This window comes from Streptomyces sp. NPDC088812 (assembly GCF_044750285.1).
Classification (GTDB): domain Bacteria; phylum Actinomycetota; class Actinomycetes; order Streptomycetales; family Streptomycetaceae; genus Streptomyces.
Genome location: NZ_JBIVJP010000015.1, coordinates 1 through 115,080 on the forward strand (window position 1 = coordinate 1; position 115,080 = coordinate 115,080).

A 115,080-nucleotide genomic window follows, 5' to 3' on the forward strand; every position below is an offset into this window, starting at 1 on the left:
ACCCCCCAGGTCATGCCTTCGACAGGGGGCAACAGTCATGCCGGGCCCGGAGGCCAGCGGCCCTCTTGCAGGACCGCGAAAAACATAACGGGGCGTGGGGGGTATGGCCGTCTTTACGCGGGGCGGCGGGCCTCGTCGACGAGGAGGACGGGGATGCCGTCGCGGACGGGGTACGCCAGGCCGCAGTCCTGTCCGGTGCAGATCAGCTCGGTGTCCTGCTCCTCGAGGGGGGCGTGGCAGGCCGGGCAGGCGAGGATCTCCAGGAGGCCGGCTTCGAGCGGCATGGGGGTGTCCTTCCGGGTGGGTCGGTGCCGTGGTGGCGGGTGTGAGAGGTGCGGATGTGCCTGGTCAGCGTACCGCTGGTGGGGGTGGGGTGTCGGGGTGGTCGCGGAGGGTTTCACTCCTGGCTCGATTGCCCGTTCTGCTGCGTGACACGCCGCGTGGCGGGCTGGGCGACAGGCTCCGTGGCGGGCTGCGCGACACGCTCCGTGGCATGCCGCGTGACACGCCGCGTGCAGGCCTCCGGTCGGCGCCGGTGGGGCTCCGGCCGCTCCGGCGCCGGTGGGTACCGGTCGGTCGGGCGCCGGTGGGTACCGGTCGGTCGGGCGCCGGTGGGTACCGGTCGGTCGGGCGCCCGGGGCCTTCGGCTCAGCGGGCGCGCGCGGTGCCGACTGTTTCGGCTGGCACGGGCTCGGGGGTGCCTCGGCCCGGGAGTTTCGGCCTGGGAGTTCCGGGCCGCTCAGCGTATGGATCGACTCAGCACGCACGTTCCGGGCCGGCTCGGCCCACGAGTTCCGGGCCGGCCCGGCCCCGGGCGCCTTGGGCCGACCCGATCCCCGGGCGCCGTCGGCCGGCTCGGCGCCCGTGAGCCCGTGAGCCCGCGGCCGCCTCAGCGCTCGTGAGCCTGCGGCCGGCTCAGCGCTCGTGAGCCTGCGGCCGGCTCGGCGCTCGGCGTCCGCCGCCCAGTGACCGGCGGCCGGTAGCCCGTAGCCCGTAGCCGGTAGCCGGTAGCCGGTAGCCGGTAGCCGGTAGCCACGATCGCGGTGACCGCGCTCCGGCTGCCTCGACGCCCGGCGTCCGTCGCCCCGCCCACAGACCCGCGACGGGCAACCGGCGACGGGCAACCGGTGGCCGCGACCGCGGCGACCGCGTGCTCCGGCCGTCTCAGGCCCGGATGATCCCCAGGACCTCGTCCCGGATCTTCCTCATCGTCGCCTCGTCGCGGGCCTCGGCGTTCAGGCGGAGGAGGGGCTCGGTGTTGGAGGGGCGGACGTTGAACCACCACTGGCCGGAGGAGACGGTGAGGCCGTCGAGTTCGTCGAGGGTGACGTCGTCGCGGGTGCCGTAGGCGGCCTTGATCGCGGCGATGCTGGCGGACTGGTCGGTGACGGTGGAGTTGATCTCGCCGGAGCCCGCGTAGCGGTCGTACTGGGCGACCAGGGAGGACAGGGGGGCGTCCTGGCCGCCGAGGGCCGCGAGGACGTGGAGGGCGGCGAGCATGCCGGTGTCGGCGTTCCAGAAGTCCTTGAAGTAGTAGTGGGCGGAGTGTTCGCCGCCGAAGATCGCGCCGGTGCGGGCCATCTCGGCCTTGATGAAGGAGTGGCCGACGCGGGTGCGGACGGGGGTGCCGCCGTTCTCCTCGACCACTTCGGGGACGGTCCAGGAGGTGATCAGGTTGTGGATGACCGTGCCCCGGCCGCCGTGGCGGGCGAGTTCGCGGACGGCGACGAGGGCGGTGATCGCGGACGGGGAGACGGGCTCGCCCTGTTCGTCGACGACGAAGCAGCGGTCGGCGTCGCCGTCGAAGGCGAGGCCGAGGTCGGCTCCCTCCTCGCGGACCCGCTTCTGCAGGTCGACGAGGTTGGCCGGGTCGAGGGGGTTGGCCTCGTGGTTGGGGAAGGTGCCGTCGAGTTCGAAGTAGAGGGGGACGAGCGTCAAGGGCAGGCCGGCGAAGACGGTGGGGACGGTGTGGCCGCCCATGCCGTTGCCCGCGTCGACGACGACCTTCAGGGGGCGGACGGCGGTGAGGTCGACCAGGGAGCGCAGGTGCGCCGCGTAGTCGTCCAACGTCTCGGCCCGGGTGACGGTTCCCGGGGTCGGGGCCGGTTCGGGGGCGCCCGACCGCGTCCACTGCTCGACCAGGTCGCGGATCTCCGCCAGGCCCGTGTCCTGGCCGACCGGGGCGGCGCCCGCGCGGCACAGCTTGATGCCGTTGTACTGGGCGGGGTTGTGGGAGGCGGTGAACATGGCGCCCGGGAGGTTCAGCGCGCCGGAGGCGTAGTACAGCTGGTCCGTGGAGCACAGGCCGATCTCGGTGACGTCGACGCCGCGGGCCGCCGCGCCGCGGGCGAAGGCTCGGGTCAGGCCGGGCGACGAGGGCCGCATGTCGTGGCCGACGACGATGGCCCCGGCGCCGGTGACGCGGGCGAAGGCCGCCCCGAACAGCTCGGCCAGGGACTCGTCCCACTGGTCCGGGACCAGCCCGCGTACGTCGTACGCCTTCACGATCTGCGACAGATCAGCAGCCACGGCCAAACCTTCCTGAAAGTCCTGTGAGTCACCACAAACTACCCGGAGCGACCGACAGTCCGCTGTGGGTCGGCCGTGTCCGACCCACGGACGTGACGAGGACGGCCCCCTGGCGGCGGAGCGGACCTCCGTCGCCGGTCCCGCCGGGCCTACGGAAGCATCCAGTCCAGTACGGGTGAGCTCTGGCCGACGACGACGAGGCACATCACCAGCAGCAGGCCGAGGCTCCAGGGCAGCACCTTGCGCAGCAGGTCGCCCTCGCGGCCGGCGAGGCCCACGGCGGCGCAGGCGATGGTGAGGTTCTGCGGGGAGATCATCTTGCCGAGCACGCCGCCGGAGCTGTTGGCGGCGGCCAGGAGTGCGGGTGAGAGGCCCGACTCGCGGGCGGCGGTGACCTGGAGGCCGCCGAAGAGCGCGTTGGCGGAGGTGTCGGAGCCGGAGACGGCGACGCCGAACCAGCCGAGGACGGGTGACAGGAAGGCGAGTCCGGCGCCTGCCGCCGCCACGAAGTGCCCGATCGTCGCGGCCTGTCCGGACAGGTTCATGACGTAGGCGAGGGCCAGGACGGACGTCACGGTGAGAATCGCGAACCGCAGTTCGTGCACGGTCGCGGCCCACTCCTTGGCAGCCACGCGCGCGTGGACGCCGAGAACGGCCGCCGTGCCGATGCCGGCGAGCAGTACGAGCGTGCCGCCGGTGGAGACGATCGGCCAGGTGAAGAGGTTGGCGCCGACGGGCCGGCCGTCGGGGCCCACGACGTCGAGGAACGGCCAGTCGTACGTCTGCGTCGCCCGGGCGAGCCGGTCCTTGACGGCCGGGATCTGTGCCACCGAGAAGATCGTGACGATGAGCGCGTAGGGGGCGTAGGCGCGGACGACCTCCCGGCGGGGGTCGCGCTCGTCCAGTTCCTCGCTGCGGGTCCCGGTCAGTACGGACGCGCGGACCGCCTCGGGTGCGGGCACGCGCGCGTGCGGTACGGCGACCAGGGCGCCCGCGCCCGCGAGGGCGGCGCCGATGTCGGCGAGCTGGGCGGAGACGTAGTTGGAGGCGGCGAACTGGGCGACGGCGAAGGCGGTGCCGCACACGAGGGCGGGCAGCCAGGTCTCGCGCAGGCCGCGCCGGCCGTCGACCAGGCCGACCAGGAGGAGCGGCACGACGAGGGCGAGCAGTGGTGTCTGACGGCCCACCACCGAGGCGACGGTGTCCAGGGGCAGGCCGGTGACCTGGGCCAGGGTGACCACCGGGGTGCCCATGGCGCCGAAGGCGACCGGCGCGGTGTTGGCGACGAGGGAGACCACGGCCGCGCGGACCGGGTCGAAACCGAGGGCGACGAGCATGACCGAGCAGATGGCGACCGGGGCGCCGAATCCGGCGAGCGCCTCCAGCAGGGCGCCGAAGCAGAAGGCGACGACCAGGGCCTGGATGCGCGGGTCGTCGGAGAGCCTGCCGAACGAGCGCCGCAGGACGTCGAAGTGCCGGGTGCGGACGGTCATCCGGTAGACCCACAGGGCGTTGACGACGATCCACAGGATGGGGAAGAGGCCGAACGCGGCTCCCTGGGCGGCACTGGAGAGCGTCTGGCCGACCGGCATGCCGTAGGCGAGGCAGGCGACCAGAACGGCCGTCAGAAGGCCCGCAGGACCGGCCAGATGGGCCTTCATGCGGACGCCGCCGAGCAGGATCAGGACGAGGACGAGGGGCAGGGCCGCCACGAGGGCGGACAGGCCGAGCGAGCCGGCGACGGGTTGCAGTTCCTGGACGTACACGGGAGCCCCCGATTCCGTCATGCGGAAAGCGATTTCTCGCTCTGCGACTGAACGGAATGGTGACGTCCGCGCCGACGGCGCGTCAATGGGTGTGCGTCAGCCCGTGCGGCCGGCCGTCGGTTGTCCGGGGGCGCAGTACGCGCAGACGCGCCGTCAGTTGTCCGGGGAGCGCAGCACGCGCAGATGGCCGCGGCGGGCGACCTCCATCGGGTCCGCTCCGCGTCCCCCGCCGCCGGCCCCGGCGGCGCGCTCCTGCGGGCGGGCCGCCTCACGGACGGCGTTGGCAAGCGCTTCCAGATCGTCGCCGCTGGGGCGCGCGGGAGCCGAACCGTCGAGGAGCCGGACGACCTCCCAGCCGCGCGGCGCGGTGAGGCGCTCGGAGTGCTCGGCGCACAGGTCGTAGCAGTGCGGTTCGGCGTAGGTCGCGAGCGGGCCGAGGACCGCGGTCGAGTCGGCGTAGACGTACGTCAGCGTCGCGACGGCGGGTCGGCCGCAGGCGGTGCGCGAACAGCGACGTACAGGGCTCACGACGTTGGACGGTACCGCACTCTTGAGCGGGCCGCGACGACTCTCCACCAGGTCACTCCACCGTGTCGTGTTGTGAAACGCCCCACAGGCCACTCCAGTCATACCCCGCTGACCTGCGCGAACGCCAGTCCTCACGGCAAGGAAGGTCATCCGGTTCAGTCGCTGCCCGGTACAAACACCATCAATTGCCACGAGTTCGCCAGTCTCGGAGAGATACGGAATCGAGCCCAACCTTGGCTGGAATGGTCATCCCGCGACATGCCGTGCGCGGCGGCCGGACGGCGTACGGGGTGCTGCGTGGGGCCGGGCGGCCGGGCGCGGCGGGGACTACGCTTCGGTGGTGATGGACAGCCCCGTACCGCCCCGTGCCACAGGCCCCGGGCCCCGCCGCCGTGATCGCCACGGCCGGGGCATGCGGGGGCCGATCGCGCCTCCTCAGGTGCCGTTGGCCGCGAGCCGTGCTGACCTGTTCGCGGACCTGGTGCAGGACTCCGTGGAGCGGCTGGAGCGGCGGTGGCCGCAGCTCGCCGACATCGACTTCCTGGTGCTGGAGGTGCCCCGGCTGGACGGGGCCGAGGTCCCGTGGAACGACGAGGCGGTGCCGCTGGGCGGGACGGTCCCGGCGCGCGAGGGGCGCCGGGCGCGGGTGGTCGTCTACCGGCGGCCCGTCGAGATCCGCACCAAGGGGCGCGACGAGCGGGCCGCGCTGGTCCACGAGATCGTCGTGGAGCAGGTGGCGGAGCTGCTGGGGCTGACCCCGGAGACGGTGGATCCCCGGTACGGGGAGGACTGAGCGTGCGCCGGCCCGGCCGCCCGGCGTCGGCCGGACGGTGTGCGCCCGGCCGCCGCCGCAGCGCGGTCCGCGCCTGAGTCGCCGTCATTTCCGGGCGTGCCGCCGGGTCCTCGCTTCCGGAGCAACGTCAGGTCCTCGCCTCCCGAGCACCCTCGGGTGCTCACTTCCGGAGCACCGTCAGGTCCTCGCCTCCCACGCCCCCTCGGGTGCTCACTCCTGGAGCACCGTCAGGTCCTCGTCCGCCTCCGGTACCGCAACCGTCCCCCGGTCGTCGGGGAGGGTCTGGACCGTGAAGCCCGGCAGTCCGTCCACCGACTCGGCCAGGGTGCGGGCGGCGTGGACGGGGGTGTCGGTGAGGGGTTCCACGGTCAGGGCGAAGGTGCCTTTCAGGCCGGCCGGGACGGGGATCTCGACGTCCTGGGTGGTGCCGGACTTGACCGTGTACGTCTTGGAGGCCGCCGTTCCACCGCCGGTGCCGGCGGAGGCGGTGACCTTCACCTTGGCGGTGCCCTCGGGCGCGGTCAGGGAGAGCGTGGTGCCCTTGGCGGTGTTGCCGACGGCGGACGCGCGCGTGCCGACGGCGGCGGCGGCCGGGATGAACGCCGACTCCTGCTTCTCGTCCTCGCCGCGGACGACCCGGACGGCCGCGACGACCGGCACCGATCCACCGGTGGGCGTCAGGACCAGCGAGCCGGGCTCGCCGCGCGTGATGTCGCCGAGGTCGACGGCGGTCGTCATGCCGCCCTTGATGCGCAGCGTCTCGTGTCCGGCGGGGGTGATCAGGCCGGAGCTCGAGGCCAGTTGGACCTTCAGGTCGGCGTCGGCGTCACCCGGCACGAAGGCGACCAGGCGGACGGCGGAGGCGTCCTTGGGGATGCCGGGCACGACCAGGCTGCCCGCCGGGTCGGTGGACGCGGCCAGCCAGTCACCGCCGAGCTTGTCGTCCAGGGCCTGTACGGCGGCCCCGACGCGGCCGCTGCGGACGTTGACGTGGAGGGTGAGGTCGTCCCGCTTCTCGTCGGTGAGCGTGGACAGCAGGATCGGCTCGCTGGACCGGGCCGGGATCGTCAGCCCCTCCCCCACCGTGGTCGTCACGGCGCCGTCCTTGCCGTAGAGCTCGATGTCGGCGACGGCGGCGGAGTCGTCCGGGTTGGTGAGGTACACGTAGTCCGTGCGGTCGGCGGCCGTGCTGACGGCCGGGAACCAGAACTCGGTGTCGGGTGCGGTGCAGGTGACGCCGAGCAGGCCGCGGCCGGTGCCGGCGGAGACCTGCGTGGTCTCCTGGACCGTCCACCCCGGTGCGTACTTCCCCTCGGCGGTGCCCATGAGCGCGGGCGTGTCGCCGCCGGAGACCTCGGCGGTGACCGGCGTGCCGGGGGCCTTGGGGGTGAGGACCGGCTTGGCCGCGGTCTTCTCCTCGTCGTCCTTGTCCTCGTCGTCCGACGCGCTGTCGTCCGTCGCGCTGTCGTCGTCCGTCGCGCTGTCGTCGGCGGAGGATTCCATGGTGGCGGACAGGAGTTCGGCCGTGCCGTCGCTGTCCGTGCCCTCGGTGACCGGCGTGAAGGACGTGTACGTCGTCTCCGCGAGGTCGGAGCTGCTGGGCTGCGGGCACAGCAGGCTGGTGCGCTCCACGGGCAGTACGGCGGCCGCCTTGGCGGTGTCCGCGGCGGGGGCCGGCTCGGTGAGCGTGGCCAGGCCGGTGACGGCGGCGAGCGCGGCCGTGCCGGCGATCAGGGACAGGGTGGTGCGGTTCACTGCTGGCTCCCGTCGGGGCGCTCGCTGCCGGTGCCGTGGGGGTGCTGCGCCGGGTCGTAGGCGGGGTCGTAGCCGCCCTGGCCGTACGACGCCGGGTCGTAGCCCTGCTGGTAGCCCTGGTCGTACGCCGTCTGTGCCTGGCCGTCGTAGGCGTACGGGTCGTACTGGCCCGCCTGGTAGGGGTCGTAGGACTGCTGGTCGTAGGCGCCCGGCGGGTACTGCTGCCGGGTGTCCTGGTACTGCTGCTCGCCGGCCGGGGCGCCGTACTCGGCGGTCGCGTAGCTCGGGGTGTCCCACGTGGCGTCGGCGGGCGTCTGCTGCTGCGGCACCGTGACCGGGGTCTCCTCCGGCGCGGGCGACGGGGTGTCCTCGTCCTGGTCGGGTTCCTCGGTCTCGGCCTGGGCGCGCAGCCGGCGGGCGCGGCGGCCCTCCCCGGTGGCCTGGGCGGGCACGGGCTGCTCCTCGGGCAGGTCGTCGTCGACGTCGCGGCGGCGGCCGGGCAGGGCGAGGACGACGAGGACCAGGGCGAGGAAGCCCTGCGCCCACAGCCAGAGGGTGTGGGTCATCGGGTCGTCGTAGGTGACGTCGAGCCGGCCGCCGGAGGCGGGCAGTTCGAAGCCCTGGGCCCAGCCGTCGACGGTGGTGCGGGTGAGCGGCTCGCCGTCGAGGGTGGCCGTCCAGCCGTCGGCGGCGGTGTCGGCCAGGCGCAGGACGCGTCCGTCGGAGCCGTCGGGGATCGTGGTGTGGATCTCGACCGGGCCCGCGGCGACGGCGGTCGGGGTGCCCTTGCCGGAGGCCGTGACGATGGCCGCGCGGGAGACCTCCTGGTCCACCCGCCACAGGGCGCTGCCGTCCTGCTGGCTGAGCCGGGACAGGCCGGGCGTGGCGTCGAGGACGCGGGTGACCTCGCGGGGCGCGCCCTTGTGGACGAGGACGTAGCGCACGGCGAACTTGCCGAGCTGGTCGGACTGGTCGGCGCCGGAGCCGGCGACGAGGTTGGCGACGACCTTGTCGAGGGTGGCGTTCTCCCCGTCGGCCGAGGCGAGTTCGGCGTCGCCGAGGCGGGCGCCGGAGCCGCGGACCAGCATGTAGCCGACGTGGGCGGTGGAGTCGCTGTCGAGGACGAGGGTGCGCGCCTGGTCGCGGGTGCCGCTCTCCTCGGCCACGAACGCGGGTACCTGGACCGGGTCGCGGCGCTCCAGCGGCCCGTCGGCGCCGCCGATCACCCAGCCGGCGGCGACGAGCAGCGGGCCCGCGGCGGCGGCGAAGGCGATGAGGGCGGCGACCGGCTGGCGCCAGCCGAAGCTCTGCTCGGCGACCCGCGCGCGTGCGCCGTCGGCGCCGATGACGGCGGCGGCCAGCAGCGCGATGCCGTAGACGAGGGTGGCCGGGCCGGCCCAGGCGGAGCTGTTGGACAGGACCGCGAAGACGAGGCCCACCAGGGCGGCGGCCCAGGCCGCCCGGACGCCGGACTGGCGCTCGGTGCGCAGCAGGGCGGCCAGTGCGGCGAGGACGACGCCGATGAGCATCAGCCCGTCGACCGTGCCGGGCCCGCCGGGGCTGGCGCCGAGCAGATCGGTCGCGGTGGCCGCCGAGGGGCCGTACTCCAGGCCGGCTTCGGTGAAGAAGCCGAACGGCAGCAGCGTCAGGGACCAGGGGGCGAGGATCAGCAGGGGGGTGCCGAGCTGGCCGAGGAAGCGCAGTCCGTAGGCGGTGATGTCGGTGCGGCGCACGGCCAGGACGGCGAGGCCGAGGACCAGGGCGATGGGCCACACGATCGGCGTGAAGGCGGTGGTGACCGTCAGCAGCAGCGCGTACGCCCAGGTGGCGCGCCAGCTGCCGCGCGCCCCGGAGGAGTGGGCCAGTCCGCTCGCGGCAACGCCCGCGCGCGCGATGAGCGGCAGCAGGACGGCCAGGACGGCGGTGCCGAGGCGGCCGCCGGCGAGGGTGCCGGTGGCGGCGGGCAGGAAGGCGTAGCCGACGGCGGCCCAGGCGCGCAGGAGGCGGGACTCCACGAGGGGCCGGGAGGCGAAGTAGGCGCTGAGGCCGGCCAGTGGCACCGAGCAGACGAGCAGGACGGTGACGGCGAGTCCGGTGGAGCCGAACAGCAGGGAGGCCAGCAGGGCCACGACGGCGAGGTAGGGCGGGGCGGACGGGGTGCCGCCGGCACCGACCGGGTGCCAGGCGTCCAGATAGCGCGACCAGAGCTCGGAGGCATCGGCGGGCGCGGGCAGCAGGGCGCCGCCCGCGAGTGCGCCGCTGCCCAGGAGGTTGCGGCAGGCGGCCAGGGAGACGAGCAGCAGCACCAGGAAGAGCACCGGGCCGGGCTTGCGGGCGATGCGCTTGAGGCGGGCGAACTGCTCGATCTCCAGGAAGTCGGCGTCGTCGCCGCCGGGTCCGGACTCGATGGCGCCGCCGTGCCGGCCGGCGCCGGTGGTGGTCTCGGCGTCGGAGGCGCCGAGGAGGCTGCCGGCGGCCTGCTCGACGGTGGCCCGCACGGTCGCGCCGGGCGGCGGGAACAGGGGGCGCAGCTCGTCCTTGTCGACCTGCGGGCGGCCGCGCCGGCGCCGGCCGGCGACGATCCGCTCGGGCCGCAGCAGGGTGCCCAGCAGGCCGCGGATCTCGTCGACGGCCTGTCCGGGGACCTTCCCGACGAGGTAGGCGACGGTGCGCAGGAGCGTGCCGATGACCAGGCGGACCAGGATCCAGGGCAGCAGTGCCGTACGGCTGTTGACGAGGAGGGTGTAGACGGCTCCGGCCTTGTCGACCTTGTGGGGGGAGGCCGTGGTGCGGCCCGCGCAGTCGACGGCGCGCCGTTCCCGGGAGGCGGCCTCGGCGTGTCGTACGACGGCTTCGGGGGCGACGAGGACGCGGTGGCCGGCGGTGTGGGCGCGCCAGCACAGGTCGACGTCGTCGCGCATGAGGGGCAGGCGCCGGTCGAAGCCGCCGAGTTCCTCGAAGACGTCGCGGCGGATCAGCATGCCCGCGGTGGAGACGGACAGCACGGGGCGGACGTGGTCGTGCTGGCCCTGGTCCTGTTCCCGGCGGTCCAGGCCGGTCCAGCGGCGGCCGGAGTGGGCGATGGTGACGCCGACCTCGAGGAGCTGGCGACGGTCGTACCAGCCGCGGAGCTTGGGGCCGACCACGGCCACGTCGTCGCGGCCGAGCTCGAGTTCGTTGTCCACGACGCGCAGCAGTTCGGCCAGGGCGTCGGGTTCGGGGGCGCAGTCGTCGTGCAGCAGCCACAGCCACTGGACGGGTTCGCCGTGCGGGAGCTCGGGCAGGTCGTAGGCGTCGTCGCGCCAGGTGCGCGTGACGGGGTCCCAGCCGCTGGGGCGCTTGAGGTACGGCAGTTCCTCGGGGGTGAGGTGCGGGGCCGTGCGGTGGGCTTCCTCGACGGCCTGGCCGAATCCGGTGCGCCGGGCGAGGTGCAGGACGCGGTCGGCGCCGAGGGCGTCGGTGACGAGCTGGGCGGAGTCGTCCGCGCTGCCGGTGTCGGCCGCCATGACGGACTGGACGGGGCGTTCCTGGCCGAGCAGGCCGGCGAGCGCGTCGGGCAGCCAGCGGGCGCCGTCGTGGGAGACGAGCACCGCGGTCACGACATGACGCGGGAACTCAGGTGTGGCAGCGGCCTCTTGGGCTGCCGTATGGCTGTGCACGGACATCGAGGTACGGGCCCCGGTTCGGTGGACTGTGGTGGACACCTGCGCCGTGTGGGGGCGGCGGGGCGTCTCGGACGAGCGACCACACTATCGGCTGGGCATGACCACGGCCCGCCGCCTGTGGATAACCCACCTGCGACGGGCCGTTCGTGACGTCGTGACGTCGTGCTGCCGTGCGCTGTTGTCGAAGGGCGGTTTTCAGACAGCCGCCTTCTTCAGCCGGCGCCGTTCCCGTTCGGAGAGGCCGCCCCAGATGCCGAAGCGTTCGTCGTTGGCGAGGGCGTATTCCAGGCACTCGGAGCGGACCTCGCAGGCGAGACAGACCTTCTTGGCCTCCCGGGTGGAGCCGCCCTTCTCGGGGAAGAAGGACTCGGGGTCGGTCTGGGCGCACAGTGCGCGCTCCTGCCAGCCGAGTTCCTCGCCCGCGTCGTCGACCAGCAGTTGCTGCACCAGCTCGGTCATGTGCGCCCCTCGCTCTGTCTTTCGCGTCCCCGTGACGTGGCCGTTTACCCATCACGGCTGAACGACACGAGTGAAATTACAAGTGTGCTGCTCCGGGCGAGTCAAGCCGGGATCTGCTATTGGGCCCCTTATTCACTCTGCGGAACCAAGGCCGTGCGGTAAGTGTTCAAATCGGCATAAACCTCGACGCGCGGAGAGGCCCCCGTGAGGGCCCGCGGTCTCGCACACACCCGTACGAGAAAGGACGCTCACAGGTTCGATCCCGTTCCGACGCGCGAGCGGAAGCGAACCGGATCACAGTCGGTCCCGGGATTCCGGCGAGGCCCACGCGCCCGGCTTGGACGCCATGTGTCCCGGTGAGGGCATGCACAAACCTTTCGCCTCACAGATGGACCGGAAGAGATGAACCGGTCCCACATGCCGATCCTCGAGTTGACACCGCAGGTGTAAACCGGTGTGCTTGTGGGCATGCTCGCGAACTTGGCACTCACCTCGACCCGCACCGCCGGGTCCCACGGTGCTGCCCGCGCTCGCTGTAGCTGTTGCTGTTCCAGCTGTTGAGCCCCACGCGCTCCGGCTGACACCGGGCCCACCGAGGCCCGGCCGCCCGTTCCCGCGCCCGGACCCGGGCATCCCTCCCGCCCGTGACCCGGGCGGACGGTACGCGACACCCCCGCTCGTCTCGTCTCCCGCCGAGGAACCACCGCACCCATGAACAGCGACAGCGACCTCCAGATCGCCGGCGACATCCTCGAGGTCCCGCACCTCCTCCAGGCTCCGCGCGAGCACCCGTCCACCGTCGCCGAGTTCGTCGGCCTGGCCCGCTCCCTCGCCGCCGACCGCTCCCGGTGGGAGCACCTCGTCCGCTACGACGCGACCGCCCGCTGGTACCACCGGCTGAGCACCGGCCCCGGCTACGAGGTGTGGCTGCTGTCCTGGGTGCCCGGCCAGGGCAGCGGGCGGCACGACCACGGCCGCTCCTCCGGGGTGCTCACCGTCCTGGGCGGCACGCTGACCGAGCGCACCGACAGCGGCGAGCGGGTGCTGGCGACGGGGGCGCAGCGGGTGTTCGCGCCGGGCTACGTGCACGAGGTCGTCAACGACGCGCTGGAGCCCGCGGTCAGCCTGCACGTCTACTTCCCGGGCCTGACCGAGATGCCCATGCACACCGCCCCGCACTGCGACGGACGCGCCGGGGGGCGCGCCGGGGCGCGTGCCGTGACCGCCTGACGCGGGTCCTGCCGAGGCGGGCCCTCCCCAGGCGAGCCCTCCCGGCACGGACCGTCCTACCCATCCGGCATGGACCGTCCTGGCGCAGACCCGTCCGACACGGACCGTCCTGGCACGGACCCGTCCGGACCGTCCTGGCACGGACCCGTCCGGCGCGGACCAGCGTCCGGCACGCGGGTGCGTCGCTACGCGGGCGTACCGGCGCACCCGCGCGGGCACGCACCCGCCCGTACGCCGTGCCGCCCGTCACCCGCCCCGCCCCTCAACGGGCCGGCGGGCCGGCTGACACACTGTTTCCATGCGCATTGTGGTTCTGGCAGGCGGCATCGGCGGTGCCCGGTTCCTGCGTGGTCTGAAGCGGGCCGTGCCGGACGCCGACGTCACGGTCATCGGCAACACCGGGGACGACATCCACCTCTTCGGGCTGAAGGTCTGCCCCGACCTCGACACGGTGATGTACACGCTGGGCGGCGGCATCAACGAGGAGCAGGGCTGGGGGCGGGCCGAGGAGACCTTCCACCTGAAGGAGGAGCTCGCGGCGTACGGCGTCGGGCCCGAGTGGTTCGGGCTGGGCGACCGGGACTTCGCCACCCACATCGTGCGGACGCAGATGATCGGCGCCGGATACCCGCTGAGCGCGGTCACCGAGGCGCTGTGCGACCGGTGGAAGCCGGGGGTGCGGCTGATCCCCATGACGGACGACCGGGTCGAGACGCACGTCGCGGTCCGGGTCGACGGCGAGCGCAAGGCGGTCCACTTCCAGGAGTACTGGGTCCGGATGCGGGCGTCGGTGCCGGCCGAGGCGATCGTGCCGGTCGGCGCCGAGCAGTCGAAGCCGGCGCCGGGCGTCCTGGAGGCGATCGCGCAGGCGGACGTCGTCCTGTTCCCGCCGTCGAACCCGGTCGTCTCCGTCGGCACCATCCTCGCCGTGCCCGGCATCCGGGAGGCGATCGCCGACGCCGGGGTGCCGGTGGTCGGCCTGTCCCCCATCGTCGGGGACGCGCCCGTGCGCGGCATGGCCGACAAGGTGCTCGCGGCGGTCGGCGTGGAGTCCACGGCCGCGGCGGTCGCCGAGCACTACGGCTCGGGGCTCCTGGACGGCTGGCTCGTGGACACCGTCGACGCGGGCACGGTGGAGCGGGTCGCGGCCGCCGGTATCCGCTGCCGGGCCGTACCGCTGATGATGACCGACGTGGACGCCGCCGCGCAGATGGCCCGGGAGGCGCTGGCGCTGGCGGAGGAGGTGCGGGGGGCGTGAGCGGCGCGGAGGGGAACGGCTACCGGGTCTGGGCCGTGCCGGGTCTGCCCGAGGTGCGGGCCGGCGACGACCTCGCCAAGCTGATCGCCGCCGCCGAGCCGGGGCTCGCCGACGGGGACGTGCTGCTGGTCACCTCGAAGATCGTGTCCAAGGCGGAGGGCCGCGTCGTCCGGGCGGACGACCGGGAGGCCGCCATCGACGCCGAGACCGTCCGGGTCGTCGCCCGGCGCGGAACCCTGCGGATCGTCGAGAACCGGCTGGGCCTGGTGATGGCGGCCGCCGGCGTGGACGCCTCCAACACGCCCGCCGGGACGGTGCTGCTGCTGCCGGAGGACCCGGACGGCTCCGCGCGGGCGATCCGCGACGGGCTGCGCGCCGCCCTCGGCGTCGACGTGGGGGTCGTCGTCACCGACACCTTCGGACGCCCCTGGCGCGCGGGGCTCACGGACGTGGCGATCGGCGCCGCCGGCGTCCGCGTCCTGGACGACCTGCGCGGCGGCACGGACGCGTACGGCAATCCGCTCGGCGCCACCGTCGTGGCGACCGCCGACGAGCTGGCCGCCGCGGGCGACCTGGTCAAGGGCAAGGCGGCCGGGCTGCCGGTCGCCGTCGTGCGCGGGCTGCCGCACGTGGTGGCCGACGGCGACGGGGACGGCGCGCGGGCCATGGTGCGCGGCGCGCGCGACGACATGTTCCGGCTCGGTACGTCCGAGGCGGTCCGGCTGGCCGTCACCCGGCGGCGGACGGTGCGCTCCTTCACGGACGAGCCCGTGGACCCCGGTGCGGTACGGCGGGCCGTCGCCGCGGCGGTCACCGCGCCGGCGCCGCACCACACCACACCGTGGCGGTTCGTGCTGCTGGAGTCGGAGGGGGCGCGGGTCCGGCTGCTGGACGCGATGCGGGACGCCTGGATCGCGGATCTGCGGCGGGACGGCAGGAGCGAGGAGTCCGTCGCCCGGCGGGTGCGCCGCGGGGACGTCCTGCGGAACGCGCCGTACCTGGTGGTCCCCTGCCTGGTGACGGACGGGTCGCACACGTACGGGGACACCCGGCGGGACGCGGCCGAGCGGGAGATGTTCGTGGTCGCCGCCGGGGCCGGTGTGCAGAATTTCCTGGTCGCGCTGGCCGGGGAGCGGCTGGGCTCGGCGTGGGTGTCGTCGACCATGTTCTGCCGGGACGTGGTGCGGGAGGTGCTGGAGCTGCCGCGGGAGTGGGATCCGATGGGCGCGGTCGCGGTCGGCCATCCGGCGGAGGAGCCGAAGGCCCGGGAGGAACGGGACGCGGGGGCGTTCATCGAGGTGCGGTGAAGCACTCGGTGGGGGTTGTGTCGTTGTTCTGAGGCGCGTGCTCGCCGCCGTGTGCGCCTACCCTCGTAGGGTCGCTTCCGCTCCTTCGCCGCTGCCCCAGGACGTCACCCGTGTCAGGACGATTCGCTCCCCGGCCCACCCGTACGACCGTGCGCGGTGGGCATGTCGTCGTGCCCGCGGGGGTGCCGCGGCAGGCGGGTTCCGGGGCGGGGCGGGTGCGGACCTGGGTGCCCGAGGGGCCGCTCGACCTCGGTCTGGTGCTGGGGCCGCTCCGGCGCGGGCCCGGCGATCCGACGTTCCGGGCGTTGCCCGACGGGTCGGTGTGGCGGGCCAGCCTGACGCCCGCCGGGCCGGGAACCCTGCGCGTCGTCACGGCGTCCGGGGACGGCGCGGTACGCGGGGAGGCCTGGGGGCCCGGCGCGGAGTGGCTGCTGGAGCAGCTTCCCGAGCTGCTCGGGGCCTCGGACGATCCCGCCGCCTTCGTGCCCCGGCACCGGGTGGTGGCGACGGCGCGGCACCGGCGGCCGGGGCTGCGGCTGACGCGGACCGGGCTGGTGCTGGAGTCGTTGATCCCGTCGGTCCTGGAGCAGAAGGTCACGGCCGTCGAGGCGTACCGGGCGTGGCGGCTGCTGGTGCGCGCGTTCGGGGAACCGGCGCCGGGGCCGGCGGGCGGGCGGCTGTGGGTGATGCCGGCGCCCCGCGCCTGGGCGCTGATCCCGTCGTGGGAGTGGCATCGCGCCGGGGTCGACGACAAGAGGGCGTCGACGATCCTGCGGGCGGTGCGGGTCGCCGGGCGGCTGGAGGAGACCGTCGGCATGGAGCCGGCGGCCGCGCGGGCACGGCTGGAGGTCGTACCGGGGATCGGGCCGTGGACGTCGGCGGAGACGGTGCAGCGCAGTCACGGCGCGCCGGACGAGGTGACCGTGGGGGACCTGCATCTGCCGGGGATCGTGGGGTGGGCGCTGGCCGGGGACCGGTCGGCGGACGACTCGGTGATGCTGGAGCTGCTGGAGCCGTACGCGGGGCAGCGGCACCGGGCGGCTCGGCTGATCCTGCTGAGCGGGCGGGTGCCGCCCCGGCGGGCGCCGCGGATGCCGGTGGGGGACATCGGGCGGTGGTGAGGGGTGGGGGGCGGGTGTGAGGTGCCGGGGGGCGGTGGCTGCGGCACGGGGTGGGGTGGTTGCGGTACGGGGTGGGGAGCGGGCGTGAGGTGCCGGAGGGCGGTGGCTGCGGCACGGGGGGGCGGTGGCTGCCGTACGGGGTGGGCGTCGAGGGTTTTCGCCCCCGCCGCCCCTTCCCTCCCCCACTCTCGGCTTCGCTCGAGCGGGGGGACCCCCATCGTCCCCGGGGGCTCCGCCCCCGGACCCCCGTTCGGCCCTGGACGGGCCTCGTCCTCAAGCGCCGGACGGGCTGGGGCAGCACGGCCGGCTGGGAGAACCGCCCCGGATGAACGATCCGCCTACTGGTCCGACGAGAAGCGCACCGCGCCCGCCGGGATGCGGGCGTCGCACCAGATGCGGGCGCCCTCGCGGAGTTCGTTGTCGGGGCCGACGACCGCGCCGTCGCCGATGACCGTGCCGGTGAGGACGGAGCGTTCGCCGACGCGGGCGCGGGTGCCGATGAGGGAGTCGGTGATGACCGCGCCCGGTTCGATCACCGCGCCGGGCAGGATCGTGGAGCCGAAGACGCGCGCGCCCTCGGCGACGAACGCGCCCTCGCCGACCACCGTGCCGCCCGTCAGCTTCGCGTCGGGGGCGACCGTGGCCGTCGGCAGGATCAGGCGGTCACCGCAGCGGCCGGGGACCGCCGGGGAGGGGGCCCGGCCGAGGACGAGGTCTGCGGAGCCCCGCACGAAGGCGGCCGGCGTACCGAGGTCCAGCCAGTACGTGGAGTCGACCATGCCCTGGAGGTGCGCTCCCGCCGACAGGAGGTCGGGGAAGGTCTCCCGCTCGACGGAGACCGGGCGGCCCTGCGGGATCGTGTCGATGACCGAGCGGCGGAAGACGTACGCGCCCGCGTTGATCTGGTCGGTGACGATCTCCTCGGGGGTCTGGGGCTTCTCCAGGAAGGCCAGCACCCTGCCCGTCCCGTCGGTGGGGACCAGGCCGTAGGCGCGGGGGTCCGTCACCTTGGTGAGGTGGAGGGAGACGTCCGCGGACGTGGATTCGTGGGTGGCGACCAGCCGGCGGATGTCGAGGCCGGTGAGGATGTCGCCGTTGAAGACGAGGACGGGGTCGTCGGGGCCCGAGTGCAGGCGGGAGGCGACGTTGCGGATCGCGCCGCCGGTGCCGAGGGGCTCGTCCTCCGTGACGTACTCGATGTGGAGGCCGAGCGCCGAACCGTCGCCGAAGTGCGGTTCGAAGACCTCCGCCAGATAGCTGGTGGCGAGGACGATGTGGTCCACGCCCGCCGCTCTGGCCCGTGCCAGCTGGTGCGTCAGGAACGGCACGCCGGCCGCCCGGACCATGGGCTTGGGCGTGTGCACCGTGAGCGGGCGCAGCCGGGTGCCCTTGCCGCCGACCAGGAGGATCGCTTCTGTCACCTTCGTCTCTGCTTCCTGCCGGGACCGGCCGAACTGTCTTTCGGCCGGCCAGTGTATGCAGACCGTTGCGTGGCAACTTCGATGGCCGTGCGGTGTGGCATGCGGTGTCCCATGCGGTATCCCATGCGCTGTCCCCCCGACGGCTCGTGGAATGTGCCCCCCGCTGGACGTGACTCCGCGTCCTCCGGGGTCGCCGGGGCCTCCCCGGGCCCCGGGCGCCCGGGCCCGCGTCAACGGCCCTGGTAGCGGGCGGCTGTCGAGCGGGCCGAGCCGAGCTTGCCGTAGAGCTGCTTTCCTGGGCATTCCGTGGCGAAGCCGTCCCGGTGGCCGGAGATCACGTTCAGTCGTACGTTCTTACCTTTTGCGTAGAGATTGCCACCGCCGGACTTCAGATATGTCTTTCCGACCGGATTGGCCCCGAACAGACCCAACTTCCACGCCGTCAGACGTGCGACGGACGTCACCGCGGAGGCGGCCGGCTTGGTGGAGGTGAACGTACCGATCACCGCGATGCCCATGCTGTTGCTGTTGAAACCGAGGGTGTGGGCACCCAGGACGGCCTTGGTCACTCCCCCGGCGCGGCCCTCGTAGATGTTTCCGCACTTGTCGACGAGGAAGTTGTAGCCGATGTCCCGCCAGCCCATGCTCTTGACGTGGTAGCGGTAGATACCACGGATGACGGAGGGTGCCTGGGAGCAGGTGTAGTTGTTGCCCGACGCGGTGTGGTGCACGAAGGCCGCCTTGACCTTCGTCGTGTAGCGGAAGCCGCTCTCCCGCAGGTTCTCGTCGGCGCCCCAGCCGCGGCGCGTGACGATGCCCGGACGGGGGCCGATGTACGGCTTGGCCCGCTGGCTGCCCGTCAGGTCCGGGCCGCGCAGGGTGAGGAGCTCGCGTTCGGTGCCGGCGCGGTCGCGAGCGGGGATCACGGTGGCGCCGAGGGGGGCCAGGTCCAGATTGGCCGCGGAGGCGGCGGTCGTCGCGGTGGTCGTCGCGGCCGCCGAGTCCGGCGCGCCGACGGGGACGGGGGCGGTCAGGGGGTGGCTGCGGGGCGGGCCGACGGGCGCGTGGCCGGGAGCGGCCGTCGCGGGGTCGGGCCGGCCGGGGTCGACCAGTTCCAGGCGCAGGCCCGAGGGGAGCGGGGCGGCCGAGCTCGCCGTACGCGGGCCTCGGGCGGTGTCCTCGTCACGGACCTCGGCCGTGGGGGTGACGCGGACCTCCACGCCGTCGGAGGCGCCGACCCACAGGGGTGCGGTGGCGCCGCGGACGCGGCCGGAGGCGCGCTCGGCCGTCTCCGGGTCGGCGCTGTGGTCGGCGTTGTGGGTCTCCAGGTCCTGCCAGCGGGACCAGGTGCCGGTGCCGGTGGCGCGGGTACGGGCCTGGACCCGGCCGTGCAGTTCCGCGTCCGGGTCGTCCCAGACGACGCCCAGGAGGGAGAAGGGAGCCACGTCCCGGCGGGGCAGGCCCTGCTCCGCGCCGGGGGCCCGGTCACGGGCGAGGGGGGTCAGGGGCAGCGAGTGGGTGCTGCCCGGGAGCGGGGCGGCGGGGCTCATGACCCGGGCCGCGGCGGTCGCCGACTCCGCGGCCGGCGCGGTTGGCACCGTCGCCGCGAGGGCGGGCGGCGTCAGCGGGAGGGCGAGAGCCGCCGCGCAGGTGACGCCGATCGAGGAAGCAAGCAATCCACGCATGGCACTGATCCTGGGCACCGCCCCAGCGCGTCCGCACATCGAGAACCTGACGGTCCGTCGCCTTCGTTGCGCCGAACCGGTGGCCCGGCGGCGGGTGTCCGGCGCGGGCGGCGCGTACGCTTGCGCGGGTGAACGCCACCGATCGCACCCCTGCCGACCTGCTGCGTTCCGCGCTCGCCGCGGATCCCGCGCGCCCGCTGGTGACCTTCTACGACGACGCCACCGGCGAGCGGGTCGAATTGTCCGTGGCCACCTTCGCCAATTGGGTGGCCAAGACCGCGAACCTCCTCCAGGACGGCCTGTCCGCCGAACCGGGTGACCGCGTCGCGCTGTTGCTGCCCGCGCACTGGCAGACGGCGGTGTGGCTGCTGGCGTGTTCGTCCGTGGGGGCCGTGGCGGACGTGGCCGGGGATCCCGCGCGCGCGGACCATGTCGTGGCCGGGCCCGGCCTGTTCGAGGCGGGGCTGGCCTGCCGGGGTGAGCGGTACGCGCTCTCCCTCGCGCCCCTCGGCCGGCGCTTCGTGCCGTCGCCGCCGGAGGGGTACGCCGACTACGCGGTGGACGTCCCGAGCCACGGCGACCGCTTCGTCCCGTACGCGCCGGTCGACCCGGAGGAGCCCGCGCTGATCGTGGCGGGCGCGGAGTACACGGGCGCGGAGATCGTGGAGCGCGCCCGCGCGGACGCGGCGGGCCTCGGCCTGACGGGCCCCGGCTCCCGCCTTCTGTCCGCCCTTCCCTACGACACCTGGGAGGGCCTCAGCGCCGGCCTGTACGCCCCCCTGGCCAGCGGCGGCTCCGTCGTCCTCTGCCGTCACCTGGACCAGGCGACCGAGGAGACGGTGGCCCGGCGGATCGAGAGCGAACGGGTGTCGGCCACGGCACGGTAGGGCGTCGGCGGACGCCCTGGGGGGCGGCGGGCCGGGGGGTGACGGCGTCGCCCCCCGGGCTCCCCGGAGTCCGGGGACCGGTCCGTGGACGGCCACCCCGGGGCGGTCGTCCCCCGGCATGCCGCCCCGGAAGGGCGTCGGCCCGAGGAAGGCCGCCCCGCAAAGGCGTCGGCCCGAGGAAGGCCGCCCCGCAAAGGCGTCGGCCCGAGGAAGGCCGCCCCGCAAAGGCGTCGGCCCGAGGAAGGCCGCCCCGGAAAGGCGTCGGCCCGGGGGGCGCCCCAGGGGCCGGCCGTCGCCGCGGTCGCCCCTACCGCGGGGCACCCGTTCGGCCCACCCCCGCCCGCGCCCCCACCCCGCCCGCGCCATCGTCGTAGGAGCACCACGAGACGTTGGCAGGACGGGCGGCGCGTCGGAGCACCACGAGACGTTGGCAGGACGGGCGGCGCGTCCGTACCGCGGGCAGGAGGGGTGGATGGCGGCGTGAGCAGGGACGCAGGCGCCTCCGGGCCCCTCGGGCCGGGGGCGGGGGCCTCCGCTCGGGGGGCGGGGTCCGTGCGGCGGCGCCGGCGGCGGTGGGTGCGGTACGGGGCGGGGGCGGCCGCCGTGCTCGTGGTGGGGGCCGGGGTGGCGGGGTGGGCGGTGTACGCCAAGCTCGAGGGGAACATCACGCCCGACGAGGCCGCCGCGGCGGAGCTGGCGCGGTACGCGGAGGAGCGGCCGACGGCGCTGGTGAAGGACGCCCGGAACATCCTGCTGATCGGGTCGGACACACGTTCGGGTTCGGGCAACCGCGCGTACGGGCGGGACTCGGGCACCGAGCGGTCGGACACGACGATCCTGCTGCATCTGGCCGCCGGGCGGCGCAGCGCCACCGCCGTCTCCCTGCCCCGCGACCTGATGGTGGACGTGCCGGCCTGCCGGCGCGCGGACGGGAGCCGGACCGAGCCGATGTTCGCGATGTTCAACTACGCCTTCCAGACGGGCGGCTCGGCGTGCACGGTCCGCACGGTGGAGAAGCTGACCGGCATCCGGATCGACCATCACATGGTCGTCGACTTCAGCGGCTTCAAGGAGATGGTCGACGCCGTGGACGGGGTCGAGGTGTGCCTGAAGGAACCCGTCCGCGACAAGGCCGCCAAGCTGCGGCTGCCCGCGGGGCGGGTGACCCTGGACGGCGAGCAGGCCCTCGGGTACGTGCGCGCCCGCAAGTCGCTCGGCAACGGCAGCGACACCGACCGCATGGACCGGCAGCAGCGGTTCCTCGGAGCGCTCGTCAACAAGGTGCGCAGCGACGACGTCCTGCTGAACCCGGCGAAGCTGTACCCCGTGCTGGACGCCGCGACGTCCGCCCTCACCACCGACCCGGAGCTGGCGAGTCTGCGCGGCCTGTACCGGCTCGTGCGCGGCCTGCGCGACGTTCCCACGGACCGGGTGCGGTTCCTCACCGTTCCCCGGGAGTCGTACGTCTACAACGCCAACCGTGACCAGCTGGTGGAGCCCGAGGCGGAGCGGCTCTTCGGCCTGCTGCGGGCGGACGCGCCGGTGCGGGTCTCGCGGGGCGGCTCCTCGGCGCCCGGCTCCGCGGAGCCGCCCGGCGACGGCGCGTCCCGTTCGCCGAGCCCGAGCCCGTCCCCGCCCGTCTTCCGCGGGAACACGGCCGCCGAGGACGGCTGCGTCTGAGCCCCGGCCGCGGTCCCGCGCGGTCGTACGCGGTCCCGCGCGGTCGTACGCGGTCCCGCGCGGTCGTACGCGGTCCCGCGCGGTCGCACACGGTCGTACGCAGTCCCGCGCGGTCGTACGCGGTCGCACGCGGTCCCGCGCGGTCCCCGTACGTCTTCCGCGGGTAAAGCGCTTCCCAAGCGCAAGTGTCCCGGCGAAGGCGAGTTCAAGGAAATGGGACGGATTGCCCGGTTGTAGGGACGTGGAATTTGTCACCGTCGTCGTTCGACGCTGAACTGGGCGGATAGTGTGAGCGATCCGGTGCACCAGGCCGATAGGTCCGTCCTGGGGTCGTGCACTGAGTGACCGATTGACTGAGTGACCGAGACGACCCGAGCGCCTCCTGAGGGGAAGGGGCGCCGCGTGGCCCCGACGGAGGATTCGGACAACCGTGGACGCGCAAGGCCGTGGGCGGGCGGACAACATCGACCCCGCAGACCAGTGGGTGCTCAATCCGGACACCGGCGAATACGAACTGCGACTGACCCCTTCCGCACCGCAGTCGGCGGTCCCCGGACCCCGCAGGGCCGACCGGCGCGCCGCGGGGTCCAAAGGCGGGTCGGGCGCGGTCCGCAGCCGGACGCCGGAACCGGAGCCGGACACCCCGCAGACGCCGGAGGTGCCCGGCCCGCGCCGGCGCCGCGGCACCCCGGAGGAGGCGCCCGCACGGCGCGGCCGCCGGCCGGCGAAGAAGAAGACGAAGGGCCGGAAGATCCTGCTGTGGACCGGCGGGACCATGGCCTTCGTCCTGGTGGGCACGGCCGCCGCGGCCTACCTCTACCTCCAGCACCTCAACGACAACATCACCTCCGTCTCCGACGACGGCGCGAGCACCGGTGGCTTCAGCAAGGACAAGGCGATCAACCTGCTGCTGATCGGCACCGACAAGCGCACCGGCTCGGGCAACGAGGGCTACGGCGACTCCGGCAGCGTCGGCCACGCCGACACCACGATCCTGCTGCACGTCTCCAAGGACCGGACGAACGCGACCGCGCTGAGCATCCCGCGCGACCTCATCGTGGACGTCCCGGACTGCGAGACCACGCAGGAGGACGGCAGCACGAAGATCATCGCGGGGACCGAGAACGTCCGCTTCAACACCAGCCTCGGCCAGAGCGGCCGGACGCCCAGCTGCACCATGCGCACGGTGACGGAGCTGACCGGGATCACCCCGGACAACTTCATGGTCGCCGACTTCAACGCCGTCAAGACGCTGACGACCGCGGTCGGCGGGGTCGAGGTGTGCCTGGCCAAGGACATCGACGACGAGGACTCGCACCTGAAGCTGTCCAAGGGCACGCACACCATCCAGGGCGAACAGGCACTGGCGTTCCTGCGCACCCGGCACTCGGTGGGCTTCGGCGGCGACCTGAGCCGCATCGAGCTCCAGCAGCAGTTCCTCAGCTCGCTGATGCGCAAGCTGAAGTCGAACGACACGCTCACCAGCCCCAGCAAGATGATCAAGTTGGCGGAGGCGGGCACCAAGGCGCTGACCGTCGACTCCCAGCTCGACAGCATCGGCAAGCTGAAGGACCTGGGTCTGGAGCTGGGCAAGCTCAACGTCAAGAACCTGACCTTCACCACCGTCCCGGTGGTCGACAACCCGGCCGAGACGGTCGCGTCCACGGTCGTCCTCAACGACTCGACCGCGCCCACCGTGTTCCAGATGATCCGGGAGGACATCTCCTTCACCGAGGTGAAGCAGAAGGCCAAGGCGTCCAAGGACGCGGCGTCCGCGGCCGCGGCGGCCCGACTCGAGGGCACCCAGTCCGAGGCCTCCGAGGTGCGGGTGCGCGTGATGAACGGCGGGGCCCCGGCCGGCAGCGCACAGGAAACTCTTAACTGGCTGCAGAATGATGAGGGCGTGACGAAGTCCGAGAACGCGGGCAACGCACCCGAGGACCTCAGCAAGACGACGCTCGAGTACGCGCCCGACCAGGCGGCGCAGGCCCGCAAGCTCGCCGCCATCATGGGGCTGGCCGGGACCGCGCTGAAGCCGGGTGAGAGCGTCACCAACTCCCAGGGTCTGCCGACGATGACGCTGACGCTGGGCAAGGACTTCAAGGGCGCCGGTGTCTCGCTCACGGCTTCGACGACGGTGCCCGACACGGTCCAGAAGTCCACGGCGGACAAGGTCGAGTGCGCCAAGTAGCCAAGTAATCGCCAAGTAGGTAACCCTGCGGGCCCGTCGAGCGTCTGACGTGACGCGGGACGGGCCCGTGTCAGGCGCACGGCGGGGAGGGCAGGGGAAGTGGCGCGGAGCAGTGTGCGGGGGAAGGTTCCCGAAGTCGAGGACGCGATGTCCCCGACGGCGGTGGACCGGGACTCGATCGAGGACGGGCACGGCGGCGGCGCCGGTGACGGCAGCGGCGACGGACACCACGGCGACGGCACCGGGTCCGGTGCGGGCGACGGCGGCCCGGGCGGGAGCGACGACGGACGCAGATCCGGCCGCGGCCCGGAACGCGGCCGGCGCAGACGGCGGGTGCTGCGCTGGTCGGCGACGGTGCTGTCGCTGGTCATACTCGGCGGCGCGGGCGCCGGTTACCTCTACTACCAGCACCTCAACGCCAACATCAAGAGCGACGACCTCAACCTGGGCGACGCCAAGGACCGGGCGGCTCAGACCCAGACCAACGCGGCCGGGCAGAAGGCGCTGAACATCCTGCTGATCGGCTCGGACGCCCGTGACACCGCGGAGAACCAGAAGCTCGGCGGCGCCAAGGAGACCTACGGCGGCACCCCGCTCGCCGACGTGCAGATGCTGCTGCACGTGTCGGCGGACCGCAGCAACATGTCGGTGGTGAGCATGCCGCGCGACACCCTGGTGGACATACCCAAGTGCACCGACCCCGACGACGGGGAGGTGTACGGGGCGTTGACGCGCACGATGACCAACCAGTCGCTCGGGCGCGGCGGCCCGGGCTGCACGGTGGCCACCTGGGAGAAGCTCACCGACATCCACATCGACCACTTCATGATGATCGACTTCGCCGGTGTGGTGTCGATGGCGGACGCGATCGGCGGGGTGCCGGTGTGCGTGGACGCCAACGTCTACTCGCACACCAGCACCGGCAAGGGCTCCGGGCTGAAGCTGGCGGAGGGCACGCACGCCATCAAGGGCGAGCAGGCCCTGCAGTGGCTGCGCACCCGCTACGGCTTCGAGGACGGCAGCGACCTGGCCCGCGCCAAGGCGCAGCACATGTACATGAACTCGATGGTCCGTCAGCTGCGCTCCGAGGCCCGGCTGTCCAACCCCAACGCCCTGCGGAAACTCGCCGAGGCGGCCACGGAGGCGATCACCGTCGACGACGGCCTGGACAGCATCAAGAAGATGTACGACCTGGCGACCGAGCTGCAGAAGGTGCCCACCGAGCGCATCACCATGACGACGATGCCCAACCGCTACGTCGGCAGCCGGGTGGAGCCCACCGAGGACGCCACGCAGCTGTTCCGGCTGGTGCGCGAGGACATCGCCCTGGACGGCAAGGACACCGCGAAGGCGACCGCGTCCGCGAGCCCGTCGCCGACGGACACGGACCCGGCCGCCGCGGACGGCGAGATCGCCGTACAGGTCCACAACGGCACCTACACCGACACCCTCGGCGCCGCGAGCGGGCGGGCGGCCGCGGTGGCGCAGCTGCTGGCCGGCGAGGGCTTCACGCAGGCGGTGGCGGACCCCTCGGCGGCCACCTCCGAGGAGACGACGGTGATCCGCTACCCGAGCGCCGACCTCCAGGGGGACGCCGAGCGGGTCGCGAAGGCCCTCGGCATCCCGACGGGCCAGGTGGTGCAGTCCACCGAGGTCACCGGGATCACGCTGTACGTCGGCGCGGACTGGCGGTCGGGGTCGGCGTACGAGGCGCCGGAGCAGGACGACACGACGCCCGAGTCGGCCGAGTCGATGAACGCCTCCGACACCAGCCAGTGCATGCACGTGGACCCGGACTACACCTACTAGCCCGGGGCCGTGGGGGGCCGGCCGCCGGCGCCCCACGGCCCCGGTACGCCCCACGGCCCCGGTACGCCCGCACAGCCGCAGTGCGCCTCGCGGTCTCAGCGCGCCCCACAGCCGCGGCACGCCCCGGTCCCAGCGCGCCCCACAGCCGCGGCACGCCCCGGTCCCAGCGCGCCCCGCACCCGCGGCACGCCCCGGTCCCAGCGCGCCCCGCGGCCGCGGTACGCCTCAGCGCGGCCCGTCGCCTCAGCGTGCCCCGGCGTCGAGGACCGCCGGGCGGCGGGAGGCGATGACCTTCCTCGCCAGCGACTTCGGGCTGGTCAGGAAGCCCCAGCCCCACGACATGTGCATGGTGGCCAGGGCCACGGGGATCTGGAGCCGCGCCTTCAGCGGCAGCCCCTTGCCGGCCGGCACCGACCCGGCGACGATCGCCGCGAGGTAGCCGCCGGGGATCACGAAGCCGAGCGGGGTGACGGCCGCGCCCACCACGATCCCGGCCGCGATCGCGCACACGGCGGTCGGCGGGGCGAGGTAGCGCAGGTTGATGGAGCCCTCGTGGTAGCGGGCGACGACGTGCCGCCAGCGGCCGTAGTCCTTGTACTGCTTGGCGAGCGCCCTGACGCTCGGCCGCGGCCGGTACGACACCTTCAGCTCGGGCGAGAACCAGATCAGCCCGCCCGCCTCGCGGATGCGGAAGTTCAGCTCCCAGTCCTGGGCGCGGATGAACTCCTCGTTGTAGCCGCCCTGTCGCTCCAGTGCCTCGCGCCGGAAGACACCCAGGTAGACGGTCTCGGCGGGAGCCGCCCGGCCACCGGTGTGGAAGGCGGCGTTGCCGACGCCGATCTTCGAGGTCATGGCGGCGGCGACGGCGTGCTCCCAGTCGTTCTCGCCCTCGGCGTGCATGATGCCGCCGACGTTCTGCGCGCCGGTCTCCTCCAGGAGCCGTACGGCGGTGGCGATGTAGTTCGGGGAGAGCATCCCGTGCCCGTCGACACGGACGACGACCGGATGGCGCGAGGCCTTGATCGCGGCGTTGAGCGCGGCGGGCGTACGTCCCGTCGGGTTGGGGACGGTGTGCACGCGCGGGTCGTCGGCGACGAGCTCGGCCGCGATCTCGTCCGTGCGGTCCGTGGACGGACCGAGGGCGATCACGACCTCCATCTCGCCGGCGTAACTCTGCGCGAGGATCGCTTGGACGGCTCCGCGCAGATGCCGCTCCTCGTTGAGGACGGGCATGATGACGGACACGGCGGGGAGCTGCACGTCGGACTTGGCGTTCATAGGACGCTCACGTTACCGCGAACGGGGGACACGCTCGCGCCCCGCCGGGTGTGCTGCCCCGGACCGCAGATCGTATGGGCCTACGGTGCTCACGGCTCCCCCTCGTACGGCCGTCGCCCGGAGGTGACCCGCATGTCCCCGACCCCGCACCGGTCGTCCGGCCCCCGGCCCGCGCGCCGTCCGCCCGCACTCCCGATTCCGCCCGCACTCCCCCTTCGGAGGAAACGTCCCCGCTGGGCCATGCGGGCCACGATGACCCTCTCGGTCGTGATCCTGGCCTCCGCCGGCATCGGCCACTCCGTGGTCAGCAGCCTCGACGCGGACATCGCCCGCGTCGACCCCTTCAAGGACATGAAGAACCGCCCGCGGGCCGGCCACGGCATGAACGTGCTGCTGGTCGGCACCGACGGACGGGACAGGATCACCGAGCGGGAGCGCCGGCGCTACCGTCTGGGCGGCGCGCCCTGCCACTGCACCGACACGCTGATGATCGTGCACATCTCGGAGGACCGGGAGCGGGCGAGCGTGATCAGCCTGCCACGCGACTCCTTCGCCCAGACGCCCCCGCACACCGACCGCGCCACCGGCCGGACGCACCAGGGGCACCCCTTGAGGATCAACGCGGCGTACGCGGAGGGCGGGCCGCAGCTGACCGTGCGGACCGTCGAGCACATGACCCGCGTGAAGATCGACCACTACCTGGAGGTCGACTTCACCAGCTTCATGCGGACGGTGGACGTCCTCGGCGGGGTGAAGATCTGCACGGCCCGGCCGCTCAAGGACAGCTTCACCGGCCTGGACCTGCCGCCCGGCACGCACGCCCTCAAGGGCGGCCAGGCCCTCCAGTACGTCCGCTCCCGGCACATCGACGCCGACTCCGACTTCGGGCGGATGAAGCGCCAGCAGCGCTTCCTGGCGGCCCTGGTCGACCACGCGACCTCCTCGGGCATCCTGCTCAACCCGCTGAGGTTCCGTGACGTGGCACGGGCCGTGCTGGGCTCGGTGCGGGCGGACCGCGGCTTCGGCGCCGACGAACTCCTCGACCTCGGCCGCGCCATGCGCACCTTCTCCCCGTCGTCGTCGGAGTTCACGACCGTCCCCGTGGCCCAGATGGGATACGTCGTGAAGGGCATCGGATCGACCGTGAAGTGGGACCCGGTGAAGGCCGAGCGCCTCTTCCGGGCCGTGCGCGACGACAAGCCGCTCGCGACGGCACCCCGGGCGCGCAGCACGGCCGTACGCGTCGAGGTGGCCCCGCAGCAGATCCGCGTCCACGTCGAGAACGGGACCACCACCGTGGGGCTGGCCAAGGAGATGGACGCGGGTCTCGCGGCCACCGGCTTCCGCACCACCGGCCGCCCGACCACCGCCGCGAACCGGGCCACGCGCCGCACGGTCATCACCTACGACCCCCGCTGGGACCGCTCCGCCCGGTCGCTCGCGGCGGCCCTGCCCGGCAGTGAGATGCGCGCCGTGCCCGGTCTCGGACCGACGCTGCGGGTCACCGCCGGTGCGGACTTCCGGGAGGTCCGCAGGGTCCGCGCCGAGAACCCGGGCCAGGGCGAGTTCGGCGTGGTGCGGGGGGACGAGGTGGGCTGCTCCTGACCTGACCGGGGGCGCCCGGCCCGCCTCGGCCCGCAGGGCGCTCAGTCCTCGAAGCCCTCCGCCGCCCGCCGCTCCCGGAGTTCCACGATCGCCCGGCGGCGGGCCAGGCGGTGGGTGCGGCGGATCTGGGCCTCCTGGTGGCGGCGGCGGTCCCGGTCGGTCTCCGGCAGGACCGGGGGCACCCGGCGCGGTGTGCCGTCGGCGTCGACGGCGGCGAAGACCAGATAGGCGGAACCGACCTGGGTGGGCGGCGCGGACTCGTTCCAGCGCTCGGCCAGGACCCGGACGCCCACCTCCATGGAGGTCCGGCCGGTCCAGTTGACCTGAGCCTTCACCTGGACGAGGTCACCGACGCGGACCGGCTCCAGGAACGCCATCTCGTCCATGGACGCGGTGACGGCGGGCCCGCCGGAGTGCCGGCCGGCCACGGCGCCCGCCGCGTCGTCGACGAGCTTCATGATCACACCGCCGTGCACCGTGCCCAGGAGGTTGGTGTCGTTGTGGGTCATGATGTGGCTGAGGGTGGTGCGGGACGCGGAGACGGGCTTGCCCGGGATGTCCGAGGTGCCCGGGTCCACTGCGGTGACCTGGTCTGTCATGACCTCCACCTTATGCCGAGGGGAGGATCCCGAGGTTTTGTGTCGACTTGGCAACAGCGGGCCCCCGATTTTCCGACGGCCCTTGTACGGCATACAGCCGTTCCCTGCACACTGGGGCGCATGAACGATTGGCCCGAGGGACCGTCCGACGACAACCGCGGCACCCGGTACGGAAGCGGCAGCGCCAGCGCACGGCCCGAGGGCCCGCGCGTCATGCGGCAGGTCCGCCGCGGCCGGCCCGCCCCGCCGCAGAGCCCCGGCATCCCCCAGCAGCCGTCGTACGTCGACGGCCGGGGACACGGCGACTTCACCGACGCCCAAGGCACCGGGTACGACAGCGGCTACAACACGGGCCAGGTCTACGGCACGCCCGGCGGCGGCGGACCCGACGGCGGCGGTGGAGGCGGATTCGGCGGGGGCCGCGGCCCGCGTCCGGCGCCGAACTGGCGCCGCCGCATCAAGGTGACCTCGATCACCGTCGCGACCGTGCTGGTCGTGACGACCGTCGGCACCTACTTCTGGGCCGACGGCAAGCTCCAGCGCGAGGTCGACCTGTCGAAGGTCATCGACCGGCCCGACGAGGGCGAGGGCACCAATTACCTGATCGTCGGCTCCGACAGCCGTGAGGGCATGTCGGCGGAGGAGAAGAAGGAGCTGCACACCGGCTCCGCCGACGGCAAGCGCACGGACTCGATGATGATCCTGCACACCGGCTCCAACGGCGACACCCTCATCTCCCTGCCGCGCGACTCGGACGTGGAGATCCCGACCTTCGTGGGCTCGGAGTCCGGCAAGACCTACGAGGGCACCGGCCGGCACGTGAAGCTGAACGCGGCCTACGCCGAGGACGGGCCCGAACTGCTCGTGCGCACCGTCGAGTTCAACACCGGCCTGCGCATCGACCACTACGTGGAGATCGGCTTCGCCGGCTTCGCGAACATCGTGGACGCCGTCGGCGGGGTCGAGATGGACATCCCGCAGGACATCAAGGACACCAAGTCCGGGGCGGACTTCAAGAAGGGCAAGCAGACCCTGAACGGCGAGGAGGCCCTCGCCTTCGTCCGCACCCGGTACGCGCTCGCGGGCTCCGACCTCGACCGCACGAAGAACCAGCAGAAGTTCCTCGCGGCCCTCGCCAACCAGGTGGCCACGCCGGGCACGCTGCTCAACCCGTTCAAGCTCTACCCGACCATGGGCGCGGGCCTCGACTCCCTGATCGTCGACAAGGACATGGGCCTGTACGACCTGGCGTCCATGTTCTTCGCGATGAAGGGCGTCAACAGCGGCGACGGCAAGTCCATGAACATGCCGATCTCCGGCTCCACCGGCGGCAACCTGGTCTGGGACGAGACGAAGGTGAAGCAGCTGGTCGAGCAACTGAAGAACGACGAGAAGGTGACGGTGTCGGGTGACTGACGCCCCCGGAGCCAGACCGCCCTTCGCCGCGGTCCTGTGTGACATCGACAACGTGGTGCGGCACTTCGACTCCACCCACCTGGAGGCGCTGGAACGCGCCGCGGGGCTGGCGGAGGGCACGACGAAGAAGGTGGCGTTCGCCCCCGAGGTCATCGCACCACTGCTGGTGGGCCGGATCACGGAGCAGGAGTGGGTGGAGTCCATCGCCCGCGGCCTGGCCGGCCTGGTGGACGAGGAGACGGGCTGGGCGCTCGGCAGCACCCTGCTGGAGTCGCCCTTCCACGCCGACGAGACCGTGGTGACCCTGCTGCACCGCGCCCGGGCCCGGGTGCCGGTGGTCCTCGTCTCCAACGCCACGCTCGGCCTGGAGCAGGACCTCGACGCCCTCGGCCTGGCCGGACTCGCCGACCACGTCGTCAGCAGCGCCCGGGTCGGCCTCGCCAAGCCCGATCCGCGCATCCTCGCGCTCGGCGCCGAGCGGGCGGGCGTACGGCCCGAGCGGTGTCTGTTCGTGGACGACACCCTGGAGAACGTCGAGGCGGCCGCGGCGCTGGGCATGACCGCCGTGCACTTCCGCGGACCGGCCGATCTGGAGCGGGCGCTGGAGCCGCTGTTCGCCTGAGCCGGCAACCGTCCGGCTCCCCGGCCCCGGCCCGGCCGCGCCCGCCCACCCGCACGCACGCACGCACGACGAGGGCACCCCGAGGGGTGCCCTCACCTGCCGTCCGGCGGCGTCACATCGAGGCGCCCGCCATCGCGCGGCACATCTCGGCACAGCGGCGACAGGCGTCGGCGCAGCGCGCCATGCCGGCGTCGTCCGGCATCGCCATACACGCCTCGGCGCACATCTCGCACGCCTTGGCGCACATCGCGCACATCTCGGCCGCCATGGGCGAGCGGCGCATCATCATGTCGGCGCACATGCGGGTCGTCTCGGAGCAGTCCATCAGCGCGCGCATGATCTGCAGCTGGGCCTGGCCGCCCATCTGCAGGCAGGCGCTCATGGTCTCCTCGCACACGCCGTGGCAGGACATGCACGCCTCGACGCAGTCCTGCATCTCCTTGCTCATGGCGGTCATGGCTCCGGACTGGGCCATTCCGGGCTGGGTCGTTCCGGGCTGGGTCATGACTCCTCCTGGGAGAGAGGCGGGCCGGGGCCCGGGCGGACCCCGCGCGCCCTTCCGTCGTACGCCTCCCCGTCGCCGAGCGCCATCGGAGGACGGCGCGGGCCGCCCCCGGCGCACCGCCGGAGGCCGCCCACCCGCAGGTCAGGCGCCCCGAAGGGCCCGACACCGGCCGGAAACCGTTACGGCAGGTTCCGCGCCATGACGATCCGCCGCACTTGGTTCGTGCTCATGATCATTCGCGAGGGGCGCGCCGGCATCGCTTGTCACGTGAGGGAGGCCACCGCATCCGCTATCAGGGAACGTGCCGCTGCTCCCCTCGCGGCCACCTGCGAGAGCCGGTCAAAGGCTCGGGCGTACAACTCGACCTGACTGGGCTGCGTAAGGGTGGCAGCAGCGTCCAGGGTGTCCACGTGCACCCTGCTGTCGTCGAAGATCGTGAACGTTGGCATGGGCCACACGGTCCGTTGCACTGAGAACGGGATGAGCCCCACGGCAACGTTCTGGAGATCCATAACCCCGAGCAGGTGGCCAAGCTGGGCCGCCATGGTCTCTGCGCTGCACAGCCTGTACCGCAAGACCGACTCCTCCAGTACGAAGGAGAACCGGCGTGCGCCGTTGTTCAGCACCGCGTTACGCCTCATGCGGGCTGCCACAGCATCGTTCACGTCGTCCGGTGTTCCCCGGAAGTCGGCGATGGACGACAGCAGGGCAGCGGCGTACCCGGGTGTCTGGAGGAATCCGGGGATCACGTCGGAAACGTAGACCCTGAACATCCTTGTTTGTTGGTACAGATCACCTGTGGACTCTTGCAGACGACGAAGACCGCTCCGCTGTAGTCGCCTCCACTGCACATGAGCATCTGCGGACTGTCTGTTGGCAGCGATCAGATCGGGAGCCTGGTCCTCAGCCGCGCAGGCTCGGCACCACGCTCTGATATCCGCCTCAGAGGGCGGTGTCTTGGCGTTCTCGATCCGGGATGACTTCGACTCCGACCAACCGCACCTGACGGCCAGCTCCCGCCCGCTGATCCCCGCGTCCTTCCGGATCTCGCGCAGACGGCCTGCCAGTTCTTCACGGGCCTCCTGAACGCGTGAGGAGGAATGTGGGGACATGGAGCTGGCTTTCGTCAGATCTCGTACAGGTCGTGCGGGATCGCTCGCTCCCAGACCGCTTCGAAGGCGGCGGAGCACAGCTTCACGGCTTCCGGGTCCGCCGTGATCTCGTCTTCCACCACCACTCCATCACCTGAGAAGTGATGCACCCGGAGCAGGGTGCCATCGAAGAGCCAGAAGTCATTGCCCGGCAGGGCGATACGGGTAGCCCGTCGCCGTGGCAACCACCGCACCTCCTCTCCCGCCGTGACGTTGGCGCGGGTGACGTAGTGCTCCCAACGGATGTAGTCCGATACAGGCTCGGAGACAACCCGGGCCCGGCGGATCACCACTCCCCGAGCCACGGTGTCCGCGATCGATTGGTCGTAGGGGTGCCACCAGGATGCGCGGTCCTCCCAATCGATCCGCTCGCCCCGCTGCCATGCCTCGAACCGGTCCGTCGGGGCGTACGAATCACGCAGCTCCAGGTGCACGGCGGACCGCTCGCACTGGCCAAGCAGCTCAGCGAAGCTGGGCACGCTCGACGGCATCACACGCCTCCCTGATCATCGGGATCATCCGGGCCGGAACCCTCACGATGGCCTCGCTGTCGGGTACCGAGCCGTTCGCGGGGCTGCTCGCCTCGCACTCCGCCTGAGTCTCGGTGCTCGGCTTCCACCCCTGCAACAAGATCTCCTGAGCGTCCGCGTCCGCCCACACGGTGGGGCAGTGATCCCGGTCGGTGTCGGGGTCGATTCCAATGAACTCTACGGCCATGGCTGGCTCCCTGGTCCAGGCGCTTGCTCGGGCTTGCATCAGCTTCCTTGAACTGCGGAGACAGCGTCAATAGCACTATTGACCAGGCCAACTTCTGTGCAAGCTCATGCAAGTTTGTAGAGCCCAACACTCGCCACTTCCTACCGTCGGCACATCGACCTGGAATCGATCAGGAGGGTGCGGTGCGATGGGCGAGAGCAAGGCGCAGGACACCGAAGCGGCTGATCATCTGGGCAGCAGTGAAGCCCGACAGTTCCTCTCCCGTCTTTCCGGAGCGTTCGGCGTCGGCGGCGTGCTCATGGTGCAGAAGAGCGACCCTGGCCCCGAAGGCGCGGACTTGGCGCCGAGTTCGGCTTTGCACTGGCCTCGGTGTGAGTGCGGGAGCCCGAGGTGTCCTGACTACAAGCCCCCGCGGAATAGCCCGTCAGCGGGACTGAGCAGCAGAGTCGCCGCAACAAACGCGCGAAGCCGTAGGGGTGGGCTGTGAGCGTCAGAGCGGCCATGCGGTACGTCATGCACCGGATCACCGAGCATCCCGACACAGACGTGACGTTCGAGGCCGAGTGTCTGCACTGCGGTTGGAATGCGACTCCCGCCGATGACTCGGCATCCGTCGACGTGGAGTGCATGAGCCACACGGGCCGGTCCGGGCACGCCGGTTTCCGGCGCATCCGGACCTCGTTCGCCATGGTCGTTCGCGCTGAGTGAGACACCGCCCCTGCGGTGGAATCCCTGAACTCCCGCCCTCTGCGGGCGGCGGCGGCCAGTCATGGCCGTGATCAGTTGAGCAGGAAGGTGCAGTGATGCTGGACGGAAGTGATCTGTACGCGCTCGACATCAACGGGGCTTCGTTCGTGAAGGCATGCGGCGGCCCCTGCACCGAAGGGTGCGTGACCCTGGCGCGGATCGGTGACGACGCCTGGGCCCTGGGTGACAGCAAGCGGCCGGACGCGCAGCCGCTGCGGTTCACCACGGAGGAGCTGGACGCGGCCGGTATCGACCCGGCGCGCTTCGGCCTGAACGTCTGATCATCCCCCTCCCGCCAGTCGGGCCGGGCACACACCCGTCCCTGGGCCCGGTCCGGCTGGAACACCTCGGAACGGGAACAACTGGTGCATCACCACGGCTATCTATGGACCGGTCCCAAAGAGCGCTTCGACCAGGAAGCACTACGACGCCCCCCGTACCCTGCTCCGCCCCCTGCCGGAAGCAGGCCGGAACTGATTCAGCGGTACCGCGAGGTAGCCACAGAGTTCCCCACCTCTGATCTGCCGCCGCTGGAAACGGCGTACTGGCTGATCAAACCGCCTTCTTTGGTTTGTGGCACATGGGACGAGGCGAAGGAAGCGGCGTCGTGGCTCGGAGAACGGTTGGCCGAGTACGCGCACCGGTTCACCCACGACAGGGACCGCGACACCTCCCATCTGGCGGCACTGGCCATTTCCATTGCGGCACAGTTGGAATCAGGGGCTGACGTGTCACTTGGCTTCTACCTCGAACGCCCCTCGTACCTTTCACTGGCACTGGTGACCTGCTCCCCCAACCGATCAATGCCGCAGCTACAGAACCGTTTCCGTCAATCGCTCACAGAGCGGAGACCGCAGTAGGGCATGCAGGCAGGCCGGTGTAGTGCGGAGTGCGGTGGCCGGCGCGTCTGACTCACGCAGCAGCAGTGCATCGAGAGCTGCGGCGACTTCCACGCAGTCCCGGTTGGCGTCGTCACCGGAGAAGCTGGACTTCTGCCACTTGCGTTCCTGCACGTGCACCTCGCTCCCGCTCAGAGCCGCTGAGCCAGGCTCCGGATGAGGTTCAGCGACGGCCCGGGGCCAAGGGCCGCAGCCCTCAGCTGGTCGAACATGAGTTTATACGCCGCCACTTGATCGTCGTCTTCCACGTACAAGGTGGAGACAGCGGTCTCGGTTCGCACTACGTCCGACTCGGGGTCCGGCAGACCCACGATACCGAAGGGGCCGTTCACGCCTCGGTGTGAGTCTGTCGTGTACGGCAGCACCTGGACCGTCACGCGCTCTCGCTGGGCCATACAGATGAGATGGGCAAGCTGGTCCCGCATCACCTCCGGTCCACCAAACCTGCCGTGCAGCACGGCTTCATAGAGGACGACCTGGAGTTCCGGTGCCCGTTCGCCGTCGCCCAGGACTCTCTGGCGGAGCATCCGTCCGCGTACGTGTTCCTCCAATTCGTCATCAGGTACGCCAAGGCGGCCCCGCCTGAAGAGCACCCGCATGTACTCCGGGGTCTGCAACAGGCCGGGGACCAGGATGGTCTCCCAGGAGTGCAGGGCGTCCGCCTTCGACTCCATCTCGATCAAGTCGGCGAATCCCCCGCTGAGGACATCGCCGTAACGGTTCCACCAATTGCGCCGTCGCCCTTCGCGCGCCATGTCGGCCAGCGCTTGGCCAAGGCGGTCGTCCGTCACGCCGTATGCCTGCAGCAGCGCCTTGAGCTCGGCGGCGCGGATGCCGTTCAGGCCCGTCTCGATCCGGCTGATCTTCGCCTTGCCGCACTCCAGCACTTGGGCGGCCGTGTCGATCGAGAGGCCCGCTCCTTCACGCAGCTTCCGCAGCTCGGCGCCCAGGCGCTTCTGGCGAATGGTCGGGTTCTTCCGTGGCGGCATACGGAACGTCCTAGCAGTTCCGCCGCCATTCTCACCGGAGGAACGGGTCACTTAGCCAGAAAGAGTCATTCCAAGGGGGAACGCTGCACCTTCTCCTTCCGCATCGCTAACGTCGTACACCGAGCGCTCCCCCACACCTCTCACGGCCCCCGGAAGGCACCGCCTCCGCACTCCATGCGGTGGCCGGCGGAGCCACCGCGTGAGTGGGCGTGTTCCAACCGTTCCAAAGAGAGAAGTGCAACGATGAGACAACCTCCTGCCCCGCTCTCCGACGGCCCCTGGGAGTACCAGCTCACCCTCCCCCACCACGCCATCGGCTCCGGCGTCGCACGCAGTACCGTCCGCTCGATCCTCACCCGCCACTTCCTGCCCGGCCTGGCCGACACCGCCGAACTGCTGACCAGCGAGTTGTGCGCCAACGCGTACCGCTATGCCAGCGGGCCCGCGACCGTGGGCGTGCGCTGGGACGACGGTACGCTTCACGTCAGCGTGCGGGACAGCAGTGACGTACTGCCGTGTCCGGCGGATGGAGACAGCGAAGGGGAGGGCGGGCGCGGCCTACTGCTCGTCAGGCGGTGCGCCCATGCCTGGGGCAGTCACACCGCTCCCACAAGGGACGGGAAAGTCACCTGGTTCGAGCTGCGACAGTGACCGGGCCAGGCGGCATACGCACTTCGCCCTCCGCCCGCAGGTCCGAAGACAGGCGGGGCGGAGGGCGACAGCGCCTTGGAGACCCTTATGGCAGGTTCCTGGCCATCACGATCCGCTGGACTTGGTTCGTGCCTTCATAAATCTGCGTGATCTTGGCGTCGCGCATCATGCGCTCGACCGGGTAGTCGCGGGTGTAGCCGTAGCCGCCGAGGAGCTGGACGGCGTCCGTGGTGACCTCCATCGCCGCGTCCGAGGCGAAGCACTTGGCGGCGGCGCCCTGGAAGGTGAGGTCGCTGTCTCCGCGCTCGGACTTGGCCGCGGCGGCGTAGGTGAGCTGGCGGGCGGCCTCGATCTTCATGGCCATGTCGGCGAGCATGAACTGGATGCCCTGGAAGTCGGCGATCGGCCGGCCGAACTGCTTGCGCTCCTGGACATAGCCCTTGGCGTAGTCGAAGGCGCCCTGGGCGACGCCGAGGGCCTGGGCGGCGATGGTGATGCGGGTGTGGTCGAGGGTCTTCATCGCCGTGGCGAAGCCGGTGCCCTCCTCGCCGATCATGCGGTCGGCGGGGATGCGGACGTTGTCGAAGTAGACCTCGCGGGTCGGGGAGCCCTTGATGCCGAGCTTCTTCTCCGGGGCGCCGAAGGACACCCCCGGGTCGGACTTCTCGACGACGAAGGCGGAGATGCCCTTCGAGCGCTTCTCGGGGTCCGTCACCGCCATGACCGTGTAGTACTCGGAGACGCCCGCGTTGGTGATCCAGCGCTTCACGCCGTCGAGGACCCAGTGGTCGCCGTCACGGACCGCCTTGGTCCTCATGCCCGCCGCGTCCGAACCGGCCTCCGGCTCGGAGAGGCAGTAGGAGAACATGGCGTCGCCCTTGGCGAGCGGGGTCAGGTACCGCTTCTTCAGGTCCTCGGAGCCGGAGAGGATCACCGGCAGGGAGCCCAGCTTGTTCACCGCGGGGATGAGCGAGGACGACACACAGGCACGGGCGACCTCCTCGATCACGATCACCGTGGCGAGCGCGTCGGCGCCCGCGCCGCCGTACGACTCGGGTACGTGCACGGCGTGCAGGTCGTTCGCGACGAGCGCGTCGAGGGCCTCCTGCGGGAAGCGGGCCTCCTCGTCCACCGCGGCGGCGTACGGCGCGATCTTCGCCTCGGCCAGCGAGCGGACGGCGTCGCGGAGCATGTCGTGCTCCTCGGACGGGCGGTACAGGTCGAAGTCAGCCGATCCGGCCAAGGTCTCTCACGCTCCAAAACACTGGGGTGATCTCGCTAATTACCGTTAAGTAACTCAAAGTTTAGGGGGCTGCTCACAGGAGTGTCACGTGAGCTTGACGACAGGGGGGAGAGCACGGGAGAACTGCCCGGTGAGAGGCTCCCTCACGCCCCGACTATGCTCGGGCGCGCCATCCTGATCCCCGTCCAGCCCAGGAGCTGCCCCCATGGCCCTCAAGATCACCGTGATCGGCACCGGTTATCTCGGCGCCACGCACGCCGCGGCCATGGCCGAGCTGGGCTTCGAGGTCCTCGCGCTCGACGTCGTGCGCGAGAAGATCGAGATGCTGGAGCGGGGCGAGACCCCGATGTACGAGCCGGGGCTCGAGGAACTGCTGCGCCGGCACGTCCCGGGCTTCGAGGGGTCCACCGGACGCCTGCGCTTCACCCAGGACTGGGCGGAGGTCGGCGCCTTCGGCGACGTCCACTTCGTCTGCGTCAACACGCCGCAGAAGCACGGTGAGTACGCCTGCGACATGTCGTACGTCGAGTCCGCGATCGCCTCCCTCGCCCCGCATCTGCACGGGCCGGCCCTCGTCGTCGGCAAGTCGACCGTGCCCGTGGGCTCCGCCGACCGGCTCGCCCGCACCATCGCCGGGCTGGCCCCGGCGGGTGCGGACGCCGAGCTGGCGTGGAACCCGGAGTTCCTGCGCGAGGGCTACGCCGTGTCGGACACGCTGCACCCGGACCGGATCGTCGTCGGTGTGCGCAGCGAGCGGGCCGAGAAGGTGCTGCGGGAGGTGTACGCCACGCCGATCGGCGAGGGCTCGCCGTTCGTCGTCACCGACTTCCCGACCGCCGAGCTGGTGAAGACCGCCGCGAACTCCTTCCTCGCCACCAAGATCTCCTTCATCAACGCCATGGCGGAGGTGTGCGAGGCCGCCGACGGCGACGTCGCCAAGCTGGCGGAGGCCATCGGGCACGACGACCGGATCGGCAAGAAGTTCCTGCGGGCGGGGATCGGCTTCGGCGGCGGCTGCCTGCCCAAGGACATCCGGGCGTTCATGGCGCGTGCCGGCGAGCTGGGAGCCGACCAGGCGCTGACCTTCCTGCGCGAGATCGACTCGATCAACATGCGCCAGCGCGGGCAGATGGTGGAGCTGGCCCGGCAGGCCCTGGGCGGCGGTCCCTTCCTGGGCCGCCGGGTCGCCGTGCTGGGCGCGACGTTCAAGCCGGACTCGGACGACGTCCGCGACTCGCCGGCGCTGAACGTCGCCGGCCAGATCCACCTCCAGGGCGGCCAGGTGACCGTCTACGACCCGAAGGGCATGGCGAACGCCCGCCGGGTCTTCCCCACCCTCGGCTACGCCGACACGGCCCTGGAGGCGGTGCGGGGCGCCGACGTCGTCCTGCACCTGACCGAGTGGCGGGAGTTCCGTGAGCTCGACCCGGCGGTGCTCGGGGAGGTCGCGGCCGCCCGGGTGCTCCTGGACGGGCGCAACGCGCTCGACCCGCAGCTGTGGCGGAAGGCCGGCTGGACGTACCGGGCGATGGGCCGCCCGACCGCCTGACGGACCGACCGCCCGACGGACCGGCCGCCCGACGGACCGGCCGCCCGACGGGACCGGCCGCCCGACGGGACCGGCCGCCCGACGGGACCGGCCGCTCGGCGTGCGGTGGCGGACGGACGACGCCGGTTCGGCCGAGGCTCAGTCGGCCGAACCGGCGTACGCGTGCATTCTGCCGCACCCGGGTGGTCCGCGCGGTGTGAACTCCCTCTGGGGCACGGCTGTAGGTCACGGTCGTGGCTCATGGCTGTGGAGTCACGTTTGTGAACTCACGGTTGTGGCTCACGGCTGTGGACTCACGGTTGTGGCTCACGGCTGTGGGTTACCGAGCGCGCACGGCTGGGCACCCGTGTCCTCGTCCGTCCGCCGGCCATCGAGGAGGCTGCCCATGGCACCCGTCGTCCGTGTCCGTTCCGTCGTGCTCGACTGCCCCGACCCGCAGGCGCTCGCCGGCTTCTACGCGGCCCTGCTGGGCGGCACGCCGGATGCCGAGGAGGGGGACGACTGGGTCGTCCTCGAGGTACCCGGAGGCCCCCGGCTCTCCTTCCAGCAGGTGGCGGACCTCACCCCGCCCGAGTGGCCGCGGGGCGACCGCAACGCCCAGCAGTTCCACCTCGACCTCGACGCCGGTGCCACCTGGGAGGAGTTCGACGCGGTGCACGAGCGGGTGGTGGCGCTGGGCGCACGGCCCCTGGACCTGGAGGACCGGGAGAAGAAGGACTTCCAGGTGTACGCCGATCCGGCGGGGCACCCGTTCTGCCTGTGCCGGATCGAGCGTCCGTGAGCGGGCGCAGGTGAGCTCAGGCCGGTGACCGGACGCCGGTGACCGGAGGCCGCCGGTGGTACGGGCGGCGTGCCCGGGGTCGGGGGTACGGGTCCCGTCACCGGCGTCCGTGAGCGGGGCGGCGGCCGGACGCGCCGACCGGTCCGCCCCGTGTCGGTAGCGGCCCCGTGCGGGCCGGTGCGGGCCGGTCCGCCCCGCGCGGGCCGGGTCAGCCGTCCAGCGACTCGATCGTCGCGTTCGACGGGCCGCGCGTCGACTGGAGGCCACGGGCCACGTCCTCCGCCGCGCCCAGGACCCGCACCGCGTTCTGCCAGGTCAGCTTGGCGAGGTCGGTCCTGGACCAGCCGCGGTCGAGGAGTTCGGCGATGAGGTTCGGGTAGCCGGAGACGTCGTTCAGACCCTCGGGGGTGAAGGCCGTGCCGTCGTAGTCGCCGCCGATGCCGAGGTGGTCGACGCCGGCCGCCTCGCGCATGTGGTCCAGGTGGTCGGCGACCGTGGCGACCGTGGCGGTCGGGCGCGGCCGGCGCTCCTGGAAGGCGCGGTGGACCGCCATCGCCTCCGCGGTGGTGTCGAGCGGGTGGAAGCCGTGGGCGCGCATGTTCGCCTCGGCCTCGGCCGTCCAGTCCACGGCCGCCTGGAGCACGAACTTCGGCACGAACGTCACCATCGCGACGCCGCCGTTGGCGGGCAGCCGCTCCAGGACGTCGTCGGGGATGTTGCGCGGGTGGTCGCAGACGGCCCGGGAGGAGGAGTGGGAGAAGATCACCGGCGCGGAGGTCGCGTCCAGCGCGTCCCGCATCGTCGTCGCCGCCACGTGGGAGAGGTCGACGAGCATGCCGAGCCGGTTCATCTCCCGCACGACCTCGCGGCCGAACGCCGTCAGCCCGCCGGCCCTCGGCTCGTCGGTCGCGGAGTCCGCCCAGTCGACGTTGTCGTTGTGGGTGAGCGTCAGGTAGCGCACACCGAGCGCGTACAGGCCGCGCAGGGTGCCCAGGGAGTTGGCGATGGAGTGGCCGCCCTCGGCGCCCATGAGGGAGGCGATACGGCCCTCCGCACGGGCCGCCTCGACGTCGGCGGCGGTGAGCGCGGCGCGCAGGTCACCGGGGTGGCGGTCGATGAGCCGCCGTACGCAGTCGATCTGCTCCAGTGTCGCCGGGACCGCGTCGGGCTGGTCCGCGCGCACGTACACCGACCAGTACTGCGCGCCGACCCCGCCCTCCCGCAGGCGGGGGATGTCGGTGTGCAGGTGGGCGCGCTGGTCGACGGCGACGTCCCGGGCGTCGAGGTCGTAGCGGACCTGCTCGCGCAGCGCCCAGGGCAGGTCGTTGTGCCCGTCGACGACCGGGAACTCGCGCAGCAGCTCGCGGGCCTCCTCCAGCCTGGCCACGGCCGTCACTTCCCGAAGCCGAAGCCGTTGCCGGCGCCCTCGACCTTGGCGCGCAGCCGCTTGCCCTTCTCGGTGGCCTGGTCGTTGAGGTCCTGCTGGAAGTCGCGCATGCGGGCCAGGAGGTCCTCGTCGTGGGCGGCCAGGATGCGGGCGGCGAGCAGGCCGGCGTTGCGGGCGCCGGCGACGGAGACCGTGGCGACCGGCACACCGGCCGGCATCTGCACGATCGACAGCAGGGAGTCCATGCCGTCGAGGTACTTCAGCGGCACGGGCACGCCGATGACCGGCAGCGGGGTGACGGAGGCGAGCATGCCGGGGAGGTGGGCGGCGCCGCCGGCGCCCGCGATGATCACCTTCAGCCCCCGGTCGGCCGCCTGCTCGCCGTACGCCACCATCTCGCGCGGCATGCGGTGCGCGGAGACGACGTCGACCTCGTAGCCGATCTCGAACTCGTCGAGGGCCTTGGCGGCGGCCTCCATGACGGGCCAGTCGCTGTCCGATCCCATGACGATGCCTACGACAGGGCTCATTCGGTGATCGTGCCTCTCAGGTAGCCGGCAGCGTGACGGGCGCGCTCCAGCACGTCGTCCAGGTCGTCGCCGTAGGTGTTGACGTGGCCGACCTTGCGGCCGGGCTTCACGTCCTTGCCGTACATGTGGATCTTGAGCTGCGGGTCGCGGGCCATGCAGTGCAGGTACGCGGAGTACATGTCCGGGTAGTCGCCGCCCAGGACGTTGACCATGACCGTCCACGGGGCGCGCGGGCGCGGGTCGCCCAGCGGCAGGTCGAGGACCGCGCGGACGTGGTTGGCGAACTGGCTGGTGACCGCGCCGTCCATGGACCAGTGGCCCGAGTTGTGCGGGCGCATCGCGAGCTCGTTGACGAGGATGCGGCCGTCGCGGGTCTGGAACAGCTCCACGGCGAGGTGGCCGACGACGCCGAGTTCCTTGGCGATGGTCAGGGCCATCTCCTCGGCCTGGAGCGCGAGGGACTCGTCGAGGCCGGGCGCCGGGGCGACGACCGTGTCGCAGACGCCGTTGACCTGCTGGGACTCCACCACCGGGTAGGCGACGGCCTGGCCGTGCGGGGAGCGGACGACGTTGGCGGCGAGTTCGCGCAGGTAGTCGACCTTCTCCTCGGCGATGACCGGCACGCCGGCCCGGAAGGGGTCGGCGGCCTCCTCGGCGGAGTCGACGACCCACACGCCCTTGCCGTCGTAGCCGCCGCGGACGGTCTTGAGGACGACGGGGAATCCCTCGCCCTCCGCGGCGAAAGCCGCCACGTCCTGCGGGTCGCTCACGAGGCGGTGGCGCGGGCACGGCACACCGATCTCGGTGAGCTTCGCGCGCATCACGCCCTTGTCCTGGGCGTGCACGAGCGCGTCGGGGCCCGGGCGGACGGGGATGCCCTCCGCCTCCAGGGCCCGTAGGTGCTCGGTGGGTACGTGTTCGTGATCGAAGGTGATCACATCGCACCCCCGCGCGAAATCACGCAGGGTGTCCAGGTCGCGGTAGTCGCCTATGACGACATCGCTCACCACCTGGGCCGCGGAATCCTGGGGAGTGTCACTGAGAAGCTTGAACCTGATGCCCAACGGGATGCCCGCCTCGTGTGTCATCCGAGCGAGCTGACCCCCGCCGACCATGCCGACTACCGGGAATGTCACGCCCCTAGGGTATCGGCCACGCCAGACGGCCGGATTCCGCGCCTCTCCGGAGGTCCACCGCCGCCGCTCCCCCGGCACTCTCACGGCACTCCGGCGGCACTCCGGCGGTCCGCTCACGGATCTCGTGAGGCGCACCACAGGAAACCTGCAAGGGGGGTGGTTAGCATGGCTGGGTTGACGAAACCGACACCCGGACGGGGGCCTGTACGGCCATGGCACAAGGTTCCTCGGATGGTTCCACGGGGGATGGGCGGCTGCGGAGAATAGCCCGCGAGCTCGTCCGGTTCGGCGCCGTCGGCGGAGCGGGCCTCCTGGTCAACCTCGCCGTGTTCAACTTCGTGCGGCACGTCACCGATCTGCCGGTGGTGCGGGCCAGCGTCATCGCGACCGTCGTCGCCATCGTCTTCAACTACGTCGGGTTCCGCTACTTCGCGTACCGCGAGCGCGACAAGAGCGGGCGGACGCGTGAGCTGACCCTGTTCCTGCTGTTCAGCGCGGCAGGACTGGTCATCGAGAACGGGCTGCTGTTCCTGGCCACGTACGGCTTCGGGTGGGACGGCCGGCTCCAGAGCAACGTGTTCAAGTTTCTCGGCATCGGCGTCGCCACGCTGTTCCGGTTCTGGTCGTACCGGACGTGGGTGTTCCGGGCGATTCCGGTGCGGGAGGCCGTGGCGGGGGCGGAGTCGGTGCTGGCGGCGGAGGCGCGGCAGCCGCAGCCGACGCAGCAGGTGAGCTGAGCGGGCGGCACCGCACCACGTGACCGGCACCTCACCACGTGACCAGCGCCTCACCACGTGACCAGCGCCTCACCACGTGACCAGCGCCTCACCACGTGACCAGCGCCTCACCACCTGACCGGCACCTCACCACGTGACCGGCACCACACCGCGTGACCGGCACCGCACCTCACCGGCACCGCACCTCACCGGCGCCTCAGCGCACCGTCGGCTCGTCCGCGGCGGACGTCTTCTTCTCCGGAGCCGTCCGGGACAGGAACAGGCCGAAGACCGGGGGCTGGGCCTGGAGCATCTCCAGGCGGCCGCCGTCGGCCTCGGCGAGGTCGCGGGCGACGGCGAGGCCGATGCCGGTGGAGTTGCGGCCGCTGATGGCCCGCTCGAAGATACGGGCGCCGAGGTCGGCGGGGACGCCGGGGCCCTCGTCGGTGACCTCGATGACGGCCTGGTTGCCGGTGACGCGGGTGCGCAGGGCGACGGTGCCGCCGCCGTGCATGAGGGAGTTCTCGATCAGCGCCGCCAGCACCTGGGCGACCGCGCCCGGGGTGCCCACCGCCTGGAGGTGGCGCTTGCCGGAGCTGACGATCGCCCGGCCCGCGCTGCGGTAGGCGGGGCGCCACTCGGCGAGCTGCTGCTGGATGACCTCGTCGAGGTCGAAGGTGACGGCGGAGCCGGTGCGGGGGTCGCGCGAGTTCGTCAGCAGGCGCTCGACCACGTCCGTGAGGCGTTCCACCTGGGTGAGCGCGATGGTCGCCTCCTCCTTCACCGTGTCCGGGTCGTCGGTGACGGTGATCTCCTCCAGCCGCATGGACAGCGCGGTCAGGGGCGTCCGCAGCTGGTGGGAGGCGTCCGCGGCGAGGCGTCGCTCGGCGGTGAGCATACGGGCGATGCGTTCGGCGGAGGCGTCGAGGACGTCCGCGACCCGGTCCAGCTCGGGGACGCCGTAGCGCTTGTGGCGGGGGCGCGGGTCGCCGGAACCGAGGCGTTCGGCGGTCTCGGCGAGGTCGGTGAGGGGGGAGGCCAGCCGGTTGGCCTGGCGGATGGCGAGGAGCACCGCGGCGATCACCGCGAGCAGCGCCACCAGCCCGATGATCAGCAGGGTGCGGCCGACCTCGCGCGTCACGGAGGAGCGCGGCTCCTCTATGACGACCGTCTCGCCCTCCTCGCCCCGCGCCCTGCCGCGGATGACGTCGCCCTCGGGCCGGGTGCCGACCTCGATGGCCCGCTGCCCGGGGATGCGGATCACGGCGTAGCGGTCCTGGGTGACCTGGTCGCGGAGCACCTCCGCGTCGACGGTCCCGGCGCCCAGCAGCCGGCTGTCCACGATGCTGGCGAGCCGGGCCGCCTCCAGCTCGACCCGCTCCTGCGCGCTGTTGCTGATCGTGCGCGTCTCGACGATGACCAGCGACACGCCGAAGACGGCGATCACGACGAGGACCACGGCGAGGGTGGACTGGATCAGACGGCGACGCACTGGGATCTCCGGACGGTGACGCTACGGGACGGTGTGGGCGACCCCGCCCAGGGGTGCGGGGAACCGTGCGACCGGCCGGTCACGTGCCCGCACCCGCGATGCGGCACGGGTGTCGGCACCCGTGCCGCATCGCGGGTGCGGGCGCCGGCGGCCGTGTCGCGCGTCGGCGCGGGTCCCGCCGGGCACGGCCGTTCAGCTCTTCTCGAAGCGGAACCCGACTCCGCGCACGGTGGCGATGTAGCGGGGGTTGGCCGCGTCGTCGCCGAGTTTCTTGCGCAGCCAGGAGATGTGCATGTCCAGCGTCTTGGTCGACGACCACCACGTGGTGTCCCAGACCTCGCGCATCAACTGGTCCCGGGTGACGACCCGGCCGGCGTCCCGGACGAGGACCCGCAGCAGGTCGAACTCCTTGGCGGTGAGCTGGAGCTCCTCCTCGCCCATCCAGGCGCGGTGCGACTCGACGTCGATGCGCACGCCGTGGGTGGCCGGCGGCTGCTGGGGCTCGGCGGAGCCGCGCCGCAGCAGGGCCCGGACGCGCGCGAGCAGTTCGGCCAGCCGGAAGGGCTTGGTGACGTAGTCGTCGGCGCCCGCGTCCAGGCCGACGACGGTGTCCACCTCGTCGGCGCGCGCGGTGAGGATCAGGATCGGCACGGCGTGGCCGTCGGCGCGCAGCCGGCGGGCCACCTCCAGACCGTCCATACCGGGCAGGCCGAGGTCCAGCACGACGAGGTCGACACCGCCCTGGAGGCCGGCGTCGAGCGCGGACGGTCCGTCCTCCCGCACCTCGACCTCGTACCCTTCCCGGCGCAGTGCGCGGGCCAGCGGCTCCGAGATGGACGCGTCGTCCTCGGCGAGCAGTACACGGGTCATGAGCCGATGGTAGTCCGCACGGGACGGGGCCAGAGGTGTGACGGCCGACCCGGCCTCTTACCCAGGGACATGACGGACATTCACCCCGCACGACACGACGGATCATGGTCCGGACCTGAGGTCCGGAGATGTCATCCTGGTATGGACCTTGAAAAGTGACCTCTGGTTCCTGGATCACCTGTGATCCGTGTCTCAAGTCCTTCCATATCCGGCACTGTCCTGCCGTATGGTGAAAGGACGCCTGTAGCACCGCGGGGACCCTTGGCGCTCGACGACTTGACGCCGGGGGTCTCTTTTGTGTGCGGGCTGGTTCTCACCAGCCTTGGAAAGGAACGACCTGTGGCCGGGCCCCCTGCGCGGGGGCGTGGATCCCGGTGGTCGCCGTCCGCCGTTCCGAGACCCGGAGCGGACTCCCCGTGGGCGTGCGGGGTGGGCGGGCCGAACGCCGGTGCCGGCCGCCCCCACCGGGCGCGTAACGCTCCACTCATGCGTCCCGACCAGCAAGGAACGACCATGGCGTCCAGCCTGACGAAGGACTCGGTCCGTCCGGGCACCCCCGGCTCCGGGAAGACCTTCTTCGGCCACCCCCGCGGACTGGCCACTCTCTTCATGACCGAGATGTGGGAGCGTTTCTCCTACTACGGCATGAGGGCTCTGCTCCCGCTGTACCTCGTCGCCCCGGGCGGGCTGCACCTGAACGCGGCCGCCGCGACCGCGATCTACTCGGTGTACGTCTCGCTGGTGTACCTGCTCGCCATGCCGGGCGGCTGGTTCGGCGACCGGGTCTGGGGACCGCGCAAAACCGTCGCCGTCGCCGGCGCGGTCATCATGCTCGGCCACCTCACGCTGGCGCTGCCCTCGTCGGGCACGTTCTACGCGGGCCTCGGTCTGGTCGCCATCGGCTCGGGTCTGCTGAAGGCCAACATCTCCACGATGGTCGGCCACTTGTACGACGGCCCGGACGACCCGCGCCGCGACGGTGGCTTCACCGTCTTCTACATGGGCATCAACCTGGGTGCCTTCGCCGCGCCGCTGATCATCGGCACCATCGGTGAGAACGTCAACTGGCACCTGGGCTTCGCGCTCGCCGCGCTCGGCATGGCCCTGGGCCTGGTCCAGTTCCTGATCGGCAGCCGCCACCTGGACGCGCGCTCCAGCGTCGTCCCGAAGCCGCTGTCCGCCGACGAGAAGGCCGCGACGCTGCGCAAGTCCGCGATCTGGGCCGCCGTCGCCGTCGTCTTCTACGCGATCGTCGGGTTCTCCGGCCACTACACCCTGAACTGGGTCCTGGTCCCGCTGACCCTGCTCGGCGTGATCATCCCGGTGATGGTGCTGGTCAACATCAAGCGGGACAAGGATCTCGACCGCGCCGAGCAGTCGAAGATGTCCGCGTACATCTGGTTCTTCGTCGCCGCGGCCGTCTTCTGGATGATCTACGACCAGGGCGGCTCGACCCTGTCGATCTTCGCCGACTCCTCGGCTGAGAACAGCGTGCTGGGCTGGGACTTCCCGGTCTCCTGGTACCAGTCGGTCAACCCGGTCCTGATCATGGCGCTGGCCCCGGTCTTCGCCTGGATCTGGCTGGCGCTCAACCGGCGCGGCAAGGAGCCGAGCACGATCGTGAAGTTCGCCTCGGGCCTGGTGCTGATCGGCGCGTCCTTCTTCCTCTTCATGGCCCCGCTGTCCATCGCGGAGGGCGGCCACAAGGCGGCGGCGCTGTGGCTGGTGGCGATCTACTTCGTGCAGACCGTCGGCGAGCTGACGCTCTCTCCGGTCGGCCTGTCGGTCACCACGAAGATGGCGCCCGCCAAGTACGCCTCGCAGATGATGGGTGTGTGGTTCCTGGCCGTCACCGCCGGTGACGCCACGACCGGTCTGCTCTCCATCGCCGGCGTCGACCTCAACAAGACGGGCATCGTCGCCCTCCAGGCCACGCTCGCCGTGGTCGCCGGTGTCGCGGTCTGGATGTACCGCAACAGGGTCAAGGAGCTCATGGGCGACGTCCACTGACGTCCGGCCACGGCCTCACGGAGGGCCGTCGCACCGACAGGGTGCGGCGGCCCTCCGGGCTTTTTCCGTCGTCTGCGTCGTGTGCCGCCCGCCGCCCCGACACTGACGGTGCGCCAGTACGCGTCGGGAGCGCGGGGAAGGAGGAGGGGGCACGCCGGAGGGTGCGGCTCAGCGGTGCGCGCGACTCGGACCGGGCGGCTCGGACGGCGGACAGGGCGGCGCGGCCGGCATCACTCGGGCAGGGCGGCTCGGACGGCGTCACCGGGGCAGGGCTGGGACCGGCCCGCGGCTCGGTCGTACGGCTCGGGCAGCGCGGCTCGGGCAGGGCGGCTCGGACGGCGTCACCGGGGCAGGGCTGGGACCGGCCCGCGGCTCGGTCGTACGGCTCGGGCAGGGCGACCCGGTCGTACGGCTCCGGCCGCGTGGCTCGGTCGGTGCCGCTACGCCGGAGCGCCGAGTTCGGCCCAGACCGTCTTGCCCGAGACACCCGGCGTCCGGACGACCCCCCAGTCCAGGGAGAGCCGCTGGACGATGAACATGCCGTGGCCGCCGGGGCGTCCGGCGCGGTGCGGGGTGCGGGGGGTCGGCTGGCCGGTGCCGCGGTCGGAGACCTCCACCCGGATGACCTTGTTGTCGCAGCCCAGGAAGAGCTGATCGGGGCCCTCGGCGTGCAGGCAGGCGTTGGTGACCAGTTCGGAGACGACGAGCAGCACGTCCTCGGCCGCGGCCCGCCGGTCGGCGGTCGCGGCGGGCAGCCAGCCCCACGCGTACAGCGCCTGGCGGGCGAAGTCGCGGGCGAGCGGGACCACACCGCTCTCGCCGTCCAAGCTCAGCCTGCGGACCTGACGACCCTCCGACGCCCCGGAAGCGCCGCTGGGCTCCGGGCCGCGGTCGCCCGGCGAACAGGGCCGGGTGGTGCTCATCAGCGCTTCACCTCACCGATTCACCAGTTCACGACGGACACGATGGACACGATGGACACGATTCGAGGTTCCCGGAGCGCACGAGCTCCCACGGGCACCGGATCCAGTACACACGGTCGACGGCCGTCGCACGGTCGGTCCGCTCATCCCGCCCCTCCTCGAGCTTGCGGAGCTCCTCGCGCTCCTCGTGCCGTACGTGGCGTACGGGCCGCACCACGCGCTGTGTCATCGACATGTTCAGGATGTCTCCTGCCCGACGGAACCGGCGGAACACCCCTCGTTCGCCCGCGGGTGAGCCGTCCCGTCCGCCCGGCCGTCCGTACGGCCGCCCCTCCCGCACCCCTTGCGCGCCCGCCCCGCGCGCCCCCGTACGCCCTTCGACGCGGGTGTGACGCGCGTAACATGCCATCCACGCGGGGCGTCGGGGAAGCCGGGGGCCACTCGCCGGGTCAGCCGGCGCCGTCGGCGAGGGCGGCCTCGACCGTGTCGTGCACGGTGAAGACGGCGTCCGCGCCGGTGATCTCGAAGACCCGGGCCACCACGGGCTGCATGCCCGCCAGGTGCACCGCGCCGCCGGCCGCCTCCGCCTTCAGGCGGGCGCCGAGCAGCACGTTGAGCCCGGTGGAGTCGCAGAACTCCAGCCGGGAACAGTCCACGACCAGTCGGCTCAGCCCCTTCTCGAGGCAGCCCTCGAGCGGCTCACGCAACAGGTCGGCCGTGTGGTGGTCGAGCTCACCCGCCGGTGTCACGACGGCGCTGGAGCCCTCTTCCCGCACCTCCACCAGAAGCCGGCCAGACTGTGCGCTGCCGACCGTCCCGCGGTCCATGCCGTGTCTCTCCCGAGGTCGTGACTGCTTGCTGACGCCCTCGAACACTACGCCTTCGATCCGCGCTCCAACAGCCGAACAATCACCCACAAACGGACATAACTCAACAAAACGCACTTGCGATCGATCGAGCAAAGCAGGTAGGGCTAGGAGGAACACGTACCCGACACGCCGGCTTCGGAGGCGCCGCACACCGTAGTGCACGCACTGGCTTCGGCAGCCATATGCCGAGAACGATGGAGGACATCATGTCATCCCGGCTCGACGCACCGCATACCCACAGGGCGACGTCGACACCCCCACCGGACCATCTGGATCCCATCGCACTTCTGGATCCCGTCGCACAGGACAGCGACGCCACCGCGGACCCCGCCGACGCGCTCGCCGGGCTCCCGGAGATCCCGCCGTACGACGAGGTCGGACCCGTCGACGCGCGGGCCCTGTCCAAGACCCTCTTCGAGCGGCTGGAGTCGCTGGAGGAGGGAACGTACGAGTACTCGTACGTCCGCAACACCCTCGTCGAGCTGAACCTCGCGCTGGTCAAGTTCGCGGCCTCCCGCTTCCGCTCCCGCAGCGAGCCGATGGAGGACATCATCCAGGTCGGGACGATCGGCCTGATCAAGGCGATCGACCGTTTCGAGCTGAGCCGGGGTGTGGAGTTCCCCACCTTCGCGATGCCAACCATCATCGGCGAGATCAAACGTTTCTTCCGTGACACCTCGTGGTCCGTGCGCGTCCCGCGCCGACTCCAGGAACTCCGCCTCGACCTGGCCAAGGCCGGGGATGAACTGGCCCAGAAGCTCGACCGCGCCCCCACCGTGGCCGAGCTGGCGGAACGTCTCGGCATCTCCAACGACGAGGTCGTCGAGGGCATGGCCGCCTCGAACGCGTACACCGCCTCCTCGCTGGACGCCCAGCCCGAGGACGACGACGCCGAGGGCACCCTCGCCGACCGCATCGGCTACGAGGACCACGGGCTGGAGGGCATCGAGTACGTCGAGTCCCTGAAGCCGCTGATCGCCGGGCTCCCGCACCGGGACCGGAAGATCCTCTCCCTGCGTTTCGTCGCCGGTCTGACCCAGTCGGAGATCGGTGACGAACTCGGCATCTCCCAGATGCACGTCTCACGACTGCTGTCGCGGACGCTGGTGCGGCTGCGCAAGGGCCTGACGCTGGAGGAGTGAGACCCGCCCGAGTCGGGAGACCGGAGTCCAGTGCGGTCCGCGCCCGGGTGAGCAGCAGGGGCTGCCCGCCCGGGCGCGGGCGTGCCCCCGGCACGAGGGCCGGGTCGATGTGCGGGACCTCACCCTGAGCGTGTGGGGTCCTCGTCCTGAGCACGCGGGGCTCCTGAGCGCGCGGGGTCCTCCTCCTGAGCACGCGGGCTCCTGAGCGCGCGGGGTCCTCCTCCTGAGCGCGCGGGGCTCCTGAGCGCGCGAGGTCCTCGTCCTGAGCGCGCGGGTCCTCTTCCTGGACAGGGCGCTGACCTGGACCGCCGTCGCCGTTTACGCTGAGCCGGCCCTCCGGCCCGCGGTGGGCGCGCCGCCGACCGCCGCGAGGAGCACGATGCCCGCCACCCCCTCCCGTCCCGGCCGGCTCGCCGACCTGCCCGTGCTGCTGGTCGCCGTGGTGTGGGGCTCCAGTTATCTCGCCGCCAAGGGGATCACCACGGCGGACACGGTCCTCGCGGTGCTGGTGCTGCGGTTCACCGTCGCGCTGCCGGTGCTGGCCGTCGTCGGGTGGCGGCGGCTGCGGGCGCTGAGCGGGGCGCAGGTGCGCGGGGCGGGGCTGCTCGGGCTGATCCTCGCCGGGATCTTCCTGCTGGAGACGTACGGCGTGGTGCACACCTCGGCGACGAACGCCGGTCTGATCATCAGCCTGACGATGGTGTTCACGCCGCTCGCGGAGAGCCGGGTGCGCGGGGTGCGGCTGCCGGGCTCGTTCCTGGCGGCGGCCGGGGTGTCGGTGCTCGGCGTGGCGCTGCTTACGCAGGGAGCCGGGTTCACCGCCCCGTCGGGGGGCGATCTGCTGATGCTGGGGGCCGCGGTCGCGCGGACGGTGCATGTGCTGGCCATGGCGCGGATGGAGTCGGTACGGGGTGCGGACGCGCTGTCGCTGACGACCCTTCAGTTGGGCGGTGCGGTGGCCGTGTTCGCGGTGCTGGTGGCGGTGCCGGGGACGGGCGCCCCGCCGTGGGCGGCCGCGGCAGCGTTCGACGCCGGGGACTGGGTGGGGCTGGTCTACCTGGCGGTGTGCTGCACGCTGTTCGCGTTCTTCGTGCAGATGTGGGCGGTCCGCCGCACCTCCCCGTCGCGGGTCAGCCTGCTGCTGGGCACGGAGCCGGTGTGGGCGGCGGCCGCGGGCATCGCGCTGGCGGGGGACCGGCCCGGTCCGCTCGGGTTCCTGGGCGCGGTGCTGGTGCTGGTGGGGACCGGGTGGGGGCGGGCGGTGGCGGACCGGGGGCGTGCGGTGCCGGAGGCGGGCGCTCAGACCACGCGTACGCCGCGCCGCCACACCTGCGACACCAGCGGCACGCCCGGCCGGTAGGCCAGGTGGACGTGGCTCGGGGCGTCCAGGAGGGTCAGGTCGGCGTAGGCGCCCGGGGCGAGGCGGCCGATGTCGGTGCGGCGCAGGGCGGCCGCTCCGCCGGCCGTGGCGGACCACACGGCCTCGTCGGGAGTCATGTGCATGTCCCGCACCGCGAGCGCGATGCAGAACGGCACGGAGGACGTGAAGGACGAGCCCGGGTTGCAGTCGGTGGACAGGGCCACGGTGACGCCCGCGTCGAGGAGGCGGCGGGCGTCGGGCCACTCGGCGCGGGTGGAGAACTCCGCGCCGGGGAGGAGGGTGGCGACGGTGTTCCCGCCGGCGAGGGCGTCGACGTCGGCGTCGGTGAGGTGGGTGCAGTGGTCGGCGCTGGCGGCGTCCAGTTCGACCGCGAGTTGTACGCCGGGGCCGTAGGAGAGCTGGTTGGCGTGGACGCGGGGGTGCAGGCCCCTGGCCTTGCCGGCGGTGAGGACGGCGCGGGCCTGGTCGCCGTCGAAGGCGCCCTCCTCGCAGAAGACGTCGATCCAGCGGGCGTACGGGGCGCAGGCGTCGAGCATCTCGCCGGTGACGAGGGCGACGTAGGCGGCGGGGTCGCCGGCGTGGTCCGGCGGGACGATGTGGGCGCCGAGGTAGGTGACCTCGTCGGTGTGGCGGGCGGCGATGCGCAGGGCGCGGGCCTCGTCGGCGACCGTCAGGCCGTAGCCGGACTTGGTCTCGAAGGTGGTGGTGCCCTGGTGCAGCGCCTCGCGGAGGTAACGGGTGAGGTTGGCCTCGAGTTCCTCGTCGCTCGCCGCCCGGGTGGCCGCGACGGTCGTGCGGATGCCGCCCGCGCCGTACGGCCGCCCCGACATCCGGGCGTTGAACTCCTGCGTCCGGTCGCCCGCGAAGAGGAGGTGGGAGTGGGAGTCGACGAAGCCGGGGAGGACCGCCCGGCCGCCTGCGTCGACCCGATTGTCAGTGGTGGGTGCTTTGCTTCGGTCACCGGTCCACGCGATGCGGTCGCCTTCGATGACGACGGCCGCGTCCTGGATCAGTCCGAGGGGGGATCCGTCACCGAGGGAGGGGTCGTTGGTGACCAGGGCGGCGATGTTGGTGATGAGCGTGCTCGCGGTGCTCGCGGAGTGGGCGGGGCTGACGGTCGTCGCGTTGCTCATGGCGTCCTTGCTGGCCTGGTCGGCGGTGGGGTCGGGTTCGGGGGCGGGCCGTGCGGGTGGGGGGCCCGCGGTCATCCGCGCAGGGCTGCGACGGCGTCCGCGAGGGCTTTCGGCACATCCGGCACGAGGGAGTGGACCCCGTCCCGGACCACGTGCCGACCCGCCACGACCGTGTGCGACACGTCCGCTGCCGACGCGGCGAATACGGCCGTCTCGGCCCCGAGCCGCGGAAGCGGCCCTGCCGTCCTGACCGAGTCGAGCGCGATCGTCGTGAGGTCGGCGCGCGCGCCGGGCTCGATGGTGCCCGTGTCGTGCCAGCCGAGGGCCGCGTGACCGTCGGCCGAGGCCGCCCGCAGGAGGGCGGCCGCGGTCCAGTGGCCTCGTGTGCGGCTGCGCAGGCGCTCGTTGAGCTCCATGGCGCGCGCCTCCTCGAACAGGTCGATGACGGCGTGGCTGTCGGAGCCGAGGGAGAGCGGGGAGCCTTCCCTCTGCAGGGCGACGGCCGGTCCGATGCCGTCGGCCAGGTCCCGCTCGGTGGTCGGGCACATACAGGTGCCGGTGCCGGTGCCGCCGATGAGGGCGATGTCCGCGGCGGTGAGGTGGGTGTTGTGGACGCCGGTGGTGCGCGGTCCGAGGACACCGTGCTCGGCGAGGAGCTGGGTCGGTGTGCACCCGTGGGCCTCGCGGCAGGCGTCGTTCTCGGCGGTCTGCTCGGACAGGTGCACGTGCAGCGGCGCGCCGCGCTCCTCGGCCCATCGCGCCACGGTGGCCAACTGCCCGGCGGGCACGGCCCGTACGGAGTGGACGGCCGCTCCGATCCGCGCGTGATCCCGTTCCTTGAGAAGTGAACAGCGTTCGGCCCAGGCGTCCGCACTGCCGTCGGAGAAGCGGATCTGGTGGGTGTCGGGCGACTGTCCGAAGCCGGAGGACAGATAGGCGGTGTCGAGGAGGGTGATGCGGATGCCGGCTTCGGCGGCGGCCTCGACCAGGGCCTCGCCCATCGCGTTCGGGTCGGCGTAGGGAATGCCGCCGGGGGCGTGGTGCACGTAGTGGAACTCGCCGACCGCCGTGATGCCGGCCAGCGCCATCTCGGCGTACACCGCGCGGGCGAGCGCGTGGTAGGTCTCCGGGGTCAGCCGGTCGGCGACCGCGTACATGACCTCGCGCCAGGTCCAGAAGGTGCCGGAGCCGACCTGGACGGTGGAGCGCAGGGCGCGGTGGAAGGCGTGGCTGTGGGCGTTGGCCAGGCCGGGGAGGGTGAGGCCGCGCAGCACCTCCGCGCCGGGCGGCGGGGCGGGCGTGCCGGTGCGGACGGCGGTGATCCGGCCGGCCGCCGCCTCCACCACGACTCCGGGCTCGACGCGGGTGCCGAGCCAGGCGTGCTCCAGCCAGTACGTCCGTGTCGACTGCGGGGAAGTCATGTGCAGGCCAGTCCTTCCAGTACGTCGGCGAGCGCGCGCACCCCGGCCAGGCAGTCGTCCTCGGCCGCGAACTCGGCCGGGGAGTGCGAGACGCCCGTGGGGTTGCGCACGAACAGCATGGCGGTCGGGACGCTCCCGGAGAGGATCCCGGCGTCGTGTCCGGCGCCGGTGCCCAGCACCGGGACCTTCAGGCCGGTGTCGTGGCCCAGGATGCGGGCGAGTTCGTCGCGCAGGGCGTGGTCGAACTCGACGACGGGGGTGAAGGACTCGCGGACGACGTCGAGGTCGACGCCGTGGGCGTCGGCGTACTCGCGGGCGGCCTTCTCGATGCCGCCGACGACGGTGTCGAGGCTCTCCTGGTCGGCGGCGCGGGAGTCGAGCCAGCCGCGCACCAGGGAGGGGACGGCGTTGACGCCGTTCGGCTCGACGGAGATCTTGCCGAAGGTGGCGACGGCGTCGGCGAGGCGCGCCTCGCGCCGGGCGGCGAGCACGGTCTGCGCGTACGGCAGCATGGGGTCCCGCCGGTCCGCGAGCCGGGTGGTGCCGGCGTGGTTGGCCTCGCCCCGGAAGTCGAACCGCCAGCGCCCGTGCGGCCAGATGGCGCTGGCGACACCCACCTGGTCGCCGCCGAGGTCGAGGGCCCGCCCCTGTTCGACGTGCAGTTCGACGAAGGCGCCGATCCGGGCCAGCCGCTCCGGGTCGGGTCCGATGGCGTCGGGGTCGTACCCGGCGGCCTCCATGGCCCGCGGGAGGGTGACGCCGTCGGCGTCGGTCAGCCGGTGGGCCTGTGCGACGGTGAGCCGGCCGGCGGTGAGCCGGGAGCCCACGCAGGCGAGGCCGAAGCGGGCGCCTTCCTCGTCGCCGAAGTTGACGACGGCGAGGGGCCGGGTGAACGTCGCCCCGCGCGCGCGCAGTTCGTCGAGGGCGGCGAAGGAGGACACCACTCCGAGGGGCCCGTCGAAGGCGCCTCCGTCGGGCACGGAGTCGAGGTGGGACCCGGTGACGACGGCGTCGCCGGCGGCGGGGTCCCCGAGCCAGGCCCACTGGTTGCCGTTGCGGTCGACCTCATGGGTCAGCCCGCGGGCCTCGGCCTGCCGGGTGAACCAGGCCCGGCACTCGGCGTCGGCACCGCTCCAGGCGAAGCGCCGGTAGCCGCGGGACTCGGGGTGCCGGCCGATGGGCAGCAGCTCACGCCACATCCGGTGGAACGACCCGCCGGCCGCCCCGGGCCGCGGGGGATCGTTCCGCGGGGCGGCGGGGGTGCCGCCGGCCGGGCGGGGCCGGGCGGCGGGGCGGAGCCGGGCGGCGGGGCGGAGCCGGGCGGCGGGGCGGGTGGGCTCGGCCGGACCGGCAGCCGACGGCGACGGCCCGGCACCCAGCGCGCGGTCGCCGCCGTGCCCGCTCTCGGGCCGGCTCACGCGTCACCACCCTCACGGCGCTGGTGCCCCTCACGGCCCCCGCGGCCCTCACCGTCCGGACCGCCCTCTCCGCCCGCACGGCCCCCGCGGCCCTCACCGTCCGGACCGCCCTCTCCGCCCGCACGGCCCCCGCGGCCCTCTCCGCCTTCGCCGCCCTCGCGCATGGGAACGCGTACGCCCCGCTCGTCGGCGACCGACTCCGCGATGTCGTAGCCGGCGTCGACGTGCCGGATGACGCCCATGCCGGGGTCGTTGGTCAGCACCCGCCGGATCTTCTCGCCGCCCAGCTTGGTGCCGTCGGCCACCGTGACCTGTCCGGCGTGCAGCGAGCGGCCCATGCCGACGCCGCCGCCGTGGTGCAGGGAGACCCACGACGCGCCCGAGGCCACGTTGACCATGGCGTTGAGCAGCGGCCAGTCGGCGATGGCGTCGGAACCGTCGAGCATGGCCTCGGTCTCGCGGTAGGGGGAGGCGACGGAGCCGCAGTCGAGGTGGTCGCGTCCGATGGCCAGCGGGGCGGCCAGCTCCCCGCTCGCCACCATGTCGTTGAACCGCTCGCCGGCCTTGTCGCGCTCGCCGTAGCCGAGCCAGCAGATACGGGCGGGCAGGCCCTGGAAGTGGACCCTCTCCCCCGCCAGTCCGATCCAGCGGGCCAGGGACTCGTTCTCCGGGAAGAGGTCGAGGATCGCCCGGTCGGTCTTCGCGATGTCGGCCGGGTCGCCGGACAGCGCCGCCCAGCGAAAGGGGCCCTTGCCCTCGCAGAAGAGGGGGCGGATGTAGGCGGGGACGAAGCCGGGGAAGGCGAAGGCCCGGTCGTACCCGGCCAGTCGGGCCTCGCCGCGGAGGGAGTTGCCGTAGTCGAAGACCTCGGCGCCGGCGTCGAGGAAGCCGACCATCGCCTCGACGTGCCGGGCCATGGACTCACGGGCGCGGGCGGTGAAGCCCGCCGGGTCCTTGGCCGCGTACCCGGCCATGTCGTCGAAGTCGACGCCGGTGGGCAGGTAGGCCAGCGGGTCGTGGGCCGAGGTCTGGTCGGTGACGATGTCGATGGGCGCCCCCGCGGCGAGGAACCGCGGGACGAGGTCGGCGGCGTTGCCGAGGACGCCGATGGAGAGCGGGCGGCGCGCGTCACGGGCCTCGACGGCCAGGCGCAGCGCGTGCTCGGGCGAGTCGGCCCGCACGTCGAGGTACCGGTGTTCGATGCGGCGTTCGATGGCGCGCGGGTCGCAGTCGACGCAGATCGCCACGCCGTCGTTCATGGTCACGGCGAGCGGCTGGGCGCCGCCCATGCCGCCGAGGCCGGCGGTGAGGGTGATCGTGCCGGCGAGGGTGCCGCCGAACTTCTTGGCGGCGACGGCGGCGAACGTCTCGTAGGTGCCCTGCAGGATGCCCTGGGTGCCGATGTAGATCCAGGAACCGGCCGTCATCTGGCCGTACATGGTCAGTCCCAGCTGTTCCAGCCGGCGGAACTCCTCCCAGGTGGCCCAGTCGCCGACGAGGTTGGAGTTGGCGATCAGGACGCGGGGGGCCCACTCGTGGGTCTGCAGGACGCCGACGGGGCGGCCGGACTGGACGAGCATGGTCTCGTCCTGCTTCAGGGTGCGCAGGGTGCGGACCATCGCGTCGAAGGAGCGCCAGTCGCGCGCCGCCTTGCCGGTCCCGCCGTAGACGACGAGCTTGTCGGGGTGTTCGGCGACCTCGGGGTCGAGGTTGTTCTGGAGCATCCGCAGGGCGGCCTCCTGCTGCCACCCCAGGGCGCTCAGTTCCGTGCCGCGCGGCGCTCGTACGGGGCGGGGTCCTGACATGGTCTGCCTCCTCGTGGCGGGGACGGTCCCGACGAATGTTGCTGTCGTTATTCACATCCTGGCTTCATGAATAGACCTAGTCAACACGAAGGCGTGGCAGGAGAGGCGGCAGACGCACCGCCATGGGCTCGACGTTCACGGGTTCCGGAGCGGGGGTTCCGGACTGGGGGGTTCCGGAGCGGGGGTTCCGGAGCGGGGGTTCCGGACTGGGGGGTTCCGGACCGGGGGGCGCACCGTGAGGGGGCACACGGCATCACCCCTCGCCATGCCTCCCGCCCCTCCACTCCCTTGCCGCGCTCCCGCGCGCGGTGGTGAAACAGGAGGGACGACAGGGACAGAAAACGGGGGGCAGCCGACCCACCCTAGTCACGCGGCGCATGTTCCGCTGGAAAATGCCAATTCCCTCACCCCCTCGTGCCTACGTTGCGTAGCGTCTCCCTCACTCAGCCGAACCGCAGGCGGGAGGGGAGCCACGGTGCCCGGAATCGACGAGTGCCTACTGGAGGCCATGCGGCTGCCCGGGGCCCGGGGAGCCGCACTGGTCGACTGGACCAGCGGACTGGCCCTGGGCACGGTCGGGGAGTTCCCGGGCGGAGACCACGAGGCCGCCGCCGCCGAGGCCGCGGAGGTGGCGCGGCTCACGGCCGAACAACGGGCGTTCACGCCCGACGACGAGGACGCGGCCGGGGCCGCAGACCCCCCGGTCGAAGACCTGATCATCAGCAACCGGGACAGCTACCACGTCCTGCGGTTCGTACCGACGTCCTTCGACAGCAGCGTGTTCCTGCACGTGTGGCTGGCCCGGCCGGACGGCAATCTCGCGCTGGCCCGCATACGGCTGGGCGAGATGGCCGGACGGCTGGTGCTGGGGTGACCGTCGTGGGGACGACTCCGCCTCCCCGGCTGCCGCTGCGGGACAGAGCGGCGGCCCGGGACCACGCGGGCGGCGGGGTGTCGCCGATGCTGACGCGGCTCGCCGCCGAACGGGCCACCGGTGTCCTGGAACGCGAGCGTGGCGCCCTCCACCTCGTCGAGGGTCGTGTGGCGCACGCCGAGAGCCCCTACGCCCCGGGCCTCGACGTGCTCCTGCCGGCCCACGGCACGCTCGACGCCGCTGTCTGGCGGGAGGCGGTGGAGCGGGCCGACGAGCGCAGCGGCGCCGCCCGGCTGCTGCTCGACGCCGGGCGCATCGGGCAGGGCGCGCTGGAGGTGTGCCACCTGGGGGCGCTGTACGACGCGGCGTACTTCGCCCTCGCCCCCAGCAGCGCGCCGGGCCGGTTCCACTACGGCACCGGGCACTGGTTCGGGGTGCTGCGGCCGGTCGCGGTCGACGCCCTGGAGCGGGAGACGCTGCGCCGCCGTGAGCTGCTGCACCGGCTGTGGCCCGACCCGCTGCCGGACACCGCGCCGCTGCTGCGGACCGAGCCCGTCGCCGCACCGGGGCTCACCGCCCGGCAACGGGCGGTGCTGGCGCTGGTGGACGGGGTGCGCACCGCGTCGGACATCGCCCGGGCGCTGGGCCGGCAGGCGTTCGCCACGCTGGTGGACGCCCGCCGGCTGGCGGCCGCCGGACTGGTGACCGCCCGGTTCCCACCACCCGCCCCCATGGCCCCGCCCGGCCTGGACCTGCCCCGTGTCGACGACGCCGACATCACCTTGCTGAAGAGGCTCAGGGATGCGCTGGAGGCCCTTTGAACGGCAGCGACCGCGTGCCGAGAGGAGGGCGCTGATGGCCGCCGAGCCGGAGATACGCGCCGAGCTGCGGCGGCTGCGGGCCCGGGTGCCCCAGCTGACCGGAGCGCTCGCGGCGGGCGTGGACGGCCTCGTCCTCGCCCACGACACCACCGGCGTGGAGCCGGAGGGTGTGGCCGCGCTCACCTCCACCGCCCTCGCCGTCGCCGTGCGCATGGCGGACGCGACCGGCCGGGGCGCCTTCCGCGAGCTGCTCGTCCGCGGGGCGCACGGCTACGTCGCGACGTACGCGGCCGGGGAGGGCGCCGTACTGACAGTGCTCGCCCAGGACCGCGTCAACGTCGGCCGGCTGCACCTGGAGGGACGTCGGTCGGGAGCCCGCATCGGGGAGCTCGTCGACGCCGCGGCGCCACCCCCGGCCGCCCCGGCCGCCCCGGCCAAGCCCGCCCCCCGCACACGGAGACCCAGCGGCGCCACAGACACCGGTGACACCACCGACACCACCGACATCACCGACATCACCGACACGGCCGCCGCGCGTCCGAGGAGCGCGCGCACGGCACGCACCACCACCGCCAACGCCCCCACCACCGAAAGTTGAGAGGAACCAGCCATGGCCAACACCGAAACCGCGCTCAAGGAAGCACTCGCCTCCATCGAGGGCGCCACCGGCGTCGCGCTCGTCGACTACACCAGCGGCATGGCGCTGGGCACGATGGGCGGCGGCAAGAGCTTCGACCTCAACGTCGCCGCGGCGGGCAACACCGACGTGGTGCGCGCCAAGATGCGCACCATGGAGCACCTCGGGCTCAAGGCGCAGATCGAGGACATCCTGATCACGCTCTCCGACCAGTACCACCTGATCCGCCTGATCAGCGGCCGCGGCGGCAACGGGCTCTTCCTCTATCTGGTGCTGGACGCCAAGCGGGCCAATCTGGCGATGGCCCGCCACCAGCTGAAGAAGATCGAGGAGGACCTGGAGGTCTGAGCCGCCGGGGCCCGTCCCGTCCCCCCGGGTCCGAAGAGCCCGTCCGCCCGAGGGGGCCTACACGAGTGCCGCGGTGCGGCGGCGCGCCCCGCCCGGGGCCGCGTCGCCCGCCGCGATACCCGTACTGCGGTAGCCCTTGACCTGCTTGCCGACCGGACGGCCGCCGTTCCCGGCGAGCCAGTCGACCCGTACCCACAGCAGCGCGTCCTCGGCCCGCTCCAGCCGGCCCAGCCAGGCCGCCTTCAGCCGCAGCCCCGTACCGCATCCGGCGAGCAGCATGCCGGCCGCGGCCGGCACGGCGAACGCGCTGCCCAGCGCGGCGGCGAACGCCAGCAGCAGCCACCAGCGGTGACCGCGCCGCCAGACCCGCACGGTCACCCCACGGTCCTGCAACACGTCGTGCCGGCCCGCGCGGGCGGCCCCCCGGGCGAGGGCGGTGTACCGCTTGCGGCGCGGCAGTGCCACGGCCACCACCGCGACGACGAACAGCACGGCGCCCGCCATCACCCCGATCCGCCGGCCCGTCACGCCCGGAACCAGCAGGCCGATGCCCGCCGCGAACACGCCGAGCCACCACATCGGCGCGGCTCCGGCCCGCACGACGACGGCCACCCGAGCCAGTCCCTGACCTCCACGTGCCACGTTCCGCCTCCTCGTCGCCTCGACAAACACACCTGAAATCTCTGGTCGAGGAGAGTAGCGAGCGAACGTGAGACCAGTCTGAGAACGCGTCACCTTTCCTGAGAGCGCGCCTCCGCTTCCGTGAGATCACGCGTTCCCGCGCGGCCGCCACGGCCTGCGGCGGCCTGCGGCGGCCGTCACTCCACGAACAGCCCCCGTGCCGCCGCCCTGCTGTCGAACTCCTCCAGCCGTGCCTGGGCGTCCGGCAGGTCGTCGCACATCGCCTCCAGCAGTACGCGCCCGAGCAGCATCGGCGCGCACGCGGTGTCGAAGGCGAGCCCCGTGCCGACGGCGGCGGGCAGCAGCAGGTCGGAGACCTTGGCGACCGGCGCGAACGCCGAGTCGGCGACCGTCACCACGGTCAGCCCGGCCTCCTTGGCGTAGGAGAGGGTGTCGAGGACCTCGCGGGGGTGGCGGGGCAGCGCGAAGCAGAGCAGGGCGGAGGCTCCGGCGCGTACGGCGGCGTCGACCCGGTCGTGCACCATCGACCCGCCCTCGTGCAGCAGCCGCACGTCGGGGTGGACCTTGGCGGCGAAGTACGCGAAGCCGTACGCCTGGGAGGCGGCGGCCCGCAGGCCGAGCACGGGGAGCGGCCGCGAGGCCGCCAGCAGCTGTCCCGCCCGCCGCACGGGACGGGGGTCGGCGAGGAGGTCCGCCAGGTGCCGGAGGTTCTCGATCTCGGCCTCGACGGCCTGCTGGTACTCGTTGTACGCACCCGCGTCCGCCGTCTGCTCGGCGGGCGCGACCTCGCGCAGGTGCTTGCGCAGGGCCGGGTAGCCGTCGAAGCCGAGCGCGACGGCGAACCGGGTGACGGAGGGCTGGCTGACCCCGGCCAGCTCGGCCAGTTCGACGCTGGAGAGGAACGGCACGTCGGCGGCGCGCCGCACCATGCTGTGCGCGATGCGCCGCTGGGTCGGGGTGAGCCGGTGCCCCTCGAAGAGCGCCTGGAGCCGTGCGGCCGGGGTGTCCGTCCCGCCGGTCGCCGCGTCCTTGTCCACGCTCACGCCTCGCTCCCCCTCCGCCCCGCGCCCGTCCGGCCGCGCCTATTCAGTCAGCAAGAACTGTGCATGACGCTATACAGCGAGGCAAGCCGCCCCCTGGCATGCCGCCCCCGCCGCCGCGCAGACCCCCGCTCCGGCCCCCGCCGCCGCCCACCACGGTCGCCCACCACCGTCACCCACCGCAGTCGCCCGCCACCGTCACCCACCACCGTCACCCCCCGCCGTCGCCCACCGCGGTAGCCGCCCCGCGCACCCCTCCGCCCCCGGCCGGCCGAACACGGGGGCTACCCCCAGTGCCCCTGCCGCGCTCCGTCCCTAGCGTGGACGGTATGACGGGACGGGAGACCACCATGGACGCGCGGGACGCCGAGCTGAAGAAGGAACTCAACGCCACCCTGCAAGCCCGCAGGGAACTGGGCGAGGAGTACGAGTCCGCGCTGGTGGACTCCTTCCTGGAGAAGGTCGACCAGCGTATCGACGGCGCGGTCGAACGCCGGGTGCGCCGGCAGTTCGCGGAGCAGCAGATGGTCGCGGCACGCGACGGCCGCTCGCCCGGGGCGACGGACTCCTGGGGCGAGCGCTTCGGCTTCGGCATCGTCTCGCTGGTGCTGGCCGTCCCGCTGTCCGCGATCGGCGTGGGCGCGGCGGACCTGCCGGGGCTGCTGGTCTCCTGGGCCGGCATCGTCGGCGTCAACGTGGTCCAGGCCGCCCGCACCCAGCCCGGCCTGTTCGGCGGGCTGCGCCGCCGGCCCACCGGGGACGGTGACTGGAAGGCCTGAGGCACAGGCCGGGGCGCGCCCGGACGGACGCGCGACAGGTGGGGGAAAAAAGCTGTGCGCGGGGACCGCCGCACCCCCGTCACCGGGGGGCGGGACGACGGCGGTCCCCGCGAGGGACGCGGGCCGGCCGGAGCCGGGCTTGCGCGTCCTGGCGTCTGTGGAGGTCCGGGAGCCGCTCCGGAGGTCCGTGACGCCGTTTCGGTGCCGGCCGGGGCGGGGAGCCGCTCCCGCCCTGCCGACACCCACTAATGTGCCGGACCCGTGTTAAGCGTGTGCTGCGCGGACGTGACGCGCGCGTACCACTTCCGCGAAGTCCACCTCTTCGGTAGACAAACGGAAGTTCACCGCCGAAGGGCCCGGTTCACCGCAGGTTTGCCCGGAGTCGGCCCCCGCGACGCATGGAAGCTACTTCCCGCCCTTGGCCAGGAACGCCAGCAGGTCCTGGCGGCTGACCACCCCGCTGGGCTTGCCCTCGACGAGGACGATCGCCGCGTCCGCCGCGCCCAGGACGGACATCAGGTCGCCGACCGGTTCGCCGGAGCCGACCTGCGGCAGCGGGGCGGACATGTGCTTCTCCAGCGGGTCCTCCAGCGAGGCCTTCTTGCTGAAGAGGGCGTCGAGCAGCTCACGCTCGACGACCGAGCCGACGACCTCGGCGGCCATGACGTCCGGGTGGCCGGCGCCCGGCTTCACCACCGGCATCTGGGAGACGCCGTACTCGCGCAGGACCTCGATGGCCTGGCCGACGGTTTCCTCGGGGTGCATGTGGACGAGGGACGGCATGGCGCCGGCGGCCTTGTCGCTGAGGACGTCGGCGACACGGGCGCTGGGGCCCTCGTCCTCCAGGAAGCCGTAGTCGGCCATCCACTCGTCGTTGAAGATCTTGCTGAGGTAGCCGCGGCCGCTGTCGGGCAGCAGCACGACCACGACGTCGTCCGGGCCGAGCCGCTCGGCGACCCGCAGCGCGGCGACGACGGCCATCCCGCAGGAGCCGCCGACCAGCAGCCCCTCCTCCTTGGCCAGGCGCCGGGTCATCTGGAAGGAGTCCTTGTCGGACACGGCCACGATCTCGTCGGCGACGGTCCGGTCGTAGGCGGTGGGCCAGAAGTCCTCACCGACGCCCTCGACGAGGTACGGCCGCCCCGATCCGCCGGAGTAGACGGACCCCTCGGGGTCGGCGCCGACGACCTGCACCCGGCCGTCGCTGGCCTCCTTCAGATAGCGGCCGGTGCCGGAGATGGTGCCGCCGGTGCCCACGCCCGCCACGAAGTGGGTGATCCGGCCCTCGGTCTGCTCCCACAGCTCGGGGCCGGTGGAGTGGTAGTGCGAGAGCGGGTTGTGGGGGTTGGAGTACTGGTCGGGCTTCCACGCGCCGGGCGTCTCGCGCACCAGCCGGTCGGAGACGTTGTAGTAGGAGTCCGGGTGCTCCGGGTCCACGGCGGTCGGGCAGACGACGACCTCGGCGCCGTACGCCCGCAGCACGTTGATCTTGTCGGTGCTCACCTTGTCGGGGCACACGAAGATGCACTTGTACCCCTTCTGCTGGGCCACGATGGCGAGCCCGACGCCGGTGTTGCCGCTGGTCGGCTCCACGATCGTGCCGCCCGGCCGGAGCTCCCCGCTCTTCTCGGCGGCCTCGATCATGCGCAGGGCGATGCGGTCCTTCACGGAACCGCCCGGGTTGAAGTACTCCACCTTGGCCAGAACGGTCGCCTGGATGCCCTTGGTCACGCTGTTGAGCTTCACCAACGGGGTGTTGCCGACGAGGCTGATCATCGAGTCGTGGAATCGCACCGTTGTCTCCGGTCGCTTGCAAAAACAGTGGTCTTGGTGGTGCCGCCAGCGTACGGCGCGGACCACGGACAGGACGTACGTTCACTCGCCGTGAAGATTGGACGACGGTCAGTACGGGGCAAGGAGTGGGTGTACGGACTCGAGGAGGTGGCGTCGAGGCATGACGAGCATGTCCAGGGCAAGAGTGGCCCGGCGCATCGCGGCCGGCGCGGCCTACGGCGGCGGCGGGATCGGACTGGCCGGCGCGGCGGTGGCCGGACTGCTGCTGGCGGAGGCGCAGCTGGCCCGGCGCCACGTCAACGGCAACGGCTCCCCTCCCCGCGTCCCGCAGGCGGACGGCCTGTACGGCCGGAATTTCACCGCCCCGGGCGTGGAGGCCCTGCGGCTGACCCTGCTCGGCGACTCCACGGCGGCGGGGCAGGGCGTCCACCGGTCGGGGCAGACCCCGGGGGCCCTGCTGGCCTCCGGTCTGGCGGCGGTGGCGGAGCGCCCGGTGAAGCTGCGGAACGTGGCACTGCCCGGCGCCCAGTCCGACGACCTCGACCGGCAGGTCGGGCTGGTCCTCGGCAACACCGGCCGGGTGCCCGACGTATGCGTGATCATGATCGGCGCGAACGACGTCACCCGCCGCATGCCCCCGACCCGTTCGGTGCGCCACCTCGCGGCGGCGGTACGGCGGCTGCGCACGGCCGGCGCGGAGGTCGTCGTCGGCACCTGCCCCGACCTGGGCACGATCGAGCCGGTCGGCCAGCCCCTGCGCTGGCTGGCCAGACGCGCCTCCCGCCAGCTGGCGGCCGCCCAGACGATCGGCGTCGTCGAGCAGGGCGGCCGCACGGTGTCGCTGGGCGATCTGCTGGGGCCGGAGTTCGAGGCGAACCCGCGCGAGCTGTTCGGGCCCGACCACTACCACCCCTCGGCGGAGGGGTACGCCACGGCGGCGATGGCGGTGCTGCCGACCGTGTGCGCGGCGCTGGGCCTGTGGCCGGCCGAGGAGGAGCGGCCGGACGCCTCCCGCCGCGAGGGGTTCCTGCCGGTGGCGCGGGCGGCGGCGGAGGCCGCGTCCGAGGCCGGTACGGAGGTCACGGCGGCGATGCCGACCGGGCCGCGGGGCCCGTGGGCGCTGCTGAAGAGGCGCAGGCGGCGCCGGGTGGCCGAGCCGGAGACGGTCACGGCGTCGCCCGGCGGCCGGTCGGGGTGCTGAGGACGCGCGCCGGGCGGGTTCCCGCCGGGCGCCCTCCCGGTGACCCAAGCAAGCGCTTAGAAAGTGCGGTCAGAGTCACACCGCCGCGCCCGTGACCCTGACCATACGTACAGGTAACTTCCCAGACAGCCGTTGCCGGAAGTTCTCCGTACCCTCGACGCCCCTGGAGCCGTGATGCCCGAAGCCGTCATCGTCTCGACCGCCCGCTCCCCCATCGGCCGCGCCGGCAAGGGCTCCCTCAAGGACCTGCGCCCGGACGACCTGACCGCCACGATCATCCAGGCCGCCCTCGCCAAGGTCCCCGAGCTGGACCCGAGGGACATCGACGACCTGATGCTCGGCTGCGGCCTCCCCGGCGGCGAGCAGGGCCACAACCTCGGCAGGATCGTCGCCGTCCAGATGGGCATGGACCACCTGCCCGGCTGTACCGTCACCCGCTACTGCTCCTCGTCCCTCCAGACCAGCCGCATGGCCCTGCACGCCATCAAGGCCGGCGAGGGCGACGTCTTCATCTCGGCCGGCGTGGAGACGGTCTCCCGCTTCGGCAAGGGCAGCTCCGACGGCCTCCCCGACACGCACAACCCGCTCTTCGCCGAGGCCGAGGCCCGCACGGCCGCCGTCGCCCGGCAGGAGGGCACCACCTGGCACGACCCGCGCGAGGACGGACTCGTCCCGGACGCGTACATCGCGATGGGCCAGACGGCCGAGAACCTCGCCCGCCTCAAGGGCGTCACCCGCCAGGACATGGACGAGTTCGGCGTCCGCTCCCAGAACCTCGCCGAGGAAGCCCTCAAGAACGGCTTCTGGGAGCGCGAGATCACCCCGGTCACGACGCCCGACGGCACGGTCGTCAGCAAGGACGACGGCCCGCGCGCCGGCGTCACCATGGAGGGCGTGGCGGGCCTCAAGCCGGTCTTCCGGCCCGACGGCCTGGTCACCGCCGGCAACTGCTGCCCGCTCAACGACGGCGCCGCCGCGCTCGTCATCATGAGCGACACCAAGGCCCGCGAGCTCGGCCTGACCCCGCTGGCCCGCATCGTGTCGACCGGCGTCTCCGGCCTCTCCCCCGAGATCATGGGCCTCGGCCCGGTCGAGGCGAGCAAGCAGGCCCTGCGGCGCGCCGGCCTCACCGTCGACGACATCGACCTGGTCGAGATCAACGAGGCGTTCGCCGCGCAGGTGATCCCCTCCTACCGCGACCTCGGCATCGACCTCGACAAGCTGAACGTCAACGGCGGTGCCATCGCCGTCGGGCACCCCTTCGGCATGACCGGCGCCCGCATCACCGGCACGCTCATCAACTCCCTCCAGTTCCACGACAAGCAGTTCGGCCTGGAGACGATGTGCGTCGGCGGCGGCCAGGGCATGGCGATGGTGATCGAGCGCCTCAGCTGATCCGCCCGGCGGGCGCGGCCGGTGACCTCCGGGTAGCCGCCGGGGCACGCGCCGTGAGCCGCTGGCCCGGGGTCCGGGATTCTCCCGGACCCCGGGCCGTTTCGTGATCCAATCTCCCCCAGGATGTGACCTATCTCCCTCACGGTGAGGATTCGCCCAGGTCAGAGCCGATCCGCCGACACACCCCGACCCGAAAAATCTGTCCGTTTCGTGACGTTACGCACTGACAGCTCGATAGTCCGCCCTTCAAGCTGATGTAGGAAGTCGGGGGTCGACCTTGAACCGGGAGTACGTCAGTGAGCGCCATGCCGATCGCCCTGCTGGTCACCACGGCCGCCACCGGTGCCGTGGGCGTCGCCGTCCTGCGCACCCTCGTGCAGCTGCGCCGTCAGATCGCCGGTCTGCGTGCCGAGCTCACCGGGACCCACGCCGTCGGGACGCCCGCGTTCGTCCCGGCCGCCCGCACCACGGCCGACACCGACGAGATACGTGCCGCGGTGGCCGAGGCGCTCGCCGAGGAGCGGGAGCGGGAGCTGGCCGAGGCGCGCGCCTTCTGGGCGGCCCAGGAGTCCCGTGACGCCGCCGACACGCCCTCCCTGCTGGGCCTGTCGGACAGCGAGCTGTTCCTGCCGCGCCAGGCCGACTTCGCGGGCCTGGAACCGCTGGAGCCGGTGACCGAGCCGACCGCGGACACCGACGAGTTCGCCGGGGAGTCCGCCGAACTGGCCGCGGCCCGCCGACGCCACCCCTCGCACCCGGACTTCGTCCCCGTCCAGTCCCCGGTCGTCGACGACCACGAACGCACGGTGACCGCCCTGGAGGAGCTCGCCGCCTCCCGCACCGAACTGACCGACGTCCGCCCGGGCCCGCTGGGCACCCTGGACGTCTACGTCTTCGCCGACGGCACCACCTTGTGCATGACCCCGGGCCACCGCGAGACCGCAGAACGCCTGGCCGCGGCCCTGACCGCCGGCGAGACCCCGTACCTGCTGGGCGGATCGGGCATCTCGGGCGCCTACACGCTGACCTTCGCCTGCGGCGAGGAGAACGTCTACATCCTGGCCGACCGGGTCATCGCGAGTCTGTAGGGGCCGGGCGTCAGACGCCCGCGCGCTTCTGCGCCTCCTCGACGAGGGCGACCGCCTCGGCGACCTCGTCCGCGCTCCGCAGAACGACCTCCAGGTCGTGCCCGGCGACGGTGATCTGGTCGGCGGCCGCGAACATCCCGGCGTCGGGCATCTGCCGGGGCTCGGTGCCGGGCTCCTCGATGCGCTGCGCCCACCGGGCCAGCTCCCGGGCCAGTTCCAGTGCCTCGGCGGCGGCCCCTCGCTGGAGCCGGCTCTGGGGCGCCGCCCGCAGACGGTCGGCGAAGTGGTCCACCGCACGGGACAGAGACGTCGTATCCACCACGCGGTGAGCGTACGCGCCGTACCCGCACTGTTGCCAACGGGCGAACGCTCAGGCACGGTGACCTGAAGGACCGGCTTACAGCCCATTGCTTCGGAGGCGCCGATGTCCCAAGTCTTCTCCGCGGAGACCCATCGCAACCTGCTGGCTCGTATCCCCCACTGCACCGGTCGTGAGGTCTCCGACTGGCTGCGCACCGTCGACGAAGGCCCCGCTCTCCGCTTCGAGGAGAAGGTCAGCTGGCTGCGCCACGAGTACGACCTCGCGTACGGCCACGCCAAGGCGATCATCCACGAGTACGACCTGAGGAGGGCCGCGCGCAAGTTGCGGTAGCGCGGCCACCACATCCCGTTCCGGACGGGGACACGGACAGGGACACGGACCCGGACACACGACGAAGGGCCCCGGGGTGACCCGGGGCCCTTGGGCCGGCGTCGAGCCGGTCGCGTCAGTCGCTGCTGTTCAGGATGGACAGGAGTCGCAGGAACTCCATGTAGATCCACACCAGCGTCAGCGTGAGGCCGAAGGCCGCGAGCCAGGCCTCCTCGCGGGGCGCGCCGTAGGCCACGCCGTCCTCGACCTGCTTGAAGTCCAGGGCGAGGAAGCAGGCACCGAGGATGATGCCGATGACCCCGAAGACGACGCCGAGGGCGCCGCTGCGGAAGCCGAGGCCGTCGCCGCCGCCGAAGACGGTGAACAGCAGGTTCACGGCCATCAGCAGGACGAAGCCGAGCGCGGCCGCCATGACGAAGCCGTAGAAGCGGCGGTTGACTCGGATCCAGCCCGCCTTGTACGCCACGAGCACACCGGCGAAGACCGCCATGGTGCCGAGGACGGCCTGGGCGACGACCCCGTCCGCGATGTACGTGGACACCGCGCTGGAAATGACCCCGAGGAAGACGCCCTCGAGGGCGGCGTACGACAGGATCAGCGCGGGCGACGGGCGGCGCTTGAAGGACTGGACGAGCGCCAGCACCATCGCGACCAGACCGGCGCCGACCGCGATGCCGTACGACTTGTTGAGGTTGGCCTCGTCGACGGGCAGCAGCAGCCACGACAGGACGGCGGTCACGACCACGGTGCCGAGCGTCGTCGCGGTGCGCGCGACGACGTCGTCCATGGTCATCGCACCGGTGGTGGTGACCGGGGCCTGCGGAGCGCCGTACTGCACGTCCTGCTGGGCGTAAGGGTTCTGCGCGTAAGGGTTGCCGGCCGGCTGGGCGTAAGGGTTGCCCTGCTGCGTGCCGACAGCGGGTCCCCCGGCCTGCGGCGCGGCGTTGAAGCCCGCGTAGCCGTTGTCGCGGCTGAACCCCCGTCGCGAGAAGACCGGGTTTCTGCTCCTCATTTCACTCCTCCATGGCCACACAGCGCGGCCTTGGCATCAAGAGTAATAGGTAGGCAAAGGATTGACCCTAGTGCTTGGGGAGGATCTTTCCCTCGTCGTGCTGCGCAACACGCTACGTGGATCGCTGATTCCCGGCACCGGGCGGATCCATTCATGACCAACCCGGTACACGCCCGGAACCCTCTGGAGATCACCCGCCCGCGTCAGCCGATCGGGAAGCCCGTGGACGCCACGGCCAGGTCGGTCCCGGCGGCGCGGGAGGAGGCGATGCGCTCCAGGCCCCGGCCCCCCGGTGGCGGAAGCGGACGCGCGGGCCGTCGGTGCGGATGACGCCGGCGGTGGTGCGCAGCGAAGCGTTCCCTTCGAAACGGTGCCGGGGCCCCGGCGGGGTGCGGCGCACAGGGAGGCGCGGCAGCGGAGCAGGGGGTGCCTCGGAGGCGAGGAGGGAGGCGTGGGAGGTGCCCGGAACCGGACTCGAACCGGTAGAGGACACCGCCCCTGACCTGTACCGTTCCCGTTTCCCCAGGTCAGCAGTCCTAGACGAGACCGGACCAGCCCGGACCAGACCCGACTACCCCGGCCCAGAGGCCAGTTGGTGCTCCCGTGGGAGCGCAGCCGGGAGCGCACTTCCGGGGCTCGTCCGGCGGGCTCGCGCTGGTCGTGCTTCCTTGTGACACCGAACGCGTCAGATTTATGCGGGAGCGTGCATACAGCAAGGGGCTTCGCGCCGTATAAAGCGGTGGGCCCAGCGGCACGGGCGCGCACCTCCACAGGCGGCAGGCACCCCAGGCGGACGTGTTGCCACAGCCAGTCAGCGGTGACGGTGTCCACGTCGGTGCGGCCCCGGTCGTACACCCGCGGCTCGTCCGGCCACTGGGTGGTCAGCTCCTTGACGCCGTCAGGCGGGAGCAAGTGTTGAAGGGACATTCCCCCTCCTCCTCGAATCGAGAGAGGTGACGTTGGACGGAAGGAGGCGCGGGGCCTCGCCGGTGGGGCAGGTCAGAGCATGCAGGCCAGCTACACCGGCCGGCCACGCGACAACTATGACCTGGCCCGGGCCGCCCAGGAGCGGGCCACCCGCTACGGCTCCCCCGTCCTGCAATCCCTCATTGCATCCCGGGAGGCACGGGCCTTGTCCCTGATGCGGGACGATGCCGGAGCCCGTCGGCGCCTCGCTGACTCCATGCGCCTGATGGAGCGAGCCGACCGTGGGCGTCCCTGCCCGGACTGGGCCGCCTTCCATGGCCACGCCGAACTGGACTATGCCCAGGGACTGGCCTACACCGAATCCGGCCACCACCAACGCGCGGTCGCCTTCCTGCGGGCGGCGCTCGACAACCAGGACCGCACCTACGGCCGCAACCGGGCGCTGTACCGGCTCACTCTGGCCCGTAGCCTGGTCGCCTGCGGACAAGCAGACGAGGCCGCTTCTCAGGCCACTGAAAGCCTCGGCCACCTGGAAGAGGTGGAGTCCGGCAGGGTGCTGCGCCGGTTGTCCGAGGTGACCGTCCTTCTCAGCAACGTTGACGCAGTCTCCGCACAGCAGGCCGCCAAGGAACTGACGGAGTACGTGCAGGAGAGGAACGCAGCATGACGGAGGTCACCTACACCCGGTACGAGGGCGCCGAGGCTGCCGGTCTCCTGAACGCATTCCTCCCAGCGTATGAGGAGGTGTACGCGGAACCGCCGTACCTGGAGGGCCCCCGGGACGTGGCCGATTTCATCGAGCACTACGCCGTTCAGGCCAAGCGGCACGGCATGCGCCTGGTCCTCGCACGGCACGGCCAGGACGTCGTCGGCTTCACTTACGGCTACTACCTGGCACCAGACACCCGCTGGTGGACCAGCCTGCAGGACGTACAGCTACCGCCCGAAACCACCCGCGAAGACGGCCGGCGCACTTTCGTGATCATCGAACTGGCCGTGCGTAAGGCGTGGCGCCGCCGCGGCGTCGCCGCCTCCCTGCATGACCTGCTTCTGGACGGCGTGACCGCCGAGCGGGTGACACTCACCGTCCGGCCTGAGCCTGAGGCCGCCCCCGCCCGCCAGGCCTACCAGGCGTGGGGATACCGCCGCGTCGGAACAACCCTCCCTTGGGAAGACTCCCCGCTGTACGACTGCATGATCCGCGACGTGCACCAGGCCACCGGCCCGTGATCACCGTGCGGGCGGTGTCAGCCCCCGCCCGTACCGTGGAGGTATGCCCAGCTCTCCCCGGCCTCCGGGCAGTGCCTGCTGCCCTGCCCGGGACCACCTCAACGACGCCATCCGACAACTGATGGACCAGCCGGCCAGCCGCGAGCGCTCCGAGCAATGGGCGGCGCTGCTGGAGCAGTGGGCGGACTCCTGTCCCTGCGGCTGCTGGACGACCGCCGCCTGACCCCGGACATGGGTGCGCCCCGTCCCGGTTTTCCACGCCGGGGCGGGGCGCTCAACATGCGTCCGAGTGGCACGCCAGCCATATGGACAACTCCACCGTACGGCGAGGGTCTGACACCAGCCCGGACCAGGGTCCTACGGGCGGCGCGTGGTGCCGGCGACCGGCCGCCCGAACGCCAGCGGCGCCGCCAGGGCACTGGGCGGGCTCGCCATGATTCGGGCGAAAGTCCACAGGGCGCGCGATGTGTCGGTCAGGCTGTCGCGGATCGTCCGGCAGTCCCGGCAGGATGGCTCCTCATGTCAACCACATTGTCGGCCGTCATCTGCGCCGGAAGAAGCGGACCACGATCGCGGACAAGACGGCCCCGCCCGCACCGGACCTGGTGATGCGTGACTTCACGGCCACGGCGCTGAACACCACGTGGTGCGGCGACATCACCTATATCGCTGTCGGCTCGACGTGGATGTTCCTGGCGACGGTAATCGACATCTGCTCGCGTCGCGTGATCGGCTGGTCCATCGCCGACCACATGCGCACCCAGCTCGTCACCGACGCACTCGAGATGGCAGTCGCCGCCCGCGGCGGCCGGGTCGACGGAGTCGTCTTTCACACGGACAGGGGCACCCAGTACGTCAGCCGGGCCTTCGCCGAGGTCTGCCGCCGGCACGGCATCCGCCACAGCACGGGACGTATCGGATCGAGCTACGACAACGCCCTGGCCGAGTCGTTCTTCCAAAGCATGAAACGCGAGTTGCTCCACGGGCGACGCCTCACCTCGAAGGCTCAGACACGCCTGGAGCTGTTCCGCTGGCTCGCCTACTACAACCGGCGCCGCCGCCACTCCGCCCTCGGCTACCTCACACCAGACGAGTTCGAACGACAACTGATCTCGTCACATACGCTGTCACTTGTCGCATGAAGCCCGGTGTCCACTCCCGAGGTTGAGCCTCACCTCGCCCTTGACCCACCCGGGTGGCCACTGCTGGCCGTTGTCGTTGACGGCCTGGCAGAAGACTTCCGCGGACTCTTTGCCTTCCTCGGTCGGATCGAAGCGCTCGACCTGCTGGTCGGCAGTTCTGCCGCCGCCGACGCCACTTCACCTGGTAGCTCGTGACCGTGCCGTCTTTGTTCTTTCTGGGGGTTACGTACGCCATGCCGGGAAACGTATTGGCACCGTGCTCCCACGGTGCTCCCACGACACTAATGAGCGACGGACCAAACCGGCCCTTTCACCAGCTCAGCGCTGGTGCAGCGGTTGGTGCCCGGAACCGGACTCGAACCGGTACGCCCGCGAGGGGCAGCGAGGTTTAAGCTCGCCGTGTCTGCATTCCACCATCCGGGCAGGCCATGGGCCCCGCATCGAAGTCCCGAGCCTATCGGGACGCGTCCCTCCAACAGCGGAGGAGCGGACCGATGTTGTCTTATTTTATTGACGTCTGAGGGTGCATCAGCCCAGGGAACGGGCCGTCCGCACGTGCCAGCAGGCTCGCGTGCGACGTGCGGCCGCGCATGCGGAATGACGGAATTTCACCGCCCGAACGAGGGTGCTCCACCGGTTCTCGACGTTTTCACCACCGGACGGCGTCTCAGGGACGGGTCTCATCCCCTGGTATGACACGGGCGCTCCGCGGTCCGACCCCAGTCTGTCCTCGGAACCGGAACAACGGCTGACTACACGGCGGCGGACCGCCGGGACGATGGTTCACGTCCCCCAGTGCAACGACGTCCCCCCGACAGGAGTCACCCCGTGCCCACCACCTCCCTCGCCGACCGGACCACCGCCGTGGCCGCACGTGCCACGGACCTGTCCAAGATCTACGGACAGGGCGAGACCCAGGTGGTCGCCCTCGACCGGGTCTCCGTCGACTTCCGGCAGGCCGAGTTCACCGCGATCATGGGCCCGTCCGGCTCCGGCAAGTCGACGCTGATGCACTGCGTCGCCGGTCTGGACACCTTCTCCTCCGGCTCCGTGCGGATCGGCGACACCGAGCTGGGCTCCCTGAAGGACAAGCAGCTCACCAAGTTGCGCCGCGACAAGATCGGCTTCATCTTCCAGGCGTTCAACCTGCTGCCCACGCTGACCGCCCTGGAGAACATCACCCTCCCGATGGACATCGCCGGCCGCAAGGCGGACAAGGAGTGGCTGGACACCGTGATCGGGATGGTCGGGCTGGCCGGCCGGCTCGGCCACCGGCCCTCGCAGCTCTCCGGCGGCCAGCAGCAGCGCGTCGCCGTCGCCCGCGCGCTGGCGTCCCGGCCGGACATCATCTTCGGCGACGAGCCGACCGGCAACCTCGACTCCCGCTCGGGCGCCGAGGTGCTGGGCTTCCTGCGCAACTCCGTACGGGAACTGGGACAGACGGTGGTGATGGTGACCCACGACCCGGTGGCCGCCGCCTACGCGGACCGGGTGGTGTTCCTCGCGGACGGCCGGATCGTCGACGAGCTGAACGGGCCGACCGCGGAGGCGGTGCTGGACCGCATGAAGCAGTTCGACGCCAAGGGCCGCACCAGCTGATCCCCCGCCAGGAACACCGGATCCGCACACCGGACTGAGAAGACCGGACCGAGAAGAAAAGAACCCATGTTCCGCACTGCCTTGCGCAACGTCCTCGCGCACAAGGCCCGGCTCCTGATGACCGTGCTCGCCGTGATGCTCGGCGTGGCCTTCGTGTCGGGGACCCTGGTCTTCACCAACACCCTCTCCAACGCCCTCCAGAACAGCTCCGCCAAGGGCTTCGACCAGGTCGACGTCGCCGTGACCGCGAAGACCCCCAAGGACACCGGCGACCGGATCGGCCGGGCGCCCGAGCTGACCGAGGACCTGCGCGGGCGGAGCGCCGAGGTGCCGGGCGCCGCGTCCGCCGTGGGCGTCGTCACCGGCTTCACCGCCCTCGCCGACAAGGACGGCAAGCTCGTCGGCGGCGGCTTCCAGTCCCAGGGCGGCAACTACTGGGGGACCGAGGACCCCCGGTACCCGCTGCAGGAGGGCAGCGCCCCGCACGGCGCGAACGAGGTCGCCATCGACTCCGAGACCGCCCGGCGGGCCGGCTACGAGGTCGGCGACACCGTGCGCCTGTCGGTGGACGGTCCCGTACTGACCCCGAAGATCACCGGCATCTTCACCACCGACGACGGCAACGTCACCGCCGGCGGCAGCCTCGCCCTGTTCGACACCGCCACCGCCCAGCAGCTGTTCGGCAAGACCGGCACGTACGACGAGATCGACGTGAAGGCCGCCGCCGGCACCTCGCAGGCCGCCCTGAAGGCCGCGCTGGACAAGGCCCTGGCCGAGGACCTCGTCGAGACCACCACCGGCAGGCGGCTCGCCGACGACCAGGCGGAGACGATCGCCTCCTCGATGAGCGGGCTGAAGCAGGTCCTGCTGGTCTTCGCCGGCATCGCGCTGTTCGTCGGCACCTTCATCATCGCCAACACCTTCACCATGCTGGTCGCCCAGCGCACCAAGGAGCTGGCGCTGCTGCGGGCGGTCGGCGCCTCCCGCCGGCAGGTCACCCGGTCGGTGCTGATCGAGGCGTTCGCGGTCGGCGCGGTCGCCGGAGTGGCCGGTCTGGTCGCGGGCATCGGCATCGGCGCCGGGCTGCGCTCCCTGGTGGGCACCCTGGGAGCGACGATCCCGGACGGGCCGCTCGTGGTCTCGCCCGGCACGGTCGCGGCCGCCCTCCTCGTCGGCGTCGTCATCACCATGCTGGCGGCCTGGCTGCCGGGCCGCCGGGCCGCGAAGATCCCGCCGGTCGCCGCGATGAGCAGCCTGCACGCCACGGCGTCCACCAAGTCGATGGTCCTGCGCAACACCCTCGGCGCCCTGTTCTCGGCCGCCGGTGTCGCGGTCGTCCTGGTCGCCACGACGATGGACGGCTCCGACGGCCAGGCCCCCATGGGGCTCGGCGCGGTCCTGCTCATCATCGGCGTGTTCGTGCTGACCCCGCTGCTGTCCCGCCCGCTGATCGCGGCCGCCGCGCCCGCCCTGCGCGTCTTCGGGGTGTCCGGCAAGCTCGCCCGGCAGAACTCGGTGCGCAACCCGCGCCGTACGGCGGCCACGGCCTCCGCGCTGATGATCGGCCTGACCCTGATCACCGGCATGACGGTGATGGCGGGCAGCCTCCAGACGTCCATCGACAAGATGGCCTCGGCGGCGATCGAGGCCGACTACGTGGTGTCGATGGCCAACGGCAACGCCCTCTCCCCCGACGTCGAGAAGAAGCTGAGCTCCACCGCCGGGGTGACCGCCTCCAGCCCGCTGCGCAACGCACCCGCGCGCATCGACGGCAAGACCGAGTACGTCACCGGCGTCACCGGCTCCGCCATCGGCGAGCTGACCGACCTCACGGTCGACGACGGTTCCTTCGAGGTCGGCGGCGCGCGGGTCGTCGTGGACGGCGACACCGCCGCGTCGCACGGCTGGAAGGCCGGCTCCGCGTTCACGGTGACGTACGAGGACGGGCAGAAACAGCGGCTGACCGTCGCCGGGGTCTACCAGGGCAACCAGATGATCCGGGGCATCATGCTCGACAACACGGCCCTCGCCCCGCACCAGGACGACCCGGCCGACATGCAGGTCATGGTCAAGACGTCCGGCGGTGTGTCGGACGCGACGCAGGACGAGCTGGAGAAGGCCCTCGGCTCCAACCCGGCCATCAGGGTCCAGAGCAAGCAGGACCTCTCCGACCAGATCGCGCAGATGTTCACGCTGATGCTGAACATGCTCTACGGCCTGCTCGCGATGGCGGTGATCGTCGCGGTGCTCGGGGTCATCAACACCCTGGCGATGTCGGTGTTCGAGCGCTCCCAGGAGATCGGCATGCTGCGGGCCATCGGCCTGGACCGCAGGGCGGTCAAGCGGATGGTGCGCCTGGAGTCGCTGGTCATCTCCCTCTTCGGCGGGGTGCTCGGCATCGGGCTCGGCGTGTTCTTCGGCTGGGCGGCCGGCGAACTGCTCGGCACGAGGATGGCGACGTACGAACTCGTCGTGCCGTGGGGGCGGATGGCGCTGTTCCTGGTGCTGGCCGCCGGGGTGGGCGTGCTCGCGGCGCTGTGGCCGGCGCGGCGGGCGGCCCGGCTGAACATGCTGGCGGCGATCAAGTCCGAGTGATCCGGACCCTGTCGGGGCCCCGGTACGCGGTGGCGTGCCGGGGCCCTTCGTCGTCGGGGCCGGTTCAGTTCCAGGTACGGGCGCGCAGCGGCAGTCCGGAGGTGCCGGCGTCCGGGGTGCGGACGGCCAGGACCTGGTTGACGCCGATGCGGTTGCGTTCGAAGGCGAGGGCGGAGGCCGCCATGTACAGGCGCCAGACCCGGGCGCGGCCGGGCGAGGTGAGCCGCACCGCCCGCGACCAGTCGGCCTCCAGACGGCCGACCCACCGGCGCAGGGTGAGGGCGTAGTGCTCGCGGATCGACTCCACGTCGCGGACCTCGAAGCCCGCGCGCTCCAGCTGGGTGACCGTGGTGCCCACGGGGGCGAGTTCGCCGTCCGGGAAGACGTACGCGTCGATGAACTCGTCCACGTGGTAGTCGGACTCGTCGCGCTGGGGGCGGCGGGCGATCTGGTGGTTGAGCAGCCGGCCGCCCGGCCGGAGCAGGGCGTACAGGGCGTTCGCGTACTCCAGGTAGCGTTCTGCGCCGACGTGCTCGGCCATGCCGATGGACGAGATCGCGTCGTACGGCCCGTCGGTGACGTCGCGGTAGTCCTGGACGCGGATCTCGACCCGGTCGGTGAGGCCGGCGTCCGCGACCCGCTTGCGGGCGAACGTCGCCTGCTCCTGGGAGAGCGTGATGCCGACGACGCTCACGCCGTGCTCGCGGGCCGCGTGAACGGCCATCGAGCCCCAGCCGCAGCCGACGTCCAGCAGGCGCTGCCCCGGGGCCAGGGCGAGCTTGCGGCAGACCAGTTCGAGCTTGTCGCGCTGGGCGGCCTCGAGGGTGCTGTCGGGGGACTCCCAGTAGGCGCAGGAGTACACCATGGACGGGCCCAGGACGAGCTCGTAGAAGTCGTTGCCGACGTCGTAGTGGTGGCTGATGGCGCGTCTGTCGGTGCGGCGGGTGTGCAGATGGCGGGCGCGGCGGACCTCCTCGCGGGGCGGGGCGGGAGGCAGCGGCGGGCCGGCGAGCTTCAGCAGGCCGCGGACCGCGGAGCGGAAGCGGGGGTCGCGCAGCGCCTCGGTGAGGGTACGGGCGTCGTCGCCGCGTTCCCAGATGAGGCCGGAGAGACGGCCGAGGGCGGTGTAGAGGTCGCCCTCGATGTCCAGGTCGCCGGCCACCCAGGCGCGGGCCAGGCCCAGTTCGCCGGGTTTGAACAGGAGGCGGCGCAGGGCCCGCCGGTTGCGTACGACCAGGGTCGGCGCGTCGGGCGGGCCCGCCTGCGAACCGTCCCAGGTGCGGACGCGGACCGGGAAGGGGGCGCCCAGCAACTGTTCGACGAGGGCATGGAGCCGCGGCGCGGCGTCAGCCATGGTGCACACCTCCGTGGGAGTGATCCCGGAAAGTCCTGACACCACGTAAACACCTGAGGAGGCCCGTCGCAGTCCCCCACGCGTGTCATGACTGGGCAAACCATCCGGGGGAACGCCGAAGGGGCCGCCCGCACCACGGATGGCGGGCGGCCCCTTCGGGGCGTTCGGTGAGCGGAGGTCAGGAGGCCTTCGCCTTCTCCTCCGTCTTGCCGGAGACCGGCTTGGCGGCGACCGGGGCCGGCTTGGCGGCCTCGTAGAACTCCTCGCGCGGGGACTCCAGGGCTCCCAGGGCGACGACCTCACGCTTGAGGAACATGCCGAGCGTCCAGTCGGCGAAGACGCGGATCTTGCGGTTCCACGTCGGCATCGCCAGACCGTGGTAGCCGCGGTGCATGTACCACGCCAGCCGGCCCTTGAGCTTGATCTTCATCTTGCCCATGACGATCATCGCGACGCCCTTGTGGAGGCCGAGGCCGGCCACCGCGCCCTTGTTGGCGTGCGCGTACTCCTTCTGCGGGAAGCCCCGCATGCCGGAGATCACGTTGTCGCCGAGGACCTTGGCCTGACGCAGCGCGTGCTGCGCGTTCGGCGGGCACCAGGCGTTCTCCACCCCGGCCTTGCGGGCGGCGACGTCGGGGACCTGCGCGTTGTCGCCGGCGGCCCAGATGTAGTCCGTGCCCTGGACCTGGAGGGTCGGGGCGCAGTCGATGTGGCCGCGCGGGCCGAGGGGCAGGCCGTAGCGGGCGAGGGCCGGGTTCGGCTTGACGCCCGCCGTCCAGACGATCGTGTTCGAGTCGACCTCGAGCCCGTTCTTCAGCACGACGTGGCCGTCGACGCAGGAGTCCATGGAGGTGGAGAGGTAGATCTCCACGCCGCGGCTCTCCAGGTGCTGCTTGCCGTACTGGCCCAGCTTGGGGCCGACCTCGGGGAGGATCTTGTCGGCGGCGTCGACGAGGATGAAGCGCATGTCCTCGCGGGACACGTTCTTGTAGTACTTGGCCGCGTCGCGGGCCAGGTCCTCGACCTCGCCGATGGTCTCCGCGCCCGCGAAGCCGCCACCGATGAAGACGAAGGTGAGCGCCTTGCGGCGGATCTCCTCGTCGGTGGTGGAGTCGGCCTTGTCGAGCTGCTCGAGGACGTGGTTGCGCAGACCGATGGCCTCCTCGATGCCCTTCATGCCGATGCCCTGCTCGGCGAGGCCGGGGATCGGGAAGGTGCGGGAGACCGCGCCGAGCGCGACGACCAGGTAGTCGAAGGGCAGCTCGTACGCCTCGCCGACCAGCGGGGCGATCGTGGCGACCTTGCGGTCCTGGTCGATGGTGGTGACCCGGCCGGTGAGGACCTCCGCCTTGGGCAGCACGCGTCGCAGCGGGACGACGACGTGGCGCGGGGAGATGTTGCCGGCGGCGGTTTCGGGGAGGAAGGGCTGGTAGGTCATGTACGACCGGGGGTCGACGACCGTGACGGTCGCCTCGCCGTAGCGCATCTTCTTCTGGATGCGCCGAGCTGCGTACAGGCCTACGTACCCACCGCCTACTACGAGGATCCTGGGACGCTCCGTGGTGCTCATGCCATCGAGTATCCACCCGCCTCAGGGGGGTCGCTCGTGCGCCCCTTCACAAGCAACAACATAGGGTGTGCTATCCTCCGCGATCCGCGTGACCCAGGTCATGGCGCGAAAGGGGAACCCGCGTGTAGGGCGGGGCGTTGTCAATGCCGCGTGAGCTGCCTCTCCGGGCCGCGAGGACCCTCGTGAGGCCTTCGAAACACCTCCGCCCCCGGCTCCGCGAAACGTCCGCGCGCGCCTCTTTTGAACACGTTCACACGGGTGTCGGGGCCCCAGAAGGGTCAACCGGGGCGCGCGCGTCCTCCGACGGGGCCGAATTCCTTGTGAAGAACTTCACGAAGTTTTCCGACGGGGTGTCGCCGAAGGGCCCCGGACGACCCTTCCGGCATGCTCATACGCTGTCCGTACTGCTCAGGAGAGTGCCGGGAAGGGCCGTCGCGGGGGTCGGCGAAGAGGCCGGGCGGGGGGTCAGGCCACCGACCACGCGATGCCGTCGAGGATGTCGTGCTCGCTCACGACGACCTCCTCGGCGCCCGTCCGCTCCATGATCGAGAGCAGCACGAGGGCGCCCGCGGCGATCACGTCCACCCGGCCCGGGTGCATCGAGGGCACCGCGGCGCGCTCGGCGTGGGTGGAGCGCAGCAGCCACTCGGCGATCTCGCGGACCCGCTCCCGGGAGACGCGGGAGTGGTGGATGGCCGCGGAGTCGTACTCCGGCAGTTCCTGCGCGATCGCCGAGACCGTGGTGACCGAGCCCGCGAGGCCGACCAGCGTGTGCGCCTCGCGCAGCGGCACGGTCCGCTCCGCGACGTCCAGGGCGTGCTCGATGTCGGCGCGCATCGCCGCGATCTGCTCCGCCGTGGGCGGGTCGCTCACCGCGCCCTCGTGCACCAGGTGGCGCTCGGTCATCCGGACGCAGCCGACGTCGACCGAGCGGGCCGCGCGGACGTGGTCGTCGCCGACGACGAACTCCGTGGAGCCGCCCCCGATGTCCACGACCAGGTAGGGGCGGGTGAGGTCGTCCCGGCCCGACAGCTCCTTGGTGGCGCCGGTGAAGGAGAACTCCGCCTCCTGGTCGCCGGAGATGACCTCCGGTTCCACGCCCAGGATGTCCAGCACCCCGCGGACGAAGTCGTCCCGGTTCTCGGCGTCCCGGGAGGCGGAGGTGGCGACGAAGCGCAGCCGCTCGGCGCCGTACCGCTTGATGACGGCCGCGTACTCCCGGCAGGCCGCGAAGGTCCGCTCCAGCGCCTCGGGCGCGAGCCGCCCGGTGCGGTCGACGCCCTGGCCCAGGCGGACGATCGTCATCCGGCGGTCCAGCTCGACCAGTTCACCGGTCGACGGGTCCGCGTCGGCGACGAGGAGGCGGATGGAGTTCGTACCGCAGTCGACGGCGGCGACCCGGGTCACTTCTCGTCCTCCTCGGACTCGACGGACTCGACGGGCTCGACGGGCTCGACGGGCTTGAAGGCGAACCAGCCGGAGTCGTCGGCCTCCACCTGCCACCCGTCCCCGGAGGGCGGCCCCGACGGCACCACGCACGGCCCCTTGCGCCACCACTCCGGCAGCATCTCCAGCGCCTCGTCGCCCAGGGGGTTGACCCCGGGGCCGGCCGCCAGGGAGTGGGCGACCAGGACGTGCAGGCACTTGACCCGGTCCGGCATGCCGCCCGCGCTGGGGAAGCCCTTCAGCTCCTCGATCTCGTCCCGGCGCCGGATGTAGTCCTCGTGGGCGGCGCGGTAGGCGGCGGCCAGCTCCGGGCCGGTCTCCAGGCGGGCCGTCATCTCCTTCATGACGCCGTCGGCCTCCAGGGTGCCGATGGCGGAGGAGGCCTTGGGGCACGTCAGGTAGTACAGCGTCGGGAAGGGGGTGCCGTCGGGGAGGCGGGGGGCCGTCTCCACGACGTCCGGCTGGCCGCAGGGGCAGCGGTGCGCGATCGCGCGCAGGCCGCGGGGCGGGCGCCCGAGCTGCTGCTGGAAGGCCTCGACGTCCGCGTCGGTGGGCTCGGTGCGCGGAGTGGGCGGCGGGGGCGTTTTCATGCCTGTCTTTCTATCGGCTCTGGGATTCGGCTCTGGGATCTCACGGGTCGGGCTCCGCGGTCTCCCGGTCTCACGGGTCGAGCTCCGCCGGTCTCACGGGTCGAGCCCGGCGCGGTCCGGTGGGTCGAGTCCCGCGGTCTCGTGGGTCGGGTCCCGCGGTCTCGTGGGTCGGGTCCCGCGGTCTCGTGGCTCGCGGCTCGCGGCTCGCGGCTCGCGCTCCGCAGGGTCTCACGGGGCCTCACGGTTCACGGGTCTCACAAGGCTCACGGACCTCACCGGTCTCACAAGGGCTCACGGGGTCGTCACCGGTGGGAGGCGTCGGACCGGTCGACGCCGTCCCAGACGTTCGTGTACCAGGGGCGGTCGGCGGCCCCCAGGTCGGCGCGGGTCTGCCGGGCGGCGGCCGGGTCGATGACGATGAAGCCGGTCTCCCCCGGCATGACGTAGTGCAGCCGCTCCCGGATCTGCTGCTCGGCGTACGCGTCGTCCTGCCAGCGTGCCTTGAGGTCGCGCAGTTCTTCCACCCGTTGCCTGGCCTGTTCCTTCTCGCGCTCCAGATCGGCGATGTCGGCGCGCTGCGAGACGTACTGCCGCATGGGGTAGGCCAGGGCGACGATCATCGAGCACAGCACGAGCGCGAGCAGCGCCGCCCGGCCGGTGAGGCGCGAGCGGCGGGCCTGCCGTTTGGTCTGGGAACGGTAGACGCGGGCCGCCGTCTGCTCACCGAGCTGCCGGATCCTGGTCGCGGTCGAGAAACGGTCCCGGTCCTTCACGGCCACCTGTTGCCGCCTCCCGTCTCACACGTACGTACGTCCCCGGACACGGTACGGGACCGAGTACGGGGACGTACGTACGACTGGCTGAGCCTCACCCGGGGGCGGGTCAGCCCTTGGAGACCTCGCGGAAGCGCGGGAAGGCGCTGCGGCCGGCGTACACCGCGGCGTCGTCGAGGATCTCCTCGATGCGCAGCAGCTGGTTGTACTTGGCGACGCGCTCGGAGCGGGCCGGGGCGCCGGTCTTGATCTGGCCGCAGTTGGTGGCGACGGCCAGGTCGGCGATGGTGACGTCCTCGGTCTCGCCGGAGCGGTGGGACATCATGCACTTGAAGCCGTTGCGCTGGGCCAGCTCGACGGCGTCGAGGGTCTCGGTGAGCGAACCGATCTGGTTCACCTTCACGAGCAGCGCGTTGGCGGCACCCTCCTCGATACCGCGGGCGAGGCGCTCGGGGTTGGTGACGAACAGGTCGTCGCCGACGAGCTGGACCTTGTCACCGAGCTTGGCGGTGATGGTCTTCCAGCCCTCCCAGTCGTCCTCGAACAGCGGGTCCTCGATGGAGACGAGCGGGTACGCCTCGACGAGCTCGGCGTAGTACTCGGTCATCTCGGCGGCCGTGCGCTCCTTGCCCTCGAAGGTGTAGGAGCCGTCCTTGTAGAACTCGGACGCGGCGACGTCGAGCGCCAGGGCGATCTGCTCGCCGGGGGTGTAGCCGGCCTCCTTGATCGCCTCGAGGATGAGGTCGAGGGCCTCGCGGTTGGAGCCGAGGTTCGGGGCGAAGCCGCCCTCGTCGCCGAGGCCGGTGGACAGGCCCTTGCTCTTCAGGACCTTCTTCAGGGTGTGGTAGACCTCGGTGCCCCAGCGCAGGGCCTCGGAGAAGGACTCCGCGCCGATGGGGGCGATCATGAACTCCTGGATGTCCACGTTGGAGTCGGCGTGCGAGCCGCCGTTCAGGATGTTCATCATCGGCACCGGCAGCAGGTGCGCGTTCGGGCCGCCCAGGTAGCGGAAGAGGGGCAGGTCGCTGGCCTCGGAGGCGGCGTGGGCGACGGCGAGGGAGACGCCGAGGATGGCGTTGGCGCCGAGGGAGCCCTTGTTGTCGGTGGCGTCCAGGTCGAACATCGCCTGGTCGATCAGGCGCTGCTCGGTGGCGTCGTAGCCGACCAGTTCCGGGCCGATCTGCTCGATGACGGCGAGGACGGCCTTCTCGACGCCCTTGCCCTGGTAGCGGTTCGGGTCGCCGTCGCGGAGCTCGATGGCCTCGAAGGCGCCGGTGGAGGCGCCGGACGGGACGGCGGCACGACCCGTGCTGCCGTCGTCGAGGCCGACCTCGACCTCGACCGTGGGGTTGCCTCGGGAGTCCAGGATTTCCCGGGCTACGACGACGTCGATGGACGGCACGAGCATCTCCTTAGTGGGATGTGACGCTGGTTGTGCGGGGCACGTGGGCCGCGGGCGGCCCTTGTTGATCCCTTGATGTGGCCTTGCGACTAGAGCCTAACCGTCCCGGGGCCGCCGACAGCCGACCGACCGCCCCGTGGACAGGCTGACGGTACACATTGTTCCCGCCCGGAACAAAGAGGGTGACCAACAGGCGGATGGCGGGCGGGCAAAGAAATGCCCCGCCCCGGCGCGTACGGGGGAACGCGCGCCGGGGCGGGGCGCTCGCGGGGACGGGGGGGACCCTCACGAGGTCTTCAGTGTGCGGACCACGCCTGTGCGGGAGCTGTGGCCGCCCTGGGAGCCAGGTGTCACTTCAGGTGTAGCTGCTGGCCCGGGTAGATGAGGTCGGCGTCGTCGACGATGTCCTTGTTGAGCTGGAACAGCTTCTCCCAGCCGCCCGCGACGTCCTGCTCCTGGGCGATGGAGCTGAGGGTGTCGCCGGTGACCACCTTGTACTCGCCGTCGCCCTTCTCGACCTTCTGACCGGTCGGGGTGGTGACCGTCTCCTGGCTCTGGGCGGCCGGGCGCTCGGCGGAGCGGGAGGCGCTCTGCTGCTCGGTCGAACGGCTGGTGGTGCCGGAGTCCGAGGAGCCGGAGCCGCTGGAGGTGGAACCGGCGGAGGAGCCCGCGGAAGAGCCGCCGGAAGAACCGCTGGAGGAGCCGGCCGAGGAGTCGGACGAGGAGGAGCCGGTGTAGGCGGCGCCGGACAGGCCCTTGCCGCAGACCGGCCAGGCGCCCTTGCCCTGGCTCGCGAGGACCTTCTCGGCGACCTGGATCTGCTGGGACTTGGTGGCCTTGTCGGCGGTGGCGGCGTACTGCGTGCCGCCGTTCGCGGCCCAGGTGGAGGCGGAGAACTGGAGGCCGCCGTAGTAGCCGTTGCCGGTATTGATGGACCAGTTGCCGCCGGACTCGCACTGGGCGACCGCGTCCCACTCGGAGGCGGTGGCGGCGGAGGCGTTGCCGGCCGCCATCAGCGGGACGGCGACGGCGGCGCCGGTGACACCCGCGACGGCGATGGCGCGGGTGGCCTTGGACGGACGACGGTGCTTGCCCTTGCCGGAAAACAGCATGGATCGATCCCCTCACCGACGCCTGCGAGGTGAGCTGTCGGGTTCGGGCCGGTTGAGTTGCCCGGCCACTCCTCTCCGGGAGGCGTGGCTTCACCCCTAGCCGCGTCCGTCAACCACCCGGTGCGGCACTTACCTTGGGTCCCCCGCTCCTGCCTGCGGCGCTTGACGCGACGACTGTTCCCGGGTGGCCGCTGGCAGGATTCGGCGTTGCGACGGCCGGGGCTCGGATTGCCGAGCGGTCATGACCGTAGGCAGGCGATCGGGGGAATTTCAAAGACGATCAGGGCTTCTGAGACTCATCCCACACTTTCGCCGAACCGGACATTCGACGCGAAGCGTGACGCGAACTCCCCCCGTTTTCACGGCTTTTACGCCCTATTCGGCCCCTGTCGCAAGCGTCTGACCGGGCACGATGTTGCTCGGGTCGGCGCCGATGACGTCCTTGTTCTCGGCATAGAGCGCACGCCATCCGCCTTCGAGGCCAAGGGAGTCGGCGATGGTGACGAGGGAGTCGCCCGCCTGGACGGTGTAGGTCGCCGCCGTTCCGCTGAGGGTGTCGGCGGCGTGCCGGCCGGAGGAGGCGGTGGTGGTGCCGTCGGCCGCGCTCTCGTCGGCGGTACCGCCGCGGTGGCGGCCCGAGCCGTCGGACGCGGTGCCGTCGGACGTGGTGCCGCTGGACACCGCGTCGGCCGAACCGGTGTCGACCAAGCTCCAAGCGCCCACGTCCTGGGTCGGGTTGCCCGAGGCGTCCGCCTCCGGGGCCGCGCTGGACGAGCCGCCGCCCGCCGCGGAGCCGCTCGCACCGGACCCGGTGGACGTGTCGGACGTGGCGGACGTGTCCGACGCGGAGGAGGAAGAGGAAGAAGGGGACGATGCGGACGCTTCCGGGGAATCCGTGGCGGATCCGGTGGCCGCGTCGGTGGCGCCCTCGCCGGAATCCGCCGAGGAGCCGGAGGAGTCGGAGGAGTCGGAGGAGTCGGAGGAGTCGGAGGACTTGGAGGAGGAGCCGGAGGAATCCGACGAGTCGGACGACCCCTTGGACAGGTCGGACAAGCCGGACGTCACGGAGGAGTCGGACGAATCCTCGGCCACGCCGGTGTCCAGGTCCGCCGAGCCGGAGTCCGCGCTCAGACCGGACGTCAGCCCGCACGTGCCCCACGCGCCGACACCCTGGTCCGCGAGGACCTTCTGGGCGACGGATATCTGCTGGTTGCGGCTGGCCAGGTCCGGGCGCGGGGCGTAGTCGAGCCCGCCGTACGCCTCCCAGTTCTCCTGGGTCAGGGACAGGCCGCCGTACTCACCGCCGCCCTCGTCGGCGCTCCAGGAGCCCCCGGTCTCGCACTCCGCCACCGTGTCCCACACCGTGTTGTCCGCGGCGCTCGCGCCGGTGGCGCCGAGCAGCGGGATGGCGATGGCCGAGCCGGTCACACCGGCCGCGACGAGGAGGGCCGGGGCCTGGCGGGGGCGACGATGACGACCGTTCCCGGTGAGCATGCGGGGGGCCTTTCTCGAGACAGCATTGACCCGCGCGACGGGTGGTGCCGAGGCGCCGCGCTGACGAGTGAACGTATCGGCACACGATCACTTGTCACAAGTTAATGCCGCGCGGATCACGTGAAGATCACAGAGTCGAGAAGCCGACACTTCCGCTTCGCGACTCCCTCACATGACGGTCGGTCAGCGGACGGCTGCGGGGTGTGGGTGGTGGTCAGGGGGCGTGCGTCACTCGCCGAGGCGCGTGCGTCACTCGCCGGGGTGCGTACGTCGCTCACCGGGGTGCGTACGTCGCTCACCGGGGTGCGTGCGTCGCTCACCGGGGTGCGGGGGCGTGAACTCCACGGGGAGGGTGCGCAGTCCGCGCATGATGAGACCGCCGCGCCACCTCAGGTCGGCCGGGTCCGCCGCGAGGCGCAGGTCGGGCAGCCGGGTGAGGAGGGTGGCGAGCGCGGTCCGGCCCTCCAGCCGGGCGAGCGGGGCGCCCAGGCAGTAGTGGATGCCGTGGCCGTAGCCGAGGTGCTGGTTGTCGCGGCGGGAGAGGTCCAGCGTGTCGGGGTCGGTGAAGCGCTCCGGGTCGCGGTCGGCGGCCGCGAGGACGACGAGGACGGGGTCGCCGGGTGCGATGTCCTGGCCGCCGATGGTGAGCGGGTGGGTGGCGAAGCGCCAGGTGGCGAGCTCCACGGGGCCGTCGAAGCGCAGGAGTTCCTCGATGCCGGTCTCCAGCAGGCCGGGGTCGCCGGCGGCCAGGGAGTTCTGGAGCCGTCGGCGCTGGCCGGGGTGGGTGAGCAGCGCGTAGGTGCCGTTGCCGATGAGGTTGACGGTGGTCTCGAAACCGGCGAACAGCAGGATGAAGGCCATGGCGGCGGCCTCGTTCTCGGTGAGGTGCTCACCGTGGTCGGAGGCGCGGATGAGGCCGGAGATGAGGTCCTCGCCGGGGGTCGGTTCGGCGGGGAGGGCCTCGCGCTTGCGGTGGATGAGCTCGGACAGGTAGCCGCGCATCTTCTTCACCGACCGTGCGACACCGCCGCGCGGTCCGCCGCCGTGCCGGATCATCATCCCGGCCCAGTCGCGGAAGTCGTCCTGGTCCTCCCTGGGGACGCCCAGCAGGTCGCAGATGGCGTAGATGGGGAGGGGGAAGGCGAAGTCGTGGATGAGGTCGGCGGTCCCCCGGGCGGCGAACCGGTCGATGAGCCGGTCGGTCAGCTCCTGGACGCGGGGCGCGAACTCGGCGACGCGGCGGGGGGTGAACGCCTTGCTGACCAGGCGCCGCAGCCGGGTGTGGTCCGGCGGGTCGATGTTCAGCAGATGCGTCATCAGCTCGGCCTTGCGCTCGCCGGGGATGCCGGTCCTGCCCTTGGCGTGCTCGGGCTCGTCGTGGTGTGCGGGGTTCTTCGACAGCCGCTGGTCGGCGAGGGCCTGCTTGGCGTCCGCGTACCGGGTGACCAGCCAGGCCTCCACTCCGCTGGGGAGCGTGGTGCGGTGCACGGGGGCGTGCTCGCGCAGCCAGGCGTAGGCGGGGTAGGGGTCGGTGGCGAACTCCCAGGTGAAGAGCTCGGGGGCCGGTGGGGTGTCGGGGTCGCTGCGGGGTGGGGTGTCGGTGTCGCGGCGGGGCTGGTCGGTCACTCCTCGACGGTAGCCCGGTCCCCGTCGAGGGCTGCGCGGAGGGCGGTGAGCTGCGCGGCGGCGGACGTCGAACCGGCTTCGGCGGAGCGGGCGAGCCAGTGTTCGGCCCGGGCGAGGAGGAGCGGGCCGAGGTCGTGCACGGCACGCTCGTGACCGGCCCCGGCCGCCTTCATGAGGTAGTGGACGGCTTCGTCGTCCTCGCCCCGTCCCAGGAGGTACTCGGCGAAGGGCTGGGCCAGCCTCGGGACGAGCTCCGCGAGTCTCCGGTACCAGAACCGGGCGTCGGTGTCGTCCCCGGCCAGGGCCGCGAGGTCGGCGAGGGACCACACCGCGTACTCGTCGTCCGCCTCCGCCCACTCGCGCAGCGCGGCCCGGCCCGCCCGGACCACCGCGTCGAAGTCGTCCGGGCCGTGCTCCTGGGCCGTCTCGGCGGCGAACGACCACAGGTCGGGTCCCGGGGGCGGCAGCTCGGAGGAGCGCAGGGCGTCCGCGACCAGGGGGCCGCTCGCCCGCCAGGTCCCGGCCTGCTCCCCCCGGACCAGCAGGCCGACGACGCCGAGCCGGGGCCTGGCCGCCCAGTCCAGGTCGGACGCGGGGAAGGACCGTGCCGTCCGTCGCTCGAACTCCGCCAGGGGCACGGCCGCCGTGAGCCCGCAGCGGGCCAGGTCGACGGCGAGGCGCACCAGCAGGTGTCCGCCCGGCTGTGCCCCCGGCCGTCCGGCCCGCCGCCACTCCTCCCACAGCTCCGGGCCCACCGCGAGGAACCGGGTGACGCCGAGGGCGCCCCGGTACCGCCGTGCGTCCGCCAGGCGCGGGTCGGCGGCCCCGGCCAGGCGCGTCAGTTCGGCCGCGCTCCACCGGCACGACAGCCCGGCCGTGGGCGCCCCGCTCAGCACACGGGCGGTCGGCCCGTCCCCGAAGCGGTGGGCGTCGTACGCGTCGTCGCGCATCGTCGCCAGGACGAGGACGCTCTCGTGCACGCACTCCGCCAGCAGGCCCGCCGTCAGTCCCTCGGCGCCGAGGTGGCCTTCGAGGTCGTCCAGCCAGAGGACGTGGTGGCAGGAGCGGTCGCGGCCGCGCAGGGCGGCGGGCAGTCCGCGCAGGTCCGCGCCCGGCTGGGCGATGTGGACGCGCGCCCCGGCGCCGCCGGCGCGGCGCAGTGCCGCCCAGGCGGTCCTCGACTTGCCCGAGAGCGCCTCCCCGGTGACCACGGCCAGTCCGCCGGTGCGCAGCCGGTCCCTGACGATCCGGTCGAGCGCGTCGTCCACGTCACGGCGCACGTACGGCGGCAGCGGCGGCTCCTCGCCGAAGCGACGGGCCGGGCGTATGCCGAGGGTGAGACGGCGGACGGCACGCAGCCGGGGCCAGGTGTCGGCGGGGGCGACGGGGGCGGGCGACGGGGGCGCGTAGGTGTACTGGGTCCCGATCACGGGGGCGTGGAAGGTGGCGTGGCGGAAGTCGACGTGGTCACCCGCGGGACCGGCCGCCCGTCCGGCGGCCCCCTCCTCCTGCTCCGGCTCCATACGGACCCCCCGTGCCGCCCCACAACGGAATCAAGACCCCGCCACCGTACTAATCCTCCACGCCCTCGACCGCACGGATCGCGTCCCGGTAGGTTCGCGCCGCCGCTCTGAGCGCCGCCTCCGGATCCACTCCCTGCGCCTCGGCACGCGCCGCCAGGGCGAGCAGTTCGTAGCCGATCCCCCCGGCGGGCGGCACCGGCACGTCCAGGGCCGCCGACCGCACCCGGGATGCCAGCTTGGCCGCCAGGGCGAGGGCCGGCTGGTGGAGGGGGACGCCGTCGGTGACCGAGTCCCGGCGCTTCTCCACCGCCTTGGTGCGCAGCCAGTGCTCCTTGACCTCCTCGGGGGTGGTCGCAGTGGCGTCACCGAAGACGTGCGGGTGGCGGTGGACGAGTTTGGTGACGATCGTGCCCGCCACGTCGTCGACGGAGAAAGGGGACTCCTCGTCCTCCTCGGCGATGCGGGCGTGGAAGACGACCTGGAGGAGGACGTCGCCCAGTTCCTCGCGGAGTTCGTCGCGGTCGCCGTCCTCGATGGCCTCGACGAGTTCGTACGCCTCCTCGATGCCGTACTTCGCCAGTCCCTTGTGGGTCTGCTGGGAGGACCAGGGGCATTCGGCACGGATGCGGTCCATGACCTGGACGAGGTCGAGGAGGCGGGCGCCGGGGAGGTCGTAGGAGGCGGGGAGCAGCTCCAGCTCCGGCATCGCGACGCGTCCGGAGCCCGCCAGCCGGGCCAGGCCGTCCGTCAGGGCCGGTTCGCCCTCGCCGGCCGCCACGACGACGACCGTGCGGCCGCCGGTGGAGGCGGTGACCAGGTCCTCGGCGGTCGGGGAGACCTCCTCGATCCGTATGCCCGCCTCATGCAGGTACGGCAGCTGGGGATGTGCGGTGTCCGCGCACAGCACGCGGTCGGCCGTGCGCAGCGCCTGCCAGGCGGGCCAGGAGAGCAGGCCGGGGGCGACGCGGTGGCTGGTGGTCAGCAGGACGACCCGGCCGGGGGCGTCGTCCTGCACGGCCTCTGCGGAGCTGCTGGTTGGGTTCACACCCCGAACGTAACCCACGCCGCCGACAGGGCGGCCGGTTGTCCACAGGGGGCCGGGCGGTTGTCCACAGGGAGGGGGTGGGGCTGGAGGGGCTGGAGGGAGGTGGGGCTGGAAAGGGCTGAGCGCGGGCAGGTGCGCGGTAGCCGGGCCGGGCGACCGAAGCGCCGCGGGTGCGGGCCGGTCGCCCCTCCCGGGTCACGTCGTCTGCTGGTTCCCGGCCGCGGTGACCTCCCGCACCCACGGCGTCTTCGCGTCGACGCGGCTGACCTTGCGCGCGTCCCAGTCGCCGTAGCGCGGGTTGAGGTCGACGCCGAGGTCCTGGGACGCCTTGGACAGGGCGCTCCAGAAGGCGGGCTGGCTGGTGTCGGTGCCGAGCGCCGCGGCGAGTTTCTGGGCCTCGAGCTGGAGGCGGAGGTTGTCGTCGAGGCGCTGCGGCGGGATGCCGTACTGCTGGAGCCAGGTCATCTCCAGGCCCTGCGCGCCGCCCGCCTGCTGTTCGAGGCCGGCTCGCATCGCCTGGACCTCCTTGCGGCTGACGGTGACACCGGCGTCCTCGGCGGCGCGGTGCAGGACCCGGTCGAGGACCATGCCGTGCAGGGTGTCGCGGGTGAGGCTGCCGGTCTGGGCGACGGCCTGCGCGTACTGCGCGTCGTCGGTGACCGCGGCGCGCTGGGCCGCGCGCACCTCGTCGACCCGGTTCTCCAGTTGGGAGACGGTGATCCGCTGGCCTCCGACCACGGCCGCCGCGCCGGGGTGCGCGTCGTTGCCGCAGGCGGTGAGGAGGGGGCCGACCGCGACGATCGCGGCGGACAGCAGGAGCGCGGTGCGACGACGGCGGCTGTGCAAGGAAGCCTCCCGAGGAGATTGTGCGACGGTGCACAAAGTCTTGCGGTGATCGATGGTAGGCAGTGGCGCGGCTGTGGCCAACCCATTCGACCAACGATTCACCGCCGCTTACGGCACCGCCGCGCCCGTCCCCGCTCCGCGCGCCCCCGCGCAGGGGTGGCCGGCGGGCTGCGGCGGACGCCGGCTGCCGTGCGGTGGCGTGCCCTACGCTTGCCCTCTGGCAACTTGGGGGGCGGACATGACGATGGGGGCGGCGATGGGTCCGGAGAAGAGGCTGGAGGGCGGCTGGTTCCAGCGGCTCGCCTGGGTGGTCCTGGCGTGGGGCTCGCTGGGCATCCTGGTGTGGGTGCCGTTCCTGTACGTGGCGATCCGGCGCGGCCGGACCTCGGACTGGTTCGCCTTCGCCTCGTTCGCGCTCTACGAGTGCGTGACCCTGCCGTGGCTGGCGACGGACGACAGCACGGACGGGGGCGAGTACGTGGGCCTCGCCATGATCGTGACGATGCTGAACGCGGCGTGGATGCTGCTGTTCGCCGTGTTCGACAAGAAGCTGGCGGGGCCGGCGATGGCGTACGCGGCGGCACCGGCACCGCAGGGGCATCCGTACCAGCAGGGCTACCCCTACGGGCGCTAGACGGGGCGGCGCTCAGGGCGGGGGGCGCGTCCACACGTCGGGCTCCGCGTACACCGCGTAGTCGCCCTCAAGTTCACAGCCGCACCGGCACGAGCGCGCCCGGGACCTCGACGTCGCCCCGGCCGTCGAAGGGCAGTCGCGTCCGGCGGCACCGCTCCTTTGGCGAGGCGGCGGTGAAGCCCTTGGCGCGGGCGTTGGCACGTGCTCGGCCCGTTCAGCCGGTCCCGTCCGGTCCTGTCCGGTCCTGTCCGTTGGACCGGCTCAGTCCGCGTGAAAGCGTTCCGGTGCCTTCGTCGGGTTGCCTCCCGTGGGGAGTTTCTGGTCGGGGCACCCGGAGAGGACCTTCTCCATCGCGGCCTTCTCCGCCGCGGTGACCCACAGTTCGTACTTCTTCTTCACGGCGACCTGCGCCGCGACGTACGTGCACCGGTACGCCTTGTTGGGCGGCAGCCACGTCGCCGTGTCGCCGTCCCCCTTGGAACGGTTGGTGCTCGCGTCGACGGCGAGGAGGTTGAGGGGGTCGTTGGCGAGGGCGATGCGTTTGCTCGCGTCCCAGGACCGGGCGCCCTTCTGCCAGGCGTCGGAGAGGGCGACGACGTGGTCGATGTCGACCTGGCTGCTGCCGCGCCGGTAGGTCACCTCCTGGCCGGAGTACGGGTCCGACTCCAGGACGCCGTAGGACACCTTGCAGGTGCCTCCGGTGAAGCGCACCTCCTCCAGGTCGCGTTTGAGTATGTCGTCGCGGGTGCCGCAGTCGTTGGAGTCCGTGTCCGCCCAGGGGCTGCCGAACTCGTCGCGGTCGTAGCCCGTCTTCGGACCCCGTCCCTTCACCGTCAGCGACTCGGCGGCGGCCAGGGCCGCTCCCCCGCGCGCGGTCGGTCCCGGCCCGGCGGTTCCGGTACCCGTGGTCGCGTCGGTGCAGCCGGCCACCGAACACACCGTCACGACGGCGATCGCCGCCCCACCCCTCAGACGCCTCACCCGCGCCCCTCCCCTTGCCCGACCGTCGGCACCCCGTACCGGGCGGCTTCCCCGGCCGGGATCGCGTACACCGTAGGCGAGGGGGCGCGCGAGGACGGACGGGAGGGCGCCCGGGAGGTACAGACCATCCGGGCTCCAGTAGGCATATGGCCTAAACCGCGCATATCGTCGGTAGTGGGTCAACTCTGGAAGGAACTCCGCATGGGCATCTTCGACAGGTTCAAGAACCAAGGGCGGAACAAGGCCAAGGACATGTCCGACGCCGCGGAGCGGCAGGCCAACGAGAAGACGGGCAACAAGTACGAGTCCCAGATCGACTCGGCACAGCAGCAGGCGCACCGACGGCTCGGCATGGACGAGGACCGGCCCGACCGACCCGAACAGCAGCCCTAGGCTCGCCGGACCGGTGGGCCGAGGTCGGCGGGCCGGCCCGGCGCGCCGGCCTTTTCCTTCGCCCCTCGCCCCCCTCGGCGCCGCTGCCCCACCGGGCCCTCGCCCTCAGGACAGCCCCCGGCGTCGGTCACAGCGTGCCGGTCACGCCTTGCCCTATCCCCAGCGTCGACTCCGAGGGGAGCAGTCCCGAGGCGAGGACCGCGACCCAGTAGTCACCGAGGAGCACGGCGAGCCGCTCGGTGTCCTGCGCTCCGAGGGCCTGCCACGGCGTGAGGGCGAGCCGGTCGGTGTCCTGCTCGACGCGTCGGCGCAGGTCCCGGCCCGCCTCGGTGGCGACTCCGTCGGCGTCGACCAGTCCCCGCGCCCGCAGGCGCTCCCGGGCCGCCGTCCATTCCTCCGCCGTCCAGCCGCGGCCGGCGAACCGCTCCACGGACACGGCGCCTGTCGCGGCGAACGACACCAGCGCCTCGACGGGGTCGAGTTCCGCGGTCAGCAGAGCGGCCAGATGGCCGTCGCCACGGTGTTCGCGCAGGATCGTCGCCGCCTGCCACAGCTGGAGGTGGGGCTCGGCGGGCCACACCAGCGCGGCGTTGGCGGCGGCGAGGGGGCGTCCCGCCAGGTCGGCCGCTTCGGCGGCACGCCGGGCCAGGGCGGAGGCCTCCGTCAGCCCGGGGTCGGCGAGGCGCTCGCCGAAGAGGCCGCGGTAGGTCCGGTCGATCCCGCGCAGCCGCGCCGCCAGGACCGCTTCCGGAGAGGCGGTCCGCCAGGCGTCGTCGGTGTAGCGGGCGACCATGCCCGGCTGGAAGCTGTAGAAGGCGGAGGCCACCGCCCTGCTGCCGACCGGCCCCATCGGCGCGGCGCGCAGCGGGAAGTAGCTCGCCCACCGGTTCTCGGCGGAGTAGCCGAGCGCCTCGGCCTCCCCGAGGACTTCCGGCGCGAAGTACAGCACCGCATGCAGAGGCTCCAGCAGGTGCCAGAGGCGGCGCACCTGATCCGCTCGAACCGCCGGCGCCCGAACCACCGGCTCCCCGGTCACCTCGCGACCCGCCTCCGGCTCCCCCGCCGCCCGGGAATCCACCCGGCTCATCATGCTTTCGGACATGACAACTCCCCGTCGTCCCGCTCGACTTCCGCCACAACTTGACACTGCCAAGATTGCCGGGCCGCCGCGAACTTGTCAATGCCTAGATGCGGCGTACGCTGCTGTCCATGAACGACCGCCCGTATCACCACGGCGACCTGCGCCGTGCCGTCCTCACCGCCGCGCTCGACGTGATCGCCGCCGACGGCCCCTCCGGTCTGAGCCTGCGCGACCTCGCCCGGCGTGCAGGCGTCTCGCACGCGGCGCCGGCCCACCACTTCAAGGACCGCACCGGACTGCTGACGGCGATCGCCGCCGAGGGGTTCGGTCTGCTGGCGGCCACCGTCAACGAGGCCACCGACCTGAAGGACGCGGGCGTGCGCTACGTCCGCTTCGCCCGCGAGCACCCCGCGCACTTCCAGGTGATGTTCGCCCCCGGCCTCCTGCGCACCGACGACCTGGAGCTCACCACGGCGCGCGCCCTGGCCACCGACGCCCTGCGCACGGCCGTGGCCGGGGTCCGCCCCGAGGAACAGGGCGACGACGCCCGCCTCGCCGGTGTCGCCGCCTGGTCACTGGCCCACGGCTTCGCGACCCTGCTCCAGAGCAGCAACCTCGACGGGGCGATCGGCGGCCGGGACCCCGAGGAGGTCTTCCGAACGCTGTCGGGCCTGCTGTTCCGGCAGGGCTAGGACCTGTCGTTCGGTCGCCGGTTCCCCCACGCCCGGCTGCGCCGCCCGGGACAGCCGGCCCCCCTACGACCCCAGCACCGTCGTCAGGAACTCCCCGACCCACCCGAGCAGTTCCCGCCCGACCAACGGCTTGCCGCCGACCTTCGCGGTCTTCGGGCGGGGCACGAGGACCTGGTGGGCGGCGGACTTGATGACGCTGCCGGGGTAGAGCCGCTTCAGCCGCAGCTCCTGCGACTCCCGCAGCTCCACGGGCGCGAAGCGGATGTTGGTGCCCTGGAGGACGATCTCCCCGGCCTCGCACGCCCGCGCCAGCATCCGCAGGCCGGCCACCAGCAGCAGGTTCTCCACCGGCTCGGGCAGCTTGCCGTAGCGGTCGACGAGTTCCTCGCGTACGGCCTTGATGTCCTCCTCCGTGGTGGCGGAGGCGATGGCACGGTAGGCCTGGAGGCGCAGGCGCTCGCCGGGCGCGTAGTCGTGCGGGACGTGCGCGTCGACGGGCAGCTCGATCTTGACCTCGAGCGGCGGCTCCTCCTCGACGCCGCCGGTCTCCAGCTGCCGCCGGTAGTCCGCGACGGCCTCGCCGACCATGCGGACGTACAGGTCGAAGCCGACGCCCGCGATGTGGCCGGACTGCTCGCCGCCCAGCAGGTTGCCCGCGCCGCGGATCTCCAGGTCCTTCATCGCCACGTACATGCCCGCGCCCATCTCGGTGTGCTGGGCGATGGTGGCCAGACGCTCGTGGGCGGTCTCCGTCAGGGGCTTCTCCGGCGGGTAGAGGAAGTACGCGTAGCCGCGCTCCCGGCCCCGGCCGACCCGGCCGCGCAGCTGGTGCAGCTGGGACAGGCCGAAGGTGTCGCCGCGCTCGACGATCAACGTGTTGGCGTTGGAGATGTCGATGCCGGACTCGACGATCGTCGTCGAGACGAGCACGTCGAACCGCTTCTCCCAGAAGTCGACGACGACCTTCTCCAGCGCCGCCTCCGACATCTGGCCGTGCGCGGTGGCGATGCGCGCCTCGGGGACGAACTCGCGCAGACGGGCGGCCGCGCGGTCGATGGACTCGACCCGGTTGTGGATGTAGAAGACCTGGCCCTCGCGCAGCAGTTCGCGGCGGATGGCGGCGCCGATCTGCTTCTCCTCGTACGGGCCGACGAAGGTGAGCACCGGGTGGCGCTCCTCCGGGGGTGTGGTGATCGTCGACATCTCGCGGATGCCCGTCACCGCCATCTCCAGGGTGCGCGGGATGGGCGTGGCGGACATCGTCAGGACGTCGACGTTGGCCCGCAGCTTCTTCAGCTGCTCCTTGTGCTCGACGCCGAAGCGCTGCTCCTCGTCGACGATGACCAGGCCCAGGTCCTTGAACTTGGTCTCCGAGGAGAACAGGCGGTGGGTGCCGATGACGATGTCCACGGAACCCTCGCGCAGCCCCTCCAGGACCGCCTTCGCCTCCGTGTCGGTCTGGAAGCGGGACAGGGCCCGCACGTTCACCGGGAACTGCGCGTACCGGTCGCTGAACGTGCCGAAGTGCTGCTGCACCAGCAGCGTGGTGGGCACCAGCACCGCCACCTGCTTGCCGTCCTGGACGGCCTTGAAGGCGGCGCGGACCGCGATCTCCGTCTTGCCGTAGCCGACGTCGCCGCAGATCAGCCGGTCCATCGGGACCGACTTCTCCATGTCGTCCTTGACCTCGGCGATGGTGGTGAGCTGGTCGGGCGTCTCCGCATAGGGGAAGGCGTCCTCCAGCTCGCGCTGCCAGGGCGTGTCCGTGCCGAAGGCGTGCCCGGGAGCCGCCATCCGCGCGCTGTACAGCTTGATGAGGTCGGCCGCGATCTCCTTGACGGCCTTCTTCGCGCGCGCCTTGGTCTTCGTCCAGTCGGCGCCGCCCAGGCGGTGCAGGGTGGGTGCCTCGCCGCCGACGTACTTGGTGATCTGTTCCAGCTGGTCGGTGGGGATGTAGAGGCGGTCGCCGGGCTGGCCGCGCTTGGCGGGCGCGTACTCCACGACCAGGTACTCGCGGGTGGCGCCCTGCACGGTGCGCTGCACCATCTCGATGTAACGGCCCACGCCGTGCTGCTCGTGGACGATGTGGTCGCCCGCCTCCAGGGTGAGCGGGTCGATGGTCTTCCTACGGCGCGCGGGCATGCGCGCGCCGTCCTTGCCGGCCGCCTTCTGGCCCGACAGGTCGGTCTCCGTCAGGACGGCGAGCCGGAGCACCGGGTCGACGAAGCCGTAGTCGATGCAGCCGCAGGAGACGTGGACGAGGGACGGGGACAGCTCGGTGAGGTCGGTGTCCAGGCGGGCCGCGACGCCCTCGCCGCCGAGCACCTCGACGGTGCGGGCCGCCGGGCCGTGGCCCTCGGTGACGAAGACGACGCGCCAGCCGTCGGCCAGCCAGCCCTTGGTGTCGGCGAGCGCCTTCGCCGTGTCGCCGCGGTAGGTCTCCGGGGCGTGCATGCCGAGCTGGAGGGTGTCCGCCTCCAGTTCCAGGTCGGCGGCGAACGGCGACACCGACCACCACATCATGTCCAGCTCGCGCGCGCGGTCGCGCACGTCCGCGATGGACCACAGGGAGGCCGCGCCGACGTCGATGGGCGCCTCGCCGCCGCCCGCGGTGGCGGCCCAGGACGCCTGGAGGAACTCCTGCGAGGTGGCGACGAGATCGGCGGCACGCGTGCGGACCCGCTCCGGGTCGCACACGACGGCCATGGCGCCCTTGGGCAGCACGTCGAGCAGCAGCTCCATGTCGTCGACCAGGACCGGGGCCAGGGACTCCATGCCCTCGACCGCGATCCCCTCGGCGATCCTGCCGAGCAGCTCGCCCAGCTCGGGGTGCTGTTCGGCGAGGGCACGCGCGCGCGTGCGGACGTCGTCGGTGAGGAGCAGTTCCCGGCAGGGCGGGGCCCACAGGCCGTGGGGGGCGACTTCGAGCGACCGCTGGTCGGCGACCTTGAAGTAGCGGATCTCCTCGACGTCGTCGCCCCAGAACTCGATGCGCAGGGGGTGTTCCTCGGTGGGCGGGAACACGTCCAGGATGCCGCCGCGCACGGCGAACTCGCCGCGCTTCTCGACCAGCTCCACGCGCGCGTACGCGGCGGCGGCGAGGGCTTCGACGACCTCGTTCAGGTCGGCGGTCCCGCCGCTCCTGAGCGCGACGGGCTCCAGGTCGCCGAGGCCTTTGACCTGGGGCTGGAGCACCGAGCGGACGGGGGCCACGACGACGGAGACCGGGCCGGTCTCGGGGTCGTCGGCGCTGGGGTGGGACAGGCGGCGCAGAACGGCGAGGCGGCGGCCGACGGTGTCGCTGCGGGGGCTGAGGCGCTCGTGCGGGAGGGTCTCCCAGGAGGGGTACTCCACGACGCCGTCCGGGGGCAGCAGTGAGCGCAGCGCCGCGGCCAGGTCCTCGGCCTCGCGGCCGGTCGCCGTCACCGCCAGGACGGGGCGGCCGGTCTCGCGGGCCAGGGCGGCGATCGCGAAGGGGCGGGCCGCCGGGGGGCCGACCAGGTCGACGTGCATGCGGTTGCCGTCGGCGGCGGCCGGGATCGCTTCCGCGAGGGCGGTGTCCTTGACTACGGCGTCGAGCAGACCGTGCAGGCTCATGGAGGGCTTTCCGTCCGAGGGACCGGGCGCCGGGTGCGCCGGTCCGGGGTGGGCAACGCGAAGGGCCCGACGCGTGTCACGGGCCGGGGGTGTCCAGAGTACGACGGGGCGGGGCGGTGTGCTGGGGGCTGTGGATGACACGGGGGCTGTGGACGACTCGGGGCGGTGGCGGGGGCGGATTTTCCTCGCCCCCGCCGCCCCTTCCCGTCCCGTCCGTCCTCAGGGGGCTCCGCCCCCTGAAACCCCCGATCGGCCCTGAACGGGCCTCGTCCTCAAACGCCGGACGGGCTGGGTCTACGCCCGGGACGGGCGGGGGCGATGCCCCGGAGAGGCTGGGGTGACGCCCCGGAGGGGAATGGGGTGAAGTCCCGGAGGGAGCTGGGGTGACGCCCCGGAGGGAGCTGGGGTGACGCCCCGGAGGGAGCTGGGGTGACGCCCCGGAAGGGCGGGGGCGGCGCCCCGGAAGGGCGGGGGCGATACCCCGGAAGGGCGGGGGCGATACCCCGGAAGGGCGGGGCGGCGCCTAGACGCGTGGAGCCGGCGCCGAAAAGCCCCCGTGGCTCTTCGGCGCCGGCTCTCCCGTCGCGGCGGGGGGCTAGTCCGTCGCGATCGCGTTCAGGACGTTCATGCGGCCTGCCCGGAAGGCGGGGATCAGGGCCGCGAAGAGGCCCACGAAGGCCGAGGCGACGAACACGCCGATGATCGTCGGCCAGGGGATGTCGAGGACGGTCAGGCCCTCCAGGGCGAGGAGCTGCTGGGCGGTGGCGCCCCAGCCCATGCCCAGGCCGAGGCCGAGGAGGGCACCGAAGAGGGCGATGACGACCGACTCCATGCGGATCATCCTGCGCAGCTGCCGCCTCGACAGGCCGATCGCCCGCATCAGGCCGATCTCCCGGGTGCGTTCCACCACCGACAGGGCCAGGGTGTTCACCACGCCGAGGACGGCCACGATGATCGCCAGGGCCAGCAGGCCGTAGATCAGGTTCAGCATCTGGCCGATCTGGTCCTTCAGCGCCTCCTTGTAGTCGGTCTGGTCGCGGACGATGTACTGCGGGTAGTCGTGCAGCGCGGACTTCAGGGACGCGTACGCCGCGTCCTGGCGCCCTTCCTCCGCCGTGGCGAAGACCAGCGCGTCGAGCGGCATCCGGTCGGCGGGCACGTACTCGGCGACCGTCGCGACGGAGGCGTACATGGCGCCCTTGTCGATGACGACCTCGTCGCTGGTGATCGCGCGGACCGTCAGCGTCGCCGTCGTCCCGTCCTTGAAGTCGACCTTCACGGGGGAGCCGACCTTCAGGCCGTGTTCCTCGGCGAAGCCCTCGAAGACGGACATCGAGTCGGCCCGGTAGGCGTCGGCGAGGTCGCCGGCCACCGTCTCGGTGCGCACGTCCTGTGCGTAGGACGGGTCCGCGGCGTTGATCGTCTCGCCCTTGGAGGTCGTGCCGTCGGGGGTGGTCAGGTCGGCGTCGAGGAGCTTGTACTCGGTGACCCGCTCCAGGCCCGGCGTGGACTTCACGGCCCGGACCGCCTGCGGGGTGATCAGCTGGCCGCTGTCGCTCTGCACGATGAAGTCGGTGCCGACGGACTTGTCGAGCTGGTCGGTGGCCGAGGCGACCATGGAGGAGCCGACCACCGACAGGCAGGCGACCAGTGCGAGACCGATCATCAGGGCGGCGCCGGTGGCGCCGGTGCGGCGCGGGTTGCGCAGGGCGTTGCGTTCCGCCATCCGGCCGACGGGGCCGAAGGCGCGCAGCAGGACGGCCCCCAGGACGCGGACCACGCCACCGGCGAGCAGCGGGCCGATCACCACGAAGCCGATCAGGGTCAGCACCACGCCCAGCCCGAGCCAGAGGGAGCCCTCGCCCGCCTCGTCGGCGGCGGTGGCCAGGTACAGGCCGTAGACGCCGGCGCCGGTGAGCAGCACTCCGAGGACGGCGCGTACGACGCCGGCCTTGGCGTCGGCCGGGGCGCCCGCGTCGCGCAGGGCGGCCATCGGGGAGACCTTGCCGGCGCGGCGGGCGGGCAGGTAGGCGGCGAGGACGGTGACGACCACGCCGAGGACCATGCCGATCACCGGGGTCGTCCAGGCCACCGTCAGGTCGTCGGTCGACAGGTTCATGCCGGTCATGCCCATGAGCTTCATCAGGCCGACGGCGATGCCGACGCCCGCGCCGACACCGAGGACCGAGCCGGCGACTCCGAGCAGCAGTGCCTCGGCGAGCACCGAGCGGTTGACCTGCCGGCGGCTGGAGCCGATGGCCCGCATCAGGCCGATCTCGCGGGTGCGCTGCGCGACGAGCATCGAGAAGGTGTTGATGATCAGGAAGATGCCGACGAGGAAGGCGATCCCGGCGAAGCCGAGCATCGCGTACTTCATCACGTTCAGGAAGTCGCCGACGTTCTGCTGGTTGGCGTCGGAGGTCTCCTTGGCGGTCTGCACCTTGTAGCCGCCGCCGAGGGCGGCCGTGACGTTCTTCTTCAGCTGCGCGTCGCTCACCCCGGCCGCGGCCGTGACGTTGATGTTCGTGTAGACGTCCGACGCGCCGACCAGGGTCTTCTGCGCGGTCTCCAAGTCCAGGTAGAACATCGCCGCGCCGGGGTTGGTGACCTGGAAGGCGGCGATGCCGGAGATCTTCGCGGTGTGCGTGCCGACCGCGCTGATCACGCCGATCTCGTCGCCGAGCTCCAGGCCGTGCTTGTCGGCGGTGTCCGCGTCGACCATGATCTGGTCGGCCGTCGTGGGCGCCGCACCGTCGGTGATCTCCATGGTGCGGGCGTCGTTGCCGTTCCAGCTGCCGACGATGGTGGGGCCGCCGCTGGTGGGCGACAGGCTGTCCTTGTCGGCGTCGACGACCGTCACGGACGTCGAGAAGACGGTCCCCTCCGCGGACTTCACGCCCTGGGCCGTGCGGACCTCGCCGAGCGCGCCGGCCGGTACGACCGGCGGCCTGCCGTTGCCGGCGGTGGTCTCGCCGGTGTCCGAGGCGTCCTTCGCGCTGACCGTGACGTCGGAGGAGGTGGCCGCGAACAGCTTGTCGAAGGTGGTGTTCATCGTGTCGGTGAAGACCAGCGTCCCGCAGACGAAGGCCACCGACAGCAGGACCGCCACGGCCGACAGGGCCATGCGTCCCTTGTGCGCGAGGAAGTTGCGCATCGACGTCTTCAGGACGGTCATGACGTACGCCCCCGCGCGTCGAAGTCCTTCATACGGTCCAAGACCTGGTCGGCGGTCGGCTGGTGCATCTCGTCGACGATCCGGCCGTCGGCCAGGTACAGCACGCGGTCGGCGTACGAGGCCGCCACCGGGTCGTGGGTGACCATCACGATGGTCTGGCCCAGCTCGTCGACGGAGCGGCGCAGGAAGCCCAGGACCTCGGCGCCCGCGCGCGAGTCGAGGTTTCCGGTGGGCTCGTCACCGAAGATGATCTCGGGGCGGGCGGCGAGGGCGCGCGCCACGGCCACCCGCTGCTGCTGGCCGCCGGAGAGCTGGGTGGGGCGGTGCTTGAGCCGGCCGGCGAGCCCGACGGTCTCCACGACCCGGTCCAGCCAGGCCCGGTCGGGCTTGCGGCCGGCGATGTCCATCGGGAGGGTGATGTTCTCTATCGCGTTCAGCGTCGGCAGCAGGTTGAACGCCTGGAAGATGAAGCCGATCCGGTCCCGGCGCAGCTGGGTGAGCTTCTTGTCCTTCAGGCCGGTGATCTCGGTCTCGTCCAGGAAGATCTGACCTGCCGTCACGGTGTCGAGTCCGGCGAGGCAGTGCATCAGCGTGGACTTGCCGGACCCCGAGGGGCCCATGATCGCGGTGAAGCGGCCGCGGGCGATGTCCACGTCGACGTGGTCCAGGGCGACGACCCGGGTCTCCCCGGAGCCGTACGCCTTGACGACCTGCCGCGCCCGCGCGGCAACGGCCGTACGCCCTCCAGTGCCCCCGTGCCTGGGAATGGTCACAGCCGATGTCACGGTATGTCTCCTATGTCGGTCACTTATCGGGACGCACCGGTGCCTTGGCAGTGCGGTCCTGCCCCCGTCGGCGGGTCCTGCCGGTGCGGTCTTGCCGGGTACGTCAATGAGTCTGTCGGTGCGGACGGGCCCGGCGCGCTGGTGCTCGGGCCCGTCTTCCCGGGGGGTTAACCCCACCCCGACAGCTGAGGACGGCCGCCCCCCGCGGCGTGGAACCAGGTTAGGGACGGGCCGTGGCCCTTCTCGTCCTCCGGCGGAACGACCGCTCCCCGAGCCCTGGTACGGAGGTACCCCTAGGGGGAGTCCACCGCAGGGCGGACTCCCCCTCCGGGCCGGCTCCCCCTTCGGGCCCACCCGAGGCTCCACCCTCCCGCCGCGTCAGGGTCGAGTGGGAAGCTGTGGCGGACGGATGGCTGCAAGGGACACGGACGTCCCGCGGGGGCCCGCACACCACGGCCGGGCCCGGACGGGACGCACAGGGGAGGGCATTTCCGGTGGGCGACACGAGACCCGCGACACGGCACACGGCCCAGCGCACGGCCACCGGACGACGAGGAGCGGTCGTCGCCGCGCTGATGCTCTCCATGGCGCTCGCCGCCCTCGACTCGACCATCGTCTCCACCGCGGTCCCGCAGATCGTCGGCGACCTCGGCGGGTTCTCCGTCTTCTCCTGGCTGTTCTCCGGCTATCTGCTCGCCGTCACCGTCACGCTGCCCGTCTACGGCAAGCTCTCCGACACCTTCGGCCGCAAGCCGGTCCTGGTGGCCGGCACCGTGCTGTTCCTGCTGGGCTCACTGCTGTGCGCGCTCGCCTGGAACATGGGCGCGCTGATCGCGTTCCGTGTCGTACAGGGTCTGGGCGGCGGAGCGCTCCAGGGCACCGTGCAGACACTCGCCGCCGACCTGTACCCGCTGGAGGAACGCCCGAAGATCCAGTCCAAGCTGTCGACGGTGTGGGCGGTGTCCGCGGTCGCCGGGCCGGGTGTGGGCGGTCTGCTGGCGGCGTACGCCGACTGGCGGTGGATCTTCCTGGTCAACCTGCCCGTCGGCGCGGTGGCGTTGTGGCTGATCGTGCGTCATCTCCATGAGCCGCGCCGAGAGTCCCCCGCACGCGCGCGTGCCGACGCCGGCCCGGGAGAGACGCCTCGCGCGCGTGCCGGCGCCGGCCCGGAAGGGACGCCTCGCGCGCGTGCCGACGTCGACTGGGCGGGCGCGCTGACGGTGTTCGCGTGCGGGGGTGTGCTGCTGACCGCGCTGGTGCAGGGCGGGGTGGCCTGGCCGTGGCTGTCGGCGCCGTCGCTCGCCCTGTTCGCCGCGGGCCTCGCCCTGGCCGGGCTGGTCGTGGTCGTCGAACGCCGTGCCGCGCAGCCGATCATCCCCGGCTGGGTCTGGCGCCGCCGTACGATCGCGGCGGTCAACCTCGCGCTGGGCGCGCTGGGTCTGCTGATGGTGGCGCCCACGGTGTTCCTGCCCACGTACGCCCAGTCGGTGCTGGAGCTGGATCCGGTGTCCGCCGGGTTCGTGCTGTCGGTGTGGACGCTGAGCTGGCCGGTGTCGGCCGCGCTGAGCCAGCACGTGTACCGGCGCATCGGCTTCCGCGACACCGCCCTGCTCGGCATCGGCGCGGCCGCGTTGGTGCTGCTGGCGTTCCCCTTCCTGCCGTATCCGGGCGAGGCCTGGCAGCCGACGGTGCTGATGCTGCTGCTGGGTGCCGCGCTGGGTCTGTTCCAGCTGCCGTTGATCGTCGGTGTGCAGTCGACGGTCGGCTGGTCGGAGCGGGGCACCACGACCGCGTCGGTGCTGTTCTGCCGCCAGACGGGCCAGACGGTCGGCGCGGCCGTGTTCGGCGCCGTCGCCAACGGTGTCCTGGCGGCTCGCCTGGGCGGCGCGGGCGACCTGGACTCCGTCACGGGCGCCCTGGCCTCCGGACCGGCGCGGGAAGCCACCCGGCGCGCCGTCGCGGACGCCGTGCACGCCGTCTACCTGGGCGCCTCCTGCGCCGCCGCCGTCGCCTTCGCCGTCCTGCTGCTGGTGGCACCGCGCCGCTTCCCGGTGCTCACCCGTCAGGGCGACTGAGAACCCCACGGCGGTGCGGACGCGCGGGCCGGGGAGCAGCGGCGGGGGCGGGCCGCCGGGATGCCGGTCCCCCGTCCCCACGCCGACCTACAGGCCACCCCCGACCCGAGCCACCTCAAGGGTTAACGCGGGTAACACCGCAGGTCGGCAATGGTTGGACACAGCAAGCGCATACCGACCGCTCAGTTTGCCGAAACCCTCGCACAACCGCGTACTCCCGGGTAACGTGCGTGCCCCCTCACCTCCGCCCCCACCTCCCTGCGGTCCGCCGCCCCGGATCCGAGCCACGCAAGGAGACACGGGATGACCCATGACGCGTCCCCGCCGCCTCACCTGACGTACCCCTGGCAGCCACCACCGCCCGCCCCCGAGCCCGCCCGCCGGCCACCCGCCCGCCACACACCGCTCGGCCACCACAGCGACCTGCGGAAACTGCGCACCGCCTACCGCCGGCAGCGGCGCATCGCCACCCTCACCGCGCTCGGCTACTTCGTCCCCTTCCTCCTCCTGTCCGCCTTCGCGCCCTCCCTGACGACCACCAGGGTCGCCGGCCTCCCCGCCGGCCTGTTGCTCGCCCTGCTCCAGCTCCCCGTCACCTGGCTGGCGATCGCCGTGTACGAGCACACCGCCCGCCGCCGCGTCGACCCGCTCGCCGACCGCATCCGCCGGCAGTCCGAGCTCGACGCCAAGCGCGCGGCCCGGCACGAGAGGGCGACAGGATGACCCGGGCCGACGGGGGCCGGTCCGCCGCCGGCACCTTCGCCGAACTCGGCGGCGACACGCAGACCATGTCCCTCGTGGCGTTCACCGCGGTCGTCTCCGTCACGCTGCTGCTGTGCGTGCTGACGGGCCCCGACCGGGACGACCTCGACGAGTTCTACACCGGCTACCGCTCCCTGTCCCCCCTGCGCAACGGCCTGGCCGTCGCCGGCGACTACATCTCCGCCGCCACCGTCCTCGGCACCGGCGGCGTGATCGCCCTGTACGGCTACGACGGCGTCGTCCTCGCCCTGAGCACGGCCCTGTCGCTGATGCTGCTGATGTTCCTGCTCGCCGAACCCCTGCGCAACGCGGGCCGGTTCACCATGGGGGACGCCCTCGCCCGGCGCATGCCGGGCCGCGCGGTGCGCATCACCGCGTGCGCGGTGACGATCGTCGCGCTCCTGCCGATGATGCTGGTGCAGCTCGCGGGCACCGGCCAGCTCCTCGCGTTCCTCCTCGGCTTCTCCGGCGACTCGCTGAAGACGGCCTGCATGATCGTCATGGGCGTGCTGATGATCAGTTACGCGGCGATCGGCGGCATGAAGGGCACGGCCCTCATCCAGATCATGAAGATCGTCATGCTGCTCGGCTCCGGCGCCGTCGTCGCCGTCCTGGTCCTGCACCGCTTCGACTGGAACCCCGGCGCCCTCGTCGACGCGGCCGCCGCGGGCAGCGGGATCGGCGACGCGTTCCTCCGCTCGGGCCTGCAGTTCTCCTCCGGGCCGCAGCCCGGCCTCGACATGATCAGCTCCCAGCTCGCGGTGGTGCTCGGCGGCGCGTGCCTGCCGCACATCACCATGCGCATGAACACCGCCTCCTCCGCGCGCCAGGTGCGCCGCTCGATGTCCTGGGCGGTGTCCGGCGTGGCCCTGTTCGTGCTCGTCATCACGGTCGTCGGGTTCGGGGCGACGGCCCTGGTGGGCCGCGCGGCGATCGCCCAGGCGGACCCGCAGGGCAACACCGCCTATCTGCTGGGCTCCCGGGCCGCCTTCGGACAGGCGCCGTCCACGGCGGAGACACTGCTGTTCACCACCGTGACCACGGCGATCTTCCTCACCGTCCTCGCCTCGGTCGCCGGCATGATCCTCGCCTGCGCCAACTCCCTCGCCCACGACGTCCTCGCGGCACGCGCGCGGGAGACGTCCCCTCGCCGCGAGATGCTGCTGGCCCGCCTGTCCGCCCTGGCCGTCGGCGTCCCGACGATCCTGCTGGCCGCCCAGGTCCAGCACCGCAGTCTGCAGCCGCTGGTCACCCTGTCGTTCTGCCTCGGCGCCTCGGCCCTGGCCCCCGCCCTGGTCTACAGCCTCTTCTGGCGCCGCTACACCCGGACGGGCCTGCTGAGCACCCTCATCGGGGGCACCCTGTCGGTCCTGCTGATCATGCCCGGCACCAACCTGGTCTCCGGCTCCCCGACCGCCGCCTTCCCGGACGCCGACTTCAACTGGTTCCCGTTCACCACCACCGGCCTCGTCACCATCCCCCTCGGCTTCGCCCTCGGCTGGCTGGGGACGGTCACCTCGGGCCGCCGCAAGGCGGAGGAGCAGCGGCGCCGGTACGAGGCGGTGGAGGGGTGGATCCTGGCCGGGGCGGTGCGGAGGGAAGGCTGAGGAGAGAGCGAGCCTAGGGGGCGGAAGCCGGGGAGACAGGAGGGCGGGCGGAGGCCGGGAGGGCGGGAGGGCAACCGCCCGTGAGGCAGAAGGCCGGGAAACCGACCGCCCAGGAGACAGGAGCCGGGAGCCTGGCCTGAGCCAGAACCCGGGAGCCGGAAGCCGGACCAGAGCCAGGAGCCAGGACCCGGGAGCCGAGGGCCGGAACCCGGACCAGAGCCAGGACCGGGAGCCGGGAGCCGAGAGCCGGAACCCGGACCAGAGCCAGGACCGGGAGCCGGGAGCCAGGACCCGGGAGCCGGGAGCCGCCGGGAGCCGGGAGCCGGGAGCCGGGAGGGAACGGCCCGGCTACTCGACCACGCGCCCCGTGAGCGCGCTCAGGTTGTTGCGCACGGAGTCCATGTGCGCCTGCACGTGGTCCCACCGCTCGCCGTGCTCGCGCAGCACCCGTTCCGTCTCGCGCGCGATGCGATCCTTGCGCACACGCGCCTCGGCGAGGATCTCGGCGGCACGCGCGCGTGCCTCCTCCTGGCGCCGCCGGGACGCCTCCTCCGCCTCGGCGAACTCCCGCTCCGCCTCGGCCAGGGCCTCCTCGGCACGGGCCACCGACCGGGCGTGCTGAGCGTCGAAGGCAGCGGCCCGTTCGGCCTCCTCGCGCTCCACCGCCTCCATCCGCTCGGCGTGCGCCATCTTCGGTTCGACGAGCAGACCGGCGGTGCGCTGCCGCACATCGCGCAGCCCCGTGAGCGCCTCGCCGCGGAACTCCTTCACCTTCTTCCGGGCGGCGACCCGGATGCCGTGCGCCTCGGCGCGCGCGGCGATCAGCCGCAGACGCGCCTGCTCCTTGGCCTCCGTGCGCAGCTCCTCCGCCTCCTCCCGCGCCGACCTGCGCACGGCAGCGGCGCGCGCCTCGGCCTGCGCGACCTGCTCTGCGGCTTCACGCCGGGCCTGTTCCCGCACGCCCGACGCCTCCTCCTGCACGAGCTGGAAGAGGCGCCGGGCACGCTCCCCGAGGCTGTCGTACGTCTGCGGCGCGAGCTGCGGCACGGTCTCGCGCAGCCGCTCGACCTCCACCGTCATCTCCTTGACGAGGACGGTGAGCCGGGCGACCCGCTCCCAGGCGGCATCGCGTTCGGCGGAGAGCGCGGCGGTGTACGTGTCGACCTCTTTGGGCCGGTAGCCGCGCCCGAGAACAGTCACGAACCCGGGCGTTGACACTTTGGCGCTGCTCATCCTGTAGCCCCTCTCCACCAAAAAGACGCGAAATGATGATTTCCCGCATATCTTGATGGATCGGGCTTAAGTGTTCATAACGCGACACTCCGGGCGCGGGCTACAGGCAGCGCCGGACACGAAAGGGCCGGGCCCGGTCGTACGACCGGGCCCGGCCCTCCTCCTGCACGCGTCAGCGGGGCGTACGCCTCACAGCAGCCCGTCCCACATCTGCTCCAGCAGCACCGACCACCAGCTCTCCGGCGAACCGAGCGCCGCCGGATCCAGCGCGGCCAACTGGGCCTGGAAGTCGACGGTCCAACGGCCCGCCTGCTCCTGGTTCAGACCGAACCGCAGCCGCCACATCCGCCCGAGCAGCGCGAGGCAGCGCGCGAACTCCGGCAGCCCCGTGTTCACGAACTGCGGCGGCACCGGCGCCCCGCCCGGCCCCGCCTCCACCGGCACGGCGACGATGTTCGCCGTCCCGTACTGCACACAGATCGCCTTGCCGAAGTCACTGCCCATGACGAGGTACGAACCCGCGTCCGACGCCGGCTGCACACCCCGCTCCGCAGCCAGCTCCGCCAGCGTCGGCACCGGCCGTCCCGGCTGGGCCTGCGCCCAGAAGAACGGACCCATGTCCATCGGCAGCCCCGCCACCACCAGCGTGTGCGCCACGACCGGCGGCACCCCCTGCCGGGACACCGCCGCCTGCTCGAACCGGAACACCCCCGGCCCGAACGCCGCCCCCAGCTCCTGCGCCACCGCCTCCGGCGGAATCGGCGGCGCCGGCTGCACCGGCGGCAACGGCGCCCGCACCGGCGCTGGGCGCGCGGGACCGTCGGCCACCTGGTGCAACTCGCCCTGATGGGCCAGCAACTGCTGCATCCCCTGCTGCCGGCTCGCGTGATCCGCCCCGTAGGGGGCGATGCTCGTGATGCGCGCCTGCGGCCACTGCTCCCGGATCATCCGCGCGCAGTACGCCCCCGGCAGCTCGCACGACTCCAGCTCGGTGTGCAGCTCCAGCACCTGGTCCGGCGGCACGTTCATCGCCCGCAGCTCGTGGAAGATCTGCCACTCCGGATGCGGCGTCCCCGGCGCCGAACGCCGGATCAGCTGCTGCTCCGACCCGTCCTGCGCGCGGTAGCGCAGCACGGCCTGGTAACCGGGGCCGACCGTCGGCTGCCCCTGCTGCGGATACCCGTACGCCGGCGGCTGCCCCGGCACCGGCACACCCGGCGGAGGCATCGCGCCGGGCGGAGGCACGGCCCCCGGCGGCGGCATGGCACCCGGAGGCATCGGCTGCGGGGCGCCCGGAGGCATCCCCGGGGCGCCCGGCGCACCCGGAACGCCGGGAGCGTACGGAGCACGCGGCGGCGGGGGCACGCCCGGACCGCCCGACGGGGGCGCGGCCAGCATCGTCTCCGCATGGTGAACGGCACCCCGCGCGCCCCCCGAGGAGCCGGGCCCGCCCGGGGCACCAGGCATACCGGGGGCACCCGCAGCACCCTGGACGCCAGGCGCGTTGGGTCCGCCCGGAGTCCCAGGACCACCCGGAGCGCCAGGTGCGCCAGGTGCACCGGGAGCGCCCGGCGCACCGGGAGCGCCCGGGGGCTGCGCGACCCCGCCCGGACCCATCAGACCGGGATCGGCCAGCATCGTGGCGGCATGGTGGACACCGCCCGGCGGCGTGCCGCCGGGAGCGTTCGGCGGAGCCGGCGGGCCGGACTGTCCGGGCCCACCGGGGGCACCAGGCGGACCGGGCGGGTTGGACCCGCCCGGGACACCCGGGACACCCGGGACACCGGGGGCACCCGGCCCGTCGGGGCCGAGCGCCGACACGAGCTGCGTCGGCACGTAACCGCCCGCCGGAGCACCAGGCACACCGGGCGCACCAGGGCCGGAGGAGGGCGGAGCCGGAGGCGGGGGCGGCGTGGCTCCCGGCCGCGCACCCGGCGCCCCCGGCACTCCCGGCGGAGGCGGCGGGGTCGCCCCACCACCACGCCCACGGCGCGGAGGCGCCGCCTTGCTGGTCGCGGCGTCGGCGATGTCACCCGCGTGCGGCGCGAGCGGCCGCGCCGGAGCACCCGGAGCACCCGGTGCACCCGGAGCACCCGGAGCACCCGGAGCACCCGGAGCACCCGGAGCACCGGGAACCTGCGGCGCACCCGGAGCCTGCGGGTAGCCGTACGACTGCGCACCCGGCGGAGGCGTGCCCTGAGAACCACCCGGAGGCGGAGTCCCGGGACTTCCCGGAGGCGGAGTCGGGGGAACCCCCGGAGGCGGAGTCGGGGGAACCCCCGGAGCACCGGGCGTCTGCGGGTAGCCGTACGACTGCGCACCGGGCGGAGGCGGGGGAGGCGGCGGAGTGCCGCCCGGCGGAGTGCCACCCGGCACACCACCACTCGGCGTACCCGCGCCAGGCACAGGCGGCACAGGAGGCGCGGACGACGCGCCCGGCGCCCCCTGCACACCACCCGGCGCGTTCGGATTGCCGAGCGCCGGTGCCACCGCCGTGGGCGGGAGCTGACTGCCGCCCGAGATCAGCGCCGTCTTGGCGTCGGGCTGGAACGAGGGCGGCGGCACCTCGTCGTCGGAACCGCTCAACGACGGCGCGAAGACCGTCGCGGGAAGGGGAACGGAACGGTCGTCCCCCGCATCGGCGTTGGTGTCCGTACCCGTCCAGGGCGTGGCCCCGACCGGCACGGCGGGCGCCCCCGGAACGGAAGGCACGGACGCACCGCCACCGCCACCGCCACCGCCACCGGCACCCGAACCGACACCAGCCCCCGAGCCCGAGCCCACCCCGGCACCGGCACCAGCCCCCGAGCCCACCCCGCCACCGGCACCAGCCCCCGCATCACCAGGCACCCCGGCCTGAGTCTGAGGCAGCGCCGGATCAGACGTCACGGACCCACCAGCTCCACCAGCCCCCTGTCCCTGCCCCTGCCCCTGCTCCCGCTCCCCGATCCCCAGCCGGTCCGCCGCCTCCTGCAACCACTCCGGCGGCGACAACAGGAACGACGTCTGATTCAGGTCCACCCGAGCCGCCGGCGCCGGCACCGCATCGGCGACCTCACCCTCCGGGCGCCCGTACTCCTCCTCGTACCGCCGGATCACCTCACCCACCGGCAGCGACGGCCACAACGAGACCTCCCCGCTGTCCCGGGCGAGCACCAACCGCTGCCCGCCCCCGTCCGACCGCGGCCCGTCCGCACGGTCCTCGGCCCACACCACGAACCCGAGCCCGAACTCCCGCACCCGCACCTCACGATGCTGGTACGCCGGAACGTCCCCGTTGACCCACTCTTCCCCGCGCTCCTGCGCCTGCGCGAACGTCACCATCGCCGAATCACTCCCCCGCGCCCACGGACGACACCGGCACGACCCGCGCGAACCCACCGTCCACCATCAGGTTCGCCACCGTCTCCAACTCCGGCGGCCGACCCGCCAGACGCGACAGGAACACGTCGAAATCCTCACCGCACGGCAACAACAACCGCTCCACCCGCTCCGCCGGCGACCACGCCGGATCCACGTCCCGCGCGTCGTCGTACGCACAGAACCACACCGAACCGACCCGCTCGCCCTTCACCTTCACGGCCAGCAGACCACCCTGCACGAACCCGACCCCCAGATAGTCCTTCGTCAGGTGATCGCGCAGGCACTTGTTCACGTACACCAGGTCATTGACCGCCGCCTCGTCCCGCACCGTGAAGAACGGCTGGTCCACCAGCAGCCCCAACTCCGCGTCCAGCGCCACCCCCACCGGCGCACACCCACCCGCCGCCTTCAGGAACGACCGGTACGCACCCGGCAGCCGGTACCCCAGATCCTCCTCGACCCCCTGCACCTGCGACTCCGACACCGCCACACCCGACTTCGGCAGCCCGAAATGCGCCGGACGCGTCTCCTGCAACGGACGCGTCCCCCGCTTCCCCTGATCCACCACCGCCGTCGCGACACCACCGTGATGCCGCAACAACGCCTTCACCTCGACCGGCACCAGCTCAAGACGCCGCGAACCCACCACGTGATGCCACGTCCAGCCGTGCGGCGTCGCCACACTCGCCACCGTGTCCCACAACTCGTGCCCCGACGCCGCCAGCGCCGCGTTCGCCGACACGTAGTCCGTCAGCCGCAACTCATCGACCCCGAACCCCTCCGGAGGCTCCGCGATCTCCGCCGCCGCCCGCGCGTACGAGGAGAAGTCGGGGTAACCCCGCTCATCGACCCGTACCCCCCTCGGGTGACGCGAGGCCCGCACCGGATCCGGGAAATGCACGACCTGCCCGGCATAAGCCGCGTTCGGCGGCACGGCGTGTCCCCCGGCCTGGCGGCTGGGCGGTGCCCCCAGCCCGAGCCGACCTGTCGTCATCGCGGTTGCCCCCTGCGGCACTCGGTACGGACCACAGCGCCCGGTCCCGCTTCCGGTACCGGCCACCGCATCCCGTATGCGG

General features: G+C 72.4%; 94 protein-coding genes, 1 tRNA gene, 2 pseudogenes and 1 riboswitch. Of the genes and pseudogenes, 42 read left to right on the plus strand and 55 right to left on the minus strand.

Annotated features, from left to right (window positions below):
* Positions 1-113: 113 nt before the first annotated feature.
* The 4 genes from ACIP67_RS25040 to ACIP67_RS25055 form a co-directional block, all read right to left on the minus strand.
* A complete protein-coding gene (locus ACIP67_RS25040; RefSeq protein ID WP_078936097.1) occupies positions 114-284 on the minus strand; it encodes a Trm112 family protein in 171 nt (56 codons plus the stop codon).
* An 880-nt stretch (positions 285-1,164) separates the two neighbouring features.
* Positions 1,165-2,529 (minus strand): phosphomannomutase/phosphoglucomutase, encoded by a 1,365-nt coding sequence (locus ACIP67_RS25045; RefSeq protein WP_401694781.1) that lies wholly within the window; start codon positions 2,527-2,529, stop codon positions 1,165-1,167.
* A 149-nt stretch (positions 2,530-2,678) separates the two neighbouring features.
* Positions 2,679-4,295, minus strand: coding sequence for an L-lactate permease (locus tag ACIP67_RS25050; protein ID WP_401695141.1), 1,617 nt, complete (start codon positions 4,293-4,295; stop codon positions 2,679-2,681).
* A 153-nt stretch (positions 4,296-4,448) separates the two neighbouring features.
* Positions 4,449-4,871, minus strand: coding sequence for a DUF3499 domain-containing protein (locus ACIP67_RS25055; RefSeq protein WP_187826098.1), 423 nt, complete (start codon positions 4,869-4,871; stop codon positions 4,449-4,451).
* A gap of 295 nt (positions 4,872-5,166) precedes the next feature.
* Between ACIP67_RS25055 and ACIP67_RS25060 the strand changes: the two genes are divergently transcribed.
* The gene (locus ACIP67_RS25060; RefSeq protein ID WP_401695142.1) at positions 5,167-5,616 is read left to right on the plus strand and encodes a metallopeptidase family protein; all 450 of its coding nucleotides are present in this window, start codon (positions 5,167-5,169) and stop codon (positions 5,614-5,616) included.
* Positions 5,617-5,826: 210 nt separating this feature from the next.
* Here ACIP67_RS25060 and ACIP67_RS25065 read toward each other — a convergent pair whose 3' ends face one another.
* The 3 genes from ACIP67_RS25065 to ACIP67_RS25075 form a co-directional block, all read right to left on the minus strand.
* On the minus strand, positions 5,827-7,371 hold the full coding sequence (locus tag ACIP67_RS25065; RefSeq protein WP_401694784.1) for a DUF5719 family protein: 1,545 nt from the start codon (positions 7,369-7,371) through the stop codon (positions 5,827-5,829).
* Positions 7,368-11,036, minus strand: a complete 3,669-nt coding sequence (locus tag ACIP67_RS25070) for a glycosyltransferase (RefSeq protein WP_401694786.1) — start codon at positions 11,034-11,036, stop codon at positions 7,368-7,370. Before ACIP67_RS25070 ends, ACIP67_RS25065 begins: the two co-directional genes overlap by 4 nt.
* A gap of 195 nt (positions 11,037-11,231) precedes the next feature.
* Positions 11,232-11,495, minus strand: coding sequence for a WhiB family transcriptional regulator (locus ACIP67_RS25075; RefSeq protein ID WP_030792866.1), 264 nt, complete (start codon positions 11,493-11,495; stop codon positions 11,232-11,234).
* A 711-nt stretch (positions 11,496-12,206) separates the two neighbouring features.
* Between ACIP67_RS25075 and ACIP67_RS25080 the strand changes: the two genes are divergently transcribed.
* The 4 genes from ACIP67_RS25080 (at position 12,207) to ACIP67_RS25095 (ending at position 16,411) form a co-directional block, all read left to right on the plus strand.
* Positions 12,207-12,725: a cysteine dioxygenase gene (locus ACIP67_RS25080; RefSeq protein ID WP_401694788.1), complete on the plus strand. Its 519-nt coding sequence runs from the start codon at positions 12,207-12,209 to the stop codon at positions 12,723-12,725.
* 298 nt (positions 12,726-13,023) lie between these two features.
* Entirely contained in the window at positions 13,024-13,983 is a 960-nt protein-coding gene (gene cofD, locus ACIP67_RS25085; protein ID WP_401694790.1) for a 2-phospho-L-lactate transferase, read from the plus strand.
* Positions 13,980-15,290: a coenzyme F420-0:L-glutamate ligase gene (locus tag ACIP67_RS25090; protein WP_401694792.1), complete on the plus strand. Its 1,311-nt coding sequence runs from the start codon at positions 13,980-13,982 to the stop codon at positions 15,288-15,290. Before cofD ends, ACIP67_RS25090 begins: the two co-directional genes overlap by 4 nt.
* 110 nt (positions 15,291-15,400) lie before the next feature.
* A complete protein-coding gene (locus ACIP67_RS25095) occupies positions 15,401-16,411 on the plus strand; it encodes a DNA-3-methyladenine glycosylase family protein (RefSeq protein ID WP_401694794.1) in 1,011 nt (336 codons plus the stop codon).
* A 338-nt stretch (positions 16,412-16,749) separates the two neighbouring features.
* Here the strand turns inward: ACIP67_RS25095 and ACIP67_RS25100 are convergent, their stop codons facing one another.
* Together ACIP67_RS25100 and ACIP67_RS25105 are read right to left on the minus strand one after the other, a co-directional pair.
* Positions 16,750-17,832, minus strand: coding sequence for a sugar phosphate nucleotidyltransferase (locus ACIP67_RS25100; RefSeq protein WP_401694796.1), 1,083 nt, complete (start codon positions 17,830-17,832; stop codon positions 16,750-16,752).
* 230 nt (positions 17,833-18,062) lie between these two features.
* Positions 18,063-19,517 (minus strand): peptidoglycan recognition protein, encoded by a 1,455-nt coding sequence (locus tag ACIP67_RS25105; protein ID WP_401694798.1) that lies wholly within the window; start codon positions 19,515-19,517, stop codon positions 18,063-18,065.
* Positions 19,518-19,645: 128 nt separating this feature from the next.
* Here ACIP67_RS25105 and ACIP67_RS25110 point away from each other — a divergent pair, with 128 nt between their 5' ends.
* The 4 genes from ACIP67_RS25110 (at position 19,646) to ACIP67_RS25125 (ending at position 26,084) form a co-directional block, all read left to right on the plus strand.
* Complete coding sequence (locus ACIP67_RS25110; protein ID WP_401694800.1) at positions 19,646-20,404, plus strand: TIGR03089 family protein; 759 nt, start codon at positions 19,646-19,648, stop codon at positions 20,402-20,404.
* A gap of 480 nt (positions 20,405-20,884) precedes the next feature.
* Complete coding sequence (locus tag ACIP67_RS25115; RefSeq protein WP_401694802.1) at positions 20,885-22,084, plus strand: LCP family protein; 1,200 nt, start codon at positions 20,885-20,887, stop codon at positions 22,082-22,084.
* A gap of 430 nt (positions 22,085-22,514) precedes the next feature.
* Positions 22,515-24,275 (plus strand): LCP family protein, encoded by a 1,761-nt coding sequence (locus ACIP67_RS25120; RefSeq protein ID WP_401694804.1) that lies wholly within the window; start codon positions 22,515-22,517, stop codon positions 24,273-24,275.
* Positions 24,276-24,374: 99 nt separating this feature from the next.
* Positions 24,375-26,084 (plus strand): LCP family protein, encoded by a 1,710-nt coding sequence (locus ACIP67_RS25125; protein ID WP_401694806.1) that lies wholly within the window; start codon positions 24,375-24,377, stop codon positions 26,082-26,084.
* Between the two features lie 243 nt (positions 26,085-26,327).
* Here ACIP67_RS25125 and ACIP67_RS25130 read toward each other — a convergent pair whose 3' ends face one another.
* Positions 26,328-27,362, minus strand: coding sequence for a glycosyltransferase family 2 protein (locus ACIP67_RS25130; RefSeq protein WP_401694808.1), 1,035 nt, complete (start codon positions 27,360-27,362; stop codon positions 26,328-26,330).
* A 240-nt stretch (positions 27,363-27,602) separates the two neighbouring features.
* On the opposite strand from ACIP67_RS25130, the gene ACIP67_RS25135 reads away from it, so the two are divergent.
* Complete coding sequence (locus ACIP67_RS25135) at positions 27,603-28,967, plus strand: LCP family protein (protein ID WP_401694810.1); 1,365 nt, start codon at positions 27,603-27,605, stop codon at positions 28,965-28,967.
* 41 nt (positions 28,968-29,008) lie between these two features.
* Here ACIP67_RS25135 and ACIP67_RS25140 read toward each other — a convergent pair whose 3' ends face one another.
* The gene (locus ACIP67_RS25140) at positions 29,009-29,566 is read right to left on the minus strand and encodes an acyl-CoA thioesterase (RefSeq protein ID WP_401694812.1); all 558 of its coding nucleotides are present in this window, start codon (positions 29,564-29,566) and stop codon (positions 29,009-29,011) included.
* A gap of 120 nt (positions 29,567-29,686) precedes the next feature.
* Between ACIP67_RS25140 and ACIP67_RS25145 the strand changes: the two genes are divergently transcribed.
* Together ACIP67_RS25145 and ACIP67_RS25150 are read left to right on the plus strand one after the other, a co-directional pair.
* The gene (locus ACIP67_RS25145) at positions 29,687-30,982 is read left to right on the plus strand and encodes an LCP family protein (RefSeq protein WP_401694814.1); all 1,296 of its coding nucleotides are present in this window, start codon (positions 29,687-29,689) and stop codon (positions 30,980-30,982) included.
* Positions 30,975-31,604 (plus strand): HAD family hydrolase, encoded by a 630-nt coding sequence (locus ACIP67_RS25150; RefSeq protein ID WP_401694816.1) that lies wholly within the window; start codon positions 30,975-30,977, stop codon positions 31,602-31,604. The genes ACIP67_RS25145 and ACIP67_RS25150 overlap by 8 nt, the downstream gene beginning before the upstream one ends.
* A gap of 112 nt (positions 31,605-31,716) precedes the next feature.
* On the opposite strand, the gene ACIP67_RS25155 is transcribed toward ACIP67_RS25150, so the two are convergent.
* The 4 genes from ACIP67_RS25155 to ACIP67_RS25170 form a co-directional block, all read right to left on the minus strand.
* A complete protein-coding gene (locus ACIP67_RS25155) occupies positions 31,717-32,079 on the minus strand; it encodes a four-helix bundle copper-binding protein (protein WP_401695144.1) in 363 nt (120 codons plus the stop codon).
* Between the two features lie 293 nt (positions 32,080-32,372).
* On the minus strand, positions 32,373-33,221 hold the full coding sequence (locus ACIP67_RS25160) for a helix-turn-helix domain-containing protein (RefSeq protein ID WP_401694818.1): 849 nt from the start codon (positions 33,219-33,221) through the stop codon (positions 32,373-32,375).
* A 14-nt stretch (positions 33,222-33,235) separates the two neighbouring features.
* Positions 33,236-33,751 (minus strand): DUF6879 family protein, encoded by a 516-nt coding sequence (locus ACIP67_RS25165; RefSeq protein WP_401694820.1) that lies wholly within the window; start codon positions 33,749-33,751, stop codon positions 33,236-33,238.
* A complete protein-coding gene (locus tag ACIP67_RS25170) occupies positions 33,723-33,977 on the minus strand; it encodes a hypothetical protein (protein ID WP_401694822.1) in 255 nt (84 codons plus the stop codon). The genes ACIP67_RS25165 and ACIP67_RS25170 overlap by 29 nt, the downstream gene beginning before the upstream one ends.
* Positions 33,978-34,780: 803 nt before the next feature.
* Here ACIP67_RS25170 and ACIP67_RS25175 point away from each other — a divergent pair.
* Positions 34,781-35,005: a DUF397 domain-containing protein gene (locus ACIP67_RS25175; protein ID WP_046427928.1), complete on the plus strand. Its 225-nt coding sequence runs from the start codon at positions 34,781-34,783 to the stop codon at positions 35,003-35,005.
* A gap of 84 nt (positions 35,006-35,089) precedes the next feature.
* Positions 35,090-35,584: a hypothetical protein gene (locus ACIP67_RS25180; RefSeq protein WP_401694824.1), complete on the plus strand. Its 495-nt coding sequence runs from the start codon at positions 35,090-35,092 to the stop codon at positions 35,582-35,584.
* Here the strand turns inward: ACIP67_RS25180 and ACIP67_RS25185 are convergent.
* Together ACIP67_RS25185 and ACIP67_RS25190 are read right to left on the minus strand one after the other, a co-directional pair.
* Positions 35,537-35,743, minus strand: a complete 207-nt coding sequence (locus ACIP67_RS25185) for a DUF397 domain-containing protein (protein WP_401694826.1) — start codon at positions 35,741-35,743, stop codon at positions 35,537-35,539. The two genes, ACIP67_RS25180 and ACIP67_RS25185, sit on opposite strands and share 48 nt — an antisense overlap.
* An 11-nt stretch (positions 35,744-35,754) precedes the next feature.
* Positions 35,755-36,612 (minus strand): helix-turn-helix domain-containing protein, encoded by an 858-nt coding sequence (locus ACIP67_RS25190; RefSeq protein WP_401694828.1) that lies wholly within the window; start codon positions 36,610-36,612, stop codon positions 35,755-35,757.
* Positions 36,613-36,855: 243 nt separating this feature from the next.
* Here ACIP67_RS25190 and ACIP67_RS25195 point away from each other — a divergent pair, with 243 nt between their 5' ends.
* Positions 36,856-37,263 (plus strand): ATP-binding protein, encoded by a 408-nt coding sequence (locus tag ACIP67_RS25195; RefSeq protein WP_401694830.1) that lies wholly within the window; start codon positions 36,856-36,858, stop codon positions 37,261-37,263.
* An 85-nt stretch (positions 37,264-37,348) separates the two neighbouring features.
* Here the strand turns inward: ACIP67_RS25195 and ACIP67_RS25200 are convergent, their stop codons facing one another.
* Complete coding sequence (locus tag ACIP67_RS25200; RefSeq protein ID WP_401694832.1) at positions 37,349-38,506, minus strand: acyl-CoA dehydrogenase; 1,158 nt, start codon at positions 38,504-38,506, stop codon at positions 37,349-37,351.
* A gap of 205 nt (positions 38,507-38,711) precedes the next feature.
* Between ACIP67_RS25200 and ACIP67_RS25205 the strand changes: the two genes are divergently transcribed.
* Together ACIP67_RS25205 and ACIP67_RS25210 are read left to right on the plus strand one after the other, a co-directional pair.
* Entirely contained in the window at positions 38,712-40,055 is a 1,344-nt protein-coding gene (locus ACIP67_RS25205; protein WP_401694835.1) for a UDP-glucose dehydrogenase family protein, read from the plus strand.
* A gap of 385 nt (positions 40,056-40,440) precedes the next feature.
* On the plus strand, positions 40,441-40,836 hold the full coding sequence (locus ACIP67_RS25210; RefSeq protein ID WP_401694837.1) for a VOC family protein: 396 nt from the start codon (positions 40,441-40,443) through the stop codon (positions 40,834-40,836).
* Positions 40,837-41,044: 208 nt separating this feature from the next.
* Here ACIP67_RS25210 and ACIP67_RS25215 read toward each other — a convergent pair whose 3' ends face one another.
* From ACIP67_RS25215 to ACIP67_RS25225, 3 genes are read right to left on the minus strand one after another with little or no spacing between them, the layout of a single operon-like run.
* On the minus strand, positions 41,045-42,232 hold the full coding sequence (locus tag ACIP67_RS25215; RefSeq protein ID WP_401694839.1) for a dipeptidase: 1,188 nt from the start codon (positions 42,230-42,232) through the stop codon (positions 41,045-41,047).
* Positions 42,229-42,753: a 5-(carboxyamino)imidazole ribonucleotide mutase gene (purE, locus tag ACIP67_RS25220; protein ID WP_401694841.1), complete on the minus strand. Its 525-nt coding sequence runs from the start codon at positions 42,751-42,753 to the stop codon at positions 42,229-42,231. The genes ACIP67_RS25215 and purE overlap by 4 nt, the downstream gene beginning before the upstream one ends.
* Positions 42,750-43,889 carry a 5-(carboxyamino)imidazole ribonucleotide synthase gene (locus tag ACIP67_RS25225; RefSeq protein ID WP_401694844.1) on the minus strand — a complete coding sequence of 380 codons (1,140 nt, stop codon included), beginning with the start codon at positions 43,887-43,889 and terminating at the stop codon, positions 42,750-42,752. Before ACIP67_RS25225 ends, purE begins: the two co-directional genes overlap by 4 nt.
* Positions 43,890-44,101: 212 nt before the next feature.
* Between ACIP67_RS25225 and ACIP67_RS25230 the strand changes: the two genes are divergently transcribed.
* A complete protein-coding gene (locus ACIP67_RS25230; protein ID WP_401694846.1) occupies positions 44,102-44,626 on the plus strand; it encodes a GtrA family protein in 525 nt (174 codons plus the stop codon).
* A gap of 196 nt (positions 44,627-44,822) precedes the next feature.
* Here ACIP67_RS25230 and ACIP67_RS25235 read toward each other — a convergent pair whose 3' ends face one another.
* Together ACIP67_RS25235 and ACIP67_RS25240 are read right to left on the minus strand one after the other, a co-directional pair.
* Positions 44,823-46,097, minus strand: coding sequence for an ATP-binding protein (locus ACIP67_RS25235; protein ID WP_401694848.1), 1,275 nt, complete (start codon positions 46,095-46,097; stop codon positions 44,823-44,825).
* Positions 46,098-46,289: 192 nt separating this feature from the next.
* A complete protein-coding gene (locus tag ACIP67_RS25240; protein WP_135787585.1) occupies positions 46,290-46,967 on the minus strand; it encodes a response regulator transcription factor in 678 nt (225 codons plus the stop codon).
* Between the two features lie 513 nt (positions 46,968-47,480).
* Here ACIP67_RS25240 and ACIP67_RS25245 point away from each other — a divergent pair.
* Positions 47,481-48,977, plus strand: a complete 1,497-nt coding sequence (locus tag ACIP67_RS25245) for an oligopeptide:H+ symporter (RefSeq protein WP_401694851.1) — start codon at positions 47,481-47,483, stop codon at positions 48,975-48,977.
* Positions 48,978-49,417: 440 nt separating this feature from the next.
* Here ACIP67_RS25245 and ACIP67_RS25250 read toward each other — a convergent pair whose 3' ends face one another.
* Positions 49,418-49,900, minus strand: a complete 483-nt coding sequence (locus ACIP67_RS25250; RefSeq protein WP_401694853.1) for an ATP-binding protein — start codon at positions 49,898-49,900, stop codon at positions 49,418-49,420.
* A 449-nt stretch (positions 49,901-50,349) separates the two neighbouring features.
* Positions 50,350-50,727 carry an STAS domain-containing protein gene (locus ACIP67_RS25255; protein ID WP_401694855.1) on the minus strand — a complete coding sequence of 126 codons (378 nt, stop codon included), beginning with the start codon at positions 50,725-50,727 and terminating at the stop codon, positions 50,350-50,352.
* Between the two features lie 248 nt (positions 50,728-50,975).
* On the opposite strand from ACIP67_RS25255, the gene ACIP67_RS25260 reads away from it, so the two are divergent.
* Together ACIP67_RS25260 and ACIP67_RS25265 are read left to right on the plus strand one after the other, a co-directional pair.
* Positions 50,976-51,911 carry an RNA polymerase sigma factor SigF gene (locus tag ACIP67_RS25260; RefSeq protein ID WP_401694857.1) on the plus strand — a complete coding sequence of 312 codons (936 nt, stop codon included), beginning with the start codon at positions 50,976-50,978 and terminating at the stop codon, positions 51,909-51,911.
* 379 nt (positions 51,912-52,290) lie between these two features.
* Positions 52,291-53,271 carry a DMT family transporter gene (locus ACIP67_RS25265; RefSeq protein ID WP_401694859.1) on the plus strand — a complete coding sequence of 327 codons (981 nt, stop codon included), beginning with the start codon at positions 52,291-52,293 and terminating at the stop codon, positions 53,269-53,271.
* On the opposite strand, the gene hutI is transcribed toward ACIP67_RS25265, so the two are convergent.
* The 4 genes and pseudogenes from hutI to hutU all read right to left on the minus strand — a co-directional run.
* The gene (gene hutI, locus ACIP67_RS25270; RefSeq protein ID WP_401694861.1) at positions 53,211-54,500 is read right to left on the minus strand and encodes an imidazolonepropionase; all 1,290 of its coding nucleotides are present in this window, start codon (positions 54,498-54,500) and stop codon (positions 53,211-53,213) included. The genes ACIP67_RS25265 and hutI overlap by 61 nt on opposite strands.
* Positions 54,497-55,846 carry a formimidoylglutamate deiminase gene (locus ACIP67_RS25275; RefSeq protein WP_401694863.1) on the minus strand — a complete coding sequence of 450 codons (1,350 nt, stop codon included), beginning with the start codon at positions 55,844-55,846 and terminating at the stop codon, positions 54,497-54,499. The genes hutI and ACIP67_RS25275 overlap by 4 nt, the downstream gene beginning before the upstream one ends.
* Positions 55,843-57,045 carry an allantoate amidohydrolase gene (locus tag ACIP67_RS25280; RefSeq protein WP_401695146.1) on the minus strand — a complete coding sequence of 401 codons (1,203 nt, stop codon included), beginning with the start codon at positions 57,043-57,045 and terminating at the stop codon, positions 55,843-55,845. The genes ACIP67_RS25275 and ACIP67_RS25280 overlap by 4 nt, the downstream gene beginning before the upstream one ends.
* 371 nt (positions 57,046-57,416) lie before the next feature.
* Positions 57,417-59,069 (minus strand): annotated as a pseudogene (gene hutU / locus ACIP67_RS25285) (urocanate hydratase); the annotation flags it as partial.
* A gap of 475 nt (positions 59,070-59,544) precedes the next feature.
* Between hutU and ACIP67_RS25290 the strand changes: the two are divergent.
* From ACIP67_RS25290 to ACIP67_RS25305, 4 genes are read left to right on the plus strand one after another with little or no spacing between them, the layout of a single operon-like run.
* Positions 59,545-59,943, plus strand: coding sequence for a hypothetical protein (locus tag ACIP67_RS25290; RefSeq protein ID WP_401694865.1), 399 nt, complete (start codon positions 59,545-59,547; stop codon positions 59,941-59,943).
* Positions 59,940-60,764, plus strand: a complete 825-nt coding sequence (locus ACIP67_RS25295; protein WP_401694867.1) for a transcriptional regulator — start codon at positions 59,940-59,942, stop codon at positions 60,762-60,764. Before ACIP67_RS25290 ends, ACIP67_RS25295 begins: the two co-directional genes overlap by 4 nt.
* A gap of 34 nt (positions 60,765-60,798) precedes the next feature.
* Positions 60,799-61,362, plus strand: coding sequence for a roadblock/LC7 domain-containing protein (locus ACIP67_RS25300; protein ID WP_401694869.1), 564 nt, complete (start codon positions 60,799-60,801; stop codon positions 61,360-61,362).
* A gap of 12 nt (positions 61,363-61,374) precedes the next feature.
* Entirely contained in the window at positions 61,375-61,749 is a 375-nt protein-coding gene (locus tag ACIP67_RS25305; protein WP_189934487.1) for a hypothetical protein, read from the plus strand.
* 57 nt (positions 61,750-61,806) lie between these two features.
* On the opposite strand, the gene ACIP67_RS25310 is transcribed toward ACIP67_RS25305, so the two are convergent.
* Together ACIP67_RS25310 and ACIP67_RS25315 are read right to left on the minus strand one after the other, a co-directional pair.
* Complete coding sequence (locus ACIP67_RS25310) at positions 61,807-62,391, minus strand: hypothetical protein (RefSeq protein ID WP_401694872.1); 585 nt, start codon at positions 62,389-62,391, stop codon at positions 61,807-61,809.
* Between the two features lie 176 nt (positions 62,392-62,567).
* Positions 62,568-63,434 (minus strand): MurR/RpiR family transcriptional regulator, encoded by an 867-nt coding sequence (locus tag ACIP67_RS25315; RefSeq protein WP_401694874.1) that lies wholly within the window; start codon positions 63,432-63,434, stop codon positions 62,568-62,570.
* A 347-nt stretch (positions 63,435-63,781) separates the two neighbouring features.
* Between ACIP67_RS25315 and ACIP67_RS25320 the strand changes: the two genes are divergently transcribed.
* The gene (locus tag ACIP67_RS25320) at positions 63,782-64,210 is read left to right on the plus strand and encodes a hypothetical protein (RefSeq protein ID WP_401695147.1); all 429 of its coding nucleotides are present in this window, start codon (positions 63,782-63,784) and stop codon (positions 64,208-64,210) included.
* Positions 64,211-64,615: 405 nt separating this feature from the next.
* Here ACIP67_RS25320 and ACIP67_RS25325 read toward each other — a convergent pair whose 3' ends face one another.
* Positions 64,616-66,004 (minus strand): cystathionine beta-synthase, encoded by a 1,389-nt coding sequence (locus tag ACIP67_RS25325; RefSeq protein WP_401694876.1) that lies wholly within the window; start codon positions 66,002-66,004, stop codon positions 64,616-64,618.
* Between the two features lie 160 nt (positions 66,005-66,164).
* Between ACIP67_RS25325 and ACIP67_RS25330 the strand changes: the two genes are divergently transcribed.
* The 3 genes from ACIP67_RS25330 (at position 66,165) to ACIP67_RS25340 (ending at position 69,688) form a co-directional block, all read left to right on the plus strand.
* Positions 66,165-67,205 carry an SGNH/GDSL hydrolase family protein gene (locus ACIP67_RS25330; RefSeq protein ID WP_401694878.1) on the plus strand — a complete coding sequence of 347 codons (1,041 nt, stop codon included), beginning with the start codon at positions 66,165-66,167 and terminating at the stop codon, positions 67,203-67,205.
* 174 nt (positions 67,206-67,379) lie between these two features.
* Positions 67,380-68,600 carry an acetyl-CoA C-acetyltransferase gene (locus ACIP67_RS25335; protein ID WP_401694880.1) on the plus strand — a complete coding sequence of 407 codons (1,221 nt, stop codon included), beginning with the start codon at positions 67,380-67,382 and terminating at the stop codon, positions 68,598-68,600.
* A 305-nt stretch (positions 68,601-68,905) separates the two neighbouring features.
* Positions 68,906-69,688 carry a hypothetical protein gene (locus tag ACIP67_RS25340; protein ID WP_401695148.1) on the plus strand — a complete coding sequence of 261 codons (783 nt, stop codon included), beginning with the start codon at positions 68,906-68,908 and terminating at the stop codon, positions 69,686-69,688.
* A 10-nt stretch (positions 69,689-69,698) separates the two neighbouring features.
* Here ACIP67_RS25340 and ACIP67_RS25345 read toward each other — a convergent pair whose 3' ends face one another.
* Positions 69,699-70,010, minus strand: a complete 312-nt coding sequence (locus ACIP67_RS25345) for a hypothetical protein (RefSeq protein WP_389522158.1) — start codon at positions 70,008-70,010, stop codon at positions 69,699-69,701.
* 102 nt (positions 70,011-70,112) lie between these two features.
* On the opposite strand from ACIP67_RS25345, the gene ACIP67_RS25350 reads away from it, so the two are divergent.
* The gene (locus ACIP67_RS25350) at positions 70,113-70,340 is read left to right on the plus strand and encodes a DUF4287 domain-containing protein (protein WP_389522160.1); all 228 of its coding nucleotides are present in this window, start codon (positions 70,113-70,115) and stop codon (positions 70,338-70,340) included.
* A gap of 115 nt (positions 70,341-70,455) precedes the next feature.
* On the opposite strand, the gene ACIP67_RS25355 is transcribed toward ACIP67_RS25350, so the two are convergent.
* Positions 70,456-71,352 carry a Bax inhibitor-1/YccA family protein gene (locus tag ACIP67_RS25355; protein ID WP_401694883.1) on the minus strand — a complete coding sequence of 299 codons (897 nt, stop codon included), beginning with the start codon at positions 71,350-71,352 and terminating at the stop codon, positions 70,456-70,458.
* 1,006 nt (positions 71,353-72,358) lie between these two features.
* On the opposite strand from ACIP67_RS25355, the gene ACIP67_RS25360 reads away from it, so the two are divergent.
* From ACIP67_RS25360 to ACIP67_RS25375, 4 genes and pseudogenes are all read left to right on the plus strand, one after another.
* The gene (locus ACIP67_RS25360; protein ID WP_401694885.1) at positions 72,359-72,946 is read left to right on the plus strand and encodes a hypothetical protein; all 588 of its coding nucleotides are present in this window, start codon (positions 72,359-72,361) and stop codon (positions 72,944-72,946) included.
* Complete coding sequence (locus ACIP67_RS25365) at positions 72,943-73,509, plus strand: GNAT family N-acetyltransferase (RefSeq protein ID WP_401694887.1); 567 nt, start codon at positions 72,943-72,945, stop codon at positions 73,507-73,509. The genes ACIP67_RS25360 and ACIP67_RS25365 overlap by 4 nt, the downstream gene beginning before the upstream one ends.
* 43 nt (positions 73,510-73,552) lie before the next feature.
* A complete protein-coding gene (locus tag ACIP67_RS25370) occupies positions 73,553-73,732 on the plus strand; it encodes a hypothetical protein (RefSeq protein ID WP_401694889.1) in 180 nt (59 codons plus the stop codon).
* A gap of 298 nt (positions 73,733-74,030) precedes the next feature.
* Positions 74,031-74,651, plus strand: a pseudogene (locus tag ACIP67_RS25375) (IS3 family transposase); the annotation flags it as partial.
* 337 nt (positions 74,652-74,988) lie between these two features.
* On the opposite strand, the gene ACIP67_RS25380 reads toward ACIP67_RS25375, so the two are convergent.
* Positions 74,989-75,074: transfer RNA gene (locus ACIP67_RS25380), tRNA-Leu, on the minus strand.
* Positions 75,075-75,479: 405 nt separating this feature from the next.
* On the opposite strand from ACIP67_RS25380, the gene ACIP67_RS25385 reads away from it, so the two are divergent.
* Positions 75,480-76,250 carry an ABC transporter ATP-binding protein gene (locus ACIP67_RS25385; RefSeq protein ID WP_401694891.1) on the plus strand — a complete coding sequence of 257 codons (771 nt, stop codon included), beginning with the start codon at positions 75,480-75,482 and terminating at the stop codon, positions 76,248-76,250.
* Positions 76,251-76,316: 66 nt separating this feature from the next.
* Positions 76,317-78,845, plus strand: a complete 2,529-nt coding sequence (locus ACIP67_RS25390; RefSeq protein ID WP_401694893.1) for an ABC transporter permease — start codon at positions 76,317-76,319, stop codon at positions 78,843-78,845.
* 64 nt (positions 78,846-78,909) lie between these two features.
* Here the strand turns inward: ACIP67_RS25390 and ACIP67_RS25395 are convergent, their stop codons facing one another.
* The 12 genes from ACIP67_RS25395 to ACIP67_RS25450 all read right to left on the minus strand — a co-directional run bounded on the left by ACIP67_RS25395 (position 78,910) and on the right by ACIP67_RS25450 (position 93,626).
* A complete protein-coding gene (locus ACIP67_RS25395) occupies positions 78,910-80,199 on the minus strand; it encodes a class I SAM-dependent methyltransferase (RefSeq protein ID WP_401694895.1) in 1,290 nt (429 codons plus the stop codon).
* A 178-nt stretch (positions 80,200-80,377) separates the two neighbouring features.
* Positions 80,378-81,769: an NAD(P)/FAD-dependent oxidoreductase gene (locus ACIP67_RS25400; protein WP_401694897.1), complete on the minus strand. Its 1,392-nt coding sequence runs from the start codon at positions 81,767-81,769 to the stop codon at positions 80,378-80,380.
* A gap of 465 nt (positions 81,770-82,234) precedes the next feature.
* Entirely contained in the window at positions 82,235-83,176 is a 942-nt protein-coding gene (locus ACIP67_RS25405; protein ID WP_401694899.1) for an exopolyphosphatase, read from the minus strand.
* Entirely contained in the window at positions 83,173-83,805 is a 633-nt protein-coding gene (locus tag ACIP67_RS25410; protein WP_401694901.1) for a DUF501 domain-containing protein, read from the minus strand. Before ACIP67_RS25410 ends, ACIP67_RS25405 begins: the two co-directional genes overlap by 4 nt.
* A 302-nt stretch (positions 83,806-84,107) precedes the next feature.
* Positions 84,108-84,584: a septum formation initiator family protein gene (locus tag ACIP67_RS25415; protein ID WP_401694903.1), complete on the minus strand. Its 477-nt coding sequence runs from the start codon at positions 84,582-84,584 to the stop codon at positions 84,108-84,110.
* 103 nt (positions 84,585-84,687) lie between these two features.
* Positions 84,688-85,980 carry a phosphopyruvate hydratase gene (gene eno, locus ACIP67_RS25420; RefSeq protein WP_401694905.1) on the minus strand — a complete coding sequence of 431 codons (1,293 nt, stop codon included), beginning with the start codon at positions 85,978-85,980 and terminating at the stop codon, positions 84,688-84,690.
* A gap of 350 nt (positions 85,981-86,330) precedes the next feature.
* Positions 86,331-87,092, minus strand: coding sequence for a transglycosylase family protein (locus ACIP67_RS25425; RefSeq protein WP_401694907.1), 762 nt, complete (start codon positions 87,090-87,092; stop codon positions 86,331-86,333).
* 4 nt (positions 87,093-87,096) lie between these two features.
* A riboswitch (cyclic di-AMP (ydaO/yuaA leader) is annotated at positions 87,097-87,263 on the minus strand.
* A gap of 204 nt (positions 87,264-87,467) precedes the next feature.
* A complete protein-coding gene (locus tag ACIP67_RS25430; protein ID WP_401694909.1) occupies positions 87,468-88,586 on the minus strand; it encodes a transglycosylase family protein in 1,119 nt (372 codons plus the stop codon).
* 249 nt (positions 88,587-88,835) lie between these two features.
* Positions 88,836-90,212, minus strand: coding sequence for a cytochrome P450 (locus tag ACIP67_RS25435; RefSeq protein WP_401694911.1), 1,377 nt, complete (start codon positions 90,210-90,212; stop codon positions 88,836-88,838).
* Positions 90,209-91,735: a sel1 repeat family protein gene (locus ACIP67_RS25440; RefSeq protein ID WP_401694913.1), complete on the minus strand. Its 1,527-nt coding sequence runs from the start codon at positions 91,733-91,735 to the stop codon at positions 90,209-90,211. The genes ACIP67_RS25435 and ACIP67_RS25440 overlap by 4 nt, the downstream gene beginning before the upstream one ends.
* Positions 91,736-91,784: 49 nt before the next feature.
* A complete protein-coding gene (locus ACIP67_RS25445) occupies positions 91,785-92,780 on the minus strand; it encodes a nucleoside triphosphate pyrophosphohydrolase (RefSeq protein ID WP_401694915.1) in 996 nt (331 codons plus the stop codon).
* A 195-nt stretch (positions 92,781-92,975) separates the two neighbouring features.
* A complete protein-coding gene (locus ACIP67_RS25450; RefSeq protein ID WP_401694917.1) occupies positions 92,976-93,626 on the minus strand; it encodes a SurA N-terminal domain-containing protein in 651 nt (216 codons plus the stop codon).
* 238 nt (positions 93,627-93,864) lie between these two features.
* On the opposite strand from ACIP67_RS25450, the gene ACIP67_RS25455 reads away from it, so the two are divergent.
* Complete coding sequence (locus tag ACIP67_RS25455; protein WP_401694919.1) at positions 93,865-94,260, plus strand: hypothetical protein; 396 nt, start codon at positions 93,865-93,867, stop codon at positions 94,258-94,260.
* Between the two features lie 261 nt (positions 94,261-94,521).
* Here the strand turns inward: ACIP67_RS25455 and ACIP67_RS25460 are convergent, their stop codons facing one another.
* Complete coding sequence (locus ACIP67_RS25460) at positions 94,522-95,241, minus strand: HNH endonuclease family protein (protein WP_401694921.1); 720 nt, start codon at positions 95,239-95,241, stop codon at positions 94,522-94,524.
* Between the two features lie 201 nt (positions 95,242-95,442).
* Between ACIP67_RS25460 and ACIP67_RS25465 the strand changes: the two genes are divergently transcribed.
* The gene (locus tag ACIP67_RS25465; RefSeq protein ID WP_389522190.1) at positions 95,443-95,634 is read left to right on the plus strand and encodes an antitoxin; all 192 of its coding nucleotides are present in this window, start codon (positions 95,443-95,445) and stop codon (positions 95,632-95,634) included.
* A gap of 127 nt (positions 95,635-95,761) precedes the next feature.
* Here the strand turns inward: ACIP67_RS25465 and ACIP67_RS25470 are convergent, their stop codons facing one another.
* Positions 95,762-96,736, minus strand: a complete 975-nt coding sequence (locus ACIP67_RS25470) for a hypothetical protein (RefSeq protein ID WP_401694924.1) — start codon at positions 96,734-96,736, stop codon at positions 95,762-95,764.
* A gap of 107 nt (positions 96,737-96,843) precedes the next feature.
* Here ACIP67_RS25470 and ACIP67_RS25475 point away from each other — a divergent pair, with 107 nt between their 5' ends.
* On the plus strand, positions 96,844-97,407 hold the full coding sequence (locus tag ACIP67_RS25475; RefSeq protein WP_401694926.1) for a TetR/AcrR family transcriptional regulator: 564 nt from the start codon (positions 96,844-96,846) through the stop codon (positions 97,405-97,407).
* Between the two features lie 63 nt (positions 97,408-97,470).
* Here ACIP67_RS25475 and mfd read toward each other — a convergent pair whose 3' ends face one another.
* From mfd to ACIP67_RS25490, 3 genes are all read right to left on the minus strand, one after another.
* A complete protein-coding gene (gene mfd, locus ACIP67_RS25480) occupies positions 97,471-101,004 on the minus strand; it encodes a transcription-repair coupling factor (RefSeq protein ID WP_401694928.1) in 3,534 nt (1,177 codons plus the stop codon).
* Between the two features lie 595 nt (positions 101,005-101,599).
* Positions 101,600-104,179 (minus strand): ABC transporter permease, encoded by a 2,580-nt coding sequence (locus ACIP67_RS25485; protein WP_401694930.1) that lies wholly within the window; start codon positions 104,177-104,179, stop codon positions 101,600-101,602.
* The gene (locus ACIP67_RS25490) at positions 104,176-104,964 is read right to left on the minus strand and encodes an ABC transporter ATP-binding protein (RefSeq protein WP_401694932.1); all 789 of its coding nucleotides are present in this window, start codon (positions 104,962-104,964) and stop codon (positions 104,176-104,178) included. The genes ACIP67_RS25485 and ACIP67_RS25490 overlap by 4 nt, the downstream gene beginning before the upstream one ends.
* 494 nt (positions 104,965-105,458) lie before the next feature.
* Between ACIP67_RS25490 and ACIP67_RS25495 the strand changes: the two genes are divergently transcribed.
* The 3 genes from ACIP67_RS25495 to ACIP67_RS25505 all read left to right on the plus strand — a co-directional run bounded on the left by ACIP67_RS25495 (position 105,459) and on the right by ACIP67_RS25505 (position 109,408).
* Entirely contained in the window at positions 105,459-107,039 is a 1,581-nt protein-coding gene (locus tag ACIP67_RS25495; RefSeq protein WP_401694934.1) for an MFS transporter, read from the plus strand.
* Between the two features lie 303 nt (positions 107,040-107,342).
* Positions 107,343-107,762, plus strand: coding sequence for a DUF485 domain-containing protein (locus ACIP67_RS25500; protein WP_401694936.1), 420 nt, complete (start codon positions 107,343-107,345; stop codon positions 107,760-107,762).
* The gene (locus tag ACIP67_RS25505) at positions 107,759-109,408 is read left to right on the plus strand and encodes a cation acetate symporter (RefSeq protein ID WP_401694938.1); all 1,650 of its coding nucleotides are present in this window, start codon (positions 107,759-107,761) and stop codon (positions 109,406-109,408) included. Before ACIP67_RS25500 ends, ACIP67_RS25505 begins: the two co-directional genes overlap by 4 nt.
* Before the next feature lie 348 nt (positions 109,409-109,756).
* Here ACIP67_RS25505 and ACIP67_RS25510 read toward each other — a convergent pair whose 3' ends face one another.
* The 3 genes from ACIP67_RS25510 to ACIP67_RS25520 form a co-directional block, all read right to left on the minus strand.
* Positions 109,757-110,641, minus strand: coding sequence for a cellulose-binding protein (locus tag ACIP67_RS25510; RefSeq protein WP_401694940.1), 885 nt, complete (start codon positions 110,639-110,641; stop codon positions 109,757-109,759).
* 189 nt (positions 110,642-110,830) lie between these two features.
* Positions 110,831-113,965, minus strand: coding sequence for an SUKH-4 family immunity protein (locus ACIP67_RS25515; RefSeq protein WP_401694942.1), 3,135 nt, complete (start codon positions 113,963-113,965; stop codon positions 110,831-110,833).
* Positions 113,966-113,972: 7 nt separating this feature from the next.
* A complete protein-coding gene (locus tag ACIP67_RS25520; RefSeq protein WP_401694944.1) occupies positions 113,973-114,998 on the minus strand; it encodes an SMI1/KNR4 family protein in 1,026 nt (341 codons plus the stop codon).
* Positions 114,999-115,080: the final 82 nt, after the last annotated feature.

Excerpts from the sequence above, each read along its gene's own strand:
- ACIP67_RS25040 (WP_078936097.1), bottom strand. The coding sequence starts at position 284 with ATGCCGCTCGAAGCCGGCCTCCTGGAGATCCTCGCCTGCCCGGCCTGC.
- ACIP67_RS25060 (WP_401695142.1), top strand. The coding sequence starts at position 5,167 with ATGGACAGCCCCGTACCGCCCCGTGCCACAGGCCCCGGGCCCCGCCGC.
- ACIP67_RS25070 (WP_401694786.1), bottom strand. The coding sequence starts at position 11,036 with ATGTCCGTGCACAGCCATACGGCAGCCCAAGAGGCCGCTGCCACACCT.
- ACIP67_RS25075 (WP_030792866.1), bottom strand. The coding sequence starts at position 11,495 with ATGACCGAGCTGGTGCAGCAACTGCTGGTCGACGACGCGGGCGAGGAA.
- ACIP67_RS25080 (WP_401694788.1), top strand. The coding sequence starts at position 12,207 with ATGAACAGCGACAGCGACCTCCAGATCGCCGGCGACATCCTCGAGGTC.
- cofD (WP_401694790.1), top strand. The coding sequence starts at position 13,024 with ATGCGCATTGTGGTTCTGGCAGGCGGCATCGGCGGTGCCCGGTTCCTG.
- ACIP67_RS25105 (WP_401694798.1), bottom strand. The coding sequence starts at position 19,517 with ATGCGTGGATTGCTTGCTTCCTCGATCGGCGTCACCTGCGCGGCGGCT.
- ACIP67_RS25130 (WP_401694808.1), bottom strand. The coding sequence starts at position 27,362 with ATGAACGCCAAGTCCGACGTGCAGCTCCCCGCCGTGTCCGTCATCATG.
- ACIP67_RS25135 (WP_401694810.1), top strand. The coding sequence starts at position 27,603 with ATGCGGGCCACGATGACCCTCTCGGTCGTGATCCTGGCCTCCGCCGGC.
- ACIP67_RS25140 (WP_401694812.1), bottom strand. The coding sequence starts at position 29,566 with ATGACAGACCAGGTCACCGCAGTGGACCCGGGCACCTCGGACATCCCG.
- ACIP67_RS25145 (WP_401694814.1), top strand. The coding sequence starts at position 29,687 with ATGAACGATTGGCCCGAGGGACCGTCCGACGACAACCGCGGCACCCGG.
- ACIP67_RS25155 (WP_401695144.1), bottom strand. The coding sequence starts at position 32,079 with ATGGCCCAGTCCGGAGCCATGACCGCCATGAGCAAGGAGATGCAGGAC.
- ACIP67_RS25160 (WP_401694818.1), bottom strand. The coding sequence starts at position 33,221 with ATGTCCCCACATTCCTCCTCACGCGTTCAGGAGGCCCGTGAAGAACTG.
- ACIP67_RS25165 (WP_401694820.1), bottom strand. The coding sequence starts at position 33,751 with ATGCCGTCGAGCGTGCCCAGCTTCGCTGAGCTGCTTGGCCAGTGCGAG.
- ACIP67_RS25170 (WP_401694822.1), bottom strand. The coding sequence starts at position 33,977 with ATGGCCGTAGAGTTCATTGGAATCGACCCCGACACCGACCGGGATCAC.
- ACIP67_RS25175 (WP_046427928.1), top strand. The coding sequence starts at position 34,781 with ATGCTGGACGGAAGTGATCTGTACGCGCTCGACATCAACGGGGCTTCG.
- ACIP67_RS25190 (WP_401694828.1), bottom strand. The coding sequence starts at position 36,612 with ATGCCGCCACGGAAGAACCCGACCATTCGCCAGAAGCGCCTGGGCGCC.
- ACIP67_RS25195 (WP_401694830.1), top strand. The coding sequence starts at position 36,856 with ATGAGACAACCTCCTGCCCCGCTCTCCGACGGCCCCTGGGAGTACCAG.
- ACIP67_RS25205 (WP_401694835.1), top strand. The coding sequence starts at position 38,712 with ATGGCCCTCAAGATCACCGTGATCGGCACCGGTTATCTCGGCGCCACG.
- ACIP67_RS25210 (WP_401694837.1), top strand. The coding sequence starts at position 40,441 with ATGGCACCCGTCGTCCGTGTCCGTTCCGTCGTGCTCGACTGCCCCGAC.
- purE (WP_401694841.1), bottom strand. The coding sequence starts at position 42,753 with ATGAGCCCTGTCGTAGGCATCGTCATGGGATCGGACAGCGACTGGCCC.
- ACIP67_RS25230 (WP_401694846.1), top strand. The coding sequence starts at position 44,102 with ATGGCACAAGGTTCCTCGGATGGTTCCACGGGGGATGGGCGGCTGCGG.
- ACIP67_RS25240 (WP_135787585.1), bottom strand. The coding sequence starts at position 46,967 with ATGACCCGTGTACTGCTCGCCGAGGACGACGCGTCCATCTCGGAGCCG.
- ACIP67_RS25245 (WP_401694851.1), top strand. The coding sequence starts at position 47,481 with ATGGCGTCCAGCCTGACGAAGGACTCGGTCCGTCCGGGCACCCCCGGC.
- ACIP67_RS25250 (WP_401694853.1), bottom strand. The coding sequence starts at position 49,900 with ATGAGCACCACCCGGCCCTGTTCGCCGGGCGACCGCGGCCCGGAGCCC.
- ACIP67_RS25255 (WP_401694855.1), bottom strand. The coding sequence starts at position 50,727 with ATGGACCGCGGGACGGTCGGCAGCGCACAGTCTGGCCGGCTTCTGGTG.
- ACIP67_RS25260 (WP_401694857.1), top strand. The coding sequence starts at position 50,976 with ATGTCATCCCGGCTCGACGCACCGCATACCCACAGGGCGACGTCGACA.
- ACIP67_RS25265 (WP_401694859.1), top strand. The coding sequence starts at position 52,291 with ATGCCCGCCACCCCCTCCCGTCCCGGCCGGCTCGCCGACCTGCCCGTG.
- hutI (WP_401694861.1), bottom strand. The coding sequence starts at position 54,500 with ATGACCGCGGGCCCCCCACCCGCACGGCCCGCCCCCGAACCCGACCCC.
- ACIP67_RS25275 (WP_401694863.1), bottom strand. The coding sequence starts at position 55,846 with ATGACTTCCCCGCAGTCGACACGGACGTACTGGCTGGAGCACGCCTGG.
- ACIP67_RS25280 (WP_401695146.1), bottom strand. The coding sequence starts at position 57,045 with ATGTGGCGTGAGCTGCTGCCCATCGGCCGGCACCCCGAGTCCCGCGGC.
- ACIP67_RS25300 (WP_401694869.1), top strand. The coding sequence starts at position 60,799 with ATGGCCGCCGAGCCGGAGATACGCGCCGAGCTGCGGCGGCTGCGGGCC.
- ACIP67_RS25305 (WP_189934487.1), top strand. The coding sequence starts at position 61,375 with ATGGCCAACACCGAAACCGCGCTCAAGGAAGCACTCGCCTCCATCGAG.
- ACIP67_RS25320 (WP_401695147.1), top strand. The coding sequence starts at position 63,782 with ATGGACGCGCGGGACGCCGAGCTGAAGAAGGAACTCAACGCCACCCTG.
- ACIP67_RS25330 (WP_401694878.1), top strand. The coding sequence starts at position 66,165 with ATGACGAGCATGTCCAGGGCAAGAGTGGCCCGGCGCATCGCGGCCGGC.
- ACIP67_RS25335 (WP_401694880.1), top strand. The coding sequence starts at position 67,380 with ATGCCCGAAGCCGTCATCGTCTCGACCGCCCGCTCCCCCATCGGCCGC.
- ACIP67_RS25340 (WP_401695148.1), top strand. The coding sequence starts at position 68,906 with ATGCCGATCGCCCTGCTGGTCACCACGGCCGCCACCGGTGCCGTGGGC.
- ACIP67_RS25350 (WP_389522160.1), top strand. The coding sequence starts at position 70,113 with ATGTCCCAAGTCTTCTCCGCGGAGACCCATCGCAACCTGCTGGCTCGT.
- ACIP67_RS25355 (WP_401694883.1), bottom strand. The coding sequence starts at position 71,352 with ATGAGGAGCAGAAACCCGGTCTTCTCGCGACGGGGGTTCAGCCGCGAC.
- ACIP67_RS25360 (WP_401694885.1), top strand. The coding sequence starts at position 72,359 with ATGCAGGCCAGCTACACCGGCCGGCCACGCGACAACTATGACCTGGCC.
- ACIP67_RS25365 (WP_401694887.1), top strand. The coding sequence starts at position 72,943 with ATGACGGAGGTCACCTACACCCGGTACGAGGGCGCCGAGGCTGCCGGT.
- ACIP67_RS25370 (WP_401694889.1), top strand. The coding sequence starts at position 73,553 with ATGCCCAGCTCTCCCCGGCCTCCGGGCAGTGCCTGCTGCCCTGCCCGG.
- ACIP67_RS25390 (WP_401694893.1), top strand. The coding sequence starts at position 76,317 with ATGTTCCGCACTGCCTTGCGCAACGTCCTCGCGCACAAGGCCCGGCTC.
- ACIP67_RS25395 (WP_401694895.1), bottom strand. The coding sequence starts at position 80,199 with ATGGCTGACGCCGCGCCGCGGCTCCATGCCCTCGTCGAACAGTTGCTG.
- ACIP67_RS25400 (WP_401694897.1), bottom strand. The coding sequence starts at position 81,769 with ATGAGCACCACGGAGCGTCCCAGGATCCTCGTAGTAGGCGGTGGGTAC.
- ACIP67_RS25410 (WP_401694901.1), bottom strand. The coding sequence starts at position 83,805 with ATGAAAACGCCCCCGCCGCCCACTCCGCGCACCGAGCCCACCGACGCG.
- ACIP67_RS25425 (WP_401694907.1), bottom strand. The coding sequence starts at position 87,092 with ATGCTGTTTTCCGGCAAGGGCAAGCACCGTCGTCCGTCCAAGGCCACC.
- ACIP67_RS25430 (WP_401694909.1), bottom strand. The coding sequence starts at position 88,586 with ATGCTCACCGGGAACGGTCGTCATCGTCGCCCCCGCCAGGCCCCGGCC.
- ACIP67_RS25440 (WP_401694913.1), bottom strand. The coding sequence starts at position 91,735 with ATGGAGCCGGAGCAGGAGGAGGGGGCCGCCGGACGGGCGGCCGGTCCC.
- ACIP67_RS25455 (WP_401694919.1), top strand. The coding sequence starts at position 93,865 with ATGACGATGGGGGCGGCGATGGGTCCGGAGAAGAGGCTGGAGGGCGGC.
- ACIP67_RS25465 (WP_389522190.1), top strand. The coding sequence starts at position 95,443 with ATGGGCATCTTCGACAGGTTCAAGAACCAAGGGCGGAACAAGGCCAAG.
- ACIP67_RS25470 (WP_401694924.1), bottom strand. The coding sequence starts at position 96,736 with ATGTCCGAAAGCATGATGAGCCGGGTGGATTCCCGGGCGGCGGGGGAG.
- ACIP67_RS25475 (WP_401694926.1), top strand. The coding sequence starts at position 96,844 with ATGAACGACCGCCCGTATCACCACGGCGACCTGCGCCGTGCCGTCCTC.
- mfd (WP_401694928.1), bottom strand. The coding sequence starts at position 101,004 with ATGAGCCTGCACGGTCTGCTCGACGCCGTAGTCAAGGACACCGCCCTC.
- ACIP67_RS25485 (WP_401694930.1), bottom strand. The coding sequence starts at position 104,179 with ATGACCGTCCTGAAGACGTCGATGCGCAACTTCCTCGCGCACAAGGGA.
- ACIP67_RS25500 (WP_401694936.1), top strand. The coding sequence starts at position 107,343 with ATGACCCATGACGCGTCCCCGCCGCCTCACCTGACGTACCCCTGGCAG.
- ACIP67_RS25505 (WP_401694938.1), top strand. The coding sequence starts at position 107,759 with ATGACCCGGGCCGACGGGGGCCGGTCCGCCGCCGGCACCTTCGCCGAA.
- ACIP67_RS25510 (WP_401694940.1), bottom strand. The coding sequence starts at position 110,641 with ATGAGCAGCGCCAAAGTGTCAACGCCCGGGTTCGTGACTGTTCTCGGG.
- ACIP67_RS25515 (WP_401694942.1), bottom strand. The coding sequence starts at position 113,965 with ATGGTGACGTTCGCGCAGGCGCAGGAGCGCGGGGAAGAGTGGGTCAAC.
- ACIP67_RS25520 (WP_401694944.1), bottom strand. The coding sequence starts at position 114,998 with ATGACGACAGGTCGGCTCGGGCTGGGGGCACCGCCCAGCCGCCAGGCC.